Genomic DNA, 115,343 nt, shown 5'->3' on the forward strand with positions numbered 1-115,343 from the left:
CTGCACAAGCGCGTCACGCTGCTAAGAAAGCACGTGAAATGGTACAGCGTAAATCGGTAATGAGTATTGGGGGTCTTCCTGGTAAGCTTTCAGATTGTTCTGAGCAGGATCCTGCATTATGCGAGGTGTATCTTGTAGAGGGTGATTCTGCAGGAGGAACGGCTAAACAAGGTCGTGACCGTATGTTTCAGGCAATTCTTCCACTACGCGGAAAAATTCTGAATGTTGAAAAAGCCATGCACCATAAGGTTTTTGAAAACGAAGAAATCAAAAACATTTTTACTGCACTAGGAGTTACCATAGGTACAGAAGAAGATAGCAAAGCTTTAAATCTTTCCAAGCTTCGGTATCATAAAGTAATAATTATGTGTGATGCCGATGTAGATGGTAGTCACATTTCGACATTAATCTTAACCTTCTTTTTCCGTTATATGAAAGAATTAATTGAGGCAGGGCATATTTATATTGCTGCACCACCATTGTACTTGGTTAAAAAAGGTGCAAAGAAACAATATGCATGGAATGATGATCAACGGGATCAAATCGTTAAAGAATTTGGGGAAAACTCCAAAATCCAACGATATAAAGGTCTTGGAGAGATGAATGCTGAGCAACTTTGGGATACAACCATGAATCCAGAATTTAGAACACTTCGACAAGTTAGCATTGATAACCTTACCGAGGCCGATCGAATATTCTCTATGCTTATGGGAGACGAAGTGCCACCGCGTAGAGAGTTTATAGAAAAGAATGCTGTTTATGCTAATATTGACGCATAAAGTTTCATTTGCAATATGAAAACAGCTTTACGATTTTATCAAGAATCTACCATAATATATGGTAGATTCTTTTTTTTGTATAAATTTGCAAATTCTTAATGTAATGTTAAGAAGATTAGAAACGTGAATCTAAATGAATAAATACTCTTTGTATTTTTATAACTCACCTTACACTAAAAAATGTTGTGGCGTGTTTGGTTTTCTGTTCTATCAAGTTCTGAATTTAAATTCCTAAATAATTAAATTTCATAAAATGAAACTAAATCTATCTAAACTTTCATTACTGGTTCTTTTGGTGAGCTGTAATACCATTTTTGCCCAGCGAAGTGCTGATAAGCAAATAAGCTTCGATGGGAAAATCGAGCAATTATTTTTTCACGAATTCTCTGCGGTTCCAATTGTACTAACAGATAAAACCGTTGCTGGAATAGATGCAGAGAAAGGAACAAAAATATGGGAAGTGACAGGAGATCGTATTTCTCTGTTAGGTGGTGCAATTCAAGCAGATCAGGATAATTACAGAATGGTTCCGTTTTCACCTTACATTATTGTTGCTAACCTATTAATTGATACGCGCGACGGTAAAGTATTATTGGATAAAGAAAAAGAAGGATATAAGAAGATCAAGTCTTTTCAGATAATTCCTGAGTTAGAGTCGTTCATTTTTCAGTGTACCACAGAAGATAAAACAAAGAATAAGGCCTTTCTCGTTTCTTTAAAGTCAAATGAAACTAAATGGAATGCCGAATTAACACTTAAAAAGAAAGGTAACCTTGATAATCTTGTTGTAGATAAGAATAATAATATCGCATTTAGCTTGGGATCTAACTTATTTATCCTTAATAGTGATAATGGAACGGTGATCCTTAACGAAGAAGAGAAAATAGGTAAATTATTCCTTAATCCTTCCAAAGATATAGTGTATGCTGTAGAAGCTGCAGGAGGGGGTCTTGGATCAATGATGGGTGCTGCAATGACAATGAATTTGAATAAATTGACAGCATTAGGAGATAAAATTTATGCTTTTAACTCTGCAGACGGAAGCAAAGCATGGAAAAAACCTATTAAGTTAGATGAAGGTTTTATGTTTGAGCAAGAAGTAGATGGAAAACTATTTATCAAGCACGAAAAAGCAGGTAGCGTGTATGATTATGCTACAGGTGAAAAAATTTGGAAGAAAGATTTTGAGAAAAGAAGGATTAACGAAGTAGAGAAAGTTGATGAAGGGTATATGGTATACTACGGTGCTAGAAAAATCTTATTGGACGATACTGGAAAAAAAATCTGGAAAAAGCCACAATTCAACGGTAACGATTTCTTAGCCGAAGTAGGAGAAGATGACACCTATGATGAATTTAGATATAGTAAAGGAAGTATCATTGCTACACCATACAGGATAGCATACTATGAAGATGGTCTAAAGAAGGCAGTATGGAAATTTAGTGTTGATGAAGAAACTAGAATCGCTTATGACGAGCAAGAAAAGAATTTGATTGTATTAGATGGTAAGAGATTGTACTTATTGAACCCAGATAAAGGATGGGGTGAAGATAATAGCCAAAAACTTGAGCTTAAGAAGCATAAGGATTTCAATAGACTAGAAGTACGAGGAGATAATTATTTCTTAAGCAGTCCTTGGGAGTTTGCCATCGTAGCAAAAGATGGTACAGTTAAAAAAACCAAATATTATCCACAACCAGGAGAAACAGGACGTAAATTACTTAACGCATTATCTGTAGTGGGTAGTGTTGCAGGTGCAGCATATCAAACTGCAGGAGTATATAATATGGGTATGGGAGCAACATCTGGAGCTGCAGAAACATTTACAGGAGTAAGACCTCCGGGAACAGGAGGTTTCAAGCAAGCAGATAAAGGAGCAGTACAATACCAGGCAGGAGCCTACGGTCAAATGGCTTCAGAAGCGCTGTATAACCCAAATCGTTATGATGGTTCTGCCAATACAAGAGATTATTCTTTCTTCTTTACCAAAGATGATGCAGAAACAAAATACTTGGTTCAGGTGACCAAGGATGCAGGTGAAGAAAAAGATAAATTTACTTTTGAAGATAATAAGCCTAATTATCACGTAGACCAGGTAGAAAAAAGAGTTTTTTATAGCAAAGGACAGAATCTTAATATTTTTGATTACGAATAATCTTAAATAAACAGTTTTATATAAGGATGCTTCTTTATAGAAGCATCCTTTTTTGTTGAAACAATGATTCAAAAATGAATGTTTAGGAAAATTTTCTGAGATTTGTAGCGTTAGTCATTTAATGGTGTGCAACATTAACAAATGCTTTTGAAATTTTGCTTTTACAATGATTTGGGTGTTTTTTTTTATATTGCGTTGCCCATAAATCCAAATTCATGAAAAAAATTACAATACTGATTGCTTTTTTTTTAAGTCAGGTAATCACTTCTCAAACCGATATCGATCAAATCCTTGAGTTAGGAGTAGAAAACGCCCAAAGGTTTAGTCAAGATTATTTTGAACCAGCTGGAGAGGCTTTAATAAATAATATGTCTAACGGCTGGTATACTACTGCAAAAACAAAGAAACTCTGGCATTTTGAAGTGGGTATTGTAGGTAACCTTTCTTTTGTAAGGGATGATAAACAATCTTTTCTTTTAAGAACTGCAGAGTATACCAATCTCTCTTTCAGAGATGGCACCTTTAGTCAGTTTGTGGGAAGCTCATTGGGTTCTAATCCCGAAAATTTGTCGGTGGTTATTAATGAAGGACAAGCTTCAGAGTTAGAAGTTGTATTACCCGATGGAATTGGTGATTCTGATATAGGATCTTTACCTGGGGGATTTATCCAGGGATCCATAGGACTAATAAAAAGCACAGAGATAAAACTTCGATTTTTACCAAAAATCAAAACTGTTGGGGATGCCGAAATACAATTATACGGGGTTGCTTTTCAACATGAATTTACGGATTGGATTTTTCCGTTAAAAAGATTGCCTATGAGAATTTCTGCCTTGTTGGGATACACCAATGTAAAAGGATTTTATGATCTTAATACTACGACAGGAGTTCCGGGAGCAGATCAGGAGGTACGTTTAAATTCAAATTCATGGCTGCTCACCAGCATTGTTTCAACTAAATTTCCGGTGTATAATTTTTATGGAGGGCTTGGGTATTATTTTGGATCCAATGATGCGGATCTATTAGGGACTTATCAAATCCAGAACGGGCCATTTGCTTCCGAAGTGGTGACTGATCCAATTAGTGTTAGAACTAAGACCAATGGTATCAAAGCAACCATTGGTGCAAGAGCACAATTTGGTATTTTTAAAGCAAATATGGATTACACCTTACAGAATTTTGGAAATCTCTCCTTAGGACTTGCTTTTGGATGGTAATTAACTTTTTATTGGCTGATAAATTCATTTAAGAATTCGTATTTTCGCAACTCAAATAAGTTTAATTACAATCAAAAAAATATACAATGAAAATTACAGTAGTAGGAGCTGGTGCAGTAGGTGCAAGTTGTGCTGAATATATCGCCATCAAGGATTTTGCTTCAGAAGTAGTATTGTTAGACATCAAAGAAGGATATGCAGAAGGTAAGGCCATGGATCTTATGCAAACAGCTTCTTTAAATGGATTTGACACCAAAATTACTGGAACTACAGGAGATTATTCTAAAACTGCAGGTAGCGATATTGCTGTAATTACTTCTGGGATCCCCCGTAAACCAGGAATGACTCGAGAAGAACTGATCGGGATTAATGCTGGAATTGTGAAAACAGTGTCTTCCAATCTGATCGAGCACTCACCAAATGCTATAATTATTGTAGTTAGTAATCCTATGGATACCATGACGTATTTGGTGCACAAAACAACAAATCTTCCTAAAAATAGAATTATCGGTATGGGAGGAGCTTTGGATAGCGCACGTTTTAAATATAGATTGGCAGAGGCATTGGGAGCACCAATTTCAGATGTCGACGGAATGGTAATTGGCGGTCATAGTGATAAAGGAATGGTGCCTTTAACTAGATTGGCAACCAGAAACAGTGTGCCAGTTTCAGAATTTATTTCTGAAGATAGATTAGAGCAGGTGGCTGCCGATACTAAAGTAGGTGGCGCGACACTCACAAAATTATTGGGAACTTCTGCTTGGTATGCACCGGGAGCTGCTGTGTCTGGTTTAGTGCAGGCAATTGCTTGTGATCAAAAGAAAATTTTCCCTTGTTCTACATTACTAGAAGGGGAATATGGATTAAACGATCTTTGTATTGGTACCCCTGTAGTTTTGGGCAGAAATGGTATTGAAAAAATTGTTGAGATAACACTTAGCGATGAAGAAAAGGCTAAATTAGCTGAAAGTGCAGAGGGCGTAAAGAAAACTAATGGATTGCTAGAATTGTAATTTATTATATCAAACAAATAATTATTAAAGCCACTTCATTGTGGCTTTTTTTAATCAAAAATTCATGTACATAACGAGTTTCTTCAAATTTTTATTCTTGACTATTATTGTTTGGGCTACTTCATCTTGTCATTCAGGACATAAACCCGACAAGATACTTAGAGTAAACATCGCATATGATGAAAAGTTGAAGTCAGATGAAAAAATCGATAGCATTATAGAAACTTTAAGTAAAAGAATTCATAAAGTTGCAATGATTAATCGGCTGGAGCGAGTGCATGGAAAAAATCAAATCTACCTCGAAGCTGCTACTCATTACAGCCCTAAGAGAATTACAGATTTGATTATCAATCAAGGTCAACTTAAGTTTTATGAAGTATACCATCTAGATGAAATGATGGACTTTATAACAATAGTGAATACATTAGCTAAAGAAGAAGATAAGAATGAGGATCCGTTGTTTGATTTGATTAAAAGTCGGGGATATCAAGGTGGCGCAATTCTTTTTAGTGTTTCAGAAAAAGATACGTCTGCGGTAAATACATATTTGTCTTTAAAAAGTGCAGTAGCTAAACTTCCCAATGGAAAAAGAAATACCAAATTTTTGTGGGGTATAAAACCAACAGAAAATGGTGATATTCCTTTATATGCTCTTAAGCTCAATAAACAAGGAAAACCAGCGTTAAGTGGTGAGGTCGTTAAACAAGCTCGTCAAGAGTTTGATCAGTTGGCAAGACCTATAATAACCATAAAGATGAATGAAGAAGGATCAAAGATTTGGGAGGATTTGACGGGTAGTGTGTTCGAACAAAGATCACAAATAGCTATGGTGATTGATAATAAGGTGTATAGTGCTCCAGGAGTATCATCTGGACCTATTTTTGGAGGAATGTCACAAATCTCTGGAGATTTTACTGTAGAACAGGCACAAGATTTAGCAAACATTCTAAATTCTGGAGTTCTTCCAAAAATGAGCTTGCTAGATGTTACTGTAGAGCAGTTTAAAGAATAATGATTAGGGTCAACCTGACTTTAAGTTGTTTCTTTTTAGTTCGTTTGTAGCGTGTGATAGATTACAATGCATATTTATTTGAAGACCTTAGAAAAGCAGTTTTAATTTTTTATATTTGCGCCATGAAGAAAAAATGGTACCTCGGGGTTTTAATTACCGCGCTTGCATTGCTTGTTGTTGTTCAGCAGCAAACTGTTGTACCTAATCAGGAAATTGTACTAGAGTTTGTTACTATTGAAGCTTCCTCTCTAGAAGCTCAAAATGCAATAACTACCGTTAAGAAACAATTGCAATCCATAGGGGTAAAAGGTACAAGAATATCCAACGGGCCTAAAAATGGCACGCTTAAAATCACATATTATAGCGATGCAGGTATTGAGGTTATAAAAAAAATACTTTCTGAAGAACACAATGTAGCACTCGAGCACACTGTTTATGATCATCACAAGAATGACAACAAATATCCTTCAGATAAAAACCCGAAAGATTACCATCTGGACGTTTATGAAATTCAAAAAAGTACAGATTTTGGTTCTGACTTTAATGGGATATATATATCAGAGGTTAACCAGGAACGAGGTGAGTATTCAAACTTTTACTCATTTGGTGTTGTTCCTGATAATAAGGTCGAGGATATAAGTAGGCTTATAAAAGTAGCCCAAAAAGTAAATACAAATATTGCAATAGCAATAGATAATACTTCACATAATATACCAGAAGTAAGAGCTGGACCAATAGCTTAGTTGGAATTCAGAGCTTTTAAGAAATTCCTAAAAATCAATCATTTTTTTATTAAAGGTTAAAAAAGAAGAGCAATTCTAGCTTTTGAAAGTCATTTTAACCTTTAAATGTAGCTTATGTCTTTAGTATGATAAAGCTCAATTACAGTTTTAAATAATTAAAAATAATTGTCAGATCTAGAGTAAATTTTATGATTACTCATTAAAAGATTTGACCAAAAAAGTAAATAATGCAAAACAAAGGACTTGTTAGAGTGTTTGCGATCCTATTCGGATTGGTATGTGTATACCAGCTGTCGTATACGTATCTAGCCTACACCAAAGAAAAAGAAGCTGAAGTCTACGCACAACAAAAGTATGCTGAAAGCGTAGAGAATTACTCCAAATTGAGAGAAACTGCAAAAAGTGAATATCTGGATTCTATCGGTAAAGAGGAAATCATTGCCGGGATCACTTATAATGATGCAAAGGATAAAGAACTTAATAAAGGTCTTGACCTTAAAGGAGGAATCAACGTAATTCTTCAGATTTCTGTAAAGGATATTTTAAAAGGGCTTTCTAATAACTCTAAAGACCCATCATTTAACCAAGCATTACTCGCAACTGATGAATTACAAAAAAATAGTCAGAATACGTATATCGAAGACTTTTTTACAGAGTTCGAAAAGATTCCTGATGCAAAATTGGCCTCACCAGATATTTTTGCAAATAAAAATCTAAGTGATGATATCATTTATGATATGACCAATGAAGAGGTGAAACCTGTTCTAAGAAGAAAAATTGATGAGTCTGTAACGTCTGCTTTTGAAGTATTACGTAAGCGTATTGATAAATTTGGGGTGACACAACCCAACATACAACGTCTAGGAGAGTCTGGCCGTATCTTGGTAGAACTTCCAGGAGCAAAAGATGTAGACAGAGTAAGGAAACTGTTACAAAGTACCGCTCAATTAGAATTCTGGGATGTGTATAAAATGGAAGAGATTTTCTACTCATTTTTGGTTCCGGCCAATAACCTGTTGAAAGAAGAACTCGAAAAGAATAAAACTCAGGCAAAAGAAATAAATGAAGTTGTTGTAGACTCTGCCCAGGTAGATACTACTAAAACTGATGAAGACGCTGCGATCGAAAATCTACTCGAAGACGCAGATGATTCTACAGATGTTGAGACACAGGTAAACCCGATATTTGATTTAATAATAGGTCAAGGAGGACAGGGTGGACCAGTAATCCTTCAGGCGCTTAAAAAGAATGCAGATCAAATAATGGCATATCTAAACGATCCAAAGGTGAGAGCATTACTCCCTGCAGAGCAAAGATATGTTAAATTTGCCTGGGGTAAGCCGGTTAAAGATTCTGAGATTTTAGATTTATATGCAATTAAGGGAAATCGTGATAGCGAGCCAGAATTAAGTGGTGGAGTGATCACAGATGCGCGACAAGATTATAATCAAGTTGGTAAAGTAGCGGTAACCATGCAAATGGATGGTAAAGGAGCCAAGAAATGGGCAGAAATGACCAAAAGAGCTGCAGCACAACAAAGTCAGATTGCCATTGTTCTTGACGATATCGTGTATTCTGCGCCTGGAGTAAGTGATCCTAACGGAATTCCTGGAGGAAGAAGTGAAATCACCGGTGATTTTTCTATTGAAGAAGGACAGGATTTAGCTAATGTATTGAGAGCTGGTAAGCTTCCTGCATCTGCAGACATTATCCAGAGTGAGGTTGTTGGACCTTCACTTGGACAAGAAGCAATCGATAGTGGTATTATGTCTTTTGCTATAGCTTTGGTACTTATTTTAATTTGGATGATATTTTATTACGGCAAAGCAGGTGCTTTCGCAGACGTTGCTTTGGTAGTGAATATATTATTTATTTTTGGAGTATTAGCCGGATTAAAAGCTGTATTAACACTACCTGGAATCGCAGGTATCGTACTTACTATTGGTATGTCTGTTGATGCAAACGTGTTAATATTTGAAAGAATTAGAGAAGAGCTTTCTAAAGGGAAGTCTCAAGCCGATGCGATCAAAGATGGATTTAACAATGCATTATCATCGATCCTTGATGCTAATATTACTACAGGACTTACAGGTTTAATTCTATTGGTAATCGGTACGGGGCCTATTAAAGGTTTTGCTACTACCTTATTAATTGGTATTCTTACTTCATTATTTACAGCCATTTTTGTAACTAGATTATTTATTGATGGATACGGTAGAAACGGTAAAGAGCTTATGTTTTCTACAAAAGCTACCAAAAATCTGTTTAAGAATGTAAATATCGACTTCCTTAAAAAGCGTAAGATCGCCTATGTTATCTCTGGTATTATTATTCTTACCGGCGTTGGTTCTTTATTTACCAATAACCTAGACTATGGTGTTGATTTTGTGGGAGGAAGATCATATACAGTACGCTTTGCTAAAGATGTTGTACCAACAACAGTAGAGAAAGACCTTGTAGCAGTATTCGAAAGTGCTCAAGCAAAGACTCTTGGAGCAAACAATCAGTTGAAAATTACGACCAAATATAAAGTTAATGAAACTGGAGATGCTGTAGATACAGAAATCTCAAACAAATTATTTGAAGCATTGAAGCCTTACCTTACAGAAGGCTTGACTTATGATGAATTTGCTAACGGCGATGAAGATAAGCAAGTAGGGATTATGTCTTCTATGAAAGTAGGACCGACTATCGCAGACGATATTAAGCAAGCTGCGTTCTGGTCTGTACTGGCATCATTAATAGTGGTATTCTTATATATTCTATTGCGATTTAGAAAATGGCAATTTAGTTTGGGTGCTGTTGCGGCAGTATTTCATGATGTTTTGGTAGTACTGGGCGTATTTTCACTTACGTGGAAATTCATGCCATTCAATATGGAAATCGATCAAGCTTTCATCGCTGCAATACTTACCGTGATCGGGTACTCTCTGAATGATACGGTGGTAGTATTTGATAGAATTAGAGAATTCTTTGCAGAACATACTACATGGTCACTTGATAAAAATGTGAATGGAGCTTTAAACAGTACCTTAAGTCGTACATTAAATACATCTTTGACTACTTTATTAGTACTTGTTGCGATATTTATATTTGCTGTACCCCTTAGAGGATTTATGTTTTCTCTGATTATTGGGGTATTGATCGGTACTTACTCTTCATTGTTTATTGCAACGCCGATAATGCATGATACGGTACGGAAAGTAGGTTTAAAAACAAAAGAAAAAGAAATCAAAGAGAAGAAGTAATTCTTTTTTGTAAATTAATATTATAAAAAATCCGTCCCGAAAATAGGGATGGATTTTTTATTGATATACTTTTTGGCAAAATAAAAAATGAATACTGTTAATCATCAAAAGATCTATATTTTGCCATGGCAAACATATAAATTCCATAAGACAACAAACCAATCGAAACCAATGCAAATAGCCATGGACCAGAAGTACTTTGTTCTAAAAAAGAAAAAGCTTCTTTGGTTCCCTTAATGGTGTTGGAAGAAGACAAATCCATACCTGCTCTAATAAGAAAGTAAGAAATGATTCCTACTACTATTCCTCGTGCAATTAATCCCAAATATCCCAAATTTTTTATGATACTCTTTTTCTTAGAACTTGATATAGTACCAAAATTAAATTTATTTAGGAAATCTCCTTTAATTGCTTTGATAAATTGGTAAACACTCTTTATAGCTAAACCTATTCCAATAGCGATAAGTAGGTATTTACCCGATTGTTCTTCTATAGGCATCTTACTACCACTACGTCCTTGTTCCTGGAAAATCTCTATGATAGCATACATTCCAAGCGCCAAATAAACGGCCCCACTAATAAAAAAACTTATTCTTTTGACAATGCCTTTTGCATCATTTCCAATTCCTTCGGGATCATTTAAACTTTGCATGAATCTCCAAAAAGCGTAACATGCCAATCCAACTCCGAGTAACGCTAAAATGATTTTTCCAAAAGCCTGATTTTCTAAAAACTCGATGATTTGTAGTTTTCCAGCTTTTTGTCCTCCAAGGTCAAATGCTGTCATTAAAGCCAAAATTCCTGTCAGCGCATAAACAACACCTTTTGCCGTATAACCAATGTATGCAACTGTTTTGATGTTTTGATTCATTTTTTTGAGTAGTTTTCGATGATTGCAGTGAAATATAACGCGTACTACTACAATTGTATAGCTGTAATGAAAAAATAATTGATTCATTTCGTTAGATCACTCTTTTTCATAGAAAGCAAAACCAGAATACATATATATCAGTTGTGAAAGAATAAGATTTTGGAAGCTTTAGCCCCCCTATAAAAAATAGTTGAACTTAATCAGCCAAATTGCTGTTTATATTCTGAAGGTGTTTGTCCAACTAATTGTTTAAAGACACGATTAAATGATGTTTTGCTATTGAATCCGGCTTCATAGGCTATCGCCAAAATTTTATAGTTTTCATACTCTGGTTTTTTCATCATTTTTTTGGCTTCATTGATACGGTAAAGATTTATAAAATTGTTGAAATTCTTTTTCAAGGAAACATTTAAAACTTCAGAGAATTGATGGACAGTCATTGAGAGATTTTCGGCAATATCAGATTGTTTAATATCCATATCAAGAAAAGGTTTTTCGGTTTCCATATATTCAAGAATCCTTTTCAGATAGAGTTCACGATCCTCTTGGGATAACGACGATTTTTGATAAGAAGTAGCGTTATTTTCTTTTGAATTTGAAGGAGAAGTATTTTGTTCTGCAAGCTTATAAATTTTCGTTTTGAGAGCTTCATTTTCATTTTTTAGCAATAATCTGTCTTCCTTCAATTGTATTGCTTCTAATTTGGTAAGTTTGTTTCTTTTTACATAAAACAACAATATACCCGATAGAACAAAAATGCAGATCAATCCTAAAACCAAATAATATTTTTTTTCTGAGGATAATTTGGTAATATCATTGTTTAATCTCGCCAGTACTTCTTCCTTTTCAGCCAGTTCTTGTTCAATAAGCACCCTATCTGTTTTTGATAATGTTTTCAGGTATAATTCCTTGTATTTTTTATATTGTTTTAATTCTATATTGGCTCTTTTTAAATCTCCTTTTTCTTCGAAAGCTTCTGCTAATTTTCTGTGGGTATCCATTTGTATACTTTGATACTCATTTGTAAATGCAATACCTTGGGCCATTTGCAGGGCTAAAATACCTTCATCGTATTTTTTTAATTTAAGTAAAGCGGCGCCTTTAAGAAAAAGACTTAGGGCTCTTCTCTCTAAGGATTGTTTATTGGTATACAAACGCAAGGCTTTTTCACTGCTTTCTAGCGAGTTGTTGTATTTTTCCAGATTGAGGTAGTTATCTGCCATATTATTTAGGGCGGCAATAATAATGTCATCACGATTTAGTTTTTCACCAATTTCTTTCGCTTTTAAATGGTAGTCCAAAGATTTTTCATACTCCTTCTTTACAGAAGCTACGCCTCCTAACCCAATGTAACATGCCATTTTATAAATATCGGGGCCTTTGTGTTTTTGGATATATCCAAGTGCTTCTGTAAAAGAAGCTTTTGCCCTTGTAGTATCTTTAATTACATTATAAATATTACCGGCGTTAATTAAAATTACAGTTTGTTTTTTAAAAGTATCAGGAATAGTTTTCGATTTTTCTAGAGCCTTTAAATAATAGGATAAAGCTTCATCGTATTCTGCCTTTTTCTTATAATAAACTCCAAGCCTGATGATAGCATCAATTTCAATCTCCTTTAAGTTATTTTTTCTGGCGATCTGTAAGATAGAATCTGTGTATAGCTTAAACTTTTCATAATCTCCTTTGTCATAATAATTAGATTGATGCTCTGTAAGTCTCTCGATTTTTTTTTCAGGAGTATTTTTTAATTCTAACTGTGCATTTACTTGCGTTGTAAATACAAATAGAAGTGATATGGTTATAATGATTTTAAGCATTGAATGATAGAATAGTTTGTTTAACTACAATTTCACAAAAGAAATGGAATCACCAGCCTTCAAATTCCATCGTTCAGACAGGCCTGCATTTACTTCTAGTACATATTTAGCAGGACCCTCAGACGGTAAAGAAGATTCATTTAATGGCTGAGCATTTTTTTGGATACTCACTACTTTGTTTTTAGCATCTATAAAAATAATGTCTAATGCAAACTCTGTATTTTTCATATAAAAAGAACGAGGAGCTTCATCAGAAAAGATAAATAACATTCCGTGATCATCTTGCATGGATTGACGGTACATTAAACCTGTTTGAATTTGATATTCATCATCAGCAATTTCAATATCTAACTTGGTGATAGTATCAGGAATAGAATCTTTTAAATTATACAAAGAAAGCTCTCCTTCTTTTGTAAAAGTAATTTCTTTGGTCTCCATTTGCTCATTTTTTGTTTCTGTTTTACAAGAAAATAAGCTTACCGTAGCAATGGTTATAATGGATAAATAAATGTTCCTTCTCATCGAATTGATTTTAAAGAACTAAAAGTAGATAAAAAAGCCACACTTCAAAAATAAGAAGCATGACTTTTCTATAATCTTAACAATTGGTATCAATCATTTTTCCAGTCAATCCTGCGGGATATCATCATGATGGTAGCCAGTATTATAAATAAACCAGTACTTCCCACAAGTAACGCATAATTCTCTAGCTGTATGATTACAAAAATAAATGCATACAATGCGGCCAAAGATGCTGCAACAAATCCCATAAATTTGAAGCTTTTAAGAATAGCCTTAGAGTACATAGAGATTAATAGCACAACAGCTATACCAGCAATAATATAAGCGTATAAAAAGCTTGAGTGCTCTGATATAGAGATGAGCAGTGTGTAAAACATAGTTAAAGCTAATCCTATCATCAAATATTGAAAAGGATGAATATGAATTTTACTAATAGTTTGTATCAAAAAGAACACAAGAAAAGTGAGGGCGATAACCAAATAACCATATTTGCTGGCGCGTTCACTTTTTTGATACTCATCTACAGGGATCAACAATTTTACCCCAAAAGCTGATGAATGTATTTCGGGGAGTACACCAAAGAATTCTTGTTCAAATTCTCTATTTATTTGGAGTACCTTCCAATTGGCTTTAAAACCGTTTTGAGTAATTTCTTTGGTTTTGGTATCCGGCAAATAATTGCCATTAAAGCTAGGAGAAGCCCAATTAGAAGTCATGGATACATTTGTCTCTCTACCTACTGGAATAAAACGTAATTGCTCACTTCCGTTGATCACTAAATCCATGCTGAAGTCAACTTGATTTTCTTTGGGTAGAGAATTCTCTTTCAGGAGTTTGGTTTCCAGGATATTGGTGTAGGAGTTTTTAGTGTATCGAGATTGTAATTCATAGGCGTTGCTGCCAATTTGTAATTCTAGATTGCTTCTTATCCCTTTTAAATTGGTAGAATTTATAAGTATGGTGGCTTTATTCCATAAGACGTCTTCATCTGCAATATCTTCTATTTGAAAATTAGGAGCGATAAAGGAGCCTTTGATGTTCATACTGGCAGTGTAAACAACCGATTCGTAAATACTTCTTCCCAAAGTTTCAGATTCTATATTGGCATTGATATCTAGTGTATTCGGAAAAAAGTAAGCATTTTTTATCGTTATAAAATCTTCTTCAATATAGGATTTGGCTTTGTCGTCCCAACTTTTGTTCAAAGAATGGATTTGATACGGAATTTTTAAAACAGGACCATATAATAATACTTCATTTCCCCATTTTTGGTTGATTTCTTTAACTACTGCCTCTTGTCTATATGCTCGTTCCTGGATTAGGTTTTTGATATAGGAAAGAGGAATGAGTAAGGTTAAGATTAGTATTCCCACCATCAGCATGCGTATAGTGATTGAAGTTTTGATCCATTGTCCGAAGGACTTTTTTTGTTTTTCCATAAGTAATAAATTTATAGTGTTTGTATTATCTTTTTTCCTGGTAAAACTGAATTAATTGATAGGTGATGATTAAAAAACCACCAAAACCAACAGTAAACGTCCATGTATTGATATGTTGAATTGGAAAAAGAATTCTTTTGAGTATGTCTGACAGAATTCCCGCAGGATTTTGAATAATATCCCAACTGTTCCAGCGTAAAACTCTACCTAAATAAATACCGAATCCACAGAGAAATAGAATTATATAGGTTATAATGTTGATAGTTTGTTTAGATAATCGCTCTCTAAGTAATTTTTGCATGATTTGTAGTGATGCAAATCCTATGATCATTCCGTTGAAGGCAAAAGAAAGGATAAGTAAAACATCAAACCATACTGATTGTAGTGTGCTTAGTCGAATATGCTGTATATCGGTTAAAATATAAGGAGCGTTAGGTAAAAAAACTAGCCAGACAAAGAAACCAAACCAGAACAACAATCGTTTACTATTGAAATGGGCTAGTAAAATTGTGATTACATAAGGGATACATGCCAAAAATAGATTCCAGACAAGAAACAGGTAGAAAAAAGAACCTGTTTTCGTGATCCTTACCATCAATAACAGAAGGGTAAAGCTAACAGAAATAGAAAAGCTTTTGACAAAAGATGTTTGTTTGTAAGTCTTGTGTGTCATATCAAGTGGTATTAAAATGGGTGATGCGTTACTAGAAAAAAATATCCAATAGCAAACGGAATGTTTATGAGAAAACATAGAATAGTAATTAGATTTTCTTTATAATATCGATGATTGATAATAGCATTAATTAAAAGCTCAATGAGCATAATGGTATTAAGAACTAATGCTATAAATACATAGAATACTCCTGCAATAAGAAAAGGTGCAGATTCTGAAATGAGATAAAGCATTAAAATGATAGTTCCTAGTAGAAAGGTTATAGTGGCTACTTGGAGTGCTTTTTTATTTGTACTTTGTGTTATTTGCATAGTGATGTAATTAAAAATGTACTTTGAATTTTTTGAATAGGTTGATGTAAAAGTTTTTTGTACTCTAGTTGGTAAAATGGGTGGGCGGTTTTACCCTTTTTATATGCTTTAGCGAAAAAATTAATCTTATCAGGATAGAAAAGGGAGCCTAATACAATAACAGAGAGTAAATACATACTTCGCTTTCCATTTCCTAAGAGGTAATATTGCATAGCTAATTCTTCAGGGACTGATATACCTATATTGGTTAATACATGAAAAACATCATGATCTTCTAGTTTGGGTTGAGGAGTAAAATCATACTTCAACAAAAAGCAACCTAGATGAAACCCTAAGCTTTCATAGGGATAAGCGATTAACTTTTCGATAGGTAAATCCCATGCAGGGTTCTTTTTAATCCATTTTTGGTAAGGCTGCTTACTCCATTCGTATATGGTTACTAAAATAAATGCTCTCATAGTTATTTAAAAGTACTTTGAAATTCAAAGTTAATTGATAAAAAAATATAGCTATTGTTTTAATAGTTTTTCAATAGCTTCTACATGTTTTTTAAAGGCTTCACGACCTTTTTTGGTAACACTGTATCTAGTGTTTGGTTTTCTGCCAATAAATGATTTCTCGACCAGAATATATTCCTCTTTTTCTAATGCTTTGGTATGACTTGCCAAGTTGCCATCGGTAACCCCCAATAATTCCTTTAGCATTTTAAAATCGGCAGATTCATTCACGACCAATATCGACATAATTCCCAATCGAATTCGATGATCAAAAGCTTTGTTTATGTTGTGTATTATGTTTTTCATTCTTGTTTCCGCATATACAGAAATCTTTTTAATATTCTAAGAATTTTACTCGATAGTCGAGATTTAAATACTATTTGGCATGTCACAAAATCAAAATTAATTTCCAACCGATGCCTCATGGGCTTGCCCCGGGTAGTTTACTCTAATCTTATCTTTAGCGATCGTGCTTAAGGTAAATTAAACTTCCGTAAAGAATATGCATGACACCAAATCCTAGCACCCAAAACCAAAAACCATAACCCGGATACACAGCACATATCAAACCTAATACAATTTCTACGTATCCCAAATATTTTACATTACCAATCGTATATTTTGAGGCATTTACCAGGGCTAATCCATAGAAAATAAGCATTAATGAACCCGTGAGGCCATAATGACTGCTAAATATCTTTATGGTGATATATATCCCGCCTGTAATCAATGGAATCAGGAAAGCGATAAGCAAACGCTTGGAGGTACCGTTCCATAAAGTTTCATTATTCTTTTTTGCTTTTCTGGTACTTAGGATAATCGCGGTTATGATACTCAAAAGAGCGACTGCAACAAGATCTAATAAGATGTAATTAAATATTCGACCATCTAGAATCAAATAATCGCGACCACTAATGCTAACCAGGTAATATGCAATAGCCGCGCCAATTAGGGCATAGATACCGGCCATAATACCCGATAAACCACTTAGCGAGAAAAAGCGTGACGACTTATTCATCATATCTTTTATCTCTGTAATATCTTTTAAGTATTCTTCTGTGCTCATATTAAAAGTACTTTGAAATGCAAAGTAAAATTAAAATATTGAATTGTGCAAATGATTTTTTGTAATTAATAATCGCAAAGTTTTATTTTTGAAAGATGAACCCAGCCGAAGAATACATTTTAAAACAACAGGAACCTTTCAAATCTATACTGCTCCATCTACAAGTGATTGTTGAAACTACATTACCGGATGTAGAATTATTATTTAAGTGGAGAGTTCCATTTTATTATGAGGGGAAGAATCCAGTATGTTATCTCAATGTAACCAAAGGATATGTTGATGTAGGGTTTTGGGGAGCGCAGTATTTTACCAAACATCTTGATAAATTGGAGTCTGATAAAAGGAAGTATGTAAAGTCTCTTCGTTATAGGACAATTGAGGAGATAGATGATCAAGTACTTATTGAGGTGCTTGAGCAGGCGTACAATTTCAGAAAAGAAAAGTTTATAACTGATTAACTGTTTGTCTGATAGCAACCAGGTTACTTAACAGCTTCTCTAAATGATCCAGGTGAAGCATATTTGCTCCATCACTTTTGGCATTAGCCGGATCAAAATGTGTTTCCATAAACAAACCATCTACCCCAGTTACGATTCCTGCACGAGCAATAGTTTCGATCATATCAGGTCGTCCACCCGTTACACCACTGGACTGATTGGGTTGTTGCAAAGAGTGAGTAACATCTAGAACTGTAGTTCCGTATTGTTTCATGGTAGGGATTCCTCTAAAATCCACAATCATATCCTGATAACCAAACATGGTTCCGCGATCAGTGATCATGGCATTGTCATTACCGCTATCCTTTACCTTTCTAACCGCATGTTGCATAGCTTCAGGACTCATGAACTGTCCCTTTTTTAGGTTCACCGTTTTTCCTGTTTTTGCAGCGGCGACAACTAGATCCGTCTGACGAACCAAGAAGGCAGGAATTTGTAAAATATCAACATATTCTGAGGCCATTACTGCATCTTCATTTTCATGGATATCGGTTACTGTCGGGATCTCAAAAGCTTCTCCGACTTTGCGTAAAATTTTTAAGGCCTTTTCATTTCCGATACCGGTAAAACTATCAATACGGCTACGGTTGGCTTTTTTAAAGGATCCTTTAAAAACATATGGAATTTTTAACTTAGAAGTGATATCAACGACTTTTTCTGCAATTCGCATAGCCATTTCTTCTCCCTCTATAGCACACGGACCAGCTAGAAGAAAAAAGTTATTAGCTTCGAGGTTTTTTAGGTTTTTGATATTAGAAAGATCCATATATTTTTTTTGAAAAAGCAAAGATAGGTCTTTTCATATTTTGAGTAAAGAATTATTGCTAAAAGTAGTCTTAATAGTAGTCTTAATAAATTTGATTTTAAAAGCGTTTTTATTAATTGAGTTTTCGTATACAACCTGACAAAATAACTCGTACCTTTGCACCCTTAAAAATGAGGCGTTTATGACAGCTATAAAAAATATCGCAATAATTGCTCACGTTGACCACGGTAAAACAACCTTGGTTGACAAGATTATGTACCATTGTCAATTATTTCGTGAAAATGAAAATACAGGAGATCTAATCCTGGATAATAATGATCTTGAGCGTGAAAGAGGGATAACAATTACATCAAAGAACGTTTCTGTGACCTACAAAGGAACCAAAATCAATATTATTGATACTCCTGGTCACGCCGATTTTGGAGGAGAGGTAGAGCGTGTATTGAATATGGCTGATGGTGTATTACTTTTGGTCGATGCTTTTGAAGGACCGATGCCTCAGACACGTTTTGTATTGCAAAAAGCAATCGATTTGGGATTAAAACCTTGCGTGGTTATTAACAAAGTAGACAAAGAAAACTGTACACCAGATGAGGTTCATGAAAAGGTGTTTGATTTGATGTTTGAGTTAGGAGCAGAAGAGTGGCAGTTGGATTTTCCAACCGTTTATGGTTCTGCAAAGAACAATTGGATGAGTGATGACTGGAAAAACGAGACCGATACTATAGAGCCATTGTTAGATATGGTAATTGAGCATATTCCATCTCCTAAAATTGAAGAAGGGACTCCACAAATGTTGATTACTTCTCTTGATTTTTCATCATTTACAGGTCGTATTGCCATTGGTCGTTTACAAAGAGGTACCTTGTCTGAAGGTATGCAAGTTTCTTTGGTAAAACGTGATGGTACAATAAAGAAATCAAAAATTAAAGAACTTCATACCTTTGAAGGTCTTGGAAGGATGAAAGTAGAGAAAGTAGCTGCAGGAGATATTTGTGCTCTTGTTGGTTTAGAAGGCTTTGAGATAGGCGATACGGTTGCAGATCTTGAAAATCCTGAAGGGTTACAAACTATTGCGATCGATGAGCCTACAATGAGCATGCTATTCACGATCAATGATTCACCGTTCTTTGGTAAAGATGGTAAGTTTGTTACCTCACGACATATTAAAGAAAGATTAGAAAAAGAACTTGAGAAAAACCTGGCTCTTAGAGTTGAAGAAACCGATAGTGCAGATAAATTTATGGTTTATGGTAGAGGTGTTTTGCACTTATCTGTATTGATTGAAACCATGAGAAGAGAAGGTTACGAATTACAAATCGGACAACCACAGGTGATTATCAAAGAGATCAACGGTGTAAAATGCGAACCGATAGAGGAATTAACGATTGATCTTCCTGAGCATGTTTCAGGAAAAGCAGTTGAAATGGTTACCTTGCGTAAAGGTGAGATGTTAAGTATGGAAGCCAAAGGGGATCGCATGATATGTGAGTTTATGATTCCGTCTAGAGGAATTATTGGTTTACGTAATCAATTACTTACGGCTACAGCGGGTGAGGCTATTATGGCGCACCGTTTTAAGGAGTATCAACCGTTAAAGGGGGATATCCCAGGACGTATTAATGGTTCTTTGGTGTCTATGGAAAAAGGAACAGCAATTCCTTATTCTATAGATAAGCTTCAGGATAGAGGTAAGTTCTTTATCGATCCGGGAGAAGATATTTATGAAGGTCAGGTAATTGGCGAGAATTCTCGTGGTGATGATATGACGGTTAATGTGACTAAAACCAAAAAACTATCGAATGTACGTTCTTCCGGAGCAGATGACAAAGCTAAAATTGTTCCTGCGATCAAGTTTTCTTTGGAAGAAGCCTTGGAATATATTCAAAAAGATGAGTATGTAGAGGTAACTCCTAATCATCTTAGACTAAGAAAGATATTTCTTACCGAAGTAGAGCGAAAGAGAAATAAGATTGTGTAATGTAGCTTATAGAAAATAATATAGGAAGCCCTGAGTATTTTTCTCAGGGCTTTTTTAATTCTTTAATACTGTACTGTAAGATTATCTTCTCATAGCTTATCTACTTGCTTCGGGCAATTGCTTCAAATTTTTTTTCAATGCTTTAAGGTCTAAGGTCATACTACCGTAAAATAATTTCATACTCCTATTTTTTTAAATATTTATCCATCCCAAAGAAAGATATTATATTCTTCGCCCTATAAGACTATAAAAATTAGTCAAGTTGGTTCAACTACAGTTGTTTTAAAAAAATTGAGAAGTGAAATGTATTTTTTGAAAGATTGAAGGCAAAATAAAGTCCCGAGAGGGGGCTCGGGACTGATAGTCGATATTTTGGGGTATGAATTGGGGCTAATTCAATATCTCGGGGTAATTATTTGGGGCATTCGATTTTGGGGTAAATATTGTAATGCTTTCCTAATTTCATAGTACAAAGGTAACAAGATAATTAGTGCTAAGACTTGTAAAAAACAACAAATAATCGGTAAAATACAATTAAATATCGATGAAATACACAAATTTACATATGCTTTTTGTTTTTAACACTATTTTTCTGTAAAACACATGGTGTTTTTGTACATCATTCAAGAAAATAGAAGATGCTTTCTTTTATCCTTTTCTTTGTACAACTTCAAATACTTTGTTACCATCACATTTTAAAGTTTTTGAGGGATATTTAAGTAGTAACGCATAATCGTGGGTGGCCATCAAAATGGTATTTCCGTTTTTGTTAATATCCTGTAGCACTTCCATTACTTCTACAGATGTTTGTGGGTCAAGATTTCCTGTAGGTTCATCTGCCAAAATTAGTTCGGGATCATTTAGAAGAGCTCTTGCAATGGCTATACGCTGTTGTTCTCCTCCTGACAATTGATATGGAAATTTAAAGTCTTTAGTTTTCATACCCACTTTATCCAGAACATCATCTATCTTGCTGTCCATTGCTTTTTCATCTGTCCATCCGGTAGCTTTAAGTACAAATAAGAGATTTTCTTTTACTGTTCTGTCGTTAAGTAATTTAAAGTCTTGGAATACAATCCCCAGCTTCCTGCGTAGAAAAGGGATTTGATTTTCCTGAAGCGAGGGTAGGTCAAAGTCAACTATACTACCTTCGCCTTCTAATAGTGGAAGATCACCATACAGAGTTTTCATGAAACTACTCTTTCCGGTTCCGGTTTTACCAATCAGATACACAAAATCCCCTTTATTCACTTCAACATTTACGTCAGAGAGGATTAAGCTTTCGCGTTGATAAATAGAAGCATCTTTTAGGCTTAATACCGTATTGGACATGGTTTATATTTCAGATTAATACTACTTGGTAAAAGTAAAAAGTTTTTAGTAAAAAAAATTGAGTGTTAAAAATAGTTTTCAACGTATTCTAGATAACCATTTTTTGAACTAAATATTTTAATTTTTATCCATTGATCAGTTTTTAGTATTCATAAAGAATTCACAAATCTAAATCAGGCGTGTAATTATATCTAAAATCTTTCGTTATTACTTTTGAAGATTAGGCTATCTTTAACACAAAATTTATTCGCGGGAAACGATCTTTACTTAACAAAATTTCAAGGCTTGCCTTGGTCAATTAAATTGTCATTCTGGCGTAGGTCAGAATCTAAATCGATATAATTAAATGAACAAATACATCACCTCGATGCTTTTTGTGATTGCCTTCTCTGCAACATTATCTGCACAGCAATCTGCAATTTATACCAACGAATTGGTACAGTATAATCAGGCGTTAGAACTGTATAACAACAAACAATTTTTGGCAGCTCAAAATCTTTTTGATAAAGTTCGTGATGCTGTTGATGACGAAAACATTGATGCTAATTGTAGTTATTATATTGCCAATTGTGCAGTATGGTTAAATCAAAAAGATGCAGATCAGCTCCTAGAGAGTTTTGTCGTGCAATACCCAACGAGTATTAAGCGCAATTCAGCATATCTTGATGCGGCAACGTATTATTTTGATAACGGAAAATATGCGTATGCCAGAAAATGGTATGATAAGGTCAATGAGGGAAACTTAAGTCGTTCCGAAAAAGAAAAATTCAATTTCAATAACGGTTATGCATATTTTAAAATTCAACGATTTAATGAGGCCAAGAAATTTTTGAATCGTGTTCAGGATTCTCCTGAATATGGTGCGAAGGCAAAGTACTACTTAGGCTTTATTGCTTATGAGGGCGATAATTATCAGGAAGCAGACAAATTGTTTGACGAAGTAAAGGACCTCGATCAATACAATAAGAATTTATCTTATTTCCAGAGTGATATGAACTTTAAATCTGGAAATTTTGAAGAAGCAATTAATGAAGGATTGGCGCAGTTGCCAAAATCGAAACCTTCAGAAAAGTCAGAACTCAACAAGATTATAGGAGAAAGCTATTTTAACCTGGGGGAATACGAAAAAGCAATTCCTCATCTTAAAGAATATAAAGGCCGAAAGGGTAAATGGAACAATACTGATTACTATTATCTGGGTTATGCCTACTATAAGCAGGGCGATTACACAAATGCGATTTCTGAGTTTAATAAAATTGTAGGAGGACGGAATGCTACGGCTCAAAATGCCTATTATCATTTGGCAGAATCGTATTTAAAAACAGATCAAAAACAGCAAGCACTTAATGCTTTTAAGAATGCTTCAGAAATGGATTTTGAAGCTAAAATCAAAGAAGATGCATTGTATAATTATGCCAAATTAAGTTATGAAATTGGAAATTCGTACGAAAGCACACCAAAAATATTGCTGGGTTACCTTGATCAATATCCAAATTCAGAGTTTATAGAAGAAATACAGGAATTATTAATTAGTTCTTATATCACCTCTAAAAATTATAGAGAGGCGATGGATCTACTGGAAGGCAGTCGAAATTTTGCCGATAAAGAAGTATATCAAAAAGTAGCTTTCTATCGTGGTATAGAACTGTATAATGAAAATAATTATAGTGAAGCTATCACATATTTTGATAAATCTTTAGACAAACAAGTTGATCCTAGATTTACTGTAAGGGCTATCTATTGGAAAGCAGAGAGTAATTATCTGCTTAATGATTTTGATGAAGCTTTAATTGGATTTAAACAATTTCAAGGAAGTACTGGCGCTTCAACAACAGTAGAATATCAACAAATTGAATATAATTTGGGGTACACCTATTTTAAGTTAAAACAATATCCACAGGCAGCACAATTTTTTGAAGCCTTTTCTAAGAAAAACGATATAGATGAAGCAAGGCTAGTGGATACGTATTTAAGATTAGGAGATAGTCATTTTATCTCTAGTAAATACTGGCCTGCGATGGAGGCTTACAACAAAGCAATCAAAGCAAATGGTCCAGATGCTGACTATGCATTTTATCAAAAAGCGATTAGTTATGGTTTTGTGAATAAAAATGATCAAAAAATACAGGATCTGGAGATGTTCATCAAAAAATATCCTCGTTCTACCTATCGTGATGATGCTATGTTTGCTTTGGGTGATGTCTATATTTCAGAAACTAAAACTAATCGGGGTATAGCTGCCTATGATCGTCTAATTCGAGATGTGCCCAGAAGTTCCTATGTGCCTAAAGCACTACTCAAGCAAGGTTTGGTATTTTATAATGGAGATCAGGGCGATAGAGCATTATCTAAGTTTAAAAAAGTAGTGTCAGAATATCCTGGATCAGAAGAAGCCATTCAGGCAGTAAATACAGCAAGACTAATTTATGTGGACCTGGGCAGAACCGACGAATATGCTTCTTGGGTAAAAGGACTAAGTTTTGTAGACATTAGTGACGCAGACTTAGATAATACTTCTTTTGAAGCAGCAGAAAAACAGTTCTTAGAAAATAATGATAATGGTGCTATTAAAGGTTTTGAAAAATATGTAACAGAATTTCCTAATGGATTGCATGCTTTAAAAAGTCATTTTCATCTTGCTCAATTATATTTCAAAAAAGGAGATAAAGAAGCCGCTATACCACATTATGAATTTGTGCTTAAAAGTAAGCGTACCGAATTCACTGAACAAGCTTTGGCCCGATTATCAGAGATTTATCTAGAGAATCGTAATTACGAAAAAGCAATATCGGTTTTAGAACGGTTAGAAAGTGATGCTGATTATCCTCAAAATATCATTTTTGCTCAATCCAATTTGATGAAATTGTATTATCGATTACTCAATTATCAAAAAACAATCGAATATGCCGATAAAGTTTTGGCAAATCCTAAGATTCAAAATAAGGTGAAGAGTGATGCCAAAATATTCATTGCAAGGGCTGCACTACAAACTAATGATATGAGCAGAGCCAAAAAAGCGTATGCAGAGGTTCAGAAAATTGCTATTGGAGAATTGGCAGCCGAAGCGCTGTACTATGATGCATATTTCAAAAATGAAGAAGGAAATTTTAAAAGCTCTAATGAAACCATACAAAAACTTGCAAAAGATTACCCTGGGTATCGATTATACGGCTCAAAAGGATTGGTGCTCATGGCAAAAAACTTTTATGGTCTAAACGATGCATATCAGGCAACCTATATTTTAGAAAGTGTTGTAAAAAATTTCTCAGACTTTCCTGAAATTGTTGATGAGGCAAACGAAGAACTTAAAAAAATCAAAGCCGAAGAGGCTAAAACTAATTCATCCATTCAAACCGAACAGTAATATCTTTAAAACGATTTGTATCTTATGATTAAATATTTTCAGAAAGTAATACCTTTTATTTGCTTGGGAATAGTAAGTTGGGGATCGATTGCACAAGAAAAAAAAGATGAAACCCTAGAAACAGAACGTGTAATTATTGTTAAAGCATATACACCTACTATTAGCGATGCATTTAAGATTAAATCTACTCCTATTCTTAATGACTCGGTAACTCAAAAGAAAAAACAAATACGGTATAGTATTTTTTCTGTTCCGGTAGCATCTACGTATACTCCAGCAAAAGGTCGAGCAGCTAATATTGATAGACCAAAACCAATAGAAATATATGATAATTATGCAACCTTAGGCTTTGGTAATTTTACATCAGTTTTGGCCGAGTTTTATAGCAATTTTCAGTTAAACCGTTCTGACAACTTAGGATTATATTTGCATCATAATTCTTCGCAAGGTGGTATTGATGAGATACTAGTAGAAGATAAGTTCTACAATACTTCGTTAGACCTTAATTACACATCGCGCAGTCGTGATTATACCTACGGCATAGAAATTGGCGCAGAACACCAACTATTTAATTGGTATGGATTGCCAGAAACACCAACATTAACTCAGGAAGAGATCATCGCTATAGATCCACAACAAAATTACTTTGGAGCAAAGTTGGGGGGTAAACTTCAATTTGACGATCTGTATTTTAAAAAGGCATCGTTAAACTATAGGTTTTTTGGTGATGCCCAAGGCTCTATAGAGCATCATGCTGTTGTTAAACCCACCTTTGAATTTGAGATGGGAAACTCATTGATAACCACCAATTTTATAGTTGATTATCTTTCAGGAAGTTTTGATCGCGACTTGGACCCTGCGCAAGAGATCCCAAATGACTATGGGGTTTTGAATCTGGGAGTGAACCCAAGTTTGGTGATTTTGAGAGACAACTTAACTCTTCATCTAGGGGCAGCAGTGTATTATAGTATCGACACAGAAAATGATGATAATGATTTTTTCATATATCCAAAGGTTACAGCCTCCTATCGATTGCTGGATGATAACGTTATTGCTTACGGAGGATTAGAAGGAGAATTAAACCAAAACTCCTATCGGGATGCGGTACAACAAAACCCATTTGTTTCGCCAACATTGATTATTGAACCTACAAATAACCTTTATGATGCTTATGTAGGGCTAAAAGGTAAAATATCTGAGGTAGTAAGTTATAATTTCAGAGGAAGTTATATTTCAGAAGATGAAAAACCTTTAATTGTTAACAATCCAAGGAATACACTATTGTTGGAAGGATTTGATTACGGTAACTCGTTTTCATACCGGTATGATGATGTAACTACGCTAGTTGGATATGGAGAGCTTAATGTTGAGATTAGTAAAAAATTTAAGCTAGGAGCGGCTGCAGAATATTTTAATTATGATAATGAAGACGAACAAGAAGCCTGGAATTTACCCGAAGTAAAAGCTTCTGTACTTTTAGATTATCAAATTAATAAACAATGGTTTGCCGGTGCACAGCTTTTTTATGTGGGAGAACGAAAGGATATTGATCATACTGTTCTAACATCGCCAACGTTACCTGAAGCAACGGTTACACTGGATTCTTATTTTGATGCTAATATAAATATAGGGTATCGATTAGATGAGCAGCTTTCCTTTTTTGTGAAGGGAAATAATCTGGTAGGCGAAAACTACGAGCGTTGGGTCAATTTTCCGGTACAAGGAATACAAGTTTTAGGTGGCGTGACATACAAGTTTGATTATTGATGCTATGTACGATTTAAGTAAACTACAGAGAAATATAGTCCTTAGCGAAGAGATTGAGATAGAAGAGGAGCTAGGTTTTTTTCAGCCTGAGATTATAATACTTCTGCTTGTAATACTTATTCTTTTCATTGGATTGTTTTATTTGAAGATTAACAAAACAAGAAATCTAAGTACCCAAATTAGGAATCCATTTATTGATAAAATGAGTCGTCTATCTGTTCGGGAAAGGCAAGTACTTGACGAAATATTGCAGAATCAATCCTTAAAAGAGATCGCAGAAACTTTATTTATAGAAGTCTCTACGGTTAAATCACACGCAAATAAAATATATAAAGTATTTGGCGTAAAGAATAAAAGAGAGTTGCTTAGCAAGTTGATAATTGATGATATGTGAGTAAAATATGCTCAGAGTTTCAAAATCCAACCTTTTTACAACTTCTTTCAAACCTTTTAAAAACACTTCAATAGAAATATAAGATAGTTTTGAATCACATAATATTTAAAAAAAAGTGATGACAAGATTTAATTTAATTTTAGTCTTCTTTCTATTTCAGGGATGTAAAGATGATAATAACACTACTGAGGATTCTCTTACTTCCAAAATTGATAAAATACTAGAACAAGAGACCGATTTCAATGGAATAGTTCACATTGGAACATCAAATACCATTTCTTACAGTAAAGGTTTTGGCTATTCAGATAGACAGAAACAGATAGCGATTGATAAAAATACTGTTTTTGATATAGGTTCAATAACAAAACCATTTACTGCTATTGGCATCATCAAATGCCAAGAGCTTGGGCTACTAGATTATCAAGATAAGCTGGAAGTTTTTTTCTCGGAAGTACCAGAAGATAAAAAAGATGTTACGATCGAACAATTACTAACGCACAGTTCTGGATTTGTTGATCTTATTGGTGGTGATTATGACGAAATATCGAAAGAAATGTATATAGCTCAAAGCTTTGACACGCAATTATTATTTCCGCCTGGTGAGCGATATGAATATTCAAATGTTGGCTTCAGCCTTTTGGGGATTATTATTGAAACTGTAAGTAATAAATCTTATGAAGAATTTTTAAACGAACACGTTTTTCTTCCTTCAGAAATGAAAACTGCAGGATATTTATTACCAGATTATGATAATGATATAATTGCTAATGGATATGACGATTTAGGAATATTTACAACACCTATGACTAACCTAGGAAAACCTAATGAACAACCATGGGATACAGATGGCCCCTATTGGCATTTAAAAGGCAATGGGGGATTATTGATGTCGGCAAATGATATTGCCCACTATTATAAATTCATAAAGTCAAATCTCGTAAGTGAAGTAAACAAACAAAAAATGTATACTAAGTATATAAGAGAAGATAATACCAGCGAATTTTATCGAGGTTATGGTTGGGGTATATTTGACACCAATAAAGGACTTGCGGCAACACATAATGGAGGGAATGATATCTTTTTTGCTGATTTCGTTTATTTAATTGAACAGGACTTATTCATATTTTTGGCATCTAATGCATATCGAGAAAATCAAGAAGATCTTATATTCAGGCTAATGAGGGAATTATCTATTGAGATTGAAAACCATTAAATTCTTCAAAATAAATGTTTTGAAGGCTTTGATTTATATTTAAAACACCTTTTTTTGTAATTAAAGATGGGTGTTTAATCATGCTTCTTGAATCAATAGTGGTTTAGGGTTTTGAATAAAGCATAATATTTTGTCTGAAATCTAAATCGAGAATAGAAGTCTAGTTGTATCAAATAACACATAAAACAGTTCTTTTTATGTAGTTAGTATATTTTTCATTACGGCTCGTATATTTTTTTTCTAGTTTACTTTTCATCAGGGTATATTCACGCTTACCTATAAACTCAATCTTATGAAAAACCTAAACAAACTAATGCTAGTTGTATTGGTTGTGATTGCATTTTGCAATTATACTAATGCACAAACCTCGCTAGGTACGAGCGAGAATTTTATGAGCAGTCTAAAAAAGGAGATCAAAAGCAGTACATCAAAATCATCTGGTTTGATGGTATCTCTTAAGGTTTCAGATTCAAAGGGATTTGATGGAAAAGTTAATTATCAAAAATCAGAAACATCAAGTGAATTTCTAAATGGTGAAATAAACGGTATTCCCGAATCTTCTTTCTTCATAAAAGTGTCAGATAATACTTTAGAAGGACACATCATGCTCAAGAAATCCAAAGAAGCTTATAAGTATTATTCAGATGATTCTGGAAAAGCTTATGTTTCCAAAGTAGATATCAATAGCCTGGTTTGTATTAACTATCGAGACCTTCCCGATACCCAAAAAGAGGAGTCTGGTAAAAAGGGGCAAGAAATGAAAATTTCTCGTGCATTATTAAATTTACAAAGCTTACCTGGTGCTGCGGGATGCGTGTTGCTGGATTTTGACGGCCATTATATGCCTGCTGGTAATCTCTGGAACAATGGAAATCCAATTAACGCTGCACCCTCTGGGATGAGTGATACGGCGATAAGACATCATTGGGAGGTAGTGGCAGAAGATTACCGGCCCTTTAATTTAAATATTACTACCAACGAGTCTGTTTTTAACTCGTATCCCAGAAATAGAAGAATGCGCGTAATTATTACTCCCACAAAAACAGCTGCACCAAGCGCTGGAGGTGTTGCTTATGTAGGCTCGTTTAACTGGAATAACGATGTGCCTTGCTGGACATTTATTCGTACGGGTAAAGGTGGTGGTGAGGCCTCCTCACATGAAATAGGTCATACTTTCGATTTACGCCATGATGGGCGCACGAGTCCTCGTGAAGGGTATTTTAGAGGAATTGATGGAACACCATGGGCACCGATCATGGGTGTTGGCTATTACCGACCAGTTACACAATGGAGCAAAGGAGAGTATACCAATGCTAATAATAGACAAGATGATGTGGCAACTATTGCAGGCAATAAGTTTGGTGTGGGATACAGAGCAGATGATTATGCTAATGGTATTTCTGGTGCAACTAGCTTAACTTATAATGCTAGTGGTGCTGTTTCTCAAAAAAATGGGATTATTACCTCTGAGGCAGATTGGGATTTTTTCACTTTCACTACCGGTGGCGGAAACATTGCACTAAACGTTAATACCGTGTACAGGGAAGGTAATCTAGACATTATCGTACGTCTTTATAATGAATCTGGAGCACAAATTGGTAGTTATACCAATACATCTCCCGGTGCATTGAATGCATCGTTAAGAGCTAATCTGCCTGCAGGGAAATATTACCTTTCTGTAGATGGCACAGGAGCAGGTAACCCAGCGTATGGTGGATACTCAGCTTATGCTTCTCTAGGGAGTTACTCAATTACAGGAACCATTCCTCCAGGCGGTGGAGGTGGAGAAGAAACTATGGCCACTGTGTATCAACACTGCGACTATGCGGGATATGCGGTAGCACTTCCTGTGGGAGACTATACATTGTCACAATTACAAGCCAAGGGAATCAGAAATAACGACATATCATCATTACGAGTAAAAAGTGGATACGAAGTTGTTGTATACCAAAATGATAATTTTACAGGGGAATCCATAGTCTTTAATAGCGACGATAATTGTTTTGTTGATGAGGGATATAATGATGTATTATCTTCTTTACGAGTGCGCAATCAAAGTAGCACTACTTTTTCAAGACTTATTCAGGCAGAAGATTATTCAACAATGAGTGGAATTCAAACTGAAAACACAACAGATGTGGGCGGTGGATTGAATATCGGATATGCGCATACTGGTGATTGGATGTCTTATCATGATATTAATTTTCCAGAAACTGGTTCTTATTTGATAGAATACAGAGTAGCAAGTGCAATGAATACTGCGGTGATCTCTCCTGATCTGGATTCGTCAATAGTATTAGGGACACTCAATATACCAAACACAGGAGGATGGCAAAACTGGCAAACTATTTCCCGAATGGTTACGATGAATGCAGGTACATATAATTTTGGAATTTATATACAAAGCACCGGAGTAAACATTAACTGGATCAAGATTACCAAAGTAAATGATGTAGTTGCTCAACAAACCGTTGCTCAAGAAGTGATTCCAATTGTGGAAACCATTCAAGGAATCCCAAGTAAACCTACCTTTACTGTATATCCTAATCCAACTGAAGATATCTTGTTTTTTAATTCAGACATTTCAACGGCCCAGGTTACTATTATGCATGCTCAAATAGGATTCTTATCAAAGCACAAAGTGAATAACAATAGTATCGACGTTTCATATCTAAATCCTGGATTGTATTCGATTATTATCGAAAAGGATGGCGAACGTATTATAAAACGCTTTATCAAAAAATAAAGTTCCTCAATTGCTCATTGCATTAAACCTCGTCTATCTCTAAGATGGATGAGGTTTTTTTAGCATGCTTTAGATCATAAGCGTCAAAGACTTATTAATGGTAATACAAAAAGCTCGTGCAGCCCTGCGAGAGTTATTTTCATATTGCTAAAGAGCTCCTGCAGCCTTGCGAGAGCTATTTTTAAGTTGATGAACAGACTCAAAAAACTTTTAAGGATAGGTACAATTTTTGTTGTATTTTAGATCAAAACGAAATAATGAAAAATCTTACCCCACTTTTCTTTTACTTTTTTTCAGTGATATTATTTGCTCAGGATAATTTCAGATTATACTATGAAGAGACAGAAACTGGTTTTCGGGTACTAGCCGATAATGATGAGTATAGCCCGGTTTCTACCGAAATGAACTTCAGATTAGAAAACCTTTCTTCTACGAATGGAAATAATAAAGTGTATGTAGTACCTGCAAGAACCAAAAAATATGTCATTACACAATTAGATGTTATTGATCGTAAAAAGAGAGTGAAATTTGGATACGAATCTTCTTTTAATCACGGAGATCATCACCTTAACAAGTATGATAAGGATTTTAAATATTATTTGCCCTTTGAAAAAGGAGCTACATTTTGGCTTTCACAAGGGTACAATGGCGCAATATCACACAAAAATGAGAATGCATTAGATTTTAAAATGCCGATCGGGACTAAGATTTATGCCGCACGAGACGGTGTTGTAGTAGATGTAGAAGAAAGCTTTAGTAAAAGTTGTACCGATCCCGGATGTGCAAAGCATAACAATTTTATTTTAATGTATCATAATGATGGTACTTTTGCAGAGTATACCCATATTAAAAAAGATGGGGCGAAGGTAAAAATAGGAGATCAAATCAAAATGGGTCAATTTATAGGATACAGTGGTAATGTAGGTTGGGCTACCGGACCTCATTTACATTTTATTGTCTTTTTGCAAAGAATAAAGGACAGAGTCACTTTAAAAACGAAATTCTTAACAGGAAATGGTAAAAAAGCAGTTCAATTATTAGAAAAACAAGAGTATACCCGCTTATATTGATGATCGACTTTTTTCGGCGTAATTTTTGAGGTTTTTTTTATTGATAATCACACAAATCACGAAAACCTAAGCGATGAAAAACCTAGTATCAGTTTTTTTACATTTTGTTATCTTATTAAATATTCAAACAGCATTTGGGCAATATGATATTATTTTAGAAGCATATATATTAGATACAGAAAATAAAAATGCAATTCCTTACGTGAACGTTGGTTTTGTTGATAAGAGCATTGGAACAGTAACTGATGAATGGGGTAAATTTTATTTGCGATTTGATGAAAATTTAATCGGGAGTAGTGATTTATTCAAAATTTCAAGTACAGGATATGAGTCTCTTTTGTTGACTAGAGAAGAACTTTTTGATACATTGGAAAATACTAAGACCTTATTTCTCAAACCAACGAGAGTTAATTCAATAGGAAAGAAGAATTTAATAAATATTACTAAAAGGGATATTATAGGATATCCTTATTCAACAGACCAGTCGATATATTGGAATAATAAAAAGGCTTTGGGTTCTGAAATTGCTTCTTTAGTTCGGATAAGAAAAAAAAATACGGTCTTACATAACCTTAGGTTTCAAATTCTAGAAAATACTTCAGATAGCTTAATGATTAGGGTTAATCTATATAGTAACAACAACAAGAAACCTGGAAAAAGCTTGCTAAGCGATAATATTTTTCATACAGTCTCAAAAAAAAGAGGTGAGGAAGTAATAGATCTTTCGGCTTATAGTCTTGCATTAGAGGATGATTTTATCATTAGCTTAGAACTTGTTCAGGTGTATGGTGATGAGTGGAATTTTGCTATTAAGGCGAACGATGTAAGCCCCTCGTTTCTTAGGCAAGTAAGTCAAGATAAATGGGAAAAAACTGAAAATCTAGGAGTTGATTTTGAGATGGAAGTATCTGTACCTATGGCGTCTCAAGATCTTATTTCCTTTAAGAAACCTGATCGTGTTGTTCTATATTGGGATATATCATTATCTATGCAGGATAGAAATCTTGAAAAAGAATTTGATTTTCTGAAAAGATTTTTTTTGAAAATTGGAGAATCAGAAGTAGATGTCGTCACATTCTCTGATAGAATAATTGAAACAAAGACATTTTCTGTAATAGACGGAGAAAATGAAGAAATATTTGAAATGCTTGGTACACTGAATTATAACGGAGCAAGTAACTTTTCCAGTTTATTTAATGAGACGAAAAAGCCCGATCAATATCTTGTTTTTACTGATGGTATCGATACCTATGGTAAACATAAATATTGCTATGATACACCTGTATTTTACATTAATAGTAAGTGGAATGCTTCACATACTAAACTATTGAAAGGAAGTTATTACAGTAATGGCGACTATTTGGATCTGTATAAAATTTCTAGTTTTGATGCATTAGGTAATAAAGATAATCAATCAGAATTCCTTTTATCTGATTATAAAGAACATTCCAAGTCATTGACTAAAATTAATGTGTTTTCCGACAGTATTCCACTACAGGGTTGCGTAATAACAGTTAAAGGTACATTAAAAGAAGCTGTTTCAGATTCTTCAGGCAGTTCTTATCTAAAAGTTGAAGAAGGTGAAATACTTATTTTCCGACATTTTGCTATGAAAAAGAAAGAACTTGTGTACAAGGGTGCAAATACTTTACGCGTTAATCTTGATCCCAAATACGAAAAACTTAATGAAGTAACCCTAAACCTTAAAAAGAAAAGTAGGGCAGAAGAAATTGTTAACCTGGGAATGAAGAAGGCCAATAAAAGTAATTTAGGCTTCACTACCTACTCCAAAAATCGAAAGGATTTCCCTCCTGGGGCAATAACATTATTCGAATTAATAAACGGTCAGTTTCCTGGTGTGAGAGCATACTTAGACAATGATGGTGACGTAGTCATAACTGCAAGAGGGAGAAATTCAATAAATTTTAACAATTCTGTGCTTTTTGTGGTAGATAGAGTTTTACAATTGGGATATCCTAATCATCTAAATGCATCACAGATCGAAAGTATTAGTTTAATTCCTGGAATTAGAGGTTCGATATTATATGGTCCTTACGGTAAGAATGGTGTTTTTGTTATCGAAACAATAGGGAGTGTTAATTCTGAAAATACCAATAGAGTTTATAAAGATACTTTACTCGTTCAAGATAATGATTACAGTGAAAATATTTTGTTATTAGATGCAAATAATAACATGCCTGAGTACCTTAGAACATTACATAGTTCTTCAAACGAAGAGGAGGCAGTACGGCAGTATTATAAGTTAAGAAAAGATCATGAAAATCAGATCCCTTTCTATGTACATAGTGCATTATATTTTAAAAGATGGAACCAAGTTTTTTCAGAACAGATTATATCTAATATTGCAGAAATAGCAGTTAATAATTTTAGTGCTCTGCGAACGTTGGCATTTTTTCTTGAGGAGGGTGGTAATATAAGAGAGGCAAAAATCGTTTACGAAAGTATACTAGATGTAAAACCAGATTATGTACAATCATACTTAGACCTTGCAAATATCTATAAAAAAAATAAGGAATATGTAAAAGCTTTCGATCTTTACAAAAGGATTCTTGATAGATTTAAAGACAATGATATTTATACAGAAGTACGAAAACAAACGGAAAACGAACTTAGACACTTACTTACTTTTAACCGAACTTTTGTGAACTATTCTGACGTGCCTAAAGAGTTTTTGTCTATAAAAGGAGTTCCTGTTAGATTAGTATTTGATTGGAATAACATAAATGCTGAATTTGAACTGCAGTTCGTTACTCCAGATAAGAAATATAGAACATGGACCCATGGGGCAGATCAGAATTTAGAATTACTAGAAAACGAAATTCAACAAGGAATAATTTCTAAAGAATTTATAATCGATGATTCATTCTCTGGTGAGTGGTTAATAAACATTAAATCTTTAGGGGAGTCATCTTTACTAAATCCTTCTTTTATGAAATATACTGTTTATAGAAATTTTGGATTAGCAAATGAAACTGAAAAAGTAAAATTCATCAAATTATACAATCAGAAAAATAAAGTTACCTTGGAAAAAATAAAATTGTAGTTTATAAAAAATAAATGTCACGTTTATTTATATGTCTATTGTTTTTTGTTTATAAGGAAATATTCAATTATGTATGTACTCAATTTTTATAACTTTAAGTAATGAATGTGCCGCAAGATCTCAAAATCAATCTGAATAGAATAAGGTAAACTTTTTGTTCTGTAATTTAAAATTTAGATTAATGAAAAAGAGACATGTAAAATTAATACTGCATCGTGTTGGATATTAGGATACTGTTTTTAGTTGTACCATTTGGTTATTTCATGCCTTTATTGATATTTTGGTAAGGAAATCTCTTGGAATCCCAATGAAAGATTTTGGGTGGTTAATTTCTGTTTCCTATCTTTCCTATCTCTAACAAAAAACAACAACATGATCAAAAAAATGCTTATCATAGTTTGTCTTTCGATGGTTTTTATAGCCTGTAAAAATGAGACAACTTCAAAGGAATCTACTGCTTCAATAAATGATGTAAGTGCTAAGTTTAATGAAATGTTGGATAACTACTATGAAGAGAGCCTTCAACTTAATCCTCTGCAAGCAACATTTACTGGGGATAATCGGTTCAATGACCAGTTTCCTAATCCGCTGGCATATGAAACGGTGACCAAAGTCAAAGCACATTTCACTAAATACAAAGAAGAACTTGAAAAATTTGATGAGGCATCACTTTCTGAAAGTGAACAAATGACCAAAGCAATTTTAAAATGGGAATGCGATATCAATTTGGAAGGGTTTAATTACAAATCAGAGTATTTTCCAATCGATCAAATGTGGTCTGTTAACTTAATGATGGGGCAATTAGCGAGTGGAGCAAGTGCACAACCTTTTAAAACTGTTGAGGATTATGATAACTGGCTTAACAGATTAGATGGATATATTGCATGGATGGCTTCAGCTGGTGAAAAAATGAAAGAAGGAATGGAAGCAGGATATGTACTTCCCAAAGCTCTAATTGTAAAAGTATTACCACAACTAAAAGCGTTAACAGTCAAAAATCCAGAAGAACATCTATTTTACAGCCCTGTAAAGAATTTTCCAGATAGTTTTTCTGAAGAAGATAAAAAACAACTTACAGAGAAGTATACCAAAATAGTAACTGAGCGTATTATTCCTGCTTATGAAACATTACACGAATTTATGAGTACAGAATATCTGGATGCGGGTAGAACCACATCTGGTATTGCAGACATTCCAAACGGAAAGGATTTTTACAACTATCAGATAAAGTTGTACACCACCACTAATATGACTGCCAATGAAATTCATGAACTAGGGTTGTCTGAGGTAGCACGAATTGCTGAAGAAATGGAAAAAATAAAAGAGCAAGTAGGTTATAAAGGTGATCTTAAATCGTTTTTTGATGATGTGCGTAACAAAAAGGAACTCATGCCTTTTACAGAGCCTCAACAGGTGATCGATAACTTTAATGCGATTCATGATCGCATGAAACCACAGATCGAAAAACTGTTTGATAAAAAGCCCAAAACTCCGTTCGAAGTTCGTCGAACTGAAGCTTTTCGTGAGAAATCTGCTAGTGCAGAGTATAATCCAGGATCTCTTGATGGTACACGTCCGGGTATTTTTTACACTCCAATTCCTGAGGTAACAAAATATAATACATATAGTGATGAGTCCTTATTTTTACATGAAGCAATCCCAGGACATCACTACCAAATCTCTCTCACGCAAGAAAGCGAAGAGTTACCAAAATTCAGAAAAACATTATGGTACAGTGGTTATGGCGAAGGTTGGGCGTTATATAGTGAATCCTTAGGTAAAGAACTTGGATTATACACCGATCCCTATCAATATTTTGGGATGTTAGGTGCAGAAATGCATCGTGCAATTCGTTTGGTTGTTGATACAGGACTACATGCCAAAGGTTGGACAAGAGAACAAGCAATACAATATTCACTGGATAATGAAGCAGAATCAGAGGCAGGAATTACATCTGAGATTGAACGTTATATGGCCAACCCAGGTCAGGCACTGTCCTATAAGATCGGACAATTGAAAATAAGAGAACTTCGTGCCAAAGCCGAAACAGCATTAGGTGATGTCTTTGATATTAGAGAGTTTCATAACCAAGTGTTAGAAACTGGTTGTGTGCCTTTGGCATTACTAGAAGATAAAATCGATAACTGGATTACTGCGAGTAAGTAGTTTTTCTTACACAAGAGCTTAAACCTCACAGATTTTAAATATCTGTGAGGTTTTGTCGTTTTTATTGGTCTCAAAATAGGATGGAAACCCTGTAATTTCATGATGGTGTTTTAGTGGTGTGAAAAAATCTATTACTCAATTTTAGTCTTTAGTTAAAAGTTGTGTTATCGATTATCGATTAATGAATCAAAAAGCAATTTATTGCGTATCAAAACCTCTGCATACAACGTGTAGAGTGGCTTTTGTTTTTAAATTTCAGACAGACATTATCAAATTTAACAAAGGAGTTTTAAGAATAAGATTGTTTTTATTAATATAAACCAAATCATTACCTAAAATTTTATAATCATGAAAAAACATATTTGTGTCTTAATGCTTCTTTTTATTGCTACATTACCAATACTTAGTTCTTGTTCTTCAGATGATGACAGCGCTGGTAATCAAAATTCTGTAAAGCTAGATGGTCAGCCTTTTTCAATCGTAAATCCTATAATGGCAGGGGTATCTATAAACGGAACAGGGCACATAGGCGCGTCGTTGTTCAATCAAAATGGCTCTGTAGCTAATGTTTTAACTATAGATTTTGAATATTTTGCAGATCAGGCTATTGAAGGAGATTATGCATATCCTGAAACTGAGGGGGTTAAAAAGCTAACCTCGATAACCAATTATACAGAGTTTGTTATTAACGGTAATACCACAGAAACTAAATCTTTTACCATAAGTAAAGGAACTTTTGCGCTACAGGATAATGGAGAAGATAACTACACCCTTACCATGGATTTGATACTTACAAACTCACAGGAAGAACGTAGAGTTTTTAAGGGAACATACACCGGAGATTTTATGGTTCAAATTAATAACGGCACGTTATAAAACCGGAAGTATAGTTCTGTACTGAATACCCGCAAATAGATGTACCTTTATGTAATAATTTTTCAGACTTTTTTCTTTACAAACATCCAAGGATGACCTCCAAGGCGGTTCAAGCGGATTAAGGATAAGTTAGGAAATGGTTTGAAAATACTTCGAAGCAATATTCTGCCTATTATGGTAACTAGCAAACCTTTTTGAGTCTAAAAAAACTACTAATTTTAAAAAACTAGAAACTAGTTCGAATACATAAATAATCTCCCAAAAAGTGTTTGCGATTTTTACGAGGGTGGTTAGGTATGGGGGAGGCGTAATAAAGGATTAAGGAGATTCAGAACTTTATGAATAAATGGTCAGGAATATAAGAGGCCGCCTGAAAATTTTTTAGACGGCCTCTGTAAATAGAACTGTACAAAATGACGATTATGTTACAGCTGTCTTGTTTCGACAAACCTATGATAAATAATCATGCCATGACAAGGGGAAATTCTCCCTTTTTATCAGGGGAATTTTCAGGAATAATCGATAGCTAAAACCTGATTCCAATACGATGTGAGGGCTTGAAGTTTTTTTATATTAAGAAAACCTTAACGAGTATAAAATTCATATATTCCTATTTTAGGCCTCGCAAACACAAAATAACTCAACTTATCATGCAAAAAATCATTTTTTTTCTAGTAGCGACATTATTATTTGTTTCTTGTCAAGAACCTCTAGCAGTAGACCTGGTAGTTATTAATGCTAATGTGTATACTGTGGATGATACAGTCTCTAAAGCATCAGCTTTTGCTATTAAAGATGGTAAGTTCGTTGCAGTGGGAAGCACCGATGAAGTTCTTAAAAATCATAAGGCTACAGATACTGTGGATGCAGCAGGAAGAGCTATCGTACCTGGGTTGATCGATGCCCATTGTCATTTCTATGGTTTGGGACTACAACAACAAAAGGTAGATCTTGTTGGTACAAAAAGTTATGACGAAGTGCTGGATCGTATTGTTGCATTTCAGAAAGAGAAAAATGTAAGCTTTATCACAGGTCGTGGTTGGGATCAAAATGATTGGGAAGTTAAAGAGTTTCCTACTAAGGAAAAACTGGATAGTCTATTTCCTGATATACCTGTGGCAGTTCGTAGAGTAGATGGACATGCTTTGCTTGTAAATCAGAAAGCCTTGGATATGGCAAAAATAACAACAGATACAAAAGTAGAAGGAGGTGAGATCATTAAAAAGAATGGAAAACTCACCGGGGTGTTGGTCGATAATCCAATGGGACTTGTAGGGGCAGTAATTCCTGAACCCACAATTTATGAGCAGGTGCAGGCGTTAAAGGATGCTGAGAAGATTAATTTTAGCTACGGGTTAACTACAGTGGATGATGCAGGGCTAAGTCCACAAGTGATTACTGTAGTTGATAGTTTACAGAAAAAAGGAGAGTTAAAGATAAGAATGTATGCCATGGTGAGCAATGTACCAGAGTATGTGGATTATTATTTGGAAAATGGCGTGCATAAAACTGATAAATTGAATGTTTCTTCTTTTAAAGTATATGCTGATGGGGCACTTGGATCAAGAGGAGCTGCACTAAAACAACCATATTCTGATCAAGAAAATCATTTTGGGGCTATGGTAATTGGGAATGATGAATTTAAGGCCTTGGCAAAGCGATTGGCAGCTTCTCCATTTCAGATGAATACTCATGCCATCGGTGACTCTGCCAATGCAGTGGTAATGAAAACTTACTATGATGTGCTTAAAGATAAATCTGATAGAAGATGGCGCGTAGAACACGCACAAGTAGTAGCTCCAGAAGAGTTTGAAATTCTTAATGATAATCTGGTGATGAGTGTACAGCCTACACATGCAACTAGTGATATGTATTGGGCAGATGAACGATTAGGAGAAGAGCGCATCAAAGGAGCGTATGCCTATAAAACATTATTAGAAAAAACAGGTAAAATCGCTTTAGGAACCGACTATCCAGTAGAACATGTAAGTCCGTTTTATACTTTTTATGCTGCGGTGGCAAGAAAAGATTTAAAACAATATCCCGAAGGAGGTTTTCAAAAGGAAAATGCACTAACGCGAGAAGAAACACTAAAAGGAATGACAATATGGGCTGCCTATAGCAATTTTGAAGAGACAGAAAAGGGAAGTATTACTGCAGGAAAATTTGCTGACTTTGTAATTCTCGAAGAAAATATTATGGAAATTGAAGAGGACAAAATCCCTATGATAAAAGTAAATGCAACGTATTTAAATGGTGAAAAAGTGTATTAGGGTTATAATTTTGGATCAAAATTGTGAAGATTTTATAACTCGGGAATTATTTACCCCCATTGGCTTGCAGATCGGCGATGCATAACGCATCAAGTTGGGGGACTTCGCTCATACCCATAATACTACTGGTAAATTGTATCGAAGCTTCCATCAAACATCCAGATACGTTGCAGTGGTTGTTTTCTTCACCTTGATCATTAACTGACTCGTGTGGAGATTGTAAGGGAGTACCGAGATCCACTAATCCCATAAGGTGAGAAAATTCGTGATTTAAGGTTGCTGTTTCAATAGTGCTTAATGAAGGCGCTCTAGGACTAGAGTTGCCAAATCTACGTAGTGTTCCTTCATAAATCACCATAGAAGTGTTTTTGTAAGCAGATCCTAAAGTAACTTGTTCTCCCGAGTCATCTTCATTGCTACCATCAGCAAAATATACGTAGACCGCAATATCATCTCCGGCATTAAATAATGTACGTGTATTATTCTCTATTTCCCTGATTTCATCGGTATTAAATGGTGCGTTATTAGAGGATGAAATACTGCGTTGAATGATATTTATGCCGTCTGGTTTGTTTAATCGATCTTCCAAAAATGTCCTAAAATTTTCTACAGCTACTGGGGTAGGCTCAAAACCTTGCACAGCAACCATTTCGATCGTTATACTCTTAAAATTAGTATCGCTCAAAAGATTATTGGGAGTATTTCCACTTCCCAAAGGTAGGTTATTAGCTGCTCGATCAGGATTTCCATTAATAGGGGAATCATCGTCATCAGAACATCCAACAAGAAAAAATGAAGAAATCAGAAGATAACCTAAGAACTTTGTTATTTGCACGAGATTTATTTTTTAAATAGGTATTGATCAGTAAATAAACGAATTTCCAAAATACCAGTTTTTAAGTTTAACATGATTTTTAGAATAGAATTCTAGGCACAAACATTGTACCAGTAATTTAAAAACTATGTAGCCAATGTAATTCTAGCTAAATAATCATTGTTTTTTCCCTCAAACACCAATTCACATAAGAAATCATGGTTATTAGAGGCACTCTGTAGTGTATTATAGTCTATATATAACCAATTAAACCAATCTGATTCTTGCCCTTTATATTTTAGTTTATATTGCATTTCTCCGTAATATCCAGCGTTAGCATCCACCCAAAAGCCTCCATCATCATCTGTAAATAGATATGAAATGTTTGATGAATCCATAAGAATTTGCCCTCCCGGATTTAAAAGTGTCTTAAGGTGCATAAAAAAATGATCAATGTTTTCAAGTTTGCCAATAATTCCACTTCCATTCATTAAAAATAACAATGTGTCGTATGTTTCATTTTTTTGGTCATAGAAATCTTGAACAAATGCATGCTGTACACCTCTTTCTTTAGCAATAAAAATTGCTCCTTCAGAAATATCTATGGCTGTAACCTCAAGATTTTTTTTGTTTTGAAGAAATAAACTATGGCTTCCAGAGCCACAACCTACATCTAGCACCTTACCTCGAGAAAGGTCCAGTGCTTGTTGTTCTAGTTTTGGCATTTCGTTGTAAGATCTAAAAAGATAAGGTATGGGTATAATATCATCATCAAAATCTGGAGCTTGTACGACAATATCTTCAGAATAATTTTGATTATAAAAGTCTTTTAATGCTTCTCCAAAAATATCTTTGCTCATAATACTATTTCCTAACGCGTAACTCGTAATTTTGTGACCATGCAAGAATTTATAGATCAATTACCGCAGCTGGCCAAAGATAAACATAACGAAAATAAAAAGTTCTTTGCCAGGCTTAAAAAAAAGCCACCAAAGAACCTGGATCATATCATGCAAGAATTACATGAAGAGGAGTTTGAGCAAACAGACTGCTTGCATTGTGCAAATTGTTGCAAAACAACAGGGCCTTTATTTACAGATAAGGATGTAGAACGTATTGCAAAATATTTTAAAATGAAGCCGGTTAAGTTTGAGGAAGAATACTTAAGAATGGACGAAGATGGAGATTTAGTTTTGCAACAAACACCTTGTATTTTTCTTGGTGCCGATAATTACTGTTCAATCTATGAAGTGAGACCAAAAGCTTGTCGTGAATTTCCTCACACAGATCGTAAAAAGTTTCAACAAATATCAAATCTTACCTTGAAAAACGTAGCTATTTGCCCGGCAGCATATAACATAGTTGAAAAAATGAAGGTTACGATTAAATAACTAGAATTTTTGATATTAATTGTAAATCAAATATTTTTTCCTCTTTTCTTTATATGCTCTTAGATCAGCAGTCCAGGATTTCTTAATTTCAGTAGCACTAAGGCCAGCAATAATTTGCTGCTGTAGCGTTTTCGTGCCGGCATGTAATGTAAACGATTTCGTATTAAAGAATTGTTCTTTGTCTTTAGAATTCTTGTATGCGTTGATTAACCATTCTAGATTTATTCTGTTCAATCGGGTGGTATTTCTTAGGTCATTTCCATAACATACTTCACCTTGATGTTTAGGGTATTTAGCTCCAAAATTTGGTTTAGGAATATAGGCATAGTCATATTTTTCCAAAGCAAGATTTGGTGAACCGAAGACTTGAAATTGGGTTTCTGTTCCCCTACCTGCATTAATGGTAGTGCCTTCAAAAAAACCAAGGCTGGGATACAAATTAATAGCCTTATCATTAGGTAAATTAGGAGAAGGCCGAATGGGTAAACTATAGAATGTCTCGTGTGTATAATTTTTGACTGGTACAATGGTTATTTCACATTGTAAGCCCTCACCAAGCCATCCCTCGCCATTAACCATTTTGGCATATTCTCCAACAGTCATTCCATGTACAAGAGGAATAGGATGCATTCCTAAAAAACTAGTATGCTCTGGCTCCATGGTGGGGCCATCGATATAATGTGCATTTGGATTTGGCCGATCTAATATGAGAACCGGAATATTATTTTCTGCACAGGCTTGCATTACATAATGAAGCGTAGATATATAGGTGTAGAATCGAACACCGACATCCTGAATATCAAAAATGACGATGTCAATATCTGTAAGTGACTCTTTTGAAGGCTTTTTGTCCTTTCCGTATAGTGAAAAAACAGGAACTCCTGTTTTAATATCTTTACCATCAGCTACCAATTCTCCGGCATCTGCTTTTCCTCTAAACCCGTGTTCTGGCGCAAAAACTTTTTTAATATTTATATTTCGTGCTAGTAATGAATCTACCACATGTGTGTACCGTTCAAATTGGAGTGATTGCATTCCTGCTTTACTTTCTGCAAATGAAGAAGAATTTGGATATTTAAAAATTACTGAAGTTTGGTTTCCTACTATAGCTACATTCTTACCTACTAATAATGATAAGTATTCTTCTGTTTGATTAGCACCTACAATAACGGGTTGCACTAAAATTGTAGTATTTTTTTCTTCCTTTTCATTAGACATCGTATCCTGAACTGCAATAGAAGTAGTTTGCGAAGATATTTTTATGTTACTTCCACAAGAAATAAGAAGGGTGCAAAAGAATAAAAATGTATTTTTGAACCTGTCAGCCAAATAGGTAGATGCATTTCTAATAAAAACCATAAGTAAGCTTGAATTTCGAGTATTTTATCGCTAAACGCCTTATCAAAGGTAAGGAACATAAAAGTAGCATTTCAACTCCGATTACAAAAATTGCGATTTCTGCCATTGCAATTGGAATGATTATGATGCTTATTACTGTTGCTACAGGGATAGGTTTACAACAAAAAATTCGAGAAAAAGTTGCGGCCTTTAATGGGCACGTGATTATTACTAGTTTTGATAATAATAGTAGTGTAGAGTCTTTAATTCCAATAAATACAGATCAAAATTTTTATCCAGAACTTCCTGAAGTTGATGGTATTGTGCATATGCAAGCCGTGGCGACCAAAATGGGATTGATACGAACAGCAACTGATTTTGACGGGATAGTAGTAAAAGGAGTAGATAATGATTACAATTGGGATTATTTTAAAGAATATCTTGTGGAAGGCAGACTTCCAAATTTCGGCGAAAAATTGAATAACGAGATCCTGATATCTTCTTATATATCCGGTCGATTAGGACTTGAAATAGGAGATAAGGCGATAACATATTTTCTTAAGAAGAATGCAAAATCAAACGCACAACCTTTCATAAGAGCGTTTGAGATTGTGGGAATTTATAATTCGGGATTTCAAGAGTTTGATGAAACCTATCTTTTTGCAGATATACGCCATGTACAAAGAATGAATAAGTGGAAAGCCGACGAGGTAGGTAATTTTGAAGTTTTTATCGATGATTTTGAAAAAATAGACGAAAAGGGACAGGAGATTTACGAAAATATTCCTTCTACCTTAGACAGTCAAACCATTACATTGAAGTATGCTACCATTTTTGAATGGTTGAAACTTTTTGACCTTAACATTATCGGTATCATAGGAATCATCATTTTGGTGGCTGGTATTAATATGATAACAGCTCTATTGGTATTGATTTTAGAGAAAACTCCTATGATCGGAATATTAAAGGCATTAGGAACATCAGACTGGAGTATTAGAAAAGTATTTTTATATAACGCTGCCTATCTCATATTGATAGGTTTGTTTTGGGGTAATCTCATAGGTATTGGTTTACTGTTTATACAGGATCGTTATGGAGTAGTAGGCCTCAATCCAGAGACGTATTATGTGAGTACTGCTCCGGTATATATAAATGCAGGGTACATTGTGTTACTCAATTTGGGCACGATGTTATTGTGCCTAATGATGTTATTGATTCCTTCATATATTGTTTCAAAAATATCTCCGACAAAATCTATTCGTTTTCAGTAGTTCTTTATTATTGTTCAAAAATTGTCAATAGACAATCTAGATCGTATCTTTGCAGCGCAAAAATATCCTTAATAGGATTCTTAAAATTACAAGAGTGGAATACGCTGAAAATATACTAGAAACCATTGGCAATACCCCTTTGGTGAAAATGAATGCTTTGGTCAAAGATGTGGATGCTTTGGTATTGGCTAAATACGAAACTTTTAACCCTGGTAATTCTGTAAAGGACCGTATGGCTTTAAAAATGATTGAAGATGCTGAAGCCGATGGTCGATTAAAACCCGGAGGAACGATTATTGAAGGAACTTCAGGAAATACCGGTATGGGGTTAGCTTTAGTAGCAATCGTAAAAGGATATAAGCTGGTTTGTGTAATGGCCGATAAGCAATCCAAAGAGAAGATGGATATTCTTCGTGCCGTAGGAGCCAAAGTAATGGTATGTCCGACCAATGTAGAACCCGATGATCCTAGGTCTTATTATTCAGTTTCTAAAAGATTAGCAGAAGAAACACCAAACTCTTGGTATGTAAATCAATATGATAATCCATCAAATGCTATAGCACATTATCAAAGTACTGGACCAGAAATATGGGAACAAACCAATGGTAAGGTTACTCATTTTATTGTTGGCGTAGGTACTGGTGGTACGATATCCGGAGTCGGTAAATACCTAAAAGAAAAAAATCCAAATATTAAAGTCTGGGGTATAGATACTTATGGTTCAGTATTTAAAAAGTATCATGAAACAGGGATTTTTGACGAAAACGAGATTTACTCATATATAACCGAAGGGATAGGAGAAGATATTCTTCCCAAGAATGTAGATTTTTCGGTTATAGATGGTTTTACCAAAGTAACCGATAAAGACGCTGCTATTTATACTCAGAAATTAGCTAAAGAAGAAGGAATGTTTTTGGGAAATAGTGCTGGAGCGGCGATAAAAGGGCTCTTACAATTAAAGGAGCATTTCACCAAAGATGATGTGGTGGTAGTTTTGTATCATGATCATGGTAGTCGCTATGTAGGTAAAATGTTTAATGACGATTGGATGCGTGAACGAGGTTTTCTTGAAGAAGAAGTATTTACAGCCGTAGATTTAGTTAAAGATCATGCAGATAAACCATTAGTTACGGTAAAAACTGAAGAATTAGTTTCTCATGCTATAGAGCGCATGCGCAAATTTCAGATATCTCAAATTCCTGTTAGAGATAGTGATGGATTTGTGGGTTCTGTAGATGAAAGTGCTTTGTTTAAAGCCTTTATGGAAGATAAAAATATGGATAGTACGCCCATTAAAGAGGTGATGAAAGATCCTTTTCCAATAGTAGATGCTAAAACCTCATTAGACGATATTTCTCAACTCATAAAAAATGGCAACCCAGCTGTTTTGGTGGATCTTGGAAATGATAAGCATCATATTATTACAAAATACGATGTGATTAGTCATATAAAATAAATTAGTATATTTAAATCATAAATGCCTATCCCCTGTGTTAGTTTTAGGAACTAATAAAGGGGATATTTATATAATTAGGTACAGGTTTACGCAACTTTATGGGGTAGTGTTTATCTATAATAAATAGAGAAACTTGTAAAATGAGGGGGCTATGTACAAATATTCGTTTGATTTTTCTGATATTGATAACCTAAGGAATTATTTTAGATCTCAATTGGATCCTAATAGTTCTTCAGACCGTATTTATTTTCCTCCAGAGATAGGAGAAGGATATTTATCATATTATCAAATATCTCCTGAAGTTTTTCTTTTGGTGAATAATTATAAAGCCAACGCAGATATAGAATATATTCGAAGACCTATCAGCGAAAAGGATATTATCCTTCACTTTAGGAAATATGCGCTCAATCATCAGTTTGAAAAAGATCAAATTATAAGCACATACTCAGATAGTTACACTCCAGGCAATATGAGATGTATGGATGCTCAGCAAGGAGAGCAGGTTTTTATTACTAAAGGTGCCGAGGTAAAATCTACCATGATTGTTCTAAAGAGTACTTATACAGAACCATATTTTATGAAGAGTAGTGATATGGCAGAAAAAATTGACTGTTATATTCGCTATTCTCATCAACATATTAATAAGTTTTATCTCTCTTATAAACAATCCAATCTTTTTGATCAAATTGTAGAGCCGTATGGTGATACCGTAGAGAATTATTTGTATTATGTAGCTAGAGGTATACGGCTTTTAGAAACTTTTTGGAAAGATGTTTTGAAATGGGAAACAGAAAGTAATCCCTTTAATGTTAATAGTGCCCAGGTAGGTAATATATATAAGGTAAGTGATTATCTTAAGGGAAATCTTCATGAACCTTTTATAGGAGTAGATCAGTTGGCTACCATGGCGCATATGAGTCGCACAAATTTTTTTAATATGTTTAAAGAAATTCATAATCAAACTCCGTTAGAGTTTTTTAATAATAAAAAACTCGAAAGTTCTTATAACATGATATTTAGTGATGGATTATCCATAAAAGAAGTTATGGATATTCTTAATTACTCTAATTCTTCAAAGTTTAAAAAAGCGTTTTTTAATAAGTTCGATATTTATCCAGATATTAATCTATAAAAATAAAGATGGCTGTCAAAAAATGACAACCATCTATAACCTAACACAAACTCAACTTAGTTTAGGGTTTTGTAATCTTTATGTCGTTTTGAATATAATTTTCCCGTTATATGCTATGGCAAAGTAAAGAAATGATATTATTGTAAAGGTTTCCATTAATACATAAAATGTTACCAATAGTACATTTCTGGTAATAATTAACTTGACTTTAAGAAAATCTAAGCCAAAATGAAATGTCTTCAGAAAGGTTTTCTAATATTTTTGGACTTAATCATTTTCTCAAGGATGCGGACTGGTTATAGATAATGAGATAAAGTTCAAGATTAGGTTTAAGAGTGACTTTTAATTCAAGTTCTCATTAGTAGGGGATTCAATATTATAATTAGAATAATTTTAGTAATTTCACAGTAATTTAGAGTCGCTACTACATTTGTCTTGATCCTGCCCAAAATGTGAATAGCAAATTCTATTGATTTACCAAGTTCTTTGGTAAGTAATGAGAATAGTAAGCTATACATAAACAAATGAATGAAGATTTTCTCCAATACCTTTGGAAATACAAAAAGTTTAAATTATCCAACCTAAAAACCACACAACAACAAGAAATTATTCTTCAGAATGTGGGGATTCATAATACTAAAAACTCTGGCCCCGATTTTTTTAATGCGCTTATGACTATTGATGATCAAAAATGGGCAGGTAATGTTGAGGTGCATTATAGATCTAGTGATTGGTATGTACATAATCATGAAATTGATTGTACTTATGAGAACGTTATTCTACATGTAGTTTGGGAGGATGATATGTCAATTTACAGAAAGGACAATACTTCAATCCCGACCTTACAATTAAAAGATTATGTTAGCAAGAACCTTTTGGTACAATATCATAAGCTGTTCAAATTAACTAATAAAAAATGGATACCATGTGAAAAACAATTATCTCAAGTACCACGTTTTATAGTTGATAATTGGCAAGAGCGACTATTTTTAGAACGATTAGAACAAAAATCAATGTTGATTACATCTTTTTTAAGAGATTCTGCAAATGATTGGGAGGCTGTGCTTTTTAAATTATTAGCCAAAAATTTTGGACTTCAAGTTAACGGAGAAGCTTTTTTGAGTTTGGCGAATTCATTAGATTTTTCGATTATTCGAAAATGTAGTAATGAACTGTGTCAATTAGAAGCGCTTTTTTTCGGCCAAGCAGGACTACTAGACGATGTTATAGAAGTTGAATATTTTAAAAAGCTTAAAAACGAATACAATTTTTTAAAGAATAAATTTCGTTTAAATACTAATGGAATTATACCAGTACAGTTTTTTAGATTACGACCTGCAAATTTTCCAACCATCAGATTGACGCAACTTGCAGCATTGTATTTTAAGAATAAAACACTATTTAGGGACATCATAAGTATTAATACTGTAGAAGAAATATACGAGCTTTTTGAGATCGATATCAATAGTTTTTGGAATAATCATTACACCTTTAATAAGCAATCAAAACATAGAAAAAAAGTTCTGACCAAACCATTTATTGATCTCATTTTGATAAATACTATAATTCCCTTTAAATTTATATATGCTCGGGATCACGGTAAAAATCCTGAAGAAGAAGTTTTTAAGTTAATATGCAACTTACCTCATGAGAAGAATAGTATTATTGATAGTTTTGCTGCTTTAAATGTTCAGATAGATAATGCAATGCACTCACAAGCAATGGTACAGCTAAAGAAGTATTATTGTGACCAAAAAGCTTGCTTGCGATGTGCTGTTGGGAATTATTTATTGAATCGAGATCGAAATTTAGGATAATATAATTATTTTGCGGTATGCTATACAATTTAAGACATTTTTTAGAGCGAAATGGGTTTTATGTGTCCTCTAGGGTAGCCGATAGATTGGGAATGAGAGCCAAAAATGTTCGGCTTTTCTTTATTTATTTAACCTTTGCAACAGCTGGTTTGGGATTCGTAATATACTTGAACATGGCATTTTGGCTAAAAATAAAGGACCTTGTGTATACAAAACGAACCTCTGTATTTGACTTATGATAAAGATGTATAATTGGGGAAGACCGAAAGTTTATATTGCTTTAATTTTATTGGTTACTGTAATTACAATTGGCGTATTCGGCTTTCGTTTTTTGTCTGATTATTCATGGGTTGATGCTCTTTACATGACGGTAATTACCATGACCACAGTGGGTTTTGAAGAGGTTCAACCCTTAGATGATAATGGTAAATTATTTACTGTATTTTTAATTTCTACGAGTGTGGCAATTTTTGCCTATTCGGTATCTGTGATTACCGAATATATAGTGAGTAAAAATGATCCTAAAAGAGTTCAATATCGAAAAATGCAAAAAATGATACATCAACTTGAAAATCATATCATTATTGTTGGTTACGGTCGCAATGGTAAACAAGCTGCAGCAAAACTTATGGCTTACGATAAGCCATTTATTGTTGTCGAAAATGATAACGAAGTTATTGATAGATACCAAAATGATAACATCTTATTCTTAAAGGGGAATGCAACAGAGGACGCCGTGCTGATAGAAGCAGGGTTAAAAAGTGCTGCATGTTTAATTTGCACATTGCCCGAAGATGCAGACAATTTGTTTATTGTGTTATCTGCAAGACAAATCAATAAAGATCTCAAAATTATTAGTCGGGCCTCTCAAGATGCTTCCTATAAGAAAATACGATTGGCAGGTGCAGACAACGTGATTATGCCAGATAGAATTGGCGGGGATCACATGGCTTCTCTTGTAGTAGTCCCGGATTTAATAGAATTTTTAGACAACCTTTCTATTGTTGGTAAAAGATCGATTAACATAGAAGAAGTTTCGTTCGAAGATATGTTTGATGATACAAAAGAGCGAACTATTCGTACCATTGATATGAGATCAAAAACGGGTTGCACTATTATAGGATACAAATCTCCTGAAGGTGAATATATTGTAAATCCTGAAGCGGATACCTTATTAAGTCCTGGATCAAAGATAGTTGTATTAGGTCGACCTGAGCAGGTTAATCGCTTGAATCGAGAGTTTAATATTTAACAATTACTGAACATTTAACTCTTTAAAAATTGTACACCACCGTTTTTTTTAGCATCTTGCCTGCTTCTTAAAAACAAAATTTAAATTAACTCACACAATTATGAAGAGAATTCTTCTTTCGATTTTAGTATTTACAATTCCTTTATTAACATTTGCACAAGAGACTACAGAACAAGGTCTCGACCAAAAAATAGACGAAGCTTTCAAGCCAGTTTCAGACTTTTTCTCTAATGTCATCTTTTTTGAAGTTTTTAGTGGAGCACCTTTCGTAATTATACTATTGGTTATGAGTGCTTTGTTTTTTACAATATATTTTGGTTTTCCAAATATTAGATATTTCGGAAAGGCTATTAATGTTGTTAGGGGAAAATATGATGATGTAGAAGGACATGGGATAGAAGGAAAAGCAGAAGTTAGTATCGTAGAAGGAGATATAAGAGATACGATTAGAGATGAATCTAAAGAAGGAGAGGTATCGCATTTTCAAGCATTGGCAACGGCAGTTTCTGGTACAGTTGGTAATGGAAATATTGCCGGTGTTGCATTAGCTATTGCTCTTGGAGGACCAGGAGCAACATTTTGGATGATAGTTTGTGGTTTACTGGGAATGTCTACAAAATTTGTAGAATGTACCCTTGGTGTACAATATAGAGATGTTGGTGAAGATGGTACGGTATATGGTGGTCCAATGTATTATCTTAGTAAAGGGCTAAAAGAAAAAGGCTTTGTTTGGGTAGGTAAAATTACTGCCGTTCTGTTTGCAGTTTTTTGTATCGGGGGATCATTTGGAGGAGGAAATGCAGCGCAGTCCAATCAAGCTACCATTGTTTTAAAAGAAATGTTTGGATTACAAAGCACCGGAGCAGGTTTTTGGATCGGAATAATATTGGCAATTCTAGTTGGGATAATAATTATAGGAGGGATAAAGCGTATCGCTTCGGTGACCGAAAAGGTAGTTCCATTTATGGCAGTAATGTATGTGCTTGCCTGTATTTACATAATATTTAGTAATTTTTCATTTGTAGACGATGCTATAGGCATGATTGTGAGCGAGGCCTTTAATCCCAAAGCAATCGGAGTAGGAGGATTGATTGGTGTTTTACTCGTTGGTTTCAAGAGAGCAGCATTCTCTAATGAAGCCGGTGCTGGTTCTGCATCTATTGCGCATTCTGCTGTGAAAACCAAATATTCTGCAAGCGAAGGATTAGTAGCATTGTTAGAGCCATTTATTGATACAGTATTGATTTGTACAATGACTGCGTTGGTAATTATCATCTTCAATTCCGGAGGTGCATTTGAATACGGTGGAGATGGAACAGGAGTTGTTTTTATTGATGGTATGCCCTATGAAGGTGCAGGGATTACTCAAATGGCTTTTGCAGAGTATATTCCTTTTTCTGACATATTTCTTACCATAGCCGTTGTTCTTTTTGCAGTGTCAACAATGATCTCATGGTCATATTATGGATTACAGTCTTGGAAATTTTTATTCGGTAGAGGAAAAACAGCTGATTTAGTATATAAGTTTTTATTTCTAACATTCGTAATAATTGGTGCGGCTGCAAGTATGAATTCTATATGGGCTTTTTCTGATGCAATGATTTTTGCAATGGTCTTCCCAAATATGGTGGGTCTGTTTTTCTTATTCCCAGTAGTTAAGAAACAATTGTCACGCTATTTTATCGCTATAAAGGCGTCAAGAAAATAATATTATTCGAGTGATGAACACTATTAAATCCCATTTTGAAATGCACTTACGTTTCAGGAATGGGATTTTTCTTTTAGTATTGGTGTTATTATCGAGCATATTAATATTCGTTTTTTATCCATATTCCAAGGAGACTCCACATAATCTAGTGGAGCTTACAGAATTTCAAAATCAAATAGATTCTTTAAAAAGAATTGCAGCCATTGAAAAAGAGGAGGTCAAATTAAAACTTTTTAACCCTAATTTTATCTCTGATCATAAAGGGTATCAATTAGGGCTTTCTGTAGAAGAATTAGATCGATTGATTGCTTTCAGGAATGAGGGTAAATGGATTAATTCTGTTTCAGATTTTAAAAAGGTTACCAAAGTTTCAGATTCTCTTTTAGAAGTAATTTCACCTCTTTTTAAATTCCCCGAATGGGTAAAAAATAAAAGTGTTATTAAGAAAGATTTAAAGAAAAAGTATATGGTAAAATCATACGATCAAAAAGAAGACCTTAATGAAATAACTTTAGAATTACTTCGCAAAGAACTAAATGTACCCGATTTTGTTGCAGAAAAAATAATAAAATATAGAAATGAAATAGGTGGTTTCATAAGTGATATTCAACTTAAAGATATATCGGTACTGTATGAAAATCAAAGAAAAAAAATACTATCTCGATGTACTGTTAAAACTCCTAGAGAAGTAAAGAAAGTAAATATCAATAAAGCATCTGTAAAAGAATTGTTAGAGGTTCCTTATTTTGACTTTGAAATAGCACTTGAAATTAAAGATTTAGTAGAAAATAGCGGCAGTATCTCTAATTTTGATGAATTAGGAAAAATCAACGGTTTTTCTTTAGAAAAAATAGATAGAATAGCTTTATATTTGACATTAAAATAAAAATCGGAAAAAATTGCTGTGAATTCTGACAAATCCTTAAATAATGATGTAACATTATTAAGGCTTATATTCATTTTGGAGAGTATTTGTTATGATACGCAGTAATATGCTAACTAAAAATAGTAGAAGTTACCATATGAACAGCATGTATTTTACAGAAGAGCACGAATTATTTAGACAGAGTCTTAAAGATTTTCTTAAAAAAGAAGTTACCCCTTTTATAGAAGAGTGGGAAAAATCGGGAACTATTGATCGATTTATCTGGGAGAAGTTTGGTGAGATGGGATACTTTGGAATCGCTTATCCAGAAGAATATGGGGGCTTAGATTTGGATCTATTTTATACGGTAATTCTGTTGGAGGAACTACAGAAAATCAATTCGGGTGGTTTCGCCGCCGCTATATGGGCTCATGCTTACCTTGCTATGACTCATATTAATAAAGAAGGAGATCATAGAATTAAAGAAGAATATTTAACTCCAAGTATTTCAGGTCAAAAAATAGGATGTCTTGCGATAACAGAGCCATTTGGAGGGTCTGATGTTGCCGGAATGCGAACAACTGCCATTAAAAAAGAAGATCATTATGTAATCAATGGATCTAAAACATTTATTACCAACGGAGTCTATAGCGATTATCTTGTAGTTGCTGCGAAAACAAATCCAGAGCTTGGGAATAAAGGTATTAGTATCTTCGTGATCGATCGTGATACCCCAGGAGTAAGTGCAACAAAGCTAGAAAAATTAGGTTGGAAGGCTTCAGATACTGGCGAAATAGCTTTTGATAATGTAAAAGTTCCTTTACATAATCTTATGGCTGAAGAGAACAAAGGGTTTTCTTACATCATGCAGCATTTTGCTTTAGAACGTTTAATAATGGGAGTAAATGCACATGCCAGAGCAGAATTTGCTTTAGATTACGTAATACAATATATGTCTGAAAGAGAAGCTTTTGGTAGAACTATTGATAAATTTCAGGCACTAAGGCATACTGTGGCAGACATGGCTAGCGAGGTAGAAATGTGCAAAGAATTTAACTATTCGATTACAAAGAGACTCAATGATGGTCAATATGTAGTTAAAGAGGCAAGCATGTCGAAGTTGCTTTCGACAAAAATGGCAGACGAGGTTATATATAAATGTCTACAACTTCTTGGTGGATATGGTTATATGGAAGAGTATCCACTGGCTAGATTATTCAGAGATAGTAGATTGGGTCCTATTGGAGGAGGTACTTCAGAAATTTTGAGAGAAATCATCGCTAAAATGGTTATTGACAAGAAAGAATACAAACCAGCTACTTAAATTGTATTTTTTAGTGAAAGATAAGTCAAGGAAGGAGCATTTTTGTTTCTTCCTTTTCTATTTTAATTATTTCTACTAGTATTAATTAGTTGTTTTTGTGCTTTTGTTAACACGAAATCGTTTTCGTAATAATTCAAACGATTTCGGTAGAAGTTTAATTTTTAATTTGATAGAAAATTAACACAAACACTAACTAATTATGAAAATTCACAAGTTTTTTTATGGATTCATCGCTACAACGTTTTTGTTCATTAGCTGTAGTAAGGATGAAGTTTTGGATTCTGTAGAGACAGATCCAGCAGAGATTCAAGGGGCAGTCTCATCAAAAGCCCTAAAGCCTATAGGTTCGGGCGTCATGATGCAGGCATTTTATTGGGATGTTCCTGCTGGTGGTACCTGGTGGAATGTTATAAAAGGGAAGGTAGATGATTGGAGTAATGCAGGTGTAGATGCAATTTGGCTGCCGCCTGTAAGCAAAGCTCAGAATGGCGCATTTTCTATGGGGTATGATCCGTTTGATTATTATGATTTTGGAGAGTATAACCAAATGGGGAGTACAGAAACCAGATTTGGTTCCAGATCAGAATTAGAGAGTCTTATTGCTACCGCTCATAACAATAGGCTAAGTGTAATTGCAGATATTGTAATAAATCATAATAGCGGGGGTGACTTAGAATCGAATATTTTTACTAATTCAGATACTTATACAGATTATAATCCATTATCTGGTTTGTTCGATAGAACCCAGTATGATTTCCATCCAAATGATTATCATAATAACGATTGGGGTGTTTTTGGCGGTTTTGCAGATATGTGTCATCATAAATCATATGTGCAAGATTGGTTATGGAAAAAATCTAATTCTGTAGGTAAATATTATAAAAACACCATGGGCTTTGATGGATGGAGATTTGATTATGTCAAAGGATTTGAACCTTGGGTAGTAAGAGAATGGAAAAATAATGTCGGAGGGTTCTCGGTTGGAGAGTACTGGGATGGAAATGTAAATACCTTAGACTGGTGGACCAGTGAAGCTCAAATGTCTGCTTTTGATTTTGCTTGTTACTACAAAATGAGAGATGCTTTTATGGGTAATAATCTTAATGCACTTAGTGGGGACATGCTTTGGAAAAGAAATGCCTCAAGAGCTGTCACATTTGTAGCTAATCATGATACCGATGAAATCATCAATAACAAAATATTGGCTTATGCTTATATTTTAACTCATGAAGGATATCCCGCCCTATTCTATAGCGACTACGAGGATTGGTTAGATAAGAATAAATTAAACAACCTTATTTGGATACATAACAATCTTGCCGGAGGTAGCACAACAAATCTTTGGACAGATAATGATGAGTACATTGCCAAAAGAAATGGAGGCGGAGGGAAGAATGGTTTAATAGTGTATATCAACAATTCTAACTCCTGGAAAGAGAGATGGGTAGAAACCAATTGGTCAAGCCAAAGAATTAAAGATTTTACCGGAAGCTCAAGTTGGGAACCCATCACCCAAGGAGGTCGATGGGTAAAGATTCAAGCGCCACCAAAAGGATATTCCGTCTGGTCTTTGAAATAAAATTAAAAAAGACTTTGCAGATAATAGTATTGTATTATCTTTGCATTCTAATTTTTAAAGAAAGGAGGTACCACTATGTTAATTATACCAGTTAAAGACGGAGAAAATATAGATAGAGCGTTAAAACGTTTTAAGCGTAAATTCGATAGAACAGGAACGATGCGTCAGCTTCGTAAACGTCAAGCATTTACAAAACCTTCTGTAGAGCGTAGAGCTCAAGTTCAAAAAGCGCAGTATATCCAGCACTTAAGAGATCAGGAAGAGATTTAAAAAGTTAAAAGCGTAAGTTTGTATCTTTTCGAAAAGAAAAGGCTTCGTTTTTCAGTATAAATTGAACCGTTAGGATAACAAAGTTTTATACTTTTGTTATTCTAACGGTTTCTTTATGTATATTTCTAAGTTCATAGATTATTTACTTTTCGAAAAAAAATATTCTACACATACTATTACTGCTTACAAATCCGATCTGGAATCCTTTTCAGAGTTTTATAAAGAAGAATATGAGGTTGCTAGCGTGTCAAAGGCAAATTATCAGCAAATACGATCCTGGATCGTATTTCTTGTTGATACAGGGATCTCTAATCGAACGATTAATAGAAAAGTTTCTTCTCTTAAAACATATTATAAATTCTTGCTTAAAACCGGAGAGATAACGAGTAATCCATTGGCTAAACATCATGCTTTAAAAGCTCCTAAAAAACTTCAAATACCTTTTTCTGTCAATGAGGTAGAAGAGGTGCTCGACAGTTTAAGTGATCAAAAAGATTTTGAAAGTGTTCGAGACAGATTGATTGTAGAACTTTTTTATGCAACAGGAATAAGAAGAACAGAATTAGTTAATTTAAGAGTTTCTGATATTGATATTGGAGCTGGACAGATCAAAGTATTGGGTAAGCGGAATAAAGAAAGATATTTGCCGCTTCTCTCTACAGTATGCAATACACTCAAATCGTATTTAGAGTTAAGGTCAGATGTACAAGTAAATCAAAATGAGGCTTTTTTGCTGCTCACTAAAAAAGGAGTTAAAATATATGAAACGCTTGTATATCGAATCATAAATAGTTATTTTAGTGAGGCATCTTCAAAGGTGAAGAAGAGTCCGCATATTTTACGACATTCTTTTGCGACTCATTTACTCAACGAAGGAGCAAATTTGAATGCTGTAAAAGAGTTACTTGGTCATTCCAGTTTGGCGGCTACCCAGGTGTATACCCATCATAGTGTTGCGCAGCTAACAAAAGTTTACAAACAATCTCACCCAAGGAATAAAAAGTAATGGTTAGGTTTTGCTTACCGATCTTTTAGGCTTAAAATATTTGTCAAACCAATTAAACCAACACCTATGAAAGTGAACTTGCAATCCGTTAATTTTAATGTAGATCAAAAATTGGTGAATTTTACTCAAGCAAAATTGGATAAGCTAGAAAACCATTTTAATCGTATTATTCATGCAGACGTATTCTTAAAAGTTATGAATACAAGTGGTAAAGAAAATAAAATTACCGAAATTTTATTAAGCGTACCTGGAGACGAGTTTATGACCAAGAAAATTAATAAAACATTTGAAGAAGGTGTGGATGAGTGTGTTAGTTCTTTGGAAAGGCAGTTGAAAAAACGGAAAGAAAAATTAAATGCACATGTTTGACTATTTTTTTGAGAAATAGTTTTGTGCAAAAAATAAATTATTATACATTTGCAGTCCGTTAGAAATAGCGGACTTTTTTATGTTCTAAAACATGGTGAAAAGCCGATATAGCTCAGCTGGCTAGAGCAGCTGATTTGTAATCAGCAGGTCGTGGGTTCGAGTCCCTCTATCGGCTCTTGAAATTTTGAAAAATGTATCAGGAAAGTAGGTGTTTTTATATTATGAAATCATCTATTTTGAGAGGATGAGAAGTTTATCCTGAGCATGGTCGAAGGGAGTCTTTCTATCGGCTTTTGTTAAAGGTAATTTTGTAGTAGAAAATGATACTTTTTTAATAGAATTTTGAATTGTAAAATAAATGACTATTTTTGCGCTCTCAAAATTCACGAAGTTCATTTTGAAATATTGAATTTTTATTGGGGAGATACTCAAGCGGCCAACGAGGACAGACTGTAAATCTGTTGGTTTTTACCTTCGCAGGTTCGAATCCTGCTCTCCCCACTTTTTGATTAATAATTCAGAATTTTGAATTGTTAATATAATGCGGGAGTAGCTCAGTTGGTAGAGCGTCAGCCTTCCAAGCTGAATGTCGCCGGTTCGAACCCGGTCTCCCGCTCAAAGAAGGTTCTTTGGTGTATAAGAAATATTCCTTTTGAATGTGCTCTTAATATGCAGAAGAATGCAGGGTGAGAAGCCTGTGCCGAGCGGAGTCGAGGTAAACCCGGTCTCCCGCTCAAAGAAGGTTCTTTGGTGTATAAGAAATATTCCTTTTGAATGTGCTCTTAATATGCAGAAGAATGCAGGGTGAGAAGCCTGTGCCGAGCGGAGTCGAGGTAAACTCGGTCTCCCGCTCAAAGAAAATTCTTTTGTGTTTAAGAGGTATTCCTTAAGAGTATATTTCTTGATTTGTCGAAGGATTACGGGGTTGTAACCCTGTGCTAAGCAGAGTCGGGTTGAATTCGTCTTCTGCTTAAAAAGCTAATCTTGATGCGTTTTAGCATTGGATTTTTAAAATAAGGTAAAAGATAGGTCGGTTTTCTTTTAATAGTCAATTAAAGAACTCTGGTTTGTCTTCGTACTTTTTAAAGCCGGTGTAGCTCAGGGGTAGAGCGTTTCCTTGGTAAGGAAGAGGTCACGAGTTCAAATCTCGTCATTGGCTCTTAGTGCAGAAGCATAAATTGAACACTAATATATAACTAAGATTAAATAAATTAATTATGGCAAAGGAAACTTTTGATCGTTCCAAACCGCACTTAAATATTGGTACTATTGGACACGTTGATCACGGTAAAACGACTTTAACTGCTGCGATTACTAAGGTATTAGCAGATGCAGGTCTTTCTGAAGCAAGAGATTTCGATCAAATCGATAATGCTCCTGAAGAAAAAGAAAGGGGTATTACTATTAATACATCTCATGTAGAGTACCAAACAGAAAATCGTCATTATGCACACGTTGACTGTCCAGGTCACGCCGATTATGTAAAGAACATGGTTACTGGTGCTGCTCAGATGGACGGAGCGATCTTGGTAGTTGCTGCTACTGATGGTCCTATGCCACAAACTCGTGAGCACATCTTATTAGGTCGTCAGGTTGGTATTCCTAGAATCGTTGTATTCCTTAATAAAGTGGATATGGTGGATGATGAGGAATTATTAGAGCTTGTTGAAATGGAAGTAAGAGATCTTCTTTCTTTTTATGAGTATGACGGGGATAATGGTCCTGTAATTGCTGGTTCTGCTCTTGGAGCTCTTAATGGAGAGCAAAAATGGGTAGATACTGTTTTGGAATTAATGAAGTCTGTAGACGAGTGGATCGAATTACCAAAACGTGATGTAGAAAAAGATTTCTTAATGCCTATCGAGGATGTATTCTCAATTACAGGTCGTGGTACTGTTGCTACTGGTCGTATTGAAACTGGTGTAGCTAATACAGGGGATGCTGTTGATATCATTGGTATGGGTGCTGAAAAATTGACTTCTACCATCACAGGGGTAGAGATGTTCCGTAAGATATTAGATAGAGGTGAGGCTGGAGATAACGTAGGTATCTTGTTAAGAGGTATTGAAAAATCTCAAATTTCTCGTGGAATGGTAATCACTAAGCCTGGATCGGTAACTCCACATAAAAAATTCAAAGCTGAGGTTTATATCCTTAAGAAAGAAGAAGGTGGACGTCACACTCCATTCCATAATAATTACCGTCCTCAGTTCTACGTTCGTACAACTGATGTAACTGGAAACATTGCGCTTCCTGATGGAGTAGAGATGGTAATGCCTGGAGATAACTTGACGATCACTGTAGAGTTAATTCAGACAATAGCAATGAATGTTGGTCTTCGTTTTGCTATCCGTGAAGGAGGTAGAACAGTAGGTGCTGGTCAGGTAACTGAAATTTTAGACTAATACAATTATATTATATATAAGTAAGGTATTCGCCCAGGCGAATACCTTGACTTATGTATACGGGTTTACCTGCCTGCCGTCAGGCAGGGCTCAGAACTGAGCTTTCGATAGATTAAGGTAGATTACAAAAAAAAGGAAGTAAAAATTATTGGAATTTTATTTTCTTTTATACGGGTTTAGCTCAGTTGGTAGAGCACTGGTCTCCAAAACCAGGTGTCGGGAGTTCGAGCCTCTCAACCCGTGCAAAGCAAAGGATTGATAGGTGAGAAGTTTATCTTGAGCGTAGTCGAAAGGAGCCTCTCAACCCGTGCAAAGCAAAGGATTGATAGGTGAGAAGTTTATCTTGAGCGTAGTCGAAAGGAGCCTCTCAACCCGTGCAGGAATAATTAAAAAGCTTTTAATAGCATTTATTGTTGAAATAAAGAATTTAGTGACAAAGTAAAACCTGGGTTTTATTTTGTTTTAAAAATAAATAAGATGGCTGGATTTATAAATTACATAACAGAATCGTACAACGAGTTGAAAAATCACGTGACCTGGACTCCTTGGGCAGAAGCGCAAAGGCTTACAGTTGTTGTAATAGTTTTTTCAGTAATTTTTTCTTTAGCTATCTGGGGAGTAGATACTGTATTCAGTAATATGATAGAGTATTATTTTACTTTAGTGAAATCTTAATATTGTGAAAATGGCCGAGGTGGATAATACAAAGAAGTGGTACGTTGTTAGGGCTGTTAGTGGTCAGGAGAATAAAGTAAAGGACTATATTGAGCGTGAAATTGCTCATATGGGGCTTGAGGATTATGTTGCACAGATTTTGGTTCCTACAGAAAAAGTGGTTCAGATCCGCAATGGGAAGAAAATTAATAAAGAGCGTGTATATTTTCCAGGGTATGTGATGATAGAAGCTAACCTTTCAGGAGAAATTCCGCATATTATTAAATCTATTAATGGTGTTATAGGTTTTCTTGGAGAGGTAAAAGGAGGAGATCCTGTCCCTCTAAGAAAAGCTGAAATTAATAGAATGCTTGGTAAAGTTGACGAGTTGGCTGTGAAGACTGATAATGTAGCTATACCATATACGGTAGGTGAAACCGTTAAAGTAATTGACGGGCCGTTTAATGGTTTTAATGGTACTGTTGAGAAAGTAAATGAAGAAAAGCGTAAGCTAGAGGTAATGGTTAAAATTTTTGGTAGAAAAACTCCATTAGAGCTAAGCTATATGCAAGTAGAAAAAGTATAATAATTGTTACATTATATATTCAGGATTGTTCTTTTGCTTCCACTTATAGAACAATGCTAAATTTAAAATTAGAAAAATGGCTAAAGAGTTAAGTAAGGTTGTAAAGTTACAAGTACGTGGAGGTGCGGCAAACCCGTCTCCACCAGTTGGGCCTGCTTTAGGTGCTGCCGGGGTAAATATCATGGAATTCTGTAAGCAATTCAATGGTAGAACACAGGATAAAGCTGGTAAAGTATTACCGGTAGTAATCAATGTGTATAAAGACAAGTCTTTTGATTTTGTTATTAAAACTCCACCCGCAGCTGTTCAAATACTGGAAGCAGCAAAACAGAAGAAAGGTTCTGGAGAGCCTAATCGTAAAAAAGTAGCAAGTGTTACTTGGGATCAAGTTCGTGCAATTGCAGAGGATAAAATGCAGGATTTAAATGCGTTTACCGTTGAGTCTGCAATGAAAATGATTGCCGGTACCGCTCGCTCAATGGGTGTAACTGTAAAAGGACAGGCTCCTTTTTAATCCAAAAAAGTTTACAAAATGGCAAAAGTAACTAAAAAGCAAAAAGAAGCAAACGCTAAGGTTGATAAGAACAAGGCGTATTCATTAGATGAAGCTTCTGCTTTGGTAAAAGAAATAACAAGCGTGAATTTTGATGCTTCTGTAGATCTTGCTGTTCGTTTGAACGTAGATCCTCGTAAAGCAAATCAAATGGTACGTGGTGTGGTAACATTACCTCACGGAACAGGAAAAGATGTTAAAGTATTAGCATTGGTAACTCCAGATAAAGAGGCTGAAGCCAAAGAAGCTGGAGCGGATTTTGTCGGTCTAGATGAATACCTTGACAAGATCAAAGGTGGATGGACAGATGTTGATGTAATCATCACCATGCCAAGTGTTATGGGGAAATTAGGACCTCTAGGTAGAGTGTTAGGGCCTCGTGGATTAATGCCTAATCCTAAAACTGGTACGGTAACAATGGATGTTGCAAAAGCTGTTTCAGACGTGAAGGCTGGTAAGATCGATTTCAAAGTAGATAAGACAGGTATTGTTCATGCAGCAATTGGAAAATCTTCATTTGATGCTGAGAAAATAGCCGGAAACGCTAAAGAACTAATAACAACATTAGTGAAGTTAAAGCCCCAGACTGCAAAAGGTGTATATATTAAATCAATATATATGTCTTCTACAATGAGTCCTGGTGTTGAAATAGATGCTAAAAACTTTGCTGGGTAATTAAGATAAACGATTATGACAAGAGAAGAAAAATCACTAGTAATTGAAGACTTAACTGCTCAGTTAGCTGAAAATCCTATTATATATTTGGCGGATATTTCAGGTTTGGATGCAGGAACAACTTCAAATTTACGTAGAGCTTGTTTTAAAGCTAATGTATCATTAAAAGTAATTAAGAATACACTTCTTGCGAAAGCAATGGAGAATTCTGATAAGGATTTCGGAGATTTACCAAATGTATTAAAGGGTAATACTTCGTTAATGTTTTCCGAAGCGGGTAATGCACCTGCAAAGGTGATCAAAGAATTTCGTAAGAAATCAGAGAAGCCTTTATTAAAAGGAGCCTTTATTGAAGAAGCAATCTTTATTGGTGACGAAAATCTGGAGACTTTAGCTAACATTAAGTCCAAAGAAGAAGTTATCGGAGATATTATTGGATTATTGCAGTCACCTGCTAAGAATGTTATTTCAGCGTTGAAGTCAGGTGGAGGTACAATAGCTGGTATCCTTAAAACATTATCCGAAAAAGAAGGATAATTAATAGTAGTGTACGCACTTTTTAACAAATTATATTTTATTTAAAAAATTTTATTAAAACGATAGAAAATGGCAGATTTAAAAGATTTCGCAGAACAATTAGTTAACTTAACAGTAAAAGAGGTTAATGAGTTAGCTGATATATTAAAAGAAGAATATGGTATCGAGCCTGCTGCTGCTGCTGTAGCTGTTGCTGGTGGAGGTGCTGCTGGTGGTGGTGAAGCTGCTGAAGAAAAATCAGAATTCGACGTAGTGCTTACCGCTGCAGGTGGTTCTAAATTAGCAGTTGTAAAACTTGTTAAAGAATTAACTGGTCTTGGTCTTAAAGACGCCAAAGAACTAGTTGATGGTGCTCCTAAAGCAATTAAAGAAGGAGTAGCTAAAGATGAAGCAGAAGCTCTTAAAGCTCAATTAGAAGAGGCTGGAGCAGAGGTTGAGCTTAAGTAAGCTTACCATAGATTAACACATAGGTTTAGACCCAGAGAGCACTCTCTGAGGTCTAAACCATTTTGCGTATATAAATACTAAGTATTAAAATATGCAACCCTTTTTAAAATTTTAATTTAATTCCGTCCATTGATGTTAGCAACGCAAACTGAAAGATTGAATTTCTCTTCCGTAAAGAATAGACCTGATTATCCTGATTTTCTGGATATACAGATCAAGTCCTTTCAGGATTTCTTTCAATTAGAAACAAAGTCTGAAGAAAGAGGAAACGAAGGTTTATATAATACCTTCATGGAAAACTTCCCGATTACGGATACTCGTAATCAATTTGTACTAGAATTTTTAGATTATTTTGTTGACCCTCCTAGATATGACCTTCAAGAATGTATAGAAAGAGGTCTTACCTATAGTGTGCCTTTAAAAGCACGTCTTAAACTATTCTGTACAGATCCGGAGCACGAAGATTTCGAGACTATTGTTCAGGACGTGTATTTAGGAACAATTCCTTACATGACTCCTAGTGGTACATTTTGTATCAATGGGGCAGAACGTGTCGTTGTATCTCAGCTACATCGTTCACCAGGGGTATTCTTTGGACAATCTTTCCATGCAAATGGAACTAAATTATATTCTGCCAGAGTAATTCCTTTTAAAGGATCATGGATAGAATTTGCTACCGATATCAACAGTGTAATGTACGCGTATATCGATAGAAAGAAAAAATTACCGGTTACGACACTTTTTCGTGCCATTGGTTTTGAGCGTGATAAGGATATTTTGGAGATTTTTGATCTTGCAGAAGAAATAAAAGTTTCTAAATCAGGATTAAAGAAAGTATTGGGTCGTAAATTAGCTGCCCGTGTTTTGAATACGTGGCACGAAGATTTCGTGGATGAGGATACAGGAGAAGTGGTGTCTATCGAGCGTAATGAAATCGTTTTAGATCGTGATACTATTCTTGATAAAGATCATCTTGAAGAGATTATAGAGTCTGGAGCAAAAACTATATTGCTTCATAAAGAGGATAATCAAAAGGGAGACTATGCGATTATCCATAACACATTGCAAAAAGATCCTACCAACTCTGAAAAAGAAGCGGTAGAACATATATATCGTCAATTACGTAATGCAGAACCGCCTGATGAGGAAACTGCGAGAGGTATTATTGATAAGTTATTCTTTTCTGATCAACGTTATAATCTTGGTGAAGTTGGTCGTTACAGGATGAATAAAAAATTAGGTCTTGATATCGCTATGGATAAGCAGGTGCTTACCAAAGAAGATATCATTACGATCATTAAGTATTTAATTGAATTGATCAACTCTAAGGCAGAGATAGATGATATCGATCACCTTTCTAACCGTCGAGTTAGAACGGTAGGAGAACAGTTATCACAGCAGTTTGGTGTTGGTTTGGCGCGTATGGCTCGTACCATTCGTGAAAGAATGAATGTTAGGGATAATGAAGTTTTTACGCCGATCGATTTGATCAATGCAAAAACTTTATCCTCAGTAATTAACTCATTCTTTGGTACAAATCAGCTATCTCAGTTTATGGATCAAACCAATCCATTGGCAGAGATTACTCATAAACGAAGACTATCAGCATTAGGACCTGGTGGTTTATCTCGTGAGCGTGCAGGATTTGAGGTACGTGATGTACACTATACACATTACGGTCGTTTATGTCCGATTGAAACTCCTGAAGGGCCAAATATTGGTCTTATTTCTTCCCTTTCGGTATTTGCAAAAGTAAATTCTATGGGATTCCTTGAAACTCCTTATCGTAAAGTTGAGGATGGGAAAGTTGATCTTAGCGGATACACCTATTTAAGTGCTGAAGAGGAAGAGGAAAAGCTTATTGCTCAGGCTAATATTCCTTTAAAAGAAGATGGAGCCATTGATTCTGAAAAGGTAATTGCTCGTATGGAGGGTGACTTCCCGGTGATTGAACCAATAAATGTAAATTATGCGGATGTTGCACCTAACCAGATTGCTTCGATTTCGGCATCATTGATTCCTTTCTTAGAGCATGATGATGCAAACCGTGCTTTAATGGGATCTAATATGATGCGTCAGGCAGTCCCATTGTTGCGAGTAGATGCACCGATCGTTGGTACTGGATTAGAACGCCAGGTAGCTTCAGATTCAAGAGTATTGATCAACGCAGAAGGAGCTGGAGTTGTAGAGTATGTAGATGCACAAAAAATTACCATCAAATATGATAGAACAGAGGAGCAAAGAATGGTGAGTTTTGATGGTGATTCGAAAACTTATGATTTAATAAAATTCCGCAAAACAAACCAGGGTACTAGTATTAACTTGAAACCTATTGTAAGGGTTGGTGATAAGGTTACAAAAGGCCAGGTTTTGTGTCAGGGATATGCTACTGAAAACGGCGAGTTGGCTCTTGGTAGAAATATGAAAGTAGCTTTTATGCCTTGGAAAGGGTATAATTTTGAGGATGCGATCGTAATTTCTGAAAAAGTAGTAAGAGATGATATCTTTACTTCTATTCATATTGATGAATATTCTCTTGAAGTTAGAGATACAAAATTAGGTAACGAAGAGCTAACCAACGATATTCCTAACGTTTCTGAAGAGGCTACAAAAGATCTTGATGAAAATGGGATGATCAGAGTGGGTGCAGAAATTAAGCCCGGAGATATTCTTATCGGTAAGATTACGCCAAAAGGTGAAAGTGACCCAACTCCTGAAGAGAAATTATTAAGAGCGATCTTTGGTGATAAAGCAGGTGATGTGAAGGATGCTTCTTTAAAAGCTTCACCTTCATTACATGGAGTAGTAATTGACAAGAAATTATTTGCTCGTGCGATTAAGGATAAGAGAAAACGTTCTCAGGACAAAGAGGATATCGAAAACTTAGAAAGATCATACGATACTAAATTCGAATTATTAAAATCTGAATTAGTAGATAAGTTATTTGCTATTGTTGGTGGTAAAACTTCTCAAGGAGTTATGAATGATCTTGGAGAAGAAGTGCTTCCAAAAGGTAAAAAGTATACTCAGAAAATGCTGAATAGTGTTGATGATTATGCTCACCTTACCAAAGGTACCTGGACTACAGATGATGATCTGAATAGAATGGTAGCAGATCTTATCCATAATTATAAGATCAAAGAAAATGATTTACAAGGAAATCTTCGAAGAGAGAAATTTACAATCTCTGTCGGAGACGAGTTACCTTCTGGAATTATAAAGCTTGCTAAAGTTTATATTGCTAAGAAACGTAAGCTTAAAGTGGGAGATAAAATGGCAGGACGCCATGGTAACAAAGGTATTGTTGCGCGTATCGTAAGAGAAGAAGATATGCCATTCTTAGAAGACGGAACACCAGTAGATATCGTATTGAATCCTCTTGGGGTACCTTCTCGTATGAATATTGGTCAGATTTATGAGACAGTTTTAGGATGGGCCGGACAGAAATTAGGTAGAAAATTTGCTACTCCTATTTTTGATGGTGCATCTCTGGATCAAATCAATGAATTGACCGATGAAGCAGGAATTCCAAGATTTGGTCATACATATCTATATGATGGTGGTACAGGAGATCGTTTTGATCAGGCAGCTACTGTAGGTGTGATTTATATGCTTAAGTTAGGTCACATGGTAGATGATAAGATGCATGCACGTTCTATTGGTCCATATTCGTTGATTACTCAGCAGCCACTTGGTGGTAAAGCACAATTTGGAGGTCAACGTTTTGGAGAAATGGAGGTATGGGCACTAGAAGCTTATGGAGCATCAAGTACCTTACGTGAGATATTGACCGTAAAATCTGATGATGTTATAGGAAGAGCGAAAACATACGAAAGTATTGTTAAGGGCGAGCCGATGCCAGAACCTGGATTACCAGAATCTTTTAACGTACTAATGCACGAATTGAAAGGTCTTGGTCTGGATATCAGATTAGAAGAATAAAAAAAATAGTTAGCAGTAAGCAGTGCGCAGCTTAAAAGCTGCATACTGCATACTTAATACTGAATACTAGAAAAAAATGGCAAGAAATAATGATAAGAATACAGTAAAGAGATTTAACAAGATCTCTATTGGTTTGGCTTCTCCAGAATCAATTTTGGCGGTTTCTAACGGAGAAGTACTTAAGCCTGAAACTATCAATTATCGTACCCACAAACCTGAGCGTGATGGTTTGTTCTGTGAGCGTATTTTTGGCCCCGTTAAGGACTTTGAATGTGCTTGTGGTAAATATAAGAGAATTCGATACAAAGGTATTGTTTGTGATCGATGTGGTGTAGAAGTAACCGAAAAGAAAGTACGTAGAGATCGTGTAGGTCACATTAATCTTGTGGTTCCTGTGGCTCATATCTGGTATTTCCGATCGTTACCAAACAAAATAGGATATTTATTAGGACTTCCTTCTAAGAAATTAGATATGATTATTTACTACGAACGTTACGTAGTAATTCAGCCTGGTATTGCCAAAAATGAAGAAGGTGAGCCAGTACAAAAGATGGATTTCCTTACCGAAGAAGAATATTTAAACATTTTAGATAGTCTTCCCCAAGAGAATTTATACCTGGATGATAATGATCCAAATAAATTCATCGCTAAAATGGGAGCAGAATGTTTGATCGAGATTTTAAGAAGAATCGATCTTGATGCGCTATCTTATGAGTTGAGGCATAAAGCAAACAATGAAACATCTAAGCAACGTAAGACAGAAGCATTAAAAAGACTTCAGGTTGTTGAGTCGTTGCGTGATGCAAATAAAAATCGAGAAAATCGTCCTGAGTGGATGATCCTGAAAGTAGTACCAGTAATTCCACCAGAATTACGTCCATTAGTACCACTTGATGGAGGTCGTTTTGCAACATCAGATTTGAATGATTTATATCGTCGTGTGATTATACGTAACAACCGTTTGAAGCGTTTGATGGAAATTAAAGCTCCTGAAGTAATTCTTCGTAACGAAAAGCGTATGCTTCAGGAATCTGTTGATTCTTTATTTGACAACACCCGTAAAGCGTCTGCCGTTAAAACAGATTCGAACAGACCCTTAAAATCATTATCTGATTCTTTAAAAGGTAAGCAAGGACGTTTCCGTCAAAACTTACTTGGAAAACGTGTTGATTATTCTGCTCGTTCGGTAATCGTAGTTGGACCAGAATTGAAATTATTCGAGTGTGGTCTTCCAAAAAATATGGCAGCAGAGCTATACAAACCATTTGTTATCAGGAAACTAATAGAACGTGGTATTGTAAAAACAGTAAAGTCTGCCAAGAAGATTATAGACAGAAAAGAGCCTGTTGTTTGGGATATCTTAGAGAATGTTCTTAAAGGACATCCGGTACTGCTTAATCGAGCTCCAACGCTTCACCGTTTAGGTATACAGGCATTCCAGCCTAAACTTATTGAAGGTAAGGCAATACAGCTACACCCATTGGTTTGTACCGCATTTAATGCCGATTTTGATGGAGATCAAATGGCTGTACATTTACCATTAGGACCAGAAGCAATTTTAGAAGCACAGTTATTGATGCTTGCATCACATAATATTCTAAACCCTGCAAATGGTTCTCCTGTCACAGTACCTTCTCAGGATATGGTCCTTGGTTTATATTATATGACTAAGTCTAGAAGGTCTACTCCAGAATTAGAGATTAAAGGTGAAGATTTAACTTTTTATTCTCCAGAGGAGGTTATCATTGCATATAATGAGAAGAGGCTTGATATAAATGCTAATATTAAAGTTCGTACAAAAGATTTTAATGAAGAAGGAGAACTGGTAAACCAGATTATAGAAACTACCACGGGTAGAGTTCTATTTAATGAAAAAGTTCCGGAGCAGGCAGGTTATATTAATGAGGTATTGACCAAGAAATCACTTAGAGATATTATTGGTGGAATTCTTAAAGTAACTAGCGTTCCTGAAACTGCAGAATTCTTGGATGAAATCAAGACTTTAGGTTATAATTTTGCATTTAGAGGAGGTCTATCATTCAGTTTGGGTGATATTATTATTCCTAAAGAGAAACATACCATGATTGCCGATGCCAACTCACAAGTTGATAATATCGTAGCTAATTATAATATGGGTCTTATTACCAATAACGAACGTTATAACCAGGTTATTGATATTTGGACTTCTACCAATGCAGAATTGACAGAATTGTCAATGAAACGTATTAGAGAAGACCAGCAAGGATTTAACTCGGTATATATGATGCTTGATTCTGGTGCTAGGGGTTCTAAAGAACAGATTCGCCAGTTAACGGGGATGCGTGGATTAATGGCTAAGCCTAAAAAAGCAAGTTCTGCGGGTGGTGAGATCATCGAGAATCCAATTCTTTCTAACTTCAAAGAAGGACTTTCAATTCTTGAATACTTTATTTCTACCCACGGTGCGCGTAAAGGTCTTGCAGATACAGCACTTAAAACGGCAGATGCTGGATACCTAACCCGACGTTTAGTTGATGTAGCACAGGATGTTATTGTTAACATAGAAGACTGTGGTACATTACGTGGAGTCGAAGTTTCTCCGTTAAAAAAGAATGAAGAAATCATAGAGGGACTGGCTGCTAGAATTGTTGGTAGAACTTCACTACAAGACGTAATTAATCCTTTAACTCAAGAAGTATTAGCTGAAGCAGGAGTTGAAATTGACGATGTTGTGGCCAAAATTATTGAGAATTCTCCCATAGAATCTGTAGAAGTACGTTCTGCACTTACTTGTGAGGCGAAAAAAGGTATCTGTGTGAAATGTTATGGTCGTAACCTTGCTACTGGTAAAACAGTACAACGTGGTGAAGCCGTTGGAGTAGTTGCCGCTCAATCGATTGGAGAACCAGGTACGCAGCTTACACTACGTACATTCCACGTGGGTGGTATTGCAGGTAACATTTCTGAAGAAAATCAGTTGAGATCTAAGTTCGCAGGTAAAGCTGAAATAGAAGAACTTAAAACAGTTAAGGGAGAAGATTCTGAAGGAAATGAAATCGATGTTGTGATTTCTAGAACTTCAGAGATTAAAGTTATAGATCCTAAAACCAAAATTGTTTTAAGTACTAATTTGATACCATATGGGTCTCAGTTATTTATTAAAGACGGAGATAAATTAAAAGAAGATCAGGTTATTTGTCAATGGGATCCTTATAACGGAGTTATTATTTCAGAATTTGCTGGTAAAGTAAAATATGAAAATATTGAGCAGGGAATTACATACCAGGTGGAGATCGATGAACAAACAGGTTTCCAGGAGAAAGTAATTTCTGAATCACGTGATAAGAAAAAAATACCTACGCTTCTAGTTATGGGTAAAGGAGACGAAGTACTTCGCTCTTATAACCTTCCTGTAGGAGCACACTTAATGGTGGATGATAATGATAAGATTGGGGTAGGTAAAGTTTTAGTAAAAATTCCTCGTAAGTCAGCTAAAGCTGGTGATATTACAGGAGGTCTGCCGCGAGTTACAGAGTTATTTGAAGCTCGTAATCCTTCAAACCCTGCTGTAGTAAGTGAAATTGATGGTGTGGTGTCTTTTGGTAAAATCAAACGGGGTAACCGTGAGATCATTGTTGAGTCTAGAATCGGAGAAATTAAAAAATACTTAGTTAAGCTTTCTAATCAGATCCTTGTTCAGGAAAATGATTATGTGCGTGCTGGTATGCCATTATCTGATGGTTCTATAACTCCAGAGGATATTCTTAAAATTAAAGGCCCATCTGCAGTACAACAATACCTTGTTAACGAGGTACAAGAAGTTTATAGACTACAAGGTGTGAAAATTAATGATAAGCATTTTGAAGTTGTGGTACGACAGATGATGCGTAAAGTAAGAATCCAAGACCCTGGAGATACTATTTTCTTAGAGAATCAATTAGTGCATAAATCAGATTTTATTGAAGAAAATGATGCAATTTTTGGAATGAAAGTAGTTGAAGATGCTGGTGACAGTGAAAATCTAAAACCAGGACAGATAGTTTCTCCTCGTGATCTAAGAGATGAAAATTCTGTTTTGCGTAGAGATGATAAAAACTTAGTAACGGCTAGAGATGCTTCTCCGGCAACAGCGACTCCAATACTTCAAGGTATTACAAGAGCTTCGTTACAAACTAAGTCATTTATTTCTGCTGCATCTTTCCAGGAAACTACAAAAGTATTAAACGAAGCTGCTGTAAGCGGTAAGGTTGATACGCTTGAAGGTCTTAAAGAAAATGTAATTGTTGGACATAGAATTCCAGCAGGTACGGGAATGAGAGATTATGAAAGCATTATTGTAGGTTCTAAAGAAGAATTTGAAGATAGGATGGAGCAACGACAAGAAGTAAATTATAATTAATTGTAATAGCCTGCCTTTTTAGGCAGGCTTTCTTTTTTATATGCAATGCTAAATCAAAAAAATTAAGGATGGCAGAGAATAAAAATCAAAAGCAAAATCAGATCAATATTGAGCTCGATGAAGCAGTTGCAGATGGAATCTATAGTAATCTTGCGATTATAAATCATTCGGTTTCAGAATTTGTAGTAGATTTCGTTAATATTATGCCAGGTAGGCCAAAAAGTAAGGTGAAAAGTAGAATCATTTTGACTCCGCAACACGCTAAAAGATTGCTCAAAGCGCTCAATGACAATGTAAGCAGATTTGAAGCTGCGCATGGAGAAATTAAAGATTATGAGCAACCGCCGATTCCTATGAATTTTGGACCAACAGGTGAGGCTTAATGTATATTTCTTGTGTACTAAGAGGAATTAAAAAGAGGACTAAAATTAACCAATTTTAGTCCTCTTTTTTGCCCTATTATGACTATACCTTTCTAATTATACACTAAAATTCAGAAGTATAATGAAATTTGATCGAAGGATATTTTTGCTGTGTCATTTGTAAACTAAATGAAGAATCCGCTAGAAATACTAATTGTCCTCGTTTATCTTTGGCAAGAAACTTACTTTTTACCCGCTTAAAATCTTTAAATTCTTCATTATTCTCATCTTCAGGTTCTACCCAACATGCTTTGTGTACATTTAAATTTTCATAAGTACATTTAGCACCGTATTCATGTTCTAATCGGTATTGAATAACTTCATATTGAAGAGCTCCTACGGTTCCAATAACTTTTCTTCCGTTGAGTTCTAACGTAAATAGTTGAGCAACTCCTTCATCCATTAATTGATCTATACCCTTAGCTAATTGCTTAGATTTCATAGGATCAGCATTATTAATGTATCTGAAGTGTTCTGGAGAAAAACTCGGTATGCCTTTATAATGAAGTACTTCTCCTTTGGTAAGGGTGTCACCTATTTTGAAATTACCAGTATCGTGCAAGCCTACAATGTCTCCCGGGTAAGATATATCTACGATTTCTTTCTTTTCGGCAAAAAAGGCATTAGGACTAGAAAATTTAAGTTTCTTATTATGTCGCGTATGTAAATAAGGAACATTTCTTTCAAAGGTTCCCGAAACAATTTTTATAAACGCTAGTCGATCTCTGTGCTTAGGATCCATATTGGCATGAATCTTAAAAACGAACCCCGTAAAATCCTTTTCTTCGGGTTTTACAAGACGAACATCACTTTCCTTGGGTCGTGGTGGGGGAGCAATAGTAATAAAGCAATCTAATAATTCCCTTACACCAAAATTATTCAAAGCGGAGCCAAAAAACACGGGCTGTAATTCACCTATTTGATAAGCCTTTTTATCAAACTTGGGATATATGCCTTCTACTAGCTCTAACTCTTCACGAAGCGTTTCGGCAGCATCATCTCCAATGGTTTTATTAAGATCCTCAGATGATAAATCTAAAATTTCGATCGTTTCTTCAATATTCTTTCTACTATTTCCGCTAAAAAGATTAATATTTTTTTCCCAAATATTATAAATTCCTTTAAAATCATATCCCATTCCTATGGGAAAACTAAGAGGCGTAACGGTTAGTCCTAATTTTTGTTCCACTTCATCTAGTAATTCAAAGGCGTCTTTACCTTCTCGATCTAATTTATTGATAAATACAATCATCGGGATATTCCTCATTCTACAAACCGATACAAGTTTCTCGGTCTGTTCCTCAACACCCTTTGCAACATCTATAACTACAATTACGCTATCGACGGCTGTCAAAGTTCTGAACGTATCTTCAGCAAAATCTTTGTGACCAGGGGTATCAAGTATATTAACTTTTATGTCTTTATACTCAAAGGCTAAAACAGACGTGGCTACCGAAATACCACGTTGGCGTTCAATCTCCATAAAATCACTGGTAGCACCTTTCTTTATTTTATTAGATTTTACAGCTCCAGCCTCCTGTATGGCACCTCCGAATAACAATAATTTTTCTGTTAAAGTCGTTTTACCCGCGTCTGGGTGAGAAATGATACCAAATGTCCTTCTTCTGCCTATTTCTTCTGTAAATTTCATACGTTATACTCTAATCAAGATGCAAATATAGTACATAATATACACAATGAAAGACATGATTACATTTAACAAAAAACAGGTGTATACATTTTCTTCAAAACATAAGTAGATTTTTTTGTCTAAAAAAAAAGAGTATATCTGTATAAAGAAAAATATTAAGATGTATGTTAACTTTTTGATTGTTAGTAGATATAAATATTGAGAATGAAGATGTTATTTTAACGACTAGTTTTTTAAGATAATGACTCTAGGTATATTATGTACGTTACTTCTTAAGGTAGTGTTGATTTTAAAAGGAAATTATAGGATTGTTCTTTTAGCTATTTAACGAAGATCTTAAAGAGTTTGTGTATTTCATCGATTAAAATTGAATTACACCGAATAAAAATAGTAAATATTTTGATTTTCAGTTTAATATGTTAAAATAATTTACTAGTTTAGTAATATTAAATTGTGGGAATACCGTAATTTTTTTATGTTTTTTATATAGATTAATCTATTTCTAGGTTTTAATATGCGATTTACAACAACCAAATATCATTCGTTTTCGTAAATAATATTGTAAATACATTGTCAATATGAGAAAAATATCCAGATCTCTGATACTCGAAGAACCGTTTTTTTTTGTTGGATAACATTTTCACAAGTATACCCGAATCTTCGCGAACAGTCTTTATACAAAACTCACCAGGATACGATCTGATTATTAATGTTGCAAGGAAAATGGATTATGGTTTCATTGAGCATAAAACCAATATACAGAGAGGTAAAGATTTTGAGAACCAAGCATTTCATGAACTAGGTTTTCGTTTAACAAATAGATAAATAATAATGGCTGTAGTTAATAATTTCAGCCTGGCTATAGGCATGATAATTAGAAAGTGTATTACGAAAGGACATCAAGCTTACAGAGTAAGAAGGAATTAGATGAATACAATAATTTTGTGACCCCTAAATCAAACAAAATACCAATGAATAAAATCCTACTTCTATTTATGCTTGCAGCATTTGGTTTTCTTTCTATTTGTGGTAATGCACAGCAAGATGCCCAATATACCCAATATATGTATAATACGATTAGCGTCAATCCGGCTTATGCTGGTAGTCGTGGTGTGATGAGTATTATGGGACTTCACCGCAGCCAATGGGTAGGTCTTGATGGCGCACCACGTACTCAAACGTTAACAATAAATACTCCCATTGGTGACAGTGAACGCATAGGTCTTGGCGTATCTATTGTAAATGACGAGATTGGACCTACAGCTGAAACATATTTTGATATAGATTTTTCATACACTATACCTACATCAGATTATGGAAAATTAAGTTTTGGTTTAAAGGCAGGAGGGCATTTGTTGAATGTCGACTTTCAGCGTTTAACACAGTTTAATAGTAATGATAACCTTTTCGAAAATAATATTGATAATAAATTTAGCCCCAATGTGGGAGTTGGTGTTTATTATCATGCCGAACGATTTTATCTTGGTTTAAGTGCACCAAACTTGTTGGAGACTGATCACTTTGATGAAAATACGACGGATAGTAACAGTTCTGCGATTAGTTTTTTGGCAGAGGAGCGTATAAATTATTACCTTATTGCGGGACATGTATTTGACCTTAGTTATGAGGTCAAATTTAAACCTGCTATTTTGAGTAAAATTGTATTTGGAGCCCCGTTGCAAGTAGATGTATCCGCAAATTTCTTGTTGTATGATCGTCTAACATTAGGCGTAGCCTATCGTTGGAGTGCTGCAATTAGTGGGATGGCAGGTTTCCAGATATCCGATTCAATGATGATTGGTTTTGCCTATGATCGGGAAACTACAGCATTGGGGCAAACTCAATTTAATGATGGTAGTTATGAAGTAATGTTACGTTTCGAACTTTTCAAGAAATATAACAGAATGCTTACGCCACGCTTCTTTTGATTATAATACTCAAGTATGATGAAATATTTACTTAAGTTTTTATTAGTTCTTTTCACTTTCTTTATAGGAGGAAACCTTTTTGGTCAAGAAAAAAAATTGGCCAAAGCTAAAAATCAATACAACAATTATCAATACATTGATGCCCAGGAAACTTACTTAAAAGTTGCCGAGAAAGGATATAGAAGTGTAGAACTTTTTAGCCATTTAGGAGATAGTTACTATTTTAATAGTCAATTTGAAGAGGCCCTGTATTGGTATCAAGAATTAGTGATTTCTTATCCTGATAAAATTAAAGCGGAATATTATTTCAGATATGCTCAAACCTTGAAATCTGCGAAACGGTTCGAAGAATCTGATATCTATATGAAAGAATTTGTTCAACTTAGTAAAAATGATAAAAGGGCTCAGTTGTTCGATAGCATTCCTAATTATTTAGAGCGAATAGAGCTTCAATCAGGCCGATATACTATAGAAAATGCCACTTTTAACACATCATTTACAGATTTCGGGGCAGCTTTTTATGGTGATAACATTGTCTTTAGTTCTTCAAGAGATACCTTAATACTTAAGAACAATGTACATCAATGGAATAATGAAGCTTTTTTAGACCTTTTTGTTACACATTACGATTCTGTGAATAATAGCTTTTCTAAAAGCAAAAAGTTCAACGATAGATTAAATTCAAAATTTCATGAGTCTACTGCAATTTTCACCAAAGATGAAAGTACGGTGTATTTTACAAGAAATAATTTTGATGGAGAGAAGTTTGGTAAAGATCAGGAAGGAACAAATAGATTAAAAATTTTTCGTTCATCGAAAAACGGTGAAGGAGAATGGTCGAAACCCCAGAGTCTATCGTTCAATAGTAATGAGTATTCTACTGCTCATCCAGCATTAAGTACTGATGAGAAAACATTATATTTTTCATCAGACATGCCTGGTGGTCAAGGAGCTTCAGATTTGTATGAGGTAGCTATTAAAGATGATGGAAGTTTTGGCAAACCCAAAAACCTGGGAAGTCGAATTAATACTGAAGGAAAGGAAACCTTTCCCTTTATAAGCGAGAAGGGAGATTTATATTTTTCTTCAGATGGTCATATTGGACTGGGAGGCCTTGATGTGTTTGTAACCAAACTTAAGCCTACCACAAAAGAAGAAAAATTAGCTATTAATATGGGAAAGCCCATTAATGGCCCAAAAGATGATTTTGCCTTTATTGTATCAGACACCTCAAAAAGAGGGTATTTTTCTTCTAATCGTGAGGGAGGTAAGGGAAAGGATGATATTTACCATTTTATGCAGTTGGAAGATTTAAAAACATTCTGCGAAATTACTATTACTGGAGTAGTAAAAGATGGTGATACCGAAGAGATAATTTCGGGAGCAGTAGTAACTATTTATAATGAAAAATATGATGTTATTGAAGTAATCGAAGCAGGAGATGACGGGATGTATGCAACCACAAATAAAATTGAATGTGGCGCTAAATACTTTATACGTATTGAGAAATTGGATTACTCTAGCACAGAGATGTTAATCACTACTCCGGATGAAACACAAACAGTAGATCTATCAAATTATAGAGATCTTCGATTGGTAAGAGAAGTAAAAGTAGTTCAGGTAGGTGATGATTTAGCAAAAATATTACAACTGAAACCTATTTACTTTGATTTTAATGATTATCTCATTAGACCAGATGCCAAGGTAGAACTTGCCAAAGTTATAGAAGTGATGAAACAATATCCTAATTTGAAAATAGAGGTTCGATCTCACACTGATAGTAGAGCTTCTGCAGAATATAATAAAAAATTGAGTAGTAGAAGAGCAAGGAAAACGCTTAACTATATAGCGATAATAGGAGCTATAGATAGAAACCGATTATCCAGCCGAGGATATGGCGAAGAAGAGTTACTAAATGATTGTGTATATGGGGTAAAATGTTCTGAAGAAGAACATGAGAAAAACCGGAGAAGTGAATTTATTATTATAGATCAATAATAAATGTATAAACTATATAGTCAAAAACACCTTAGTTAGTAAGGTGTTTTTTGTTTATAATTAATTACAATAGATTCTATTTTGAACGGTTATAAAAGGTGATAGATTATGATTTACTTATATGATTTTGTAATTTTGAACCAAGAAAACTATGAAAGAAGAAGAAAAAGTCATTTTAGTTAACGAGAATGATGAACAAATAGGGCTTATGCCCAAATTAGAAGCACACCAAAAGGCGGTGCTGCACCGTGCTTTTTCAGTATTTGTGATTAATAACAAAAATGAATTAATGCTTCAACAAAGAGCTCATCATAAATATCATTCACCAGGTTTATGGACAAATACCTGTTGCAGTCACCAACGGGACGGAGAAAGTAATATGGATGCGGGCAAACGTAGATTACAGGAAGAAATGGGGTTTGTCACCGCACTCAAGGATTCCGTTTCATTTATTTATAAAGCTCCTTTTGATAATGGACTAACAGAACACGAATATGATCATGTCCTAATTGGTAGTTATGAAAAAGATCCCGTAATAAACCCTGATGAAGTTGCCGATTGGAAATGGATGCCTATTGAAGAGGTAAAGAATGATATTATAAAACACCCTGAAATCTATACAGAGTGGTTTAAGATCATTTTTGATAAATTTTATTCACATATCACATTATGAGGATTAAAGCTTGTAGAAAAGCACATTTTAATGCCGCACATCGATTATACAGAAAAGATTGGAGCGATGAAAAAAACTTAGAGGTATTTGGTAAATGTAGCAACCCAAAATACCACGGGCATAATTATGAGCTAATCGTAAGTGTGCTAGGTGAAATTGATCAGGAAACCGGATATTTGATAGATCTGAAAATTTTAAAAGGATACATCAAAACCGAGATAGAAGATTATATGGATCATAAAAATCTGAATGAAGAGGTAAAAGAGTTTATTGATCTAAATCCTACTGTAGAAAATATAGCGGTAGTAATTTGGAACCGATTACGAACAAAAATTGATGTCAAGTATGATATTGAAATAACCTTGTATGAGACACCACGTAATTTTGTAATTTATAAAGGAGAATAACTATGGGATTAGAAGTTGGAGATAAAGTGCCAGAATTTGAAGCAATAAATGATCATGGAGAAAATTTTAAGAGCATCGATATCATTGGTAAGAAACCTGTTGTAATTTATTTTTATCCGAAAAACTTTACCCCTGGTTGTACTAAAGAGGCATGCGATTTTAGAGATAATTATGAGGAGTTTACATCCTTAGGAGCAGAAGTTATTGCAATAAGCTCTGATACGATAGCATCGCATGTTAAGTTTAAAAATCGATACAGACTTCCATTTATTTTTCTTTCTGATCATAAGGGAAAACTAAGAAAACTTTTTGGGGTAAAATCTGAATTGTTTGGAATGCTTCCGGGAAGAGAGACCTACGTAATTAATAAACAGGGTGTAGTTCAATTAAAGTTTAATAGCATAAACGCAACAAGGCATTTAAAAAAAGCCATGGCTAAAGTAAAAGAATTAGCTGTGATGTAATAGAAAATACTAATTTTAGACAAAATAAATTTGATATGGCAAATAAGAGAGACCTTAAGAAAGACATCAACTACGTATTAGGTGATATTATTGAAGAAGTATATGTTTGGGAGCTAGACAACCCCAAGAAAGATAATAAAAAAGGAGAAGCAATTATAGATGAAGCAATCAAGTCTTTTGATGAACTTATCGAAAGAGTAAACGATCGCAGTATAGAAAATCCTTCAAAGCATTTTAAGGCTATTCGTAAAGATTTAGAGAAAACTGCACAAACTTTGGTCGATAAAGTAAACGCATTATAATTTTTTAAAAAAGTATTTGCAAATATGATTCTAGAAATTATATTTGCACCGCTTTTGCCGATATAGCTCAGCTGGCTAGAGCAGCTGATTTGTAATCAGCAGGTCGTGGGTTCGAGTCCCTCTATCGGCTCTTGGAGAAAAGCTCTGAATTTGGTTTCAGAGCTTTTGTTTTTTTATAATATTAGAGATTTATGAGGACGAGAAGCCTGTCCTGAGCGAAGTCGAAGGGAGTCCCTCTATCGGCTCTTGGAGAAAAGCTCTGAATTTGGTTTCAGAGCTTTTGTTTTTTATAATATTAGAGATTTATGAGGACAAGAAGCCCATCCTTAATGCGCCTAAACTAAGTTGTATTATAAATGTATTAAACATCTTAGGCACAACAACCATTAGCTTTATGAAATCTACAACCCGGCTTATAGGAGGCACCACAGCTAGGATTATTTAGCGCTACACTCGTAGTTGTACAACACTCCATAATGGGGTTGCAACATAAGATAGGCACTAGTTGTCCACCGTTTATTGCTTTTTGCTCACTTTTTTTAAGACTTTGTGCTCCCTCTAGATTTAAGATAGTTTTTAACATGATTTTTTGGTTTTAAGATTTAGTTCTAAATTAAGAAAAAAACTGATTATTCTATTGAGGATTCACCACAAACATTTGAAGGAAAATTACTCGTAATAATTATTAGTTTAATTTTTACTATTATTTTCTTGTAGCTCTTTAATTGTATTGAATTGAGTCTGCAAGTTTTTAATAGAATAAGTTTATCTGAATATTTCAAATTGTTTTACTTTATAGCTCACTACATGTTTATAATCAGCATGCCATGATTTGGAGTCTCTAACAATTTCTGAATTTGGCTTCACCACTTTTTTTATTATCTAAGAAACGTGTCGCAAAGAGAAATCTGCATTAAGTTGTAGTTGAAGTGAAGAAATGTTATATTTAAAATATGACCAGAGGGGGGATTACAGAATTTGAACTGAAACTGAAACATAATTTCTTGCTATAACGGATAGTAGAAGATTAAGTTCATCTAATTCATATATTTCACATTATTTATTAGTTAAAAAATGTCTTAATGAATGAATTTTTGATTTTCGACATGGATGACACCATATTTGAAACAAAGTCTATTGGAGAAGAACCGGTTAAGCCAATTTTAGACAAATTTGAGCATTTGCTAATTCATAGATTTGGCACAGAATTGGCCAAAGAAATTGTTGCTAAATTGTGGAAATATCCTTTTGATGTTATAGCTGATACCTATAAATTTGATGAGTATCAAAATTCTGAATTTGCCCGTTTAGTAAATGAAAATGAATATAACCTGAAAGTTCAACCTTTTGAAGATTTTAATCTTGTTAAAAATTTAAAACAAGAAAAGGTACTTGTGACTACCGGATTTAGCAAATTACAAAATGCTAAAATTCAACATTTAGGATTAGAAAAAGAATTTAATAAAATTTATATTGACGATATATTAGATCCTAAAAGAATTTTCAAGAAAGGAATTTTTAAAAATATTCTTTTAGACAAAAATATAAAGCCAGAATTCGTTTATATTGTTGGTGATAACCCTCATTCAGAATTAAAAGCCGGATTCGAATTAGGCTTAAACACGATACAGGTTGCTAAATTTGGTCAAAAGAGATCAGAATATGCAAACTATTATATTTCGAATTTTAAAGAATTAATTCCGATTTTGGCTGTAAAATAGGTTCTAGGATCTTGATAATTCATCTTGTCACTTTCTAGTAATAGAATCATTTTGCTTTATGATATCAGCTTCTTTTGCTTTACGATCGTTGATATATTCAATAAGTTGTTTCCCGTACTTTGATTTTTTTACTTTAGGACTTAGGGATCTAGCTACTGTATCCAGAAATTTAATATTAGCATCGAACACTTCGCTAAGTGTAATATATGGTGCTACTTCTAATTTTCTATTGTAGATCGCAAAATTGATAGTGTACAGATATTTCTGTTTTGTGAGATTTTGGTAGGCCTGATCATTTTCAATCAGCTTCTCCTCATCCTTTTGCTTAGTAGCTTCAAAATCTTCTTTGATGAGCCTTAAGTTTCTTTCATTAAATCTCTGGAGCATTTTTTTGTATTCCTGATATTTCATTTCGTTCTTTCCACCAGTAATTTTTATATCTTTTTCAAAGTCATTTAATGTTGTCGATATAGTAATTTCCCCAGGTTCAGCAAAAAAGTCGATACGATCGTTATATTGAGCTCCATCTTTTTTATCAAGATATAAATAGTGAATTTCCGGTTCAGACACGTTGGATTTCATCAAAAACTCAGAATCCCCATCTATAAATACAGAGTCTATATTAACAAGCATAGTATCTTCAACTCTTTGTAAATACAAAGTCCCTTTTTTTAAGCCTTTAATATTACCGCTAATGGTAACGTTCCCTTCCTTTTTAGGAGAAGAACAATTGGCCAAGAACATAGTTACTAATAGTATAATTGTAAAATTTCTCATGTATGATTTGTAAGTTTTGAAAATGGGATACAAATATGCTATAAATTAGAATGAAATACTAACTTCCAGAAGCGATTTGCATCAAAATAGTACATAAAATAGCGCCGTATGTACCGACCACATATCCTAACACTGCCAATAGTACTCCAACAGTTGCTAGAGAAGGGTGAAAAGCTGCAGCTACTACAGGTGCAGATGCTGCGCCACCAACATTGGCCTGGCTACCAACGGCAAGAAAAAAGTAAGGTGCTTTTATAATTTTGGCAACACCAATCAATAATAGTGCATGTATCGTCATCCAGACTAGTCCTATGGCAATTAGCCCAGGATTTTCGAAAACCATACCTAGATCCATTTTCATACCAATAGTAGCTACCAGGATGTAAATAAAAATACTTCCAATTTTACTTGCACCAGCACCCTCATATTGCTTTACTTTGGTGTAGGACAATACAATACCAATAGCCGTTGCAATAGTGATCATCCAGAAAAATTTAGAAGTAAATGAGGATAGGGCAGAGCTCTTATCATTAAATATTTCAAAATTATTTGACAGTAATCTTGAAATACCCCCGGCTCCCCAATGTGCTATTCCAACAGCCACAAAAGCAATAGAAAGCATGATAATATAATCTGTTAGTGATGGATTTCGCGTAATACTTTCTGCATATTCTGATACTTTTTTCTTTAGAGATTCGATAGCGCTATTGTCAGCTTTTAACCAAGCATCAATTTTATTACTTTTCCCTATGCCAATAAGCAGAATAGCCATCCATAAGTTGGCAACTACTATATCTACCAGTACCATTCCGCCGTATTTATCTGGATTATATTGATAAATTTCGAGCATCGCCGCTTGATTGGCACCTCCACCAATCCAACTTCCTGCAAGGGTAGATAGTCCTCTCCATACAGCATCAAATCCTACACCACCTACTGTTTCTGGAGAAACAATAGAAATTAGTAAAATGGCAATAGGCCCACCAAAAACGATTCCTAATGTCCCTGTAATAAACATGATCAGTGCTTTAGGACCAAGATTAAAAATACCTTTTAGATCGATACTTAAAGTCATTAATACCAATGATGCAGGTAAAAGATATCTACTGGCAATGTAATAGACGTTAGATGATTTTTCAATCAATTCTCCATCAGCATTTAGTTCTTTCCATTCGGGAGAAATAATACCTAAAGAATTAAATATGGCTGGTAAGAGATAACAAAGTAATAGGGCTGGTACAAATTTGTAGAAAGATTTCCAAAAGCCTTTATTAATTGAAGCCGTATAAAATACTAAACCTAAACAGAGCATTAAAATACCAAAAACTATCGTGTCATCTGTAAAAAAAGGAACGTTTTCCATTCTAGCGCGTTGATTTTAAAATGAGCATTGCAAAATACATTATTTTAAAAAAGACTTGACAGGAAGACATAGAAAGTTTTAATCATTTATCCATTTTTTGAACAATTTTGTTGGCCGTTCTTGAGATTCAGGGTTTTGTTCCAAAATTATTTTTTGTACTGTGGGTTGTATTACTTTTGAGTTTAAAGTAATCTCCTTGCCTTCTCGTTTAATGTGAAAGGTAATTTCATCACCAACTTTCCATTCATTAGAGTCTCCAAATAAATCATAAATGTTTTTAATATTGTATGCTTTTTTATTAATACTGAGCAATACGTCTCCTCTTTGTATACCAATTTTTTTCAGAAAACTGTTAAAAGGAATGTCTGTAGCAAAAACTACCTCATTCGAGGTTTCTGATCCTTTTACGAAAGGCTGTTGTTCATGAATAAAATACGAGGAAGTAACATCTTTAGTTCCAAAAGTTACTCCGACTTTGTTGAGAAAATAGCTATAATCGATAGGTTGATTATCAATAACATGCTTCTCTAGAAATGTGCTAACTTCGGGATAAGAAACTTCTTCAATAATATTAATTAAGTTTTTATCTTTAAAGGGAGTGTCCCGACCAAATCTTAATGATAAATTTTTAATAAGATCAAGTGCTCCATAAATCCCATCGCTTTTTTCTCGCATAATAATATCTATACACATAGAAATTAGTGCTCCTTTCTCATAAACATTACGATAGTTTTGACGATAAGGTGATATCAAAATATTCTTGCTCATAGTAGCAAAAGACATAGAGTTGTCGAAATTTTTGGAGGCTACTATCTTTTCTAAAATTCGTTCTAGAAACTCCTCTTTTGTGATCAATCCTTGAGTAATTTGGAACAACAATGAAAAATACTCGGGACTTCCTTCATAAAGCCAAAGATGTTGTGACATTTTTGGACTATTATAATCAAAATCATGAATTTCTTCAGAGTGAATGTTGATGGGCGTAATGATATGAAAAAACTCATGTGAAACTACATCTGTAAGCGCATCATTAAGTTTTTGAACCGAAAGTGATTCGGGCAATACTGCTACTGTAGAAGAACTGTGCTCTAATGCTCCAAAACCTTTTGCATCATTTGGTTTTGTAGTCGAAAGATACAGTAGAATACTATATTTTTTAGTTGTCTCTATATTATCACCAATAAAATTACTTTGCGCTCTGATCATACGCTCCATTTGTGGCTTTAGGCGCTCTGCGGTATGTACATTATTTGGGGAGTAGACGCTAAATAAAACTTCTAAATCATTAACCGTAAAGGTTACATGATTTGAATTAGAATACATTATCGGTGAATCTACAATATCGGCATATCTTTGATACGCAAAATAATCAACATCATAATTTGGATTGTTAACAGGCTTTTCAGGTATTATTTCTTCGTTAGAAGACGCTGCTTCCAATGTCTTTGGATGTTTTATAAAAAGCTTATATTTAATTTCCTTTAGCTTATCGAAATAGCCTACGAAGCCATAAAGATTTAAAACGAAATTTTTGTTTTTTGAAATATTTGTACCTGTTGGAGAGAATATCTCATGTGTATCTTCGACATCAAAGGTGTCGTTCACCAAATAGCTTATTTTGTGAAGTTCTTTTGCGTTGTTTATTTTCCAACGATTATCTCCGTGTTTTTGAGTATATAATTGATTACCATCTTTATCAAAAGCCTTAAAATCTTCAATGAACTTTCCGTAGTTATTATTTTGATAGGTGCCAGGAACAATTTTTGGGATGTAATAGCTAATGGTATCGGTATCAAAAGTATTCACTTGTATGTCCACTTTGACTTTGTCATCGACAACATTAACCAAATCTATTGATGCTATGATCGAAGAAATATTGTCAGCAACTGCAAATTGTGAAGTTTTGCAACCTGCCATTACATTAAATAATGATATAGCAAATGCAAAGTTGGTAATCGTTTTTAATATTTTTAGCACAATTATTTAATGTTATTTTTGATATACATTGCAACTCCATTTTCTTTTCCTGACAAAGTCACTACATTTGCCACTTCTTTGGTTTCTGATTTTGCATTTGCCACTGCTACCCCCATACCTACAGCTTTTATCATCTCAATATCGTTATAATTATCCCCGAAAGCTAATGCTTCCGAAATAGGAATGTCAAAATGTATATTCAGTAAAATTTTTATGGCTGTTAGTTTTGAAATACTTTTGTGCGCAATCTCTATATACGTGGGTTTAGAACGATACAAGTGCAGCTCCTCTCCAAAGGTATCTACCAGAAATTTATAAGTGTTATCAATATATCCTTCTTCTCCCATACACATAATTTTATGAGCTCCCTTATTTTGTTTTTTCCATTCGTTAAGGACATATTGCGTTGATTTTACGACAGGATTTACTTTGGTATTTTGAGCTTCTCTGTTAGCCCAAAAATCCATTTCAGGCACATACCAGTCATCATTGTGATATAAGCTTAGGTGTACCTTCTGATTCCTGTTGAAGTCATTAAGCGCTTCCAGAATATCTAAAGATATAAAAGTAGAATGAATAGGTTTTTTATTAACGAGAATGAGTCCACCATTATAACATATTAGCGGCTGATTTGTAATTTGTAATTCTTCTTGCAAATGTGTCATCGCGCTTGGCATTCTAGAAGATATTAGTATTACCGGGATCGTATCTTTTATTCTTTTTATCTCAGAAATGGTAAAGTCTGAAAGCTCTCTTTGAGAGTTTAATAGGGTTCCATCAATATCGGAAAAAACAATGCGATGTGGCATTCTAAGATTTAGGATTTGGGTTCATCTATATTTAGAATATCTAACTACTGATTTACAAAGTTAGCAATACTCGAGAGAACTTCTGGCATTATTTTTCGCCATGACTCATTGTATGACTTTTGATTTTCTAGTCGCCCTCCTTTTATTTCTCTTAAGATATGGTTCATATTATTAATTATCATCAATTCTGCTTGTGGGGCAGATTCTTTTAGTTTTTCTGCTTGTGCTACTTCTACCTGGATATCTTTGTCTCCATGCAATATTAGAATAGGCATTTCTAACTTAGAAATCTCTTGGGAAGGATCATACTTTACCCATGATTTCATAAAAGGTTGCAAATCATACCTAAAAATAGATTCTAATGCGGGTTCATAGCCTGTAGCTCTTCCATTTTCCCTTAATTGTTTAAAGGCAATTGAAGCACTTTTATCGAGACCTGGTGCTTGTTTCGAAATTTGCTCTACTATGACCTGATCAATAGATTTCCCGTTTCCTGCTATTGATATAAATCCATCTGCATTATTTTTTGCGGCTAGCATACCTATCAAAGAACCTTGCCCATGACCCAAAATTATAATTTTGGTATAATTTTTATTTTTTTTGAAATAGCTTATAACTGATTTCGCATCTTCAATAAAATGATCAATAGAAATTTCATGTTCCCTGATTCCTAATCCATCCATTTTAAATAATCTCTTATCGTAGCTGTAAGATGCTATTCCCTTTTTGGCTAGCTCATAAGATAATTTTTTGAAGGTATCGTTTTTAGACATTCGATCGTTACCGTCTCTATTAATTGCTCCTGCATCCATGACAAAAATAAGAAGTGATACTTCTTGATCGGAATACGGTGTGACTAAAGATCCTTCGATGTACTTATTGACCTTAACTATGGCAGAATTAAATTCTTTCTCCTGACCAAAACAGAAGGTGGACATTACAATGAAAAATAAAGAAAGTTTAAACTTCATAATGGGGTAAATTATTTTAAGATACTTACCTAACGGTAAAAAATACATCATGTTTTGATTTTCTAAAATTACAGTGGTTTTTGTAAATCCGGATTACGTTCTAAAAAAGCTTCTTTTGATTTTTCATCATCAAATATATTTTTCTTGCATTTTTTAACCAATCACTAACATACCCTTTTTTATCTTTGCTGCAAAATAAATGGTACTGAAACAAACACTAATAATTTTAAACCTAATTTGAAAAAAGGCAATGTTTAAAATTTTTTAACAAGTGAGCGAAGCGGTTACATTCGCTCTTAAGTATTTGGTTCATTTAATTTCAATTAATTAAAATGTTTAAACGAATGAATATCCGAAATATAATAGTCCTTGCAATTACATTCATGTCTATAACAGCTTATGCTTCAAGTTATGATTGGGGAAAAACGGGACATAGAGCTACCGGTGAGATTGCAGAGGCACACCTAACCAACAAAGCTAAGAGAAATATAGCTACATTACTTAACGGTCAAAGCTTAGCCATGGTCTCAACTTTTGCTGATGAAATTAAAAGCGACGAAAAATACAAAAGTTATAGTCCCTGGCATTATGTGAACTTTTCTTTTGAAAAGAAATATGAAGAAGAGACTCCCAGTGAATATGGAGATCTGGTTCAAGGAATCAATAAGTGTATTGAAGTTCTTAAGGATGAAAAATCATCAATAGAAGACAAACAGTTTTACCTTAAGATGTTGGTTCATTTTATTGGAGATCTTCACCAACCCTTGCATATAGGAAGAGGAGAAGATAAAGGTGGTAATGATATTCAGGTGCAGTGGTTTAGAGAAGGCTCTAACCTGCATCGGGTTTGGGATAGTGATATGATAGATTATTACGGAATGAGTTATACCGAGTTATCTTTAAACAGAACACAATTATCAAAGATTCGAATCAAAGAAATCGAAAAAGGAAGTCTTTTGGATTGGGTGCACGAGTCTCAGGCCCTGGCAAAGAAAGTATATGACTCTGCCAGCATTGGGGAGAAATTGCGATACAAGTATATGTATTATAACTTTCCGATCGTGCGCTCACAATTGCAAAAAGGAGGCATACGGTTGGCCAAAGTTTTAAATGATATTTTTGGTTAAAAGATTAATTGAGGGCCAATTCTTTTCTATATTGCTTGGGTGACATAAAAAAATGCTTTTTAAATGTTTTGGTAAGATGACTTTCATCCGTATATCCTAGCTGATAGGCAATTTCGGCAATAGTAAATTCAGTATGTTGCAACCGGTATTCTACCAGTTTCATTTTGTATTTGGTTACATATTGGTGAATAGATTCACCGGTTTTTCTTTTAAAATAGGTACTAATAGAACTTTGTGACATATTAAACTTATTGGCCAAAAAATTTATTTTAGTCAGGTCATTGTCGTACACATTTTGTCGTATATGACCTAGAATCTGATCTATTTTAGAATGCCCTACTAAAATTTCACTCTGATTAGATTTATATTTTTCAGAGATATTACGCATTATAATACTCAGGATGGTACTTATGGCATTTGAGATAATTTCCTGATAGTATATTTTTTCGTTTTTAAATTCGTCAAGAACTACATTGTGAATATCCCAAATGATATTCCTATCCTCTTCATGAGAAATCACATCTCCTGGTATAATATTAGGATGGTGCAATAGTTGTTCGATACGCTGTAACCAATATTTCCTATCGGGTAAGTTTACTTTACTAGAAAATAATAATTCTGTAAACTTAAAATAAGTGAATTTAGAATGCTTTTCAATTTCGAAGTGATGAGTGTCTTCAGGTGCGAGCAGAAAAATATCATTTTCACTATAAGGAAATCGAACACCATTGATGGTATGATGACCGTTTCCTCTTTCGACGAAAATAATTTCAAAGTAATTATGATTATGTGGTTCTGCTTCCCATTCATCAACAGAATATTGATGTACCACAAAGGTTTCATGCAAAGTATAGCGGTTCATAAGCAATTTTTAACACTTAAAGTTACAAAAATTAAATCAATAATTTAACAAATGTTTTACACAAGTGTATTCTTGAAAAATTGTTTGATTGTTTTGATATTTAAGTAGTTATGGTTTTTCCGTACAAGTTATATGTTGAATTATACAAGTAAGTAATTTTGATCCTGGTTTAAATTTGTATTGCAAAAATTGGTTTAGATTCTTCACATGAAATTTAAAATATATCTATATCAAATCATACGAGTATTCTTTGGAATATTCTTGGTATTAACCAGTATGTATCATGTAATTAAATATTCTGATTTTTTAGATAGACTAAATGTTTATTTTGATGCAGTATCAGTATTTGATACTAACATTATTGAAGCTCTGGCACCACTTGTTCCTTTCGAGAAATTTACGATAGGATGTTTTCTGGCATTAGATATTTCTAGACGAAATATTTTAAAAGCGGCCATCATATTATTTGGCTTTTTTACTTTATTTTTAATAGATGCTTCACAATGGTATTGTGCAGGTATACACTTTGGATTTTTTATGATTTCGATGATATTATTGCAAATGGATAACCACAGTTATAATTCGACTAAATTCTCAAAGGATTCTTATCAGATCGTATAATTTAAATACTAAAGTTATGTTACCAATAAACAAATAATTTCTGTAATTCATTTTTTTCACCAGGAAACAAGGCTGTCAGAAATGGATTGCATAAAGTCACTACCTAACTTTTTGATTTGGAAGTAATTTGTTTGACAGCAATTTAAATTTGATATATTCTTTTTACTTCTTAGCACAACGACTTTTTAGACCTTAACTTTACCGAATCACTCTAAATGTAAGATTGATTCTTGGATCGGTAATTTTTTTAGTTTTAGGAATTTGATGTAACCAACATTCTTGTGTTTTTCCTTGCATTATAAGAAGACTACCATGCTGCAACAAGATTTTCTGTTTTAGATCTTTATTGATTTTATGTTTAAAATGAAACCAGCGTTCTTCGCCAAAACTTACAGAAGCAATAACAGGATTTTCACCTAGTTCTTTTTCATTATCGGCGTGCCAGCCATTACTGTCTTGTCCATCTCGATATAAATTAAGCAAGCAGGAAGTGAAATTTACATTACATTCCTCTTCAATTTTTTTCTTTATAAATAACAGATTTTTTGTAAAAGGATCGGGATGCATAGTAATGTTTGAGTAACTGTAGGGATTATTATTATTTCCATACAAGGCTGTGAGACGGGGTTGTGGATATGTTTTTCCGAAGACGGTAATATTGTCCTGGCGCCATGCTATAGTTTTCTGTAAGATTTCAAAAAGTTCATCTGACTTAGCTCTACTAAAAAAACTAGGAAAATATACCACATCGGCATCGTCCATATCCAGAGTGATAGGCTTATTTTGTGAATCAAATAAATCTAAATTCATTTCAAAAAAATGTTGGTAAAGTTAAATATATTGATAAACCCAATAGATAATTCCAAATTGCAAAAGTAGTCTAAAGACAAGAATTGATTTTGGAAAATTAAGACTAGCCTTTTTGTTTATGAGCATATGTATGTGCACTGGAAAAAACAGAACTAGCATTATGACCATTCCCCAGAGTGAGATGGTTCGGGTAGCTACAAAGAGTACTCCCACACCAGCAACTATTTCGGTGATGCCACTCGTGTATACAAGAAATCTATGATAAGGAATATACAATGGCATTATACGCATAAATGCCTTTGGGCGAATCAAATGAAAAATACCGGCTACAATAAAAACAAAGGATAAAATGTATAGGTGCCAACTCATTAAACTCCGGTAGTTTTTTGTTCACCAGCTTCGCTAAGAGCAAAATCTTTACTTCGATTCATTTTTTTTATGAAACTAACTTTTCTAAAACGTAACGCAGTCCAATCTTCATCAATAGAAACTTGTCTTACTGGTTCTAAATTATAATCACCAAGAACACCCCAGCCATGATCTCTGGTAATTTCTGTAGTATATTTCTTAGAGCTCTTTTTAGGATAGGCAAACCACAAAATTGCATCTCCAACCAATTTTGGATATACGGTTTCAATACGATTTTCAATTTGTTTTTTTTCCATGACAAAAACAATGGCAAAATCAACCTCTGATACCTGAATCAAAGATTCTTTTACAATTACATCTTTAAGGTATTCCAATTCTTTGCAAAACCCATCAGGCTCATTAAGTATTAGAACTTCATCTAAGGTAGGGGGAAGTTGTAATTTTTTGAAAAGCGGAGTCATGAGAATTATTTATTATGATTTTGCGCTTCTTAAAGATACAAAAAAATCGAGATAATAATAAGTTCCATTTAGCTAATATTATTCTGAAATTATAAATAAAGAATACGTAACAAAAAAATAATATGCTATAAGTATTCTTTGTGAATAAGATTTTTTAGTGAAAAATTATTAACATTTTGGTCTAAAAAATAAAAATATAATAAACTGAATACAATAAGCCGGCCTTTTTTAGAGTTTGAAGAGTTCAACTTAAATATATTAATTATGAAAACATCTTTTAAAAGCACTGTGCTTAGTGCTTTGGCATTGGCAACATGTGTAATGTTCATGTCGTGCGAGAATGAACCGTCAGACACTTCATTAGAACAAATCAACGAACAATCCTATTTGGACGGTTTTACTCAAGAAATTGCTTTTCCTGAGACATCAGGAAAACTTGTCACTGTTAATCTCTATGGTCGATCTGTGGAGGTAGAAGAAATTGATGGTAAATATGTTTTTGAAGGCGATATGATTTTCACAAAAGAAGATTTAGCTTCAGTAACAGGTAAGAGTACCGGGCGTACCACCAGACGTTGGCCTAATAATACAGTGTATTATGATATACAGAGTAGTTTACCAAACCAAAGGAGGGTAACAGATGCCATCGCTCACTGGGAGGCCAATACTGATCTTACATTTGTCAGAAGAACAAATCAGTCTGCTTATATTTATTTTAGGTCTGGTAGCGGATGTTCGTCTTCTGTTGGTAGAACGGGAGGACGACAAAACATTAATCTTGCTAATGGTTGTTCTACGGGAAATACTATTCATGAGATTGGTCATGCTGTGGGATTGTGGCATGAGCAAAGCAGAAAAGACAGAGATCAGTATATTACCATCAATTTCCAAAATATACAATCCGGAAGGGAATTTAACTTTCAGACTTATGTACAGCAAGGATATGATGGTGATGAATATACTGGTTCTTTAGATTTTGGTTCGATTATGTTATACGGTTCGTATGCTTTTTCTGCCAACGGACAACCAACAATCGTGCGAAAAAATGGTTCTACATATAACGCGCAAAGAAATGGATTATCGTCTGGCGATATTGCGGGTATTGGTATTATGTACCCCGGTAATGGTGGTGGAGACATTTGTAATGGTATAGCGCCATGGTCAAGTTCTCAAACATATCAAGCTGGTGATTTGGTGACTTATCAAGGAAACCTATGGCGCAAATTAGCAAGTGGATGGGAATTGGTTGGACCTTGCGGATCTTCTAGAAGTTCTGGAAAATCTACGGCAGATCTAAATGATATTGCCAAAAGTTAATCTCTTCAGAAATTAGTTTAAGAAATAGTAAAGAGGTCCAATAAACATTCTATATTGTCATTTAGAGCGGAGTCGAGAAACAATACTATTTGGTTTTCAATACATTTTGACTCCGTTCAACGTGACATAGCGTCTTTACATTAACCGTATTAAAGGGTTATTTCCTTTGCATTATCAGGCGTTTCAAAAATTGTTCCTTCTTCTTCTAAAAAGGTAATATCGGTAATAGTTGCTTCTCCAAGCTTATCAGTTAACCCTTTCTCTTCAGTCCATCCAAAGAACTCCCAGTGAGTAGCAAAGGGAATTCCGTCTACGATCTTGAAATCTTTATAGTAAATGGCGTGTGGATCAGCTTCAGCTTTTGAAGTATTTCCTTCACTTCCGTACGTTACAATGTAGGCAGCAGCTTTTAAGGTATTTTCCTGTAGATCTGTATAAATAATATACCAGTCATCGGGAGCATCACCAGTTCCTGCCTCAAAAGTAAGCTTTGCAGTTTGGTGATCCATACCGTCAAGTGATTTGTTGTTTCCCAGTTCCCATTGCGTTCCCGGGTCACTTAACTTATACGGCATGCCAAAAAAATAAGTCCAGGTGAACATATCAAAACGAGCTCCTTTTTCATTGGCATCTTTAGGACATAAAAATGCTTTTTCACCCGTATAAATTAACTTAGAACCATCTTTTTTATCTATTCTAATTTTAGTAGAATTCGTTAGCATTGTGATTTTACTATCGAGACGTTGTTTTCCACCAAAACTCAAATTAATTCTAAAGCTAATTGCCTTATGCTTTAAGAATTCTTCTTTTTTATGAGCTTTTTCAATACTTGCGATATAGAGATCAACTATTGACAAAGCACCATCTCCTATACCGCCATCGGGCTCAACGGGCATCACTTCATTATTATTTTCTATATCTGAAGAGTTTTCTTTTTTGGTTTGATTACAACCCATAAAAATTATTGTGAGTAATAAAATCCAGCAATGTTTCATTGTACAAAGTTTAGTTCATGTTATTAGTGTTAAAATTAGTGAAACCTAACGCTGAAACATATTATTTATGAAAACTGTAACAAATCGGCGCAATTACTACCTGTACAAAATCAGACAGTATTACATTTTACTTAACTAAAATAATTGATGAGAAGATTAGAATGTTTTGTTAATTCCTTTCAACAGTGTAACAAAAAGGTATGTCTGGTTACTTACATTACAAGCACATTTAATCTTAACAAATCATAACTAATATTATGAAAACAAAATTTTTACCGATATGGAGCACTTTAATTATGCTCCTTTTTATGTCATTTAATCAATCATACGGTCAGGAGGTTACCGGAACTTGGAAAGGAAAAGTTTCAGTTCAAGGCACCGAAATTCCTTTAGTTTTTCATATTGAAAAAACAGGAGGGGTATTGGCTGCGACTATGGATAGTCCTTCTCAGGGGGCTACAGGACTTCCTTTGGATACTGTAATTTTAGAAAACAATCAATTAACATTAGAGTTTAAGCAAGCTGGAATCAAATATACGGCCGCATTAGAAGAAAAAAAGCTTAATGGCACTTTTTATCAAGGAGAAATGGAATTACCATTACAAATGGAAAAATCTGAAAAAACAATACCTGGTAACCCAGAGTTGGTTACTTCTGAAGAAGAGTTAGTGAAATTATCAAATTTGGATAAAGGAGACTATAAATATTCAGTAGAGGATTATTTTGCAAGACCAAAAGCAAGAACGTTTCGGTTTTCCCCCAACGGAAAGTTTATGTCATATCGAGAAAAAGATGAAAACAAAAAAAACCATATCTACGTAAAAGAAATTGCAACAGATAAGGTGACTCGTGTTATTGAAGAGAAAGAAGAACTTATACGTGGTTACGGATGGGCGAATAACAATCGGTTAGTATATGTAATGGATAAAGGAGGAAATGAAGACTATCATTTGTTTGCGGTTAATATAGACGGGACAGAGCGAAAAGAATTAACCCCTTTTGAGGGTGTTCAGGTCAACATCTTAGAAAGTTTAAAAGAAGATGAGGATCACATAATCATATCCATGAATAAAAATAATAAACAAATTTTCGAACCATATAAAATCAACATTGTAACCGGAGAAATCAAACAATTATTTAAGAATGAAGATGTTCAAAATCCAATAGCAGGATATACTTTTGATAAGGATGGGAATTTGAGAGGATATGGTAAAATAAGAGATGGGGTCAATATCGATTTTTATTATGCGAAAGAAGATGGAAATTATCAGATTATTAAGAAGCTTAACTGGAAAGATACATTTTCTATATTAAATTTTGATTATTCGACAGAAAACCCTCATGATGCTTATGTAGTATCTAATTTGGAGTCTGATAAGTCTCAGATTTACTTATATGATTTAAAGGCAGATAAAGTCATAAAAAAATTGTTTTCTAATGATAAATATGATGTCTCTAATCTTTCAGTTTCTAGAAAAAGGGGATATGAATTGGACTATTGGTCCTATGAAGGCGAAAAAAATGTTATTGTACCTGTAAGCGATTATTATAAAAAGCTACATACAAAAATTGTAGCCAAATTTCCTGATCACCAATATTCAATTGCCGATAAAACAGATGAAGAAGATAAATATTTGATCTTTTTACAAAGCGATAAATTATATGGAGTTTACTATTCTTACGATGTCAAGTCAGATGAGTTTAAACTTTTATATAATCTAATGCCACAACTGAAGGAAAATGATATGGCAGAAATGCGTGCCATTACTTTTAAAAGCCGTGACGGTCTTACAATTCATGGATATATCACGTTGCCAAAAGAGGCACTGAGTGGAAAAAAAGTACCTTTGATTGTAAATCCGCACGGGGGGCCACAAGGAATTCGTGACTCATGGGGATTCAATCCAGAAGCTCAATTATTTGCTAGTAGAGGATATGCAACACTACAGGTTAATTTTAGAATATCAGGGGGATACGGAAGAGAGTTTCTTGAATCAGGATTTAAACAAATAGGAAGAAAAGCAATGGATGATGTAGAAGATGGATTGCAATACGTAATCGATCAGGGGTGGGTAGATAAAGATAGGGTTGCTATTTATGGGGGAAGTCACGGTGGATATGCCGTTTTGAGAGGCTTAACTAAAACGCCTGATCTATATGCTTGTGGAGTAGATTATGTTGGGGTCTCGAACATCTTTACCTTTATGAAAACAATTCCTCCTTATTGGAAACCATATCTTAAAATCATTAAAGAAATTTGGTATGATGAGGATATTGCAGAGGAGAAAGAAATAATGAAAGAAGTGTCACCGGTATATCAGATAGATAAGATCAAAAAACCATTATTTGTAGTGCAGGGCGCGAATGATCCAAGAGTAAATATCGACGAATCAGATCAGATCGTAAAGGCTTTACGTGAAAAAGGATTCGATGTGCCGTATATGGTACGATATGATGAGGGTCATGGTTTTGGTAAAGAAGAAAACTCAGTAGCTATGTACAAGGCAATGATGGGATTCTACGCTAAACATTTAGCACAAAAGGAAGATAATAAACCTGTCAAAGGATAATCTAATAAAACCTCTTAAGGCTCAAGTCTCAGGAGGTTTTTTTTATGATCTTTCTTCATAATTTCTTAGTTCATCACCAGATAGTTTTCTAAATAACCTTAAATATTTTAAAATTCTACAGTTTTTTCTTTTAGAACTTTTCCATAATTATTTTCCTTAAGTAATTCGATCATGTCCCGATGATATTCGATATAGGTAACTATTTGTTCTGCATATTGATATTGTCCTCTGATTCACAAACTTCTGTAGTAGTTTAACTGTTCTTGATAATTGATGGTGATTAGCTTCCAAGTTGTAGTGCCTTTTTTGAAGAATAGTGTAACTTTTTTGGATAGAATGAAGAATGTATAATTTTTAAGGTCTTTAAAAGAAGTTTTTTTTCTTGACGGGATATAGAGTTAATGTTTCGTTTATAAACTTTGTCTAGGGGTGTAAAAACGTCTTGATTAAATGTAAAAATGCCATCTTTATCAATGTTACTTGATACTATAATTTTAGAATGATTTCCTCTGGCTTTTTGTTAATGTCTACTGTGTTAAAATAGATTTTCTATTGCCAAACTTCGGGATTATCCATATTTATGTATCCAGAAACTGAATTTTGACCATACATATATACTTAAATAAGTCAAAATTATTAGTGCAAAGTTTCTAATCCTCGTCTTCATTACAACGAATATTTATTACGAAAATTAAATTCTTAAGGTTTAAATCAAAAATTGTCGTAAAAAAACCGCTAAGAATAATATTCTAGCGGTTTTATATAATTTGGATTATTTAACTACTACTTTATCATATCAAAACTACGTTTAATAAAAGCAGTTAATTCTTCTCCCTTCAATAGATTCTGAGAAAGCCTTGCCAAATCCAAAGATTGTTTGATCAAACGTTCCTTTTTCTTATCGGTTTTGGTATTTGCAATTTGACCAATTAACTCATGATTGGTGTTAACAATAAGATTATACATTTCTGGCATATTACCCATACCAAACATTCCACCGCCGCCACCAGTTTGTTGCATCTCTTTCATACGACGCATAAATTCTGGTTGTGTAATCATAAACGGTGACGCATTGCTATCCATTGCCTCTAATTGAACTGTATATTTTTCTGCTGGAATTACTTTCTCTAGGTCGGCCTTCAAGCTTTCTTTTTCTTCGTCTGATAATTTTGAGATCGTTTCCTCATCTTTTTTAATCAGATTATCCACATGATCGGCATCTACACGGGCAAAAGTGATTTTTTCTTTATTAGTTTCTAATTTTTGAATCAAATGTGAAACAATAGGAGAGTCTAATAGTAATACTTCGTATCCTTTGTCCTTTGCTGCGGTTATGTATGCGTGCTGCTCGTCTTTATTTGAAGCATAGAGGATCACTAACTTATCATCTTTATCGGTTTGATTGTCTTTGATTTTTTCCTGCAGCTCTTCAAAAGTTAAGAAGGTATTATCGACTGTGGGATAAAGCGCAAACTTGTCAGCTTTTTCAAAGAATTTTTCTTCAGAAAGCATTCCATATTCGATTACAATTTTAATATCGTTCCATTTTTGCTCAAAATCTTCTCTATTGTTTTTGAACATCGAGTTCAATTTATCCGCAACTTTACGAGTAATGTAACTTGCTATTTTCTTTACATTACCATCTGCCTGAAGGTATGATCTCGATACATTTAAAGGAATATCTGGCGAATCGATAACTCCACGTAACATAGTAAGGAATTCAGGTACAATTCCCTCGACGTTGTCGGTTACAAATACCTGGTTTTGATATAATTGAATTCTATCTTTTTGTAGATTCATATCCTGACCTAACTTTGGGAAATATAAGATCCCGGTAAGGTTAAATGGGTAGTCTACGTTAAGATGAATATTAAACAACGGCTCCTCAAATTGCATGGGATATAATTCTCTATAGAAACCTTTATAATCCTCGTCTTTTAAATCTGCTGGTTGTTTTGTCCAGGCAGGATTAGGATTATTAATTATATTATCTACTTCTTGAGTAGGAGCAGGATCATCTTCTTTTGCACCCTCTGGTTTTGGTAATGTTTCTGTTCTGGTTCCAAATTTTATAGGAACAGGCATAAACTTGTTATACTTTACCAGTAATTCTCTAATTCTACTTTCTTCAAGAAACTCTACATCATCCTCGCTTATATGAAGAATAATTTCTGTACCTCTTTCGGTTTTATCATGTGCTTCGAGACTGTATGTAGGCGAACCATCACAAGTCCAATGTGCAGCAGGCTCATCTTTATATGATTTGGTAATGATTTCTACTTTATCTGCGACCATAAAAGCAGAGTAAAAACCAAGACCAAAATGACCTATAATACCCGAGTCTTTTGCACTATCTTTATATTTTTCTAGAAATTCTTCTGCACCAGAGAAAGCAACTTCATTAATATATTTCTCTACTTCATCGGCAGTCATGCCGATTCCCTGATCTATGATATGAAGTTTTTTATTGTCTTTATCAATTTTAACTTCAATAAAAGGATTACCGTATTCAACCTTAGCTTCACCTATACTTGTTAAGTGTTTTAGTTTTAAGGTCGCATCTGTCGAATTCGATATCAACTCACGTAAGAATATCTCATGATCAGAATACAAGAATTTTTTAATTAAAGGAAAAATATTCTCTACAGATACATTAATACTTCCTGTTGTCATTGTTATTATGTTTTAATTTATGTTGTCTTTATTGTAGAAAAGGCTTTCAAAAAAAATACCATTACCAGCTATCTGACAAACTGGCATTGAAATATTTCTTTTTATGCCTTTATGTAAGTATTAATAGGCAATTACGTCTATAAATATAGTTCAAATATACTTTCAGTTTTTTTGAAACAACTTTAACAAATTTTTTTGTTTAACAATTTACATTAAAAGTTAAACAATTATTATCTTTACGGTAAATTTTACGAACATGGCTTCATCAAATAAAAAACAAACAACAGATCGTAAGGCTATTATATCAGGATTTATGACTTATGTGTTAGAACATGATGGTTATCCTAAGTCGGTATATAAGTTTTGTAAGGAGATTAAGATAAGCGAAGAAGATTTTTATAAATTTTTTGGAAGTTTAGAAAGCGTTCAAAAGAGTATTTGGAATACATTCTTTGAAACTACTATAAATGCCATACAAAAGAATAAAGAATACACAGACTTTAGTAGTAGAGAAAAAATGTTAACTCTATTTTACACGCTTTTCGAAATGATGACCTTAAATCGTAGTTATGTATTATTCGTGCTGAAACAAAATGATGTGCCCTTTAAAAATATGAGTCAATTAAAAGGATTACGCCTGCACATCAAAAATTTTGCCGCTGATCTTATTGAAGAAGATAATGACGAAAAGATGTTCAAGCTTACTAAAAATCCTGTTTCTGTCTTTTCTGAAGGGGCATGGTTGCAGTTCTTATTTTTACTAAACTTCTGGATAGGGGATGAGTCAGCTGGTTTTGAAAAAACAGATATAGCAATAGAAAAATCTGTGAATACAATTTTTGACCTGTTTGATAATACACCTTTAAATAATGTTCTCGATTTTGGAAAATTTTTGTGGAAGGAAAAAGTAATGTGGAATTAGTGCAAGGAATAAGTTGCATAGTGGACCTTTAAGATAGATAAATTAGATGAAAACAATAGATAAAATACCAACGACCAAATTAGGAAGAACTACAGAACTGGTAAAGACAGGTGTAAAGGTTGGGGGTAATTATCTGAAGTATTATAGTAAAAAAGCTGTTAATCCTAATATAACGAAAGACCAGTTAAACAAGGATAACGCGGCTGACATTTATGACGGATTAAAGAATTTGAAGGGAAGTGCTTTAAAAGTAGCTCAAATGCTTTCTATGGAGAAAAATATTCTACCAAATGCTTATGTAGAAAAATTTTCCCTTTCACAATTTAGTGTTCCTCCATTGTCGGCTCCATTGGTTAGAAAAACATTTAAAAAGTATCATGGAAAATATCCAGAGGATTTGTATGATACGTTTGCAACTCAGTCTGTTAATGCGGCGAGTATCGGTCAGGTACACAAAGCTGTTAAAGATGGGAAAAAACTTGCTGTGAAAATTCAATATCCTGGAGTTGCAAACAGTATAAGTTCTGACTTGGCGATGGTGAAGCCCATCGCCATCAGAATGTTTAATCTGAAAGGAAAAGACTCTGAGAAATATTTTCAGGAACTTGAGGGAAAACTCCTCGAAGAGACAGATTATGTGCTCGAAGTACAGCAAAGCAAAGAAATAACTGAAGCGTGTTCAAAGATTCCGAACTTGAAGTTTCCTAAATATTATGAGAATTTATCTAGTGAACGTATTATAACGATGGATTGGATGGATGGTGTGCACCTTAGTGAATATGCCAAACAAAATGAAGATCAGGATAAAGCCAATAAAATTGGTCAGGCGCTGTGGGATTTTTATATGTACCAGATGCATATATTAAAAGCGGTACATGCAGATCCACATCCTGGTAATTTTTTAGTAGATAAGGATGATAATCTTATAGCTATAGACTTTGGTTGTGTAAAAAAAGTGCCTTTAGAATTTTACACTCCTTATTTTGAATTAGCTAATAAGAACAATATAGATGACCCCTGTTTTTTTGCCCAAAAGATGTTTCAATTGGAAATACTCCGAGAAGATGATACCCCCGAAGAAAAAAGATTCTTCTCGGAGTTGTTCCATGAAATGTTAAGCCTTTTCACAAAGCCTTTTAATGAAACGGTTTTTGATTTTGCAAGCGAAGAATTTTGGGGTAAGATTACAGAATTAAGTGAAAAATATTCAAAGGATACCGAGCTGAGAAAAATGAATGGTAACAGAGGTAGTAAACATTTCTTGTATATCAACAGAACATTTTTTGGCTTATACAATTTGTTACACGATTTGAAAGCTACAGTTCGTGTAAACAATTTTGAAAAGTACCTTTAGTCAGTCACCCGACTGGCTTGGTTTGTTTATTTATTGGTTAGGTTGTTAGAAAGGTGCGCTGTGGTTGGCGCACCTTTCGCTTTTTAATAAGAGATTATATATATGTGCGAAAAATAGTAGGGATTATTGGTCGAACTCATTTCACTTTAGAGTTATTTTTTTGAGTTCATCTGATTTTCAATAATTTTATAGCGCAACAACAAGGGTTGTTTGAATGCAATGTTATTATTAACTTAAGTGCAAGCAAACCTCTGAAGTACTGTTAAAAATTCTAACACACCATTAACTACTATGCGTGCATACAATATAATTACAGTTTCTTTTACCAAGAGGTCAAGAATACATATATTGTGCGGCAGTTTTTAATTAAGCAAAAATTTACCACAATACTCAATATTTGACTATATGTATACTTCAAAAATATCTGGATTAGGATCTTATGTTCCTGAAAATGTTGTAACAAACGATGATCTTTCCAAAATAATGGATACCAATGACGCTTGGATTCAAGAACGCACTGGTATTAAAGAAAGACGTCACATAAAAAAAGGAGATGGCAATAGCACTTCTGTTATGGGCGTAAAAGCTGCAAAAATCGCTTTAGAAAGAGCTGGTCTAACGACTGATGACATTGATCTTATTATTTTTGCAACACTAAGTCCAGATATGTATTTTCCTGGAGGAGGGGTACGAGTACAACATATGATGAATATGAAAACAATTCCTGCCTTGGATGTTCGTAATCAATGTAGCGGATTTATTTATGCTTTATCGGTGGCAGATCAGTTTATCAAAACAGGAATGTATAAAAATGTTTTAGTTATAGGTAGTGAAAATCATAGTGGAGGTTTAGATATGACCACTCGTGGTAGAGGGGTGTCTGTGATTTTTGGCGATGGTGCAGGAGCAGCAGTAGTTACTAGAAGTGAAGAAGAAGATAGAGGTATTTTATCTACACATTTACACAGTGAAGGGGCACATGCCAAAGAATTATCCTTGGAAGGACCAAGCACAGAGCATTGGGTACCAGAGATTATTGAAGAAAATCCACAGGAAAATATACCGTATTATCCTTATATGAACGGACAGTTCGTATTTAAAAATGCTGTAGTCCGATTTTCTGAAGTTATAAATGAAGGTTTGCAAGCGAATCATCTTACCGCAGGAGATATCGATATGTTGATACCGCATCAGGCAAATCTTAGAATTTCTCAGTTTGTACAAAAACAGTTTAAGTTGTCAAATGATCAGGTTTATAATAATATACAAAAATACGGCAATACAACAGCAGCATCGATCCCTATTGCTCTTACCGAAGCCTGGGAAAAAGGAAAGATAAAAGAAGGAGATTTAGTCGTTCTTGCAGCTTTTGGTAGTGGTTTTACTTGGGGTAGTGCTATAATAAGATGGTAGATTTGTTATAGAACAATAATAAAAAACGAAAAATGCGAAGTTTTAAAGCTTCGCATTTTTTTGTGTAATAACTCGGTTATTATTTTTTAAAGGCTAATTCAAATAAATCATAACCACAACTTATATTATATTAAACGCCATAAATTGTAATGTGTTACAGAAATTGTTATTTTTTTACAATTATTTAACTTTAAGGGTTTGGCGCTTAATTAACGGTAAATTTAACTAAATCATTAAATTTTATTCATTATATTAACATTATTTTTATTAAAAATATAGTTAAAGTATACCTCCGCCTGATTTTTCATTATTATCTCTGCGTTTTCTTGATACTTTTCTATTTTTTCCACTTCCAAAGCGGTAAGAGAGTCCTAAATATACTGTCTGTGTTTCGCCCTGAAATCTTCCATTTTGTGGGAAAGGGCTGTCACTATCAAAGCGAAATCGCTGAGTGTTAAAAATGTCATTGAAGTTTATACTTGCAGTTCCTTTACCTTCTAAAAAATTATATCTTGCTCCGGTATTGATAAAATAAAATGGCTTCGTATTAAATTGCACTCCTTTTTGATCACCTCGATAAAATCCAAACACCTGAAAAGTTAAATTTTTTGTAGCTTTAAGACTATTATTCATTCTAAAACTATAAATAACTGCATCCACTTCTTTAGAGACACCTTCTATAATTCCTTTTTGTGTTTGTCCGTAAAGATCAAAACTGGTATTGAAACTCCACCATTTGGTAACTTTATAATTACTCGAAACTTCTACTCCGTATGCTGTATTATTATCAAAATTATCAAAGGTTAGTATTTGACCTTCTTCGACGTCTGGATTTTCAATTAAGGTTTGGTTAATCTCATCATTAATAAGTCTGTAAAACACACCACCTGTAACGGACCCTCCTTTTAATCGTCGTGTATAGTTTACTTCAATAGAGTTTGTAAATTGAGGATCCAGTGATGGATTACCTATAGAAATAATTCTAGGTGTACTCCATTCCCTTATAGGATTTACTTGGTTTAATCCTGGTCTATCAACTCTTCGACTGTAACTCAATTGATAAGTATTTTTTTCTCCTGGATTATAAGTTAGAAAAGCAGAGGGATATATGGTGAAGATATTATCTTCAAATATTTTTTCTCCATCAAATATAGCCTCTACTTGGTAGCTTTCTAATCTTGCTCCAATTTGATATGACCATTTCTCATAATTTTTTCCATAGGTAGCATACCAGGCATGAATATCCCGGTCATAGCTGTAAATCGAATTGGGAAATAAGGTAGATTCGTAATCATTATTCGTTCTTCTTATTCGGGCCTCATATCCTAATTCTAATTTGACTTTTTCCGATAAGGGATTTACATAATCAAGATTGATTGTTGTATTTTTTCTTTCATTGTCAATAAGGTCATTGTAATCGGTAAAAGAACCATCTCCTCCAATAAAATTGAAATCATCATCATTATTGCTATTAAAAACATTATAATCAATTTCCAATTCAATGTTGTGGCCTTCTGTTTTAAAATCATGTTTGTAATCAAAATTGTATGTAGAGCCTAAATTATCACTATCACTAACTAAGTCTTGGGTAAGGTCATTTTGATCATTATTTAGAAAATTTATATCAGTAGTTCCACTAGTCAAACCATCAAATAGATTTTGATTAGTATATACCGAAATAGTATTGCGATCATTAATAAAATAATCTACTCCTACTTTAAACAAATGAGATTTATTATTATCTAAAAATATAAAATCTGTGATGTAATTCTGATCTTCTCTTAAAACAAACCCCGCTTGTCTATTTTTAGTAATATTGGCTCCGTAATTACCGTAAAAATTCATTTTTCCAGTTCTGTAATTTAGGTCTATAGAATTATTGAAACGTGCATTTTCATCGTAGTTAACTCCTATATTAATGTTTCCATTAAATCCGATATTGCTGTTTTTATGTAATACAATATTGATGATCCCACTCATTCCTTCCGGAATATGTTTAGCAGAAGGATTAGTGATTAATTCAATTTTTTTAATTGATGTGGCAGGGATTTGTCTTAATAATTGGGTAGCACTTATATTAGTGGGTCTACCATCAACTAAAATACGAACATTTTCATTTCCCCTTAGCGCTATATTACCATCTTGATCTACATTGACTGATGGAATATTGTTCATAATTTCTACAGCAGTACCACCGGTGGTGGTAAGATCTTTTCCAACATTAATTACCTTGCGATCTATTTTTTGCTCTATTGTAGTTCTTTCAGCAACAATAGTTACATCATCCAAAGACTCAGCAGCTTCCTCTAAGGCTACTGTCCCCACATCTAAATCCTTATTTTTTCTTGATATTTCTATGGATTGGGAATACGTGGTGTATCCTATAAATTGTACTTTCAAAGTATAGTTTCCGTTGGGGATATCAGTAATTGAAAAGTCCCCATTTTCAGTAGTGATTCCCCCACTAACAATTTTGTTGGCTCCGTCATTAATAACAATTGTAGCGTAAGGTATAGGTTGGTTGAGAGTTTTGTCGATAACTTTACCTTTTACGCTTCCCAAGACGGTCTTGTTATTGGGTTGGGCGATTAAAAAAAGACACCATAATGAGAAAAAAAACAGGGCAATTGTTTTTTGAATACTTGTTTTCATCTGAACGTTTATTTGATTGAAGTTGTTATACACTGTACTTTGTATTGCATAATACATGTACAGCATGATTTTTAATAATCACGGTGATTAATCGTGTATATGGATAAGACGATCGTTACTAAATTCTGTTACAGAAAAAACTACTTTTAACAAATTACTTAAAATAAAAACCGCCCTTGGATAAAGGGCGGTTTTCTATAATAACCAAATCGTAACACTAACCATCAACTATGAATAAAATTTGATTATTATCAAGTAACTAAATAACTAAATTTATGAAAAATCATATCTTTATAAGTAAGACGTAGCACTTTGAATTGTGTTACAGACTTCCTTTGTTTTTAACATTTTGACTAGTTTTTTTAACTTTTGAACCCTTATTTTAGAGGTTTAGAAAAGATAATTCTCAAGATAATTATGAATAGAAAAACATTAGTGGTTGGAGCATCGTTAAAAACTAATCGATATTCTAATTTTGCGATTCGCAAGTTGATAGATCATGATCATGATGTGATTGCAATTGGACAAAAATCGGGAGAGGTAGCTGGTGTAAAAGTCATTACTGAACTACAGTATTTTAATGATATCGATACAGTTACTTTATATCTCAATCCCCTGCGACAAACTACGTATTATGAATACATTATTAATCTTAGTCCTCAAAGAGTGATTTTTAACCCTGGTACAGAAAACCGTGAGTTTTATCAATTATTAAGTAAGGCAAAAATTGAAGTTGAAGTGGCTTGCACTTTGGTTTTACTTTCTACGAATCAATATTAGTCCAAGAAATGTGAGTAATCCATTTAAAGGCAGTAGTTCGTAACCGATTTGGTACCCTCCAATGAATTCGACAGGAATTTTGGAGATTCCAATTATAATCAGAACAGAAGCTAAAGCTACCCTCCAAGTATACTTATCATATATTTTGTATTTGGTGAAAATCCCAAAGGCAAATAAGCCTAACAAAGGCCCATACGTATAGGTAGCTACAGTTAATAAATTACTTATTACATTTTCTGTGAGAACGTGCTTAAAAATTATGATTACAAATATCAATAAGATGCTCATCCCGATATGTGTATTTTTTCGAATTTTGATTTGATTTTCTTTAGGCCTTTTTTCAATGCCCAAGAAATCAACACAAAATGAAGTGGTAAGGGAAGTCAAAGCACTATCTGCACTACTATATGCCGCCGCAATTAATCCAAGAATGAATGATATAGCAAGTACGACTCCTAACCCTCCTTTTATAGCTATTTCTGGGAATAATAAATCTGTTTTTGTTTCGCCATCCATCAGCGGGATATTGATATTGAATTTGTTTGCATAAATAAATAATAAGGCCCCTAGTAAAAGGAAAACAAAGTTTACCACTACCAGAACGAGACTAAAAGAAACCATATTCTTCTGAGCTTCTTTTAAATTGCGGCAGGTTAGATTTTTTTGCATCATATCCTGGTCCAGGCCAGTCATACAAATAGCGATAAACATTCCTCCGATAAATGATTTAAAGAAATGATTTTTGGCTAAGAAACTATCAAAGAAAAAAATCTTATTATATGCTTTTAATTCATCAGAAGAAATAAATTCTGAAAGTGTCCATCCAATTTTATCATTTATATAGTAAATAGCCATTCCGACAGCTAATAGCATAAATAACGTTTGTAAAGTATCTGTCCATACAATGGTTTTGATTCCTCCTCTAAATGTATATATCCAAATAAGTAGTATAGAAAGTATAACGGTAATTTCAAAAGGCACATTCCATTCATCGAAGATATAATGTTGTAAAACGATGGCAACCAAATAAAGTCTAAAGGATGCTCCCAAAACTCTAGAGATAAAGAAGAAAAAAGCGCCTGTTTTATAACTTACAGTACCAAATCTTTGTTCGAGATATTGATAGATCGAAGTAACATTGAATTTATAATAGATAGGCATTAAGATATAGGCAATAACAAAATTTCCCACCAGATATCCCAGGACTACTTGCATATAGCTAAACTGTGATGCTTCTACCCAGCCTGGGACCGAAATAAATGTTACTCCGCTTAAAGAAGCGCCAATCATACCAAACGCCACGACGTACCAGGGAGATTGTCTATTGGCTTTAAAAAAGGTTTCATTTCCGGCATTTTTACCTGTGAAGTAGGAGATAAGTAAAAGAACTCCAAAATATGCTGCAATTAAAAGCAGAATATGTATAGGCTGCATAAATTCTGGTTAAAATGAATCGCCAAAATACGAATTAACTTGAAACCCCAAAATATAAACGTATAACTATTTGTTTCTCACATCACTTTCGATCATACCGTCTCGAAGACGAATAACACGATGGGCACGGGCGGCAACTTCTTCTTCGTGTGTAACAATAATTACGGTGTTGCCAGCTTTGTGAATTTCATCAAACAGATTCATGATTTCTATAGAGGTTTTAGAATCTAGGTTTCCGGTAGGCTCATCTGCCAGTATGATTGAAGGTTTATTTACTAATGCACGCCCAACAGCAACACGTTGTCTTTGCCCTCCAGAAAGTTGATTAGGTTTATGGTCCATACGATCTGCAAGTCCAACATCGGTTAATACTTCTTCTGCACGGGCAGTTCTGTCTTTTTTTGAAGTCCCGGCATAGACCATCGGCAATGCTACGTTATCTAGGGCAGTAGTTCTTGGTAATAAGTTAAACGTTTGAAAAACAAAACCAATTTCTTTATTCCTAATATCTGCCAATTCGTTATCGGTCATTTCACTTACATCATTTCCATTTAAAATGTATGTACCGGAAGTGGGAGTATCAAGACAGCCCAAGAGGTTCATCAATGTAGATTTACCAGATCCAGAAGGTCCCATAATAGCAACATATTCACCTCTAGGGATATCGAGATCGATTCCTTTAAGCACGTAAACAGTTTCCTGGCCTAATTGAAAGTTTCTAACGATCCCTCGGATCTCAATAACATTTTCCATATGTAACCTTTGCAAAGTGTTAAGATACAATTTTAGATTATATGACGCTTAAGATAAAAACTTGTTACAATCTAATTGTAAAATGTTCTTTGGCTTGCTCTTTTCTTACAAATACAAAACCTAAATAAAATGTGTCAATAGTTACCGATACTTTTGGGTGTTTTTTTATTTTTTCCCAGTTTAGCATATCAGTTTCTGAATTATATATGGAATCTACAAGGATTACACTATCATTATGAATCATTTTACATAATGGCTTAGTATTGAGATACTGGTGTAAAAGACTTTTAGTAAGATAAACAAAGTCATACACTTTATCAGGTTGTTTTGAATGATCAATCGAAACCAAATTATCCACAGACAGGATTTGTGATATGAGGTCTTTTGGGTCCTTCAAAACGAGTATATTTTTACACTCAAAATAAACCGGAATACGATTTAAAAGCTTACCAATCTTAAATTTTGTTCGAGTCTTTGTGCACAAAGATTTTATGGTGGAATAGGATTTTCGTTTCTCTTTATCGTAAAAGCACTTGGTCACCAAATTATAAACAAATGGCGAGTGTACACCATGTTGATTGGTAGATTTAAAAAGAAATTTTAAATATTGGTGAGCCTTAAAAAACATAGATTTTGATCAAATATATAAACTACTCTTCCATTAATTCAGATAGTTCTAGCCAGCGCATTTCATTTTCTTCAATTTGTTGAATAATCTTTTGAAGTTTTTTTGATTCTTCGTTTATTTTATTGGTATCAAGGTTACCTTCTTCAAACAAACCTTCTATCTCTTTTTTTTGAAGTTCTAGTTTCTTTAAATCTCGTTCGATTCGACTAAATTCTTTTTGTTCGTTATAAGACAACCCGGTTTTATTATCTTTTTTCCAGGTTTTCTTTGTTTTTATTTCAGTATCCTCTGATTTAGGAATTTCAGGAGTTTTACTGCTTTCGTATACTCTATAATCGGTGTAATTACCAGGGAAATCTTGAATAATACCATCACCTCTAAATACAAATAAATGATCCACAATTTTGTCCATAAAATAACGATCATGAGATACCACGAGTAAACATCCGGGAAAATCTAATAAGAAATTTTCCAGAACATTCAGAGTTACTATATCAAGGTCATTTGTAGGTTCATCAAGAATTAAAAAGTTAGGATTTTGTATGAGTACAGTACATAAATACAATCTTTTTCGTTCCCCGCCACTAAGTTTTTCTACAAAATCGTATTGTTTTTTACGATCAAACAAGAAGCGTTCTAGTAATTGTTGAGCAGAAATTTGTCTTCCTTTTTTTAACGGAATATAATCGCCAAATTCACGGATTACATCAATCACTTTTTGTCCTTCTTTAATAGAGATACCACTTTGCGTGTAATACCCAAATTTTATGGTTTCGCCGATCACAATTTTCCCATGATCTGGAGAGATATTACCGGTTATCATATTTAAAAAAGTAGACTTTCCTGTTCCATTTTTTCCAATGATTCCAATGCGTTCCCCTTTCTTAAAGACATATTCAAACTTGTCTAGCAGCGTAAGGTCTCCAAAGCTTTTAGATATTTTATGAAGCTCAAGGATTTTACTTCCCATACGTTCCATATTAATCTCAAGTTGCACCTGGTGATCATTACGGCGTTTATGAGCACGTTCTTTGATTTCAAAGAAGTCATCGATTCTTGATTTAGATTTGGTAGTTCGTGCCTTGGGCTGGCGTCGCATCCAATCTAGTTCCTTTTTGTAAAGTTGTTTTGCTTTATCTGTTGCAGTTTGTTCGTTGGATATCCTTGCTTCTTTATTATCAAGATAATAAGCGTAATTACCTTTATAGTTGTACAATTTTCCACCTTCTAATTCAACAATTTCGTTGCATACATTTTCAAGAAAATAACGATCATGAGTGACCATGAATAACGTAAAATTCTCTTTGGCAAAATATTCTTCGAGCCACTCTATCATTTCCAGATCAAGATGATTGGTGGGTTCGTCCAGATATAATAAATCAGGTTTACTTAATAAAATGTTGGCAAGTGCAAGTCGTTTCTTCTGACCACCTGATAAATCACTTACTTTTTTGCTTAGATCTTCTAATTTAAGTTTAAAAAGTATCTGTTTGTACTGCGTTTCAAAATCCCAGCCATTTATGGCGTCCATTTGCTCAAATGCATGTTGATATGCTTCTGAATCATCTGGGTTTTGCAGCGCTTTCTCATAATTATTGATGACCTGAAGGGTCTCATTGTCTGAAGCAAAAATGGTTTGCTCAATCGTAAGGGTTGGATCAAGATTAGGTTCTTGAGGCAGAAAAGCAACTTTTAGATTTTTACGGTATACTACTTGGCCCTCATCAGGTTCTTCATCACCGGCAATGATATCCAATAATGATGTTTTTCCAGTTCCATTTTTGGCAACAAAACCGATTTTTTGTCCTTCATTGATCCCAAAGGATATATTTTTGAAAAGAACTCGTTCTCCAAAAGCCTTTGCAACATTTTCTATAGATACGTAATTCACAGTCTCTTTTTATAAAGTTGCAAAGGTACAAGGTTTCTTCGCGACAAGGAAACAAAGTTTTTGAGTTTACATTTTTTGCTTACGCCGAGTCACCGAAAATAAGAAAATAAAGACAGCAAGAAAAATAGCAATTCTGGCAATATAATCTCCCATTCTTACATAGAAAGTAATTTTGTTATTTATTTTTAGAGTTCCTTTTAGAGTTCCTTGTTTTTCGTATTCCAATTGGTCAATAATGTTCCCTGTTTGATCTATAATAGCTGATATTCCTGTATTTGCACTTCGAGCAATACTTCTTCTGGTTTCTATGGCCCTAAGTTTTGCATAATGCAAATGTTGTTTGTGTCCTTGAGTGTTATCCCACCAGGCATCATTTGTAATTATAGCGAGAAAATCTGCTTTATTCCTCACATATCCGGTTGCAAACTCACCATATACGCTTTCATAACAAATCATGGTTCCTACGCCAATACTGTCTTTGGTGAAAAATACTTCCCGATCTTCTTGAGTCGTTTTTTTGGCAACTGTACCTCCTAGATCAATCATGACATCCCCCAGAATCGGTTTCAGAACACTTTGGTAAGGGAAATTCTCTATGCCAACTACTAACTTACTCTTATGATATAAATCGTAACTATTGTCGGGGCGAACAAAAAAAGCAGAATTGTAATCGTCATAAAATATATTTTCTTTATAAACATTTGTCTGGGGATGAATCCTTGAAGGATCATTAAAAATGTCGATTAGAGAAATGCCAGAAAGGAAGTGTGCATTTGAATAGCGTTGCAAAATGTTTTGAGCTGTTCTTTTGGCAATAGAGTTGGGAAAATTATTTAATCTATTATTATCTGCAAAAACAGTTTCTGGGGCGATAATGAAATCGGTACTTTCAGTAATCTTATTGGTGGTTAGTTTGGTAAGCAAGATTCCAATACGATCATCTGAAGTATTGTATTTTTCATGGTAAGGATTGATGTTAGGTTGTAAAATCAATACTTCAATATCTTTACCATCTTCTTCATATGTTTTTAATAGTATAATTGAAATTATAATAGGGATGAGGATAATAAGTCCACTATGCAAGGCGGCTTTATAAAGAATAGCTTTGTCTCTATGTTCTAAGAAAAGTAAAATGCTTTTAAAAATAGCGATATTGACAATCCATACCCAAAGTGTGCCACCAAAAGTACCTGTATATTCATACCATTGGATCCAAGAGGTAAAACTTGCAAATCCGTTACCCAGATTAAGCCATGGCCATGATACTTGCCATTGCAAATGAAAATATTCAAAACTTATCCAGAAACAAATCAAAAATAAAGTACTAATTGAAAATTTGATTCTTTTGGCAACGATGTGATATATTAGAAATACAACAGTCATTAATAGACTATTTACAAGTATTGCTACCGTCATCCCAATAGCTGTAGAGTGAAATATCCACCAAGTTGTGATCAAATTCCAAATAAAAAATGTTAAATAGGCAAGTCCGAAAACCTGAGTCTTACTGTATTTATTTTCGCGAATATTATATTCTGCAATTAAAAGAGGAATAAAACCAAAAAATAAAAATAGAGGAAAACCATAGGTGGGCCAACTAACTGCAAGTAAGAGTCCCGATATAAGGGACAATAATATGTTTCTCATAAAAAAAGCTTCCTTATTAATAACGAAATTAAACTTATTTAGTTACAATTAATAAAATTGAATACTTCTTTTTTTGTTAAGTTTGATCCTAATAGTTTACTATTTTTACAGAAAACCAAAATTCTATGTGGATTAAAAAACAAATACCAAATATAATAACCCTTCTTAATCTTTTTTGCGGGTGTATTGCGGTTATTTTTGCAGTTCAGGGGCATTTGGAGTTAACAGCATTGTTTGTTATGTTGGGCATAGGATTTGATTTTTTTGATGGACTAGCGGCAAGATTGTTGAATGCTCAAAGTGAGTTAGGATTACAATTAGACTCTTTGGCTGATATGGTTACAAGCGGAGTGGCACCAGGGATTGTGATGTATCAGTTATTATCTCAGGTATTTGGAAAACCTTTTTATGTAGCACCCGGATCATGGAACGCAGAACAAGTTATGGCTAGTCTGGATTGGTCTTATATATCCTTGTTAGGTTTATTGATAACATTGTCCTCGGCTTATCGCTTGGCTAATTTTAATGTTGATACTCGTCAGACTACATCTTTTATAGGGTTACCTACACCTGCAAATGCATTATTAGTTATCAGTCTGCCACTCATTCTTAAATTTCAGCAAGAAGCATGGGTGATAGAGGTTATTCTTAATGAATGGTTCTTGGTTGGATTGACTTTGTTAAGTTGTTATCTCTTGAATGCCGAGATAACACTTTTTGCCTTAAAGTTTAAAACCTGGGGCTTTGCCGCAAATAAAGTTAGATACGTTTTCTTGATGCTTACCGCAGTATTGATTATTCTTCTTAAGTTTATCGCAATACCACTAATTATTCTTTTATACATTTTGGTATCAGTATTTTTTGGAGGAAAATCAACTGATGGAGAAATAAATTAATTGAAATCCAATTTCTTTTTTCGTAACTCAAAGTTTTGACCCAGGTATACTTTTCGAACCATTTCATCTTCTGCTAATTCTTCGGGTATACCTGCTTTCAGGATACTCCCTTCAAACATCAAATAGGTCCTGTCTGTAATGGCAAGAGTTTCTTGTACGTTATGGTCGGTGATTAGAATACCAATATTTTTGTTTTTTAATTGAGCTACAATACGTTGAATATCTTCAACGGCTACAGGATCTACTCCAGCAAAAGGTTCATCCAGTAAAATAAAATTAGGATCGGTAGCTAGTGCTCTTGCAATTTCGGTACGACGACGCTCTCCACCACTCAAAAGGTCTCCACGATTTTTACGTATATGTCCTAAACCAAATTCTTCTATTAAGGCTTCCATTTTATCATGTTGTTCCTTTTTAGAAAGCTTTGTGAGCTGCAAGACACTAAGAATATTATCCTCTATACTCAATTTTCTAAATACCGAGGCTTCCTGAGCCAGGTAACCAATTCCGTTTTGTGCTCTTTTGTACATCGGATATTTAGTAATGTCAATATTTTCCAGAGTAATTTTACCACTATTTGGTTTTACCAATCCCACAATCATATAAAAAGAAGTTGTTTTACCGGCTCCGTTAGGACCTAAAAGACCAACAATTTCTCCTTGATTAACTTCAAGAGAGATTCCTTTAACCACTTTGCGACCTTTGTATGACTTAACTAAATTATCTGCCTTTAACTTCATAATAGAATAACTTCTTTAAATTTGTAGTGTTGCTAAAATGAGCGTGTAAATTTACACTATTCTTTGTAACAATTTTGATTTCAAGAATTCTTTGCTTCTAATGCATCCCAGAATTCATAAGCACGACGCAAATGTGGGATAACAATGGTCCCACCTACTAATGTTGCTATACTCAACGCTTCGACTACCTCTTCTTTTGTTAGTCCTTCTTTATGGCAGGTTTCAAGATGATAACGAACACAATCATCACATCTTAATACTGCAGAGGCAACCAATCCCAAAAGCTCTTTGGTCTTTATGTTTAGGGCACCTTCCATGTAA

General features: G+C 34.2%; 94 protein-coding genes and 6 tRNA genes (2 of these 100 cut by a window edge). 65 read left to right on the forward strand and 35 right to left on the reverse strand.

Features of this window, described 5'->3' with window-relative positions; translation table 11 throughout:
- The 7 genes from gyrB to secDF form a co-directional block, all read left to right on the forward strand.
- Positions 1-779 carry the final stretch of a DNA topoisomerase (ATP-hydrolyzing) subunit B gene (gene gyrB / locus ACFSJT_RS09320; protein ID WP_378319991.1) on the forward strand. Its footprint begins 1,162 nt before the window's first position, so 779 of the gene's 1,941 nt are visible here — the last part of the coding sequence; the start codon falls outside the window, past its left edge; the stop codon is at positions 777-779.
- Between the two features lie 253 nt (positions 780-1,032).
- Positions 1,033-2,934 (forward strand): outer membrane protein assembly factor BamB family protein, encoded by a 1,902-nt coding sequence (locus tag ACFSJT_RS09325; RefSeq protein ID WP_378319992.1) that lies wholly within the window; start codon positions 1,033-1,035, stop codon positions 2,932-2,934.
- 215 nt (positions 2,935-3,149) lie between these two features.
- Positions 3,150-4,151: a DUF6588 family protein gene (locus tag ACFSJT_RS09330; protein WP_378319993.1), complete on the forward strand. Its 1,002-nt coding sequence runs from the start codon at positions 3,150-3,152 to the stop codon at positions 4,149-4,151.
- 86 nt (positions 4,152-4,237) lie between these two features.
- Complete coding sequence (gene mdh, locus ACFSJT_RS09335; protein ID WP_378319994.1) at positions 4,238-5,164, forward strand: malate dehydrogenase; 927 nt, start codon at positions 4,238-4,240, stop codon at positions 5,162-5,164.
- Between the two features lie 64 nt (positions 5,165-5,228).
- Positions 5,229-6,176: a SecDF P1 head subdomain-containing protein gene (locus tag ACFSJT_RS09340; RefSeq protein ID WP_378319995.1), complete on the forward strand. Its 948-nt coding sequence runs from the start codon at positions 5,229-5,231 to the stop codon at positions 6,174-6,176.
- Between the two features lie 122 nt (positions 6,177-6,298).
- Complete coding sequence (locus tag ACFSJT_RS09345; RefSeq protein WP_378319996.1) at positions 6,299-6,919, forward strand: hypothetical protein; 621 nt, start codon at positions 6,299-6,301, stop codon at positions 6,917-6,919.
- A 227-nt stretch (positions 6,920-7,146) separates the two neighbouring features.
- Positions 7,147-10,167 (forward strand): protein translocase subunit SecDF, encoded by a 3,021-nt coding sequence (gene secDF / locus ACFSJT_RS09350; protein WP_378319997.1) that lies wholly within the window; start codon positions 7,147-7,149, stop codon positions 10,165-10,167.
- A gap of 97 nt (positions 10,168-10,264) precedes the next feature.
- Here the strand turns inward: secDF and ACFSJT_RS09355 are convergent, their stop codons facing one another.
- From ACFSJT_RS09355 to ACFSJT_RS09395, 9 genes are all read right to left on the reverse strand, one after another.
- Positions 10,265-11,038, reverse strand: a complete 774-nt coding sequence (locus tag ACFSJT_RS09355) for a DUF1206 domain-containing protein (RefSeq protein ID WP_378319998.1) — start codon at positions 11,036-11,038, stop codon at positions 10,265-10,267.
- A gap of 200 nt (positions 11,039-11,238) precedes the next feature.
- Positions 11,239-12,858 (reverse strand): helix-turn-helix domain-containing protein, encoded by a 1,620-nt coding sequence (locus ACFSJT_RS09360; RefSeq protein ID WP_378319999.1) that lies wholly within the window; start codon positions 12,856-12,858, stop codon positions 11,239-11,241.
- Positions 12,859-12,882: 24 nt separating this feature from the next.
- Positions 12,883-13,380 (reverse strand): DUF192 domain-containing protein, encoded by a 498-nt coding sequence (locus ACFSJT_RS09365; RefSeq protein WP_378320000.1) that lies wholly within the window; start codon positions 13,378-13,380, stop codon positions 12,883-12,885.
- 89 nt (positions 13,381-13,469) lie between these two features.
- The gene (gene creD, locus ACFSJT_RS09370; protein ID WP_378320001.1) at positions 13,470-14,819 is read right to left on the reverse strand and encodes a cell envelope integrity protein CreD; all 1,350 of its coding nucleotides are present in this window, start codon (positions 14,817-14,819) and stop codon (positions 13,470-13,472) included.
- 25 nt (positions 14,820-14,844) lie between these two features.
- Entirely contained in the window at positions 14,845-15,492 is a 648-nt protein-coding gene (locus tag ACFSJT_RS09375; RefSeq protein ID WP_378320002.1) for a DUF1361 domain-containing protein, read from the reverse strand.
- An 11-nt stretch (positions 15,493-15,503) separates the two neighbouring features.
- Entirely contained in the window at positions 15,504-15,803 is a 300-nt protein-coding gene (locus ACFSJT_RS09380) for a hypothetical protein (RefSeq protein ID WP_378320003.1), read from the reverse strand.
- Positions 15,794-16,261 (reverse strand): Coq4 family protein, encoded by a 468-nt coding sequence (locus tag ACFSJT_RS09385; RefSeq protein ID WP_378320004.1) that lies wholly within the window; start codon positions 16,259-16,261, stop codon positions 15,794-15,796. Before ACFSJT_RS09385 ends, ACFSJT_RS09380 begins: the two co-directional genes overlap by 10 nt.
- Before the next feature lie 51 nt (positions 16,262-16,312).
- Positions 16,313-16,606, reverse strand: coding sequence for a winged helix-turn-helix domain-containing protein (locus tag ACFSJT_RS09390; protein ID WP_378320005.1), 294 nt, complete (start codon positions 16,604-16,606; stop codon positions 16,313-16,315).
- A gap of 154 nt (positions 16,607-16,760) precedes the next feature.
- Positions 16,761-17,366, reverse strand: a complete 606-nt coding sequence (locus ACFSJT_RS09395; RefSeq protein ID WP_378320006.1) for a hypothetical protein — start codon at positions 17,364-17,366, stop codon at positions 16,761-16,763.
- A 95-nt stretch (positions 17,367-17,461) separates the two neighbouring features.
- On the opposite strand from ACFSJT_RS09395, the gene ACFSJT_RS09400 reads away from it, so the two are divergent.
- Entirely contained in the window at positions 17,462-17,824 is a 363-nt protein-coding gene (locus ACFSJT_RS09400) for a DUF1801 domain-containing protein (RefSeq protein WP_378320007.1), read from the forward strand.
- Here ACFSJT_RS09400 and kdsA read toward each other — a convergent pair.
- Complete coding sequence (gene kdsA, locus ACFSJT_RS09405) at positions 17,811-18,629, reverse strand: 3-deoxy-8-phosphooctulonate synthase (protein WP_378320008.1); 819 nt, start codon at positions 18,627-18,629, stop codon at positions 17,811-17,813. The genes ACFSJT_RS09400 and kdsA overlap by 14 nt on opposite strands.
- 181 nt (positions 18,630-18,810) lie before the next feature.
- On the opposite strand from kdsA, the gene typA reads away from it, so the two are divergent.
- The gene (gene typA, locus ACFSJT_RS09410; protein WP_378320009.1) at positions 18,811-20,610 is read left to right on the forward strand and encodes a translational GTPase TypA; all 1,800 of its coding nucleotides are present in this window, start codon (positions 18,811-18,813) and stop codon (positions 20,608-20,610) included.
- Between the two features lie 648 nt (positions 20,611-21,258).
- Here the strand turns inward: typA and ACFSJT_RS09415 are convergent.
- Positions 21,259-21,942: a cell division ATP-binding protein FtsE gene (locus tag ACFSJT_RS09415; protein WP_378320010.1), complete on the reverse strand. Its 684-nt coding sequence runs from the start codon at positions 21,940-21,942 to the stop codon at positions 21,259-21,261.
- 346 nt (positions 21,943-22,288) lie between these two features.
- On the opposite strand from ACFSJT_RS09415, the gene ACFSJT_RS09420 reads away from it, so the two are divergent.
- From ACFSJT_RS09420 to ACFSJT_RS09465, 10 genes are all read left to right on the forward strand, one after another.
- Positions 22,289-25,306 (forward strand): tetratricopeptide repeat protein, encoded by a 3,018-nt coding sequence (locus ACFSJT_RS09420; RefSeq protein WP_378320011.1) that lies wholly within the window; start codon positions 22,289-22,291, stop codon positions 25,304-25,306.
- Between the two features lie 24 nt (positions 25,307-25,330).
- The gene (locus tag ACFSJT_RS09425; protein ID WP_378320012.1) at positions 25,331-27,073 is read left to right on the forward strand and encodes a TonB-dependent receptor; all 1,743 of its coding nucleotides are present in this window, start codon (positions 25,331-25,333) and stop codon (positions 27,071-27,073) included.
- A 4-nt stretch (positions 27,074-27,077) separates the two neighbouring features.
- On the forward strand, positions 27,078-27,467 hold the full coding sequence (locus tag ACFSJT_RS09430) for a helix-turn-helix transcriptional regulator (protein ID WP_378320013.1): 390 nt from the start codon (positions 27,078-27,080) through the stop codon (positions 27,465-27,467).
- A 118-nt stretch (positions 27,468-27,585) separates the two neighbouring features.
- Positions 27,586-28,680, forward strand: a complete 1,095-nt coding sequence (locus ACFSJT_RS09435) for a serine hydrolase domain-containing protein (RefSeq protein WP_378320014.1) — start codon at positions 27,586-27,588, stop codon at positions 28,678-28,680.
- A 292-nt stretch (positions 28,681-28,972) separates the two neighbouring features.
- Positions 28,973-31,426, forward strand: a complete 2,454-nt coding sequence (locus tag ACFSJT_RS09440) for a carbohydrate-binding protein (RefSeq protein ID WP_378320015.1) — start codon at positions 28,973-28,975, stop codon at positions 31,424-31,426.
- Positions 31,427-31,683: 257 nt separating this feature from the next.
- Positions 31,684-32,496, forward strand: a complete 813-nt coding sequence (locus tag ACFSJT_RS09445) for a M23 family metallopeptidase (RefSeq protein ID WP_378320016.1) — start codon at positions 31,684-31,686, stop codon at positions 32,494-32,496.
- Between the two features lie 73 nt (positions 32,497-32,569).
- Positions 32,570-35,560, forward strand: coding sequence for a hypothetical protein (locus ACFSJT_RS09450; protein ID WP_378320017.1), 2,991 nt, complete (start codon positions 32,570-32,572; stop codon positions 35,558-35,560).
- A gap of 372 nt (positions 35,561-35,932) precedes the next feature.
- On the forward strand, positions 35,933-37,726 hold the full coding sequence (locus ACFSJT_RS09455; RefSeq protein WP_378320018.1) for a DUF885 domain-containing protein: 1,794 nt from the start codon (positions 35,933-35,935) through the stop codon (positions 37,724-37,726).
- A 348-nt stretch (positions 37,727-38,074) separates the two neighbouring features.
- On the forward strand, positions 38,075-38,602 hold the full coding sequence (locus tag ACFSJT_RS09460; protein ID WP_378320019.1) for a hypothetical protein: 528 nt from the start codon (positions 38,075-38,077) through the stop codon (positions 38,600-38,602).
- 650 nt (positions 38,603-39,252) lie between these two features.
- Complete coding sequence (locus tag ACFSJT_RS09465; protein ID WP_378320020.1) at positions 39,253-40,875, forward strand: amidohydrolase; 1,623 nt, start codon at positions 39,253-39,255, stop codon at positions 40,873-40,875.
- A gap of 46 nt (positions 40,876-40,921) precedes the next feature.
- Here ACFSJT_RS09465 and ACFSJT_RS09470 read toward each other — a convergent pair whose 3' ends face one another.
- Positions 40,922-41,710: a hypothetical protein gene (locus tag ACFSJT_RS09470; protein WP_378320021.1), complete on the reverse strand. Its 789-nt coding sequence runs from the start codon at positions 41,708-41,710 to the stop codon at positions 40,922-40,924.
- 125 nt (positions 41,711-41,835) lie between these two features.
- Positions 41,836-42,549, reverse strand: a complete 714-nt coding sequence (locus tag ACFSJT_RS09475) for a class I SAM-dependent methyltransferase (RefSeq protein WP_378320022.1) — start codon at positions 42,547-42,549, stop codon at positions 41,836-41,838.
- A 39-nt stretch (positions 42,550-42,588) separates the two neighbouring features.
- Between ACFSJT_RS09475 and ACFSJT_RS09480 the strand changes: the two genes are divergently transcribed.
- The gene (locus ACFSJT_RS09480) at positions 42,589-43,080 is read left to right on the forward strand and encodes a YkgJ family cysteine cluster protein (RefSeq protein WP_378320023.1); all 492 of its coding nucleotides are present in this window, start codon (positions 42,589-42,591) and stop codon (positions 43,078-43,080) included.
- A 15-nt stretch (positions 43,081-43,095) separates the two neighbouring features.
- Here the strand turns inward: ACFSJT_RS09480 and ACFSJT_RS09485 are convergent, their stop codons facing one another.
- Entirely contained in the window at positions 43,096-44,439 is a 1,344-nt protein-coding gene (locus ACFSJT_RS09485) for an exo-beta-N-acetylmuramidase NamZ family protein (protein ID WP_378320024.1), read from the reverse strand.
- 8 nt (positions 44,440-44,447) lie between these two features.
- On the opposite strand from ACFSJT_RS09485, the gene ACFSJT_RS09490 reads away from it, so the two are divergent.
- The 28 genes from ACFSJT_RS09490 to ACFSJT_RS09625 all read left to right on the forward strand — a co-directional run bounded on the left by ACFSJT_RS09490 (position 44,448) and on the right by ACFSJT_RS09625 (position 73,027).
- Entirely contained in the window at positions 44,448-45,689 is a 1,242-nt protein-coding gene (locus ACFSJT_RS09490) for an ABC transporter permease (RefSeq protein WP_378320025.1), read from the forward strand.
- Positions 45,690-45,783: 94 nt separating this feature from the next.
- Positions 45,784-47,145, forward strand: a complete 1,362-nt coding sequence (locus ACFSJT_RS09495; RefSeq protein ID WP_378320026.1) for a pyridoxal-phosphate dependent enzyme — start codon at positions 45,784-45,786, stop codon at positions 47,143-47,145.
- Between the two features lie 151 nt (positions 47,146-47,296).
- Entirely contained in the window at positions 47,297-48,277 is a 981-nt protein-coding gene (locus ACFSJT_RS09500) for a helix-turn-helix domain-containing protein (RefSeq protein ID WP_378320027.1), read from the forward strand.
- 524 nt (positions 48,278-48,801) lie between these two features.
- Positions 48,802-50,094: a DUF2851 family protein gene (locus ACFSJT_RS09505; protein WP_378320028.1), complete on the forward strand. Its 1,293-nt coding sequence runs from the start codon at positions 48,802-48,804 to the stop codon at positions 50,092-50,094.
- 17 nt (positions 50,095-50,111) lie between these two features.
- Positions 50,112-50,333 carry a PspC domain-containing protein gene (locus tag ACFSJT_RS09510; protein WP_378320029.1) on the forward strand — a complete coding sequence of 74 codons (222 nt, stop codon included), beginning with the start codon at positions 50,112-50,114 and terminating at the stop codon, positions 50,331-50,333.
- On the forward strand, positions 50,330-51,346 hold the full coding sequence (locus ACFSJT_RS09515) for a potassium channel family protein (protein ID WP_378320030.1): 1,017 nt from the start codon (positions 50,330-50,332) through the stop codon (positions 51,344-51,346). Before ACFSJT_RS09510 ends, ACFSJT_RS09515 begins: the two co-directional genes overlap by 4 nt.
- Positions 51,347-51,446: 100 nt before the next feature.
- Positions 51,447-53,054, forward strand: a complete 1,608-nt coding sequence (locus ACFSJT_RS09520) for an alanine/glycine:cation symporter family protein (RefSeq protein ID WP_378320031.1) — start codon at positions 51,447-51,449, stop codon at positions 53,052-53,054.
- A 13-nt stretch (positions 53,055-53,067) separates the two neighbouring features.
- A complete protein-coding gene (locus ACFSJT_RS09525; protein ID WP_378320032.1) occupies positions 53,068-53,940 on the forward strand; it encodes a helix-hairpin-helix domain-containing protein in 873 nt (290 codons plus the stop codon).
- A gap of 136 nt (positions 53,941-54,076) precedes the next feature.
- Complete coding sequence (locus tag ACFSJT_RS09530; protein WP_378320033.1) at positions 54,077-55,243, forward strand: acyl-CoA dehydrogenase family protein; 1,167 nt, start codon at positions 54,077-54,079, stop codon at positions 55,241-55,243.
- A 199-nt stretch (positions 55,244-55,442) separates the two neighbouring features.
- Positions 55,443-56,822, forward strand: a complete 1,380-nt coding sequence (locus ACFSJT_RS09535) for an alpha-amylase (RefSeq protein WP_378320034.1) — start codon at positions 55,443-55,445, stop codon at positions 56,820-56,822.
- A gap of 75 nt (positions 56,823-56,897) precedes the next feature.
- Positions 56,898-57,092 (forward strand): 30S ribosomal protein S21, encoded by a 195-nt coding sequence (gene rpsU, locus ACFSJT_RS09540; protein WP_025743950.1) that lies wholly within the window; start codon positions 56,898-56,900, stop codon positions 57,090-57,092.
- 115 nt (positions 57,093-57,207) lie between these two features.
- The gene (locus ACFSJT_RS09545) at positions 57,208-58,098 is read left to right on the forward strand and encodes a tyrosine-type recombinase/integrase (RefSeq protein WP_378320035.1); all 891 of its coding nucleotides are present in this window, start codon (positions 57,208-57,210) and stop codon (positions 58,096-58,098) included.
- 66 nt (positions 58,099-58,164) lie between these two features.
- Positions 58,165-58,467: a ribosome hibernation-promoting factor, HPF/YfiA family gene (hpf, locus tag ACFSJT_RS09550; protein ID WP_378320036.1), complete on the forward strand. Its 303-nt coding sequence runs from the start codon at positions 58,165-58,167 to the stop codon at positions 58,465-58,467.
- Between the two features lie 101 nt (positions 58,468-58,568).
- Positions 58,569-58,642: transfer RNA gene (locus ACFSJT_RS09555), tRNA-Thr, on the forward strand.
- Positions 58,643-58,885: 243 nt separating this feature from the next.
- Positions 58,886-58,968, forward strand: a tRNA-Tyr gene (locus tag ACFSJT_RS09560).
- A gap of 42 nt (positions 58,969-59,010) precedes the next feature.
- Positions 59,011-59,083: transfer RNA gene (locus ACFSJT_RS09565), tRNA-Gly, on the forward strand.
- A gap of 471 nt (positions 59,084-59,554) precedes the next feature.
- Positions 59,555-59,626 (forward strand) — tRNA-Thr (locus tag ACFSJT_RS09570).
- A gap of 58 nt (positions 59,627-59,684) precedes the next feature.
- Positions 59,685-60,872 (forward strand): elongation factor Tu, encoded by a 1,188-nt coding sequence (gene tuf, locus ACFSJT_RS09575; RefSeq protein ID WP_378320037.1) that lies wholly within the window; start codon positions 59,685-59,687, stop codon positions 60,870-60,872.
- A 170-nt stretch (positions 60,873-61,042) separates the two neighbouring features.
- Positions 61,043-61,115: transfer RNA gene (locus ACFSJT_RS09580), tRNA-Trp, on the forward strand.
- Positions 61,116-61,349: 234 nt separating this feature from the next.
- Entirely contained in the window at positions 61,350-61,547 is a 198-nt protein-coding gene (gene secE, locus ACFSJT_RS09585; RefSeq protein ID WP_378320038.1) for a preprotein translocase subunit SecE, read from the forward strand.
- A 10-nt stretch (positions 61,548-61,557) separates the two neighbouring features.
- Entirely contained in the window at positions 61,558-62,112 is a 555-nt protein-coding gene (nusG, locus tag ACFSJT_RS09590; protein WP_378320039.1) for a transcription termination/antitermination protein NusG, read from the forward strand.
- A 76-nt stretch (positions 62,113-62,188) separates the two neighbouring features.
- Positions 62,189-62,626 (forward strand): 50S ribosomal protein L11, encoded by a 438-nt coding sequence (gene rplK / locus ACFSJT_RS09595; RefSeq protein ID WP_103071214.1) that lies wholly within the window; start codon positions 62,189-62,191, stop codon positions 62,624-62,626.
- 18 nt (positions 62,627-62,644) lie between these two features.
- A complete protein-coding gene (gene rplA, locus ACFSJT_RS09600) occupies positions 62,645-63,340 on the forward strand; it encodes a 50S ribosomal protein L1 (RefSeq protein ID WP_378320040.1) in 696 nt (231 codons plus the stop codon).
- Positions 63,341-63,355: 15 nt separating this feature from the next.
- Positions 63,356-63,877 (forward strand): 50S ribosomal protein L10, encoded by a 522-nt coding sequence (gene rplJ / locus ACFSJT_RS09605; RefSeq protein WP_378320041.1) that lies wholly within the window; start codon positions 63,356-63,358, stop codon positions 63,875-63,877.
- Positions 63,878-63,946: 69 nt separating this feature from the next.
- Positions 63,947-64,324 (forward strand): 50S ribosomal protein L7/L12, encoded by a 378-nt coding sequence (gene rplL, locus ACFSJT_RS09610; RefSeq protein ID WP_378320042.1) that lies wholly within the window; start codon positions 63,947-63,949, stop codon positions 64,322-64,324.
- 132 nt (positions 64,325-64,456) lie between these two features.
- Positions 64,457-68,266 (forward strand): DNA-directed RNA polymerase subunit beta, encoded by a 3,810-nt coding sequence (gene rpoB, locus ACFSJT_RS09615; RefSeq protein ID WP_378320043.1) that lies wholly within the window; start codon positions 64,457-64,459, stop codon positions 68,264-68,266.
- Positions 68,267-68,342: 76 nt separating this feature from the next.
- The gene (gene rpoC, locus ACFSJT_RS09620) at positions 68,343-72,644 is read left to right on the forward strand and encodes a DNA-directed RNA polymerase subunit beta' (RefSeq protein WP_378320044.1); all 4,302 of its coding nucleotides are present in this window, start codon (positions 68,343-68,345) and stop codon (positions 72,642-72,644) included.
- 68 nt (positions 72,645-72,712) lie between these two features.
- Positions 72,713-73,027 (forward strand): DUF3467 domain-containing protein, encoded by a 315-nt coding sequence (locus ACFSJT_RS09625; protein WP_378320045.1) that lies wholly within the window; start codon positions 72,713-72,715, stop codon positions 73,025-73,027.
- Positions 73,028-73,130: 103 nt separating this feature from the next.
- Here the strand turns inward: ACFSJT_RS09625 and ACFSJT_RS09630 are convergent, their stop codons facing one another.
- Entirely contained in the window at positions 73,131-74,717 is a 1,587-nt protein-coding gene (locus ACFSJT_RS09630; RefSeq protein WP_378320046.1) for a peptide chain release factor 3, read from the reverse strand.
- A gap of 971 nt (positions 74,718-75,688) precedes the next feature.
- Between ACFSJT_RS09630 and ACFSJT_RS09635 the strand changes: the two genes are divergently transcribed.
- From ACFSJT_RS09635 to ACFSJT_RS09665, 7 genes are all read left to right on the forward strand, one after another.
- Positions 75,689-76,645 (forward strand): PorP/SprF family type IX secretion system membrane protein, encoded by a 957-nt coding sequence (locus tag ACFSJT_RS09635; protein ID WP_378320047.1) that lies wholly within the window; start codon positions 75,689-75,691, stop codon positions 76,643-76,645.
- 15 nt (positions 76,646-76,660) lie between these two features.
- Positions 76,661-78,643 (forward strand): OmpA family protein, encoded by a 1,983-nt coding sequence (locus tag ACFSJT_RS09640; protein WP_378320048.1) that lies wholly within the window; start codon positions 76,661-76,663, stop codon positions 78,641-78,643.
- A gap of 151 nt (positions 78,644-78,794) precedes the next feature.
- Positions 78,795-79,316, forward strand: a complete 522-nt coding sequence (idi, locus tag ACFSJT_RS09645) for an isopentenyl-diphosphate Delta-isomerase (RefSeq protein ID WP_378320049.1) — start codon at positions 78,795-78,797, stop codon at positions 79,314-79,316.
- Positions 79,313-79,723 (forward strand): 6-pyruvoyl trahydropterin synthase family protein, encoded by a 411-nt coding sequence (locus ACFSJT_RS09650; protein WP_378320050.1) that lies wholly within the window; start codon positions 79,313-79,315, stop codon positions 79,721-79,723. Before idi ends, ACFSJT_RS09650 begins: the two co-directional genes overlap by 4 nt.
- A gap of 2 nt (positions 79,724-79,725) precedes the next feature.
- Positions 79,726-80,187 (forward strand): peroxiredoxin, encoded by a 462-nt coding sequence (locus tag ACFSJT_RS09655; RefSeq protein ID WP_378320051.1) that lies wholly within the window; start codon positions 79,726-79,728, stop codon positions 80,185-80,187.
- A gap of 35 nt (positions 80,188-80,222) precedes the next feature.
- Positions 80,223-80,489, forward strand: coding sequence for a hypothetical protein (locus ACFSJT_RS09660; RefSeq protein WP_378320052.1), 267 nt, complete (start codon positions 80,223-80,225; stop codon positions 80,487-80,489).
- 56 nt (positions 80,490-80,545) lie between these two features.
- Positions 80,546-80,619 (forward strand) — tRNA-Thr (locus tag ACFSJT_RS09665).
- A 240-nt stretch (positions 80,620-80,859) separates the two neighbouring features.
- Here the strand turns inward: ACFSJT_RS09665 and ACFSJT_RS09670 are convergent.
- The gene (locus ACFSJT_RS09670; protein ID WP_378320053.1) at positions 80,860-81,072 is read right to left on the reverse strand and encodes a hypothetical protein; all 213 of its coding nucleotides are present in this window, start codon (positions 81,070-81,072) and stop codon (positions 80,860-80,862) included.
- 499 nt (positions 81,073-81,571) lie between these two features.
- Here ACFSJT_RS09670 and ACFSJT_RS09675 point away from each other — a divergent pair, with 499 nt between their 5' ends.
- Positions 81,572-82,210: an HAD family hydrolase gene (locus tag ACFSJT_RS09675; protein ID WP_378320054.1), complete on the forward strand. Its 639-nt coding sequence runs from the start codon at positions 81,572-81,574 to the stop codon at positions 82,208-82,210.
- 27 nt (positions 82,211-82,237) lie between these two features.
- Here the strand turns inward: ACFSJT_RS09675 and ACFSJT_RS09680 are convergent, their stop codons facing one another.
- From ACFSJT_RS09680 to ACFSJT_RS09700, 5 genes are all read right to left on the reverse strand, one after another.
- On the reverse strand, positions 82,238-82,987 hold the full coding sequence (locus ACFSJT_RS09680) for a DUF4369 domain-containing protein (RefSeq protein ID WP_378320055.1): 750 nt from the start codon (positions 82,985-82,987) through the stop codon (positions 82,238-82,240).
- 58 nt (positions 82,988-83,045) lie between these two features.
- Positions 83,046-84,350 carry a DUF819 family protein gene (locus ACFSJT_RS09685; protein WP_378320056.1) on the reverse strand — a complete coding sequence of 435 codons (1,305 nt, stop codon included), beginning with the start codon at positions 84,348-84,350 and terminating at the stop codon, positions 83,046-83,048.
- Between the two features lie 78 nt (positions 84,351-84,428).
- Positions 84,429-86,327, reverse strand: a complete 1,899-nt coding sequence (locus tag ACFSJT_RS09690) for a M61 family metallopeptidase (RefSeq protein ID WP_378320057.1) — start codon at positions 86,325-86,327, stop codon at positions 84,429-84,431.
- 2 nt (positions 86,328-86,329) lie between these two features.
- On the reverse strand, positions 86,330-87,136 hold the full coding sequence (locus tag ACFSJT_RS09695) for a Cof-type HAD-IIB family hydrolase (protein ID WP_378320058.1): 807 nt from the start codon (positions 87,134-87,136) through the stop codon (positions 86,330-86,332).
- A 44-nt stretch (positions 87,137-87,180) separates the two neighbouring features.
- Positions 87,181-88,107, reverse strand: coding sequence for an alpha/beta hydrolase (locus tag ACFSJT_RS09700; RefSeq protein ID WP_378320059.1), 927 nt, complete (start codon positions 88,105-88,107; stop codon positions 87,181-87,183).
- 344 nt (positions 88,108-88,451) lie between these two features.
- On the opposite strand from ACFSJT_RS09700, the gene ACFSJT_RS09705 reads away from it, so the two are divergent.
- Positions 88,452-89,234, forward strand: coding sequence for a S1/P1 nuclease (locus ACFSJT_RS09705; protein ID WP_378320060.1), 783 nt, complete (start codon positions 88,452-88,454; stop codon positions 89,232-89,234).
- Between the two features lie 4 nt (positions 89,235-89,238).
- Here the strand turns inward: ACFSJT_RS09705 and ACFSJT_RS09710 are convergent, their stop codons facing one another.
- Positions 89,239-90,096 (reverse strand): helix-turn-helix domain-containing protein, encoded by an 858-nt coding sequence (locus ACFSJT_RS09710; RefSeq protein ID WP_378320061.1) that lies wholly within the window; start codon positions 90,094-90,096, stop codon positions 89,239-89,241.
- A 207-nt stretch (positions 90,097-90,303) separates the two neighbouring features.
- Between ACFSJT_RS09710 and ACFSJT_RS09715 the strand changes: the two genes are divergently transcribed.
- Positions 90,304-90,717 carry a MauE/DoxX family redox-associated membrane protein gene (locus tag ACFSJT_RS09715; protein WP_378320062.1) on the forward strand — a complete coding sequence of 138 codons (414 nt, stop codon included), beginning with the start codon at positions 90,304-90,306 and terminating at the stop codon, positions 90,715-90,717.
- Positions 90,718-90,915: 198 nt separating this feature from the next.
- On the opposite strand, the gene ACFSJT_RS09720 is transcribed toward ACFSJT_RS09715, so the two are convergent.
- The 3 genes from ACFSJT_RS09720 to ACFSJT_RS09730 are packed head-to-tail and all read right to left on the reverse strand — an operon-like array spanning position 90,916 to position 92,357.
- Positions 90,916-91,527 (reverse strand): alpha-ketoglutarate-dependent dioxygenase AlkB family protein, encoded by a 612-nt coding sequence (locus tag ACFSJT_RS09720; RefSeq protein WP_378320063.1) that lies wholly within the window; start codon positions 91,525-91,527, stop codon positions 90,916-90,918.
- 21 nt (positions 91,528-91,548) lie between these two features.
- Entirely contained in the window at positions 91,549-91,896 is a 348-nt protein-coding gene (locus ACFSJT_RS09725) for a DoxX family protein (protein WP_378320064.1), read from the reverse strand.
- Positions 91,896-92,357 carry a hypothetical protein gene (locus ACFSJT_RS09730; protein WP_378320065.1) on the reverse strand — a complete coding sequence of 154 codons (462 nt, stop codon included), beginning with the start codon at positions 92,355-92,357 and terminating at the stop codon, positions 91,896-91,898. The genes ACFSJT_RS09725 and ACFSJT_RS09730 overlap by 1 nt, the downstream gene beginning before the upstream one ends.
- A gap of 264 nt (positions 92,358-92,621) precedes the next feature.
- Between ACFSJT_RS09730 and ACFSJT_RS09735 the strand changes: the two genes are divergently transcribed.
- A complete protein-coding gene (locus ACFSJT_RS09735; protein ID WP_378320066.1) occupies positions 92,622-93,674 on the forward strand; it encodes a M12 family metallopeptidase in 1,053 nt (350 codons plus the stop codon).
- A gap of 149 nt (positions 93,675-93,823) precedes the next feature.
- Here ACFSJT_RS09735 and ACFSJT_RS09740 read toward each other — a convergent pair whose 3' ends face one another.
- A complete protein-coding gene (locus ACFSJT_RS09740; protein WP_378320067.1) occupies positions 93,824-94,669 on the reverse strand; it encodes a hypothetical protein in 846 nt (281 codons plus the stop codon).
- 296 nt (positions 94,670-94,965) lie between these two features.
- On the opposite strand from ACFSJT_RS09740, the gene ACFSJT_RS09745 reads away from it, so the two are divergent.
- The gene (locus ACFSJT_RS09745; RefSeq protein ID WP_378320176.1) at positions 94,966-97,239 is read left to right on the forward strand and encodes a S9 family peptidase; all 2,274 of its coding nucleotides are present in this window, start codon (positions 94,966-94,968) and stop codon (positions 97,237-97,239) included.
- Positions 97,240-98,022: 783 nt separating this feature from the next.
- Here the strand turns inward: ACFSJT_RS09745 and htpG are convergent.
- Complete coding sequence (gene htpG, locus ACFSJT_RS09750; protein WP_378320068.1) at positions 98,023-99,912, reverse strand: molecular chaperone HtpG; 1,890 nt, start codon at positions 99,910-99,912, stop codon at positions 98,023-98,025.
- A gap of 256 nt (positions 99,913-100,168) precedes the next feature.
- On the opposite strand from htpG, the gene ACFSJT_RS09755 reads away from it, so the two are divergent.
- The 3 genes from ACFSJT_RS09755 (at position 100,169) to ACFSJT_RS09765 (ending at position 103,601) form a co-directional block, all read left to right on the forward strand.
- Complete coding sequence (locus ACFSJT_RS09755) at positions 100,169-100,834, forward strand: TetR family transcriptional regulator C-terminal domain-containing protein (protein WP_378320069.1); 666 nt, start codon at positions 100,169-100,171, stop codon at positions 100,832-100,834.
- A gap of 46 nt (positions 100,835-100,880) precedes the next feature.
- Positions 100,881-102,188, forward strand: coding sequence for an ABC1 kinase family protein (locus tag ACFSJT_RS09760; protein WP_378320070.1), 1,308 nt, complete (start codon positions 100,881-100,883; stop codon positions 102,186-102,188).
- 405 nt (positions 102,189-102,593) lie between these two features.
- Positions 102,594-103,601, forward strand: coding sequence for a 3-oxoacyl-ACP synthase III family protein (locus tag ACFSJT_RS09765; protein WP_378320071.1), 1,008 nt, complete (start codon positions 102,594-102,596; stop codon positions 103,599-103,601).
- 279 nt (positions 103,602-103,880) lie between these two features.
- On the opposite strand, the gene ACFSJT_RS09770 is transcribed toward ACFSJT_RS09765, so the two are convergent.
- Positions 103,881-106,253 (reverse strand): TonB-dependent receptor, encoded by a 2,373-nt coding sequence (locus ACFSJT_RS09770; RefSeq protein WP_378320072.1) that lies wholly within the window; start codon positions 106,251-106,253, stop codon positions 103,881-103,883.
- 417 nt (positions 106,254-106,670) lie between these two features.
- Here ACFSJT_RS09770 and ACFSJT_RS09775 point away from each other — a divergent pair, with 417 nt between their 5' ends.
- On the forward strand, positions 106,671-107,033 hold the full coding sequence (locus ACFSJT_RS09775) for a CoA-binding protein (RefSeq protein WP_378320073.1): 363 nt from the start codon (positions 106,671-106,673) through the stop codon (positions 107,031-107,033).
- Here ACFSJT_RS09775 and ACFSJT_RS09780 read toward each other — a convergent pair.
- The 5 genes from ACFSJT_RS09780 to lnt all read right to left on the reverse strand — a co-directional run bounded on the left by ACFSJT_RS09780 (position 107,010) and on the right by lnt (position 113,386).
- Positions 107,010-108,467 (reverse strand): sodium:solute symporter, encoded by a 1,458-nt coding sequence (locus tag ACFSJT_RS09780; RefSeq protein WP_378320074.1) that lies wholly within the window; start codon positions 108,465-108,467, stop codon positions 107,010-107,012. The two genes, ACFSJT_RS09775 and ACFSJT_RS09780, sit on opposite strands and share 24 nt — an antisense overlap.
- Before the next feature lie 66 nt (positions 108,468-108,533).
- Positions 108,534-109,220: an ABC transporter ATP-binding protein gene (locus ACFSJT_RS09785; protein ID WP_378320075.1), complete on the reverse strand. Its 687-nt coding sequence runs from the start codon at positions 109,218-109,220 to the stop codon at positions 108,534-108,536.
- Positions 109,221-109,284: 64 nt separating this feature from the next.
- Positions 109,285-109,617 (reverse strand): hypothetical protein, encoded by a 333-nt coding sequence (locus ACFSJT_RS09790; protein ID WP_378320076.1) that lies wholly within the window; start codon positions 109,615-109,617, stop codon positions 109,285-109,287.
- A gap of 253 nt (positions 109,618-109,870) precedes the next feature.
- A complete protein-coding gene (locus tag ACFSJT_RS09795) occupies positions 109,871-111,739 on the reverse strand; it encodes an ABC-F family ATP-binding cassette domain-containing protein (RefSeq protein ID WP_378320077.1) in 1,869 nt (622 codons plus the stop codon).
- 66 nt (positions 111,740-111,805) lie between these two features.
- The gene (gene lnt, locus ACFSJT_RS09800) at positions 111,806-113,386 is read right to left on the reverse strand and encodes an apolipoprotein N-acyltransferase (protein WP_378320078.1); all 1,581 of its coding nucleotides are present in this window, start codon (positions 113,384-113,386) and stop codon (positions 111,806-111,808) included.
- Between the two features lie 131 nt (positions 113,387-113,517).
- Between lnt and ACFSJT_RS09805 the strand changes: the two genes are divergently transcribed.
- Entirely contained in the window at positions 113,518-114,282 is a 765-nt protein-coding gene (locus tag ACFSJT_RS09805; RefSeq protein WP_378320177.1) for a CDP-alcohol phosphatidyltransferase family protein, read from the forward strand.
- Here the strand turns inward: ACFSJT_RS09805 and lptB are convergent.
- Positions 114,279-115,022 (reverse strand): LPS export ABC transporter ATP-binding protein, encoded by a 744-nt coding sequence (gene lptB, locus ACFSJT_RS09810; protein ID WP_378320079.1) that lies wholly within the window; start codon positions 115,020-115,022, stop codon positions 114,279-114,281. The genes ACFSJT_RS09805 and lptB overlap by 4 nt on opposite strands.
- A gap of 80 nt (positions 115,023-115,102) precedes the next feature.
- Positions 115,103-115,343: the 3' portion of a carboxymuconolactone decarboxylase family protein gene (locus tag ACFSJT_RS09815; protein ID WP_378320080.1), read on the reverse strand. The gene runs 110 nt beyond the window's last position; the window shows 241 of its 351 coding nt (coding positions 111-351); its start codon lies beyond the right edge, outside the window; the stop codon is at positions 115,103-115,105.

The organism is Aquimarina celericrescens (assembly GCF_042682765.1).
GTDB lineage: Bacteria > Bacteroidota > Bacteroidia > Flavobacteriales > Flavobacteriaceae > Aquimarina > Aquimarina celericrescens.

Excerpts from the sequence above, each read along its gene's own strand:
- ACFSJT_RS09325 (WP_378319992.1), top strand. The coding sequence starts at position 1,033 with ATGAAACTAAATCTATCTAAACTTTCATTACTGGTTCTTTTGGTGAGC.
- ACFSJT_RS09330 (WP_378319993.1), top strand. The coding sequence starts at position 3,150 with ATGAAAAAAATTACAATACTGATTGCTTTTTTTTTAAGTCAGGTAATC.
- mdh (WP_378319994.1), top strand. The coding sequence starts at position 4,238 with ATGAAAATTACAGTAGTAGGAGCTGGTGCAGTAGGTGCAAGTTGTGCT.
- ACFSJT_RS09340 (WP_378319995.1), top strand. The coding sequence starts at position 5,229 with ATGTACATAACGAGTTTCTTCAAATTTTTATTCTTGACTATTATTGTT.
- ACFSJT_RS09345 (WP_378319996.1), top strand. The coding sequence starts at position 6,299 with ATGAAGAAAAAATGGTACCTCGGGGTTTTAATTACCGCGCTTGCATTG.
- secDF (WP_378319997.1), top strand. The coding sequence starts at position 7,147 with ATGCAAAACAAAGGACTTGTTAGAGTGTTTGCGATCCTATTCGGATTG.
- ACFSJT_RS09355 (WP_378319998.1), bottom strand. The coding sequence starts at position 11,038 with ATGAATCAAAACATCAAAACAGTTGCATACATTGGTTATACGGCAAAA.
- ACFSJT_RS09360 (WP_378319999.1), bottom strand. The coding sequence starts at position 12,858 with ATGCTTAAAATCATTATAACCATATCACTTCTATTTGTATTTACAACG.
- ACFSJT_RS09365 (WP_378320000.1), bottom strand. The coding sequence starts at position 13,380 with ATGAGAAGGAACATTTATTTATCCATTATAACCATTGCTACGGTAAGC.
- creD (WP_378320001.1), bottom strand. The coding sequence starts at position 14,819 with ATGGAAAAACAAAAAAAGTCCTTCGGACAATGGATCAAAACTTCAATC.
- ACFSJT_RS09375 (WP_378320002.1), bottom strand. The coding sequence starts at position 15,492 with ATGACACACAAGACTTACAAACAAACATCTTTTGTCAAAAGCTTTTCT.
- ACFSJT_RS09380 (WP_378320003.1), bottom strand. The coding sequence starts at position 15,803 with ATGCAAATAACACAAAGTACAAATAAAAAAGCACTCCAAGTAGCCACT.
- ACFSJT_RS09385 (WP_378320004.1), bottom strand. The coding sequence starts at position 16,261 with ATGAGAGCATTTATTTTAGTAACCATATACGAATGGAGTAAGCAGCCT.
- ACFSJT_RS09390 (WP_378320005.1), bottom strand. The coding sequence starts at position 16,606 with ATGAAAAACATAATACACAACATAAACAAAGCTTTTGATCATCGAATT.
- ACFSJT_RS09395 (WP_378320006.1), bottom strand. The coding sequence starts at position 17,366 with ATGAGCACAGAAGAATACTTAAAAGATATTACAGAGATAAAAGATATG.
- ACFSJT_RS09400 (WP_378320007.1), top strand. The coding sequence starts at position 17,462 with ATGAACCCAGCCGAAGAATACATTTTAAAACAACAGGAACCTTTCAAA.
- kdsA (WP_378320008.1), bottom strand. The coding sequence starts at position 18,629 with ATGGATCTTTCTAATATCAAAAACCTAAAAAACCTCGAAGCTAATAAC.
- typA (WP_378320009.1), top strand. The coding sequence starts at position 18,811 with ATGACAGCTATAAAAAATATCGCAATAATTGCTCACGTTGACCACGGT.
- ACFSJT_RS09415 (WP_378320010.1), bottom strand. The coding sequence starts at position 21,942 with ATGTCCAATACGGTATTAAGCCTAAAAGATGCTTCTATTTATCAACGC.
- ACFSJT_RS09420 (WP_378320011.1), top strand. The coding sequence starts at position 22,289 with ATGAACAAATACATCACCTCGATGCTTTTTGTGATTGCCTTCTCTGCA.
- ACFSJT_RS09425 (WP_378320012.1), top strand. The coding sequence starts at position 25,331 with ATGATTAAATATTTTCAGAAAGTAATACCTTTTATTTGCTTGGGAATA.
- ACFSJT_RS09430 (WP_378320013.1), top strand. The coding sequence starts at position 27,078 with ATGTACGATTTAAGTAAACTACAGAGAAATATAGTCCTTAGCGAAGAG.
- ACFSJT_RS09435 (WP_378320014.1), top strand. The coding sequence starts at position 27,586 with ATGACAAGATTTAATTTAATTTTAGTCTTCTTTCTATTTCAGGGATGT.
- ACFSJT_RS09440 (WP_378320015.1), top strand. The coding sequence starts at position 28,973 with ATGAAAAACCTAAACAAACTAATGCTAGTTGTATTGGTTGTGATTGCA.
- ACFSJT_RS09445 (WP_378320016.1), top strand. The coding sequence starts at position 31,684 with ATGAAAAATCTTACCCCACTTTTCTTTTACTTTTTTTCAGTGATATTA.
- ACFSJT_RS09450 (WP_378320017.1), top strand. The coding sequence starts at position 32,570 with ATGAAAAACCTAGTATCAGTTTTTTTACATTTTGTTATCTTATTAAAT.
- ACFSJT_RS09455 (WP_378320018.1), top strand. The coding sequence starts at position 35,933 with ATGATCAAAAAAATGCTTATCATAGTTTGTCTTTCGATGGTTTTTATA.
- ACFSJT_RS09460 (WP_378320019.1), top strand. The coding sequence starts at position 38,075 with ATGAAAAAACATATTTGTGTCTTAATGCTTCTTTTTATTGCTACATTA.
- ACFSJT_RS09465 (WP_378320020.1), top strand. The coding sequence starts at position 39,253 with ATGCAAAAAATCATTTTTTTTCTAGTAGCGACATTATTATTTGTTTCT.
- ACFSJT_RS09475 (WP_378320022.1), bottom strand. The coding sequence starts at position 42,549 with ATGAGCAAAGATATTTTTGGAGAAGCATTAAAAGACTTTTATAATCAA.
- ACFSJT_RS09480 (WP_378320023.1), top strand. The coding sequence starts at position 42,589 with ATGCAAGAATTTATAGATCAATTACCGCAGCTGGCCAAAGATAAACAT.
- ACFSJT_RS09485 (WP_378320024.1), bottom strand. The coding sequence starts at position 44,439 with ATGGTTTTTATTAGAAATGCATCTACCTATTTGGCTGACAGGTTCAAA.
- ACFSJT_RS09500 (WP_378320027.1), top strand. The coding sequence starts at position 47,297 with ATGTACAAATATTCGTTTGATTTTTCTGATATTGATAACCTAAGGAAT.
- ACFSJT_RS09505 (WP_378320028.1), top strand. The coding sequence starts at position 48,802 with ATGAATGAAGATTTTCTCCAATACCTTTGGAAATACAAAAAGTTTAAA.
- ACFSJT_RS09510 (WP_378320029.1), top strand. The coding sequence starts at position 50,112 with ATGCTATACAATTTAAGACATTTTTTAGAGCGAAATGGGTTTTATGTG.
- ACFSJT_RS09515 (WP_378320030.1), top strand. The coding sequence starts at position 50,330 with ATGATAAAGATGTATAATTGGGGAAGACCGAAAGTTTATATTGCTTTA.
- ACFSJT_RS09520 (WP_378320031.1), top strand. The coding sequence starts at position 51,447 with ATGAAGAGAATTCTTCTTTCGATTTTAGTATTTACAATTCCTTTATTA.
- ACFSJT_RS09525 (WP_378320032.1), top strand. The coding sequence starts at position 53,068 with ATGAACACTATTAAATCCCATTTTGAAATGCACTTACGTTTCAGGAAT.
- ACFSJT_RS09530 (WP_378320033.1), top strand. The coding sequence starts at position 54,077 with ATGAACAGCATGTATTTTACAGAAGAGCACGAATTATTTAGACAGAGT.
- ACFSJT_RS09535 (WP_378320034.1), top strand. The coding sequence starts at position 55,443 with ATGAAAATTCACAAGTTTTTTTATGGATTCATCGCTACAACGTTTTTG.
- rpsU (WP_025743950.1), top strand. The coding sequence starts at position 56,898 with ATGTTAATTATACCAGTTAAAGACGGAGAAAATATAGATAGAGCGTTA.
- ACFSJT_RS09545 (WP_378320035.1), top strand. The coding sequence starts at position 57,208 with ATGTATATTTCTAAGTTCATAGATTATTTACTTTTCGAAAAAAAATAT.
- hpf (WP_378320036.1), top strand. The coding sequence starts at position 58,165 with ATGAAAGTGAACTTGCAATCCGTTAATTTTAATGTAGATCAAAAATTG.
- tuf (WP_378320037.1), top strand. The coding sequence starts at position 59,685 with ATGGCAAAGGAAACTTTTGATCGTTCCAAACCGCACTTAAATATTGGT.
- secE (WP_378320038.1), top strand. The coding sequence starts at position 61,350 with ATGGCTGGATTTATAAATTACATAACAGAATCGTACAACGAGTTGAAA.
- nusG (WP_378320039.1), top strand. The coding sequence starts at position 61,558 with ATGGCCGAGGTGGATAATACAAAGAAGTGGTACGTTGTTAGGGCTGTT.
- rplK (WP_103071214.1), top strand. The coding sequence starts at position 62,189 with ATGGCTAAAGAGTTAAGTAAGGTTGTAAAGTTACAAGTACGTGGAGGT.
- rplA (WP_378320040.1), top strand. The coding sequence starts at position 62,645 with ATGGCAAAAGTAACTAAAAAGCAAAAAGAAGCAAACGCTAAGGTTGAT.
- rplJ (WP_378320041.1), top strand. The coding sequence starts at position 63,356 with ATGACAAGAGAAGAAAAATCACTAGTAATTGAAGACTTAACTGCTCAG.
- rplL (WP_378320042.1), top strand. The coding sequence starts at position 63,947 with ATGGCAGATTTAAAAGATTTCGCAGAACAATTAGTTAACTTAACAGTA.
- rpoB (WP_378320043.1), top strand. The coding sequence starts at position 64,457 with ATGTTAGCAACGCAAACTGAAAGATTGAATTTCTCTTCCGTAAAGAAT.
- rpoC (WP_378320044.1), top strand. The coding sequence starts at position 68,343 with ATGGCAAGAAATAATGATAAGAATACAGTAAAGAGATTTAACAAGATC.
- ACFSJT_RS09625 (WP_378320045.1), top strand. The coding sequence starts at position 72,713 with ATGGCAGAGAATAAAAATCAAAAGCAAAATCAGATCAATATTGAGCTC.
- ACFSJT_RS09630 (WP_378320046.1), bottom strand. The coding sequence starts at position 74,717 with ATGAAATTTACAGAAGAAATAGGCAGAAGAAGGACATTTGGTATCATT.
- ACFSJT_RS09635 (WP_378320047.1), top strand. The coding sequence starts at position 75,689 with ATGAATAAAATCCTACTTCTATTTATGCTTGCAGCATTTGGTTTTCTT.
- ACFSJT_RS09640 (WP_378320048.1), top strand. The coding sequence starts at position 76,661 with ATGATGAAATATTTACTTAAGTTTTTATTAGTTCTTTTCACTTTCTTT.
- idi (WP_378320049.1), top strand. The coding sequence starts at position 78,795 with ATGAAAGAAGAAGAAAAAGTCATTTTAGTTAACGAGAATGATGAACAA.
- ACFSJT_RS09650 (WP_378320050.1), top strand. The coding sequence starts at position 79,313 with ATGAGGATTAAAGCTTGTAGAAAAGCACATTTTAATGCCGCACATCGA.
- ACFSJT_RS09655 (WP_378320051.1), top strand. The coding sequence starts at position 79,726 with ATGGGATTAGAAGTTGGAGATAAAGTGCCAGAATTTGAAGCAATAAAT.
- ACFSJT_RS09660 (WP_378320052.1), top strand. The coding sequence starts at position 80,223 with ATGGCAAATAAGAGAGACCTTAAGAAAGACATCAACTACGTATTAGGT.
- ACFSJT_RS09670 (WP_378320053.1), bottom strand. The coding sequence starts at position 81,072 with ATGTTAAAAACTATCTTAAATCTAGAGGGAGCACAAAGTCTTAAAAAA.
- ACFSJT_RS09675 (WP_378320054.1), top strand. The coding sequence starts at position 81,572 with ATGAATGAATTTTTGATTTTCGACATGGATGACACCATATTTGAAACA.
- ACFSJT_RS09680 (WP_378320055.1), bottom strand. The coding sequence starts at position 82,987 with ATGAGAAATTTTACAATTATACTATTAGTAACTATGTTCTTGGCCAAT.
- ACFSJT_RS09685 (WP_378320056.1), bottom strand. The coding sequence starts at position 84,350 with ATGGAAAACGTTCCTTTTTTTACAGATGACACGATAGTTTTTGGTATT.
- ACFSJT_RS09695 (WP_378320058.1), bottom strand. The coding sequence starts at position 87,136 with ATGCCACATCGCATTGTTTTTTCCGATATTGATGGAACCCTATTAAAC.
- ACFSJT_RS09700 (WP_378320059.1), bottom strand. The coding sequence starts at position 88,107 with ATGAAGTTTAAACTTTCTTTATTTTTCATTGTAATGTCCACCTTCTGT.
- ACFSJT_RS09705 (WP_378320060.1), top strand. The coding sequence starts at position 88,452 with ATGAATATCCGAAATATAATAGTCCTTGCAATTACATTCATGTCTATA.
- ACFSJT_RS09710 (WP_378320061.1), bottom strand. The coding sequence starts at position 90,096 with ATGAACCGCTATACTTTGCATGAAACCTTTGTGGTACATCAATATTCT.
- ACFSJT_RS09715 (WP_378320062.1), top strand. The coding sequence starts at position 90,304 with ATGAAATTTAAAATATATCTATATCAAATCATACGAGTATTCTTTGGA.
- ACFSJT_RS09720 (WP_378320063.1), bottom strand. The coding sequence starts at position 91,527 with ATGAATTTAGATTTATTTGATTCACAAAATAAGCCTATCACTCTGGAT.
- ACFSJT_RS09725 (WP_378320064.1), bottom strand. The coding sequence starts at position 91,896 with ATGAGTTGGCACCTATACATTTTATCCTTTGTTTTTATTGTAGCCGGT.
- ACFSJT_RS09730 (WP_378320065.1), bottom strand. The coding sequence starts at position 92,357 with ATGACTCCGCTTTTCAAAAAATTACAACTTCCCCCTACCTTAGATGAA.
- ACFSJT_RS09735 (WP_378320066.1), top strand. The coding sequence starts at position 92,622 with ATGAAAACATCTTTTAAAAGCACTGTGCTTAGTGCTTTGGCATTGGCA.
- ACFSJT_RS09740 (WP_378320067.1), bottom strand. The coding sequence starts at position 94,669 with ATGAAACATTGCTGGATTTTATTACTCACAATAATTTTTATGGGTTGT.
- ACFSJT_RS09745 (WP_378320176.1), top strand. The coding sequence starts at position 94,966 with ATGCTCCTTTTTATGTCATTTAATCAATCATACGGTCAGGAGGTTACC.
- htpG (WP_378320068.1), bottom strand. The coding sequence starts at position 99,912 with ATGACAACAGGAAGTATTAATGTATCTGTAGAGAATATTTTTCCTTTA.
- ACFSJT_RS09755 (WP_378320069.1), top strand. The coding sequence starts at position 100,169 with ATGGCTTCATCAAATAAAAAACAAACAACAGATCGTAAGGCTATTATA.
- ACFSJT_RS09760 (WP_378320070.1), top strand. The coding sequence starts at position 100,881 with ATGAAAACAATAGATAAAATACCAACGACCAAATTAGGAAGAACTACA.
- ACFSJT_RS09765 (WP_378320071.1), top strand. The coding sequence starts at position 102,594 with ATGTATACTTCAAAAATATCTGGATTAGGATCTTATGTTCCTGAAAAT.
- ACFSJT_RS09770 (WP_378320072.1), bottom strand. The coding sequence starts at position 106,253 with ATGAAAACAAGTATTCAAAAAACAATTGCCCTGTTTTTTTTCTCATTA.
- ACFSJT_RS09775 (WP_378320073.1), top strand. The coding sequence starts at position 106,671 with ATGAATAGAAAAACATTAGTGGTTGGAGCATCGTTAAAAACTAATCGA.
- ACFSJT_RS09780 (WP_378320074.1), bottom strand. The coding sequence starts at position 108,467 with ATGCAGCCTATACATATTCTGCTTTTAATTGCAGCATATTTTGGAGTT.
- ACFSJT_RS09785 (WP_378320075.1), bottom strand. The coding sequence starts at position 109,220 with ATGGAAAATGTTATTGAGATCCGAGGGATCGTTAGAAACTTTCAATTA.
- lnt (WP_378320078.1), bottom strand. The coding sequence starts at position 113,386 with ATGAGAAACATATTATTGTCCCTTATATCGGGACTCTTACTTGCAGTT.
- lptB (WP_378320079.1), bottom strand. The coding sequence starts at position 115,022 with ATGAAGTTAAAGGCAGATAATTTAGTTAAGTCATACAAAGGTCGCAAA.